The organism is Ramlibacter sp. MMS24-I3-19, from assembly GCF_050320135.1.
GTDB lineage: Bacteria > Pseudomonadota > Gammaproteobacteria > Burkholderiales > Burkholderiaceae_C > Ramlibacter.
In genome coordinates, this window is record NZ_CP190017.1 from 1,947,510 (window position 1) to 2,059,227 (window position 111,718).

Consider the following 111,718-nt stretch of genomic DNA (forward strand, 5'->3'; position numbering starts at 1 on the left):
CTCGCTGCACCACGGCGTCCAGCGCTTCCTTGGCGGTCTTCTTGCCGGCCCAGACCTGCTCCAGCTCTTCGTCCTCGACGGCGCGGATCTGCACGTAGTTGCCCAGCCGGATGCCGCGCGACTTGTCGGTGGTCTTGCGGATCATCTGGTTGACCGCGGTGTCGGTGCCCGGGTTCTGCTTGTAGAAGCCCGATTCCTCGGTGAGCTTGAACGCCGCCATCGTGATCGGCAGGTAGCCCGTGCGCTTGTGGCTGGCCGACTGCACCTCGGGGCTGGACAGGTAGTCGAAGAACGCGGCCACGCCCTTGTACTCCTCGGGCTTCTTGCCGGACATGACCCACAGGCTGGCGCCGCCGATCACGGTGTTCTGCGGTGCACCGGGAACGTCAGGGTAGTAGGGCAGGGGAGCGACGGCGTACTTGAACTTGGCGTTCTTGGCCACGTTGCCGTAGAAGCCCGACGACGTGGTGATCATCGCGCACTCGCCGGAGACGAACGAACCTTCGGCGGCGTTGTTGCGGCCCTTGTAGATGAACAGGCCCTGCTTGGCCATGTTCCCGAGGTTCTCGATGTGGCGCACGTGCAGCGGGGAGTTGGCCACCAGGCGGGCGTCCATGCCGTCGAGGCCGTTGCGCTTGGTCGCCAGCAGCGTGTTGTGCCAGGTCGAGAAGCTCTCGAGCTGCGTCCACCCCTGCCACGCGATCGTCAGCGGGCACTTGTGGCCGCTGGACTTCAGCTTGGCCGCGGCCAGTGCCACCTCGGGCCAGGTCTTGGGCGGGTTGTTCGCGTCCAGGCCGGCGGCCGTGAAGGCGTCCTTGTTGATGTAGAAGACCGTCGTCGAGCTGTTGAACGGGAAGCTCATCATCTGCCCGTTCGGGGCCGTGTAGTAGCTGGCCACGGCCGGGATGTAGGCGCCCGGATTGAACGGCTTGCCGGCATCCTTCATCATCTGCGCGACGGGCACCACGGCGCCCTTGCTCGCCATCATGGTCGCGGTGCCCACCTCGAACACCTGCAGGATGTTCGGTGCATTGCCCGCGCGGAAGGCGGCAATCGCGGCCGTCATGGACTCGTCGTAGCTGCCCTTGTAGACGGGGACGATCTTGTAGTCCTTCTGCTTGGCGTTGAAGTCCTTGGCCAGGTCGTTGACCCACTCGTTGTTCACGGCGGTCATCGAGTGCCACCACTGGATCTCGGTCTGGACCTGCGCGGCCATGGTGCAGGTGGCCGCGAGTGCTAGGGCGGCAAGCTTCAGCTTCATCGTTGATAACTCCTGGATGGGATCGGATGTGGGGCGTGACTCTACAGCCCCTCCGTGACAGCGATTAGACGGGCCGGCGCGCCGCGCGGCCACGGGGCTTTCCATACCCTGCCGGGCCGCGCCCCGGTGGCGCATGGCCTTCAGCCGTGCGGCCTTGTTGCACTGCGGTACCATCTCCCGTCAGCCGCGCCCCCCGTTTCCCTTCTCACGATCACGGCTGATGCACCGCTCCCCGTCCGGGGGCGGGGACCGGACCGATGAACGCACCGACCTCCCTCGACCAGCTCCTGGCTGCGGCTTCCGACGAGGCCCCGCGGCTGCGCGAGATTCCGTACAACTACACCTCGTTCTCCGACCGCGAGATCGTCATCCGCCTGCTCGGGCCGCGCGCCTGGGACCTGCTGGGCCGCCTGCGCGACGAGCGCCATACCGGCCGCTCCGCCCGCATGCTCTACGAGGTGCTGGGCGACATCTGGGTCGTGCAGCGCAATCCCTACCTGCAGGACGACCTGCTGGACAACCCCAAGCGGCGGCGCCTGCTGGTCGATGCGCTGAACCACCGACTGGCCGAGATCGAGAAGCGCCGCACGCCGCAGACCGACCCCGAGCGCGATGCGCTCGTCGGTGAGCTGCTGGTGGTGGCGCGCGAGGCGGTCACCACCTTCGACGACAGCTTCCGCCGGGCGGCGGACCTGCGCCGCCAGACGCTGAAGGTGCTGCGTCGGTGCACGGCGCGCGACAACATCAAGTTCGACGGCCTCTCGCGTGTCTCGCACGTCACCGACGCCACGGACTGGCGCGTGGAATACCCGTTCGTGGTGCTCACGCCCGACACCGAGGCCGAGATGGCCGGCCTGGTGAAGGCCTGCATCGAGCTGGGCCTGACGATCATTCCGCGCGGCGGCGGCACCGGCTACACCGGCGGCGCGATCCCGCTCACGTGGAAGAGCGTGGTGATCAACACCGAGAAGCTGGAGGCGATGACCGAGGTCGAGCATGTCCGCGTGCCCGGTCACGCCGAACCGGTGCCCACGGTGTGGACCGAGGCCGGCGTGGTCACGCAGCGCGTGTCCGACGCCGCCGAGCGCGCGGGCTACGTGTTCGCGGTCGACCCGACATCGGCCGAGGCCTCGTGCATCGGCGGCAACGTCGCGATGAACGCCGGCGGCAAGAAGGCCGTGCTGTGGGGCACCGCGCTGGACAACCTCGTGTCCTGGCGCATGGTGACGCCGCAGGCCGAGTGGCTGGAGGTCACGCGCCTCGACCACAACCTGGGCAAGATCCACGACGCGCCCACCGCCACTTTCGAGCTGCGCTACTTCGCCGCCGATGGCAAGACCGAGCTGCGCCGCGAGACGCTGGCCATCCCCGGCCAGGCGTTCCGCAAGGAAGGCCTGGGCAAGGACGTCACCGACAAGTTCCTCTCCGGCCTGCCGGGCATCCAGAAGGAAGGCACCGACGGCCTGATCACCAGCGCGCGCTGGGTGGTGCACCGCATGCCGGCGCACACCCGGACGGTGTGCCTGGAGTTCTTCGGCAATGCCAAGGACGCGGTGCCCAGCATCGTCGAGATCCGGGACTTGATGTTCGCGGAAAAGGGCCGCACGGGCGTCCTGCTCGCGGGGCTGGAGCACCTGGACGACCGCTACCTGAAGGCCGTCGGCTACGCCACCAAGTCCAAGCGCGGCGGGCTGCCGAAGATGGTGCTGGTGGGCGACATCGTCGGTGACGATGCAGACGCGGTGGCGCGTGCCACCTCGGAAGTGGTTCGCATCGCCAACTCGCGCAGCGGCGAGGGCTTCGTGGCCATCAGCGCCGAGGCCCGCAAGCGCTTCTGGCTCGATCGCAAGCGCACCGCCGCCATCAGCAAGCACACCAACGCCTTCAAGATCAACGAGGACGTGGTGATCCCGCTGCCGCGGATGGCCGAGTACACCGACGGCATCGAGCGCATCAACATCGAGCTGTCGCTGCAGAACAAGATCCGGCTGGCCGACGAACTGGAGGCGTTCTTCCAGCGGGGCAACCTGCCGCTGGGCAAGCTGGACGACGCCAACGAGATCCCGTCGGCCGAACTGCTGGAAGACCGCGTGGGCCAGGCCATTGCGCTGGTGCGCGAGGTGCGCGGCCAGTGGCAGGACTGGCTCGCCAACGTCGACCGGTTGTTCCCGCAGCTGCAGGACCACAGCCTGCGCGCCAGCTGGAAGACCCAGATCCGCGCGCCGCTGCAGCAGGTGTTCTCGGGCGGACCGTTCCAGCCGATCCTCGAGGAGATGAATGCCATCCACAAGCGCGTGCTCAAGGGCCGTGTGTGGGTGGCGCTGCACATGCACGCCGGCGACGGCAACGTGCACACCAACATCCCCGTCAACAGCGACGACTACGAGATGCTGCAGGCCGCGCACGCGGCGGTGAAGCGCATCATGGCGCTGGCCCGCTCGCTGGACGGCGTGATCTCGGGCGAACACGGCATCGGCATCACCAAGCTGGAGTTCCTCACCGACGCCGAGATCGGCCCGTTCGCCGACTACAAGGCGAAGGTCGATCCGGAAGGGCGCTTCAACAAGGGCAAGCTGCTGCGCCCGTCGACGCAGCAGGCGCCCATGTCGCTGTACGCCGACCTGACCAATGCCTATACGCCCAGCTTCGGGCTGATGGGGCATGAGTCACTGATCATGCAGCAGTCGGACATCGGCGCCATCGCCGATTCCATCAAGGACTGCCTGCGCTGCGGCAAGTGCAAGCCGGTCTGCGCGACGCACGTGCCGCGCGCCAACCTGCTGTACAGCCCGCGCAACAAGATCCTGGCCACCTCGCTGCTGGTCGAGGCGTTCCTGTACGAGGAGCAGACCCGCCGCGGGGTGTCGATCAAGCACTGGCAGGAGTTCGAGGACGTCTCGGACCACTGCACCGTGTGCCACAAGTGCGTGAACCCGTGCCCGGTGAAGATCGACTTCGGCGACGTGTCGATGAACATGCGCAACCTGCTGCGCAAGATGGGGCAGAAGAGCTTCCGCCCGGGCAACGCCGCGGCGATGTTCATGCTCAACGCCACCAATCCCGAGACCATCAAGCTGGTGCGCACGGCAATGGTGGGCGTGGGCTTCAAGGCGCAGCGCCTGGCCAACGACGTGCTGCGCGGCTTCGCCCGCAAGCAGGTGACGCTGCCGCCGTCGACGCACGAGCGGGCTCCCGCCAAGGAGCAGGTGATCCACTTCGTCAACAAGAAGCTGCCGGGTGGGCTGCCGAAGAAGACGGCGCGCGCGCTGCTGGACATCGAGGACAAGAACTACGTCCCGATCATCCGCAACCCGAAGACCACGACGGGCGAGACCGAGGCCGTGTTCTATTTCCCGGGCTGCGGGTCGGAGCGCCTGTTCTCGCAGGTGGGCCTGGCGACGCAGGCGATGCTGTGGCACGCCGGCGTGCAGACCGTGCTGCCGCCCGGCTACCTGTGCTGCGGCTATCCGCAGCGAGGCTCGGGCCAGTACGACAAGGCCGAGAAGATCATCACCGACAACCGGGTGCTGTTCCACCGCGTGGCCAACACGCTGAACTACCTGGACATCAAGACCGTGGTGGTCAGTTGCGGCACCTGCTACGACCAGCTGCAGGGCTACGAGTTCGAGAAGATCTTCCCGGGCTGCCGCATCGTGGACATCCACGAGTACCTGCTGGAGAAGGACATCAAGCTCGAGGGCGGCGGCGCCTACCTGTACCACGACCCCTGCCACACGCCGATGAAGCTGCAGGAGCCGATGAAGACGGTCAAGGCGCTGGTCGGCGACAACGTGCGCAAGTCCGAACGCTGCTGCGGCGAGTCGGGCACCTTCGCGGTCACGCGGCCCGACATCTCCACGCAGGTGCGCTTCCGCAAGGAGGAGCAGCTGCGCGCCGACGAGGCTGCGCTGCGCGCTACCGGCGCCGTTCCCGAGAAGGGCAACGTCAAGATCCTCACCAGCTGCCCCAGCTGCCTGCAGGGCCTCACGCGGTACAGCCATGACCTGCAGAACGGCCTGCTCGAGGCCGACTACATCGTGATCGAGATGGCCAACCGCATCCTCGGCACCGACTGGATGCCCGAGTACGTGCGGCAGGCCAACGCCGGCGGCATCGAGCGGGTGCTGGTGTGATCGTCGACCGCGTCGCCGGCTGCCCCCTCTGCGGGACCCGGCGGCGTGCTGGTCGCGCGCACCGACCGGCTCCGCGTGATCCGTGCCGAGGAGGACCCGAGGTTCCCCGCCTTCTACCGCGTGGTCTGGGAGGCGCACGTGCCCGAGTTCTCGCAGTTGTCGGCCGCCGATCGCATCCATTGCATGGACGTCGTGGTGCTGGTCGAACAGGCGCTGCGGCAGCACCTGCAGCCGGACAAGGTCAACCTCGCCGCGCTGGGCAATGCCGTGCCGCACCTGCACTGGCACGTCATCGCGCGCTACCAATGGGACAGCCACTTTCCGGCGCCTGTCTGGGCCGAGCCGAAGCGCGAGACGCCGCACGACGCCCTGCGGCAGCTCGCCGGGAAGCTCCCCGCGCTTGAGCATCACCTGGCGCAGGCGGTGGACAGGTTGGGCGACGCCTCGGCATAGACTCACGTCCATGGCAGGTCTGCAACGCGGCGGCGCAGTGCCGCAATCCATCACCGTGCACGCGAAATCGCGCGTGCTGGAAGTCGGTTTCTCCGACGGCGCGGTGTTCCGCATCCCGTTCGAGCTGATGCGCGTGTACTCGCCCTCGGCGGAAGTGCAGGGCCACGGCCCGGGGCAGGAGGTGCTGCAGACCGGCAAGCGCGAGGTGGACCTGCTGGGCCTCGACCCGGTCGGCAACTACGCCGTGCAGCCGCGCTTTTCCGACGGCCACGACAGCGGCATCTTCTCCTGGGACTACCTCTACAGGCTCGGCGCCGACCAGGCCCAGCTGTGGGCCGAGTACGAGCGGCGCCTGGCGGAGGCCGGCGTCGACCGCGACGCACCGATGACGCCGGCGGCAGGACATTCGCACGGGCACGGCTGCTCGCACTGAGCGGATTGCGTCGCACGCGCACGCGTGACTTTCGCCGGCCCGGCTCGGCCGTGAATCCGCCTACCATCGCAGCATGAGCGACACCCATTTCGGCTTCGAGACCGTCGACGAGCGCGACAAGGCCCGGCGCGTGCGCGGCGTCTTCGATTCGGTCGCGCCGCGCTACGACCTGATGAACGACCTGATGTCGGCCGGCCTGCACCGCGCCTGGAAGGCGTACACGGTGCTGGTCGCCAACGTGCAGCCGGGGCAGCAGGTGCTGGACATCGCCGGCGGCACGGGCGACCTGGCGATGGCCTTCGCCCGCAAGGTGGGCGCGCGCGGTCGCGTGGTCCACACCGACATCAACCACGCGATGCTGAGCACGGGGCGCGACCGCTTGCTCGACGCCGGCCTGGTGCTGCCCACCGTGGTCTGCGACGCCGAGAAGCTGCCGTTTCCTGATGGCCACTTCGACCTGGTGAGCGTGGCCTTTGGCCTGCGCAACATGACGCACAAGGACCGGGCGCTGGCCGAGATGCAGCGCGTGCTGCGGCCGGGTGGCAAGCTGCTGGTGCTGGAGTTCTCCAAGGTGGCCGCGCCGCTGCGCCGGGCCTATGACTGGTATTCGTTCAAGGTGCTGCCGCGCCTGGGCCAGGCCGTGGCGGGCGATGCCGACAGCTACCGCTACCTGGCCGAGTCGATCCGCATGCATCCGGGCCAGGAAGAGTTGAAGACCCTCATGCGCACTGCGGGATTCGGGCATGTGGACTATCACAACCTGACGGGCGGCATCGTCGCCCTCCACGTTGGTATCAAGTGCTGAGGGCGACGCCCTGGAAGGAAGTCAGATGAAGTTGTGGACCTCCGCGCTCGTGGCTGCCCTGGTCGTGGCGAGCGTCGACGCTGACGCGGCGCGCCGCCTCGGCAGCGGCCGCTCGATCGGCCGGCAGTCGCCGAACGTCACCCAGCGCGAGGCCACCAAGCCCCCGCCGTCGGCACCCAATGCGGCGCCGAACGCCAGCCCGAATGCGGCGCCGGCCCAGCAGGGGTCGGTGCAGCCGGCCAACCCGGCCGTGCGTCCCGGCACGCCTTCGCCCGTGCAGCCGCTGCCAGCCAGGCGACCGTGGGGCGCGATGCTCGGTGGCCTGGCCGCCGGTCTCGGCCTGGCGTGGCTCGCGCACAGCCTGGGCTTCGGTCCGGCCATGGGCAACCTGCTGCTGATCCTGCTGTTCGTGCTGATCGCGGTGGCCGTGATCCGGATGCTGACGCGCGGCCGCCGGCCGGCCATGGCGGGCGGTCCAGGCTTCCAGCCGTCCGCCTATGACCTGGCGCGCAAGCCGCGCGAGTACAGCCCGGACAAGGTGGGCAACGACGCGTCGGCGCGGCCCTGGGAGCGCAACAGCAACACAATGCCGTTCGAGACGGCGGCGGGCCGTGGCAGCGGCATCCAGATCGGCTCGGGCCTGGCGGGCTCGCAGTCGTGGGGCGTGCCCGCCGGCTTCGACACGGCCGGGTTCGTCGCCGCCGCCAAGCGCAACTTCATGACGCTGCAGGAGGCCTGGGACCGCGCCGACATGGGAACGCTGCGGTCCATGATGACCGACGGCATGCTGGCCGAGATCCGCAGCCAGCTGGCCGAGCGCGAAGCGCACCTGGACGGCCAGCCGAACAAGACCGAGGTCGTGATGCTCGAGGCCCAACTGCTCGGCATCGAGGACCTGGGCAACGACTACATGGCCAGCGTCGAGTTCTCCGGAATGATCCGTGAGCAGCCCTCGGCCGGCCCGAGCCCGTTCCGCGAGGTCTGGAACATGACCAAGCCCAAGGACGGTCGCAGCGGCTGGCTGGTGGCCGGCGTGCAGGCCCTCGCCTAGGCCGCGTTCCCGCTCCGCGGCCCAGCTGCGGCGGCCCATAATCGGGGGCGATGGCCACCCCTCCGCCTTCTTCCCCGTCCTTCATCGACAGCCTGCTGGGCGCGATCGGCGAGCGCTTCGCCCCGCCGGCCTGGGCCGTGCACGAGGCGCAGCACCGCATCGTGCTGCTGCTGAACCACGTGCTGATGCAGGAGCCGCAGGCGATGGACCGGCTGCGCCGCCAGGCCGGGCGCATCGTCGAGGGCCGCTGGCGCGTCTTCGGCATCCGCCTGCTCGCCACGCCCGCGGGGCTGCTCGACCTGGCCAGCCCGGCCGCCGCGCCGGACCTCACGCTCACCATCGCCGACGAATCGCCGTGGGCGCTCGCGCAGGCGGCGCTGCGTGGCGAGAAGCCGACCGTGCGCATCGTCGGCGACGTGCAGTTCGCGGCCGAGGTCAACTGGCTGGTCGACCACGTGCGCTGGGACGTCGAGGAAGACCTCGCCCGCCTGGTCGGCGACGCTCCCGCGCATGCCATGGCGCAGGCCGCCCGTGGCATGGCCGACGCGCTGCGCCGCTTCGTGCCGGGCGCGCGCGCGGCTGCACCGGGCGGCAGTGCCGGCCCGGGCTCCGCATGACCCGGGTGATCCGCAGCGCGTTCATCCTCTGGGTGATCCTGCGGTACGGGCTCGACGAGCTCGTGCTGTCCAGCTTCCAGCGTCCATGGCTGCACCGGCTGGCGCGCGTGATGACCATCGGCCGCAAGCTCGATGCGCCGCGCGGCCAGCGCCTGCGGCAGGCCCTCGAGCGGCTCGGGCCGATCTTCGTGAAGTTCGGCCAGGTGATGTCCACGCGGCGCGACCTGCTGCCGCCCGACGTCGCCGACGAGCTGGCCAAGCTCCAGGATCGCGTGCCTCCCTTCAGTTCGGCCATCGCGGTCGCCACCATCGAACGCGCGTTCCGGCGCCCGGTCGATGCGATCTTCCACACGTTCGAGCGCGAGCCGGTGGCCAGCGCCTCGATCGCGCAGGTGCACTTCGCCACGCTGAAGGACCGCCACGGCCACACGCGCGAGGTCGCGGTGAAGGTGCTGCGGCCCGGCATGCTGCCGGTGATCGAGAAGGACCTGGCGCTGATGCGCATGATGGCCGGCTGGATCGAGTCGCTGTCGGCCGACGCCAAGCGCCTGAAGCCGCGCGAGGTGGTGGCCGAGTTCGACAAGTACCTGCACGACGAGCTCGACCTGCAGCGCGAGGCGGCCAATGCCGCCCAACTGCGCCGCAACATGGAAGGCCTGGACCTGGTGCTGATCCCCGAGATGCTCTGGGACTTCTGCCATCCCGAGGTGATCGTGATGGAGCGCATGTACGGCGTTCCGATCAGCCACACGGAGCGGCTGGCGCAGGCCGGCGTGGACCTCGGGCAGCTGGCGCGCGATGGCGTCACGATCTTCTTCACCCAGGTGTTCCGCGACGGCTTCTTCCATGCCGACATGCACCCGGGCAACATCCAGGTGAGCATCGACCCGGCGACGTTCGGGCGCTACATCTCGCTGGACTTCGGGATCATCGGAACGCTCACGGAGTTCGACAAGGACTACCTGGCGCAGAACTTCACCGCGTTCTTCCGCCGCGACTACAAGCGCGTGGCGGAACTACACCTGGAGTCCGGCTGGGTGCCCCCCGGCACGCGGGTCGACGAACTCGAGTCGGCGATCCGCGCCGTCTGCGAGCCGTACTTCGACCGGCCGCTCAAGGAGATCTCGCTGGGCATGGTGCTGATGCGCCTGTTCCAGACCTCGCGCCGCTTCCACGTCGAGATCCAGCCGCAGCTGGTGCTGCTGCAGAAGACGCTGCTGAACATCGAGGGCCTGGGCCGCGACCTCGATCCGGACCTGGACCTGTGGGCGACGGCGCGGCCGTTCCTCGAGCGCTGGATGGTGGAGCAGGTGGGCCCGCAGCGGCTGGTCGACGAACTGCGCGCCCAGGCGCCGCGCTACGCCAAGCTGCTGCCCGACCTGCCGCGGCTGCTGCACGACTACCTGCGGCACCGGCACGAGTCGAACCGCGACGAGCTCGAACTGCTGGTCGCCGAGCAGCGCCGCACCAACCGGCTGCTGCAGACCATCCTGGCCGTGGGCCTGGGATTCGCCCTGGGCCTGGCGGCCACCCAGCTCGCAGCCTGGGTGCGCTGGCTCTGAACTCCGGGGCATGCCGGCCCGTCGAAGCGGGACGGCCCCTCGGGGATAATCCGGCCGCCCTCCACGGAGCCCGCTGGTGAATTACACGCTGATCACGTTCGTCGTCCTGTACCTGGTTGGCACCCTCGCCATCGGGACCTGGGCCGGCACCCGCATCAAGAACACGGCCGACTTCGCCGTGGCCGGCCGCAGCCTGCCGCTGGTGATGGTGATCACCACCACCTTCGCCACCTGGTTCGGCGCCGAGACGGTGATGGGCATCCCCGCCAAGTTCGTGCAGGGCGGCCTGAACGCCATCGTGGAAGACCCGTTCGGGGCCGGCACCTGCCTGATCCTGGTCGGCCTGTTCTTCGCCACGCGCCTCTACAAGCAGAACCTGCTGACCATCGGCGACTTCTACCGCCAGCGGTTCGGCCGCGGCGTGGAGGTGTTCTGTTCGGGGGCCATCATCCTCAGCTACCTGGGCTGGGTGGCCGCGCAGATCACGGCGCTGGGCCTGGTGTTCTCGGTGCTCACCAACGGCGCGATGTCCGAGACCGCCGGCATGATCGTCGGCACGGCGGCGGTGCTGGTGTACGTGGTCATCGGCGGCTTCCTGGCCATCGCCTGGACCGACTTCATCCAGATGATCGTGCTGGTGGTGGGTCTGTCGATCATCGCGGTGTTCTCCAGCGAGCTGGCCGGCGGCAGCGACAGGGTGTTCGCGATGGCGCGCTCGAAGGACCTGTTCGCGTTCCTGCCCCAGCCCACCTTCACCGACATGGCGTTCTTCATCGGCGCCGGCCTCACCATGATGCTGGGCAGCATCCCGCAGCAGGACGTGTTCCAGCGCGTGATGTCGGCCAGGGACCAGGACACGGCGCGCAATGGCGCGGTGATCGGCGGCGTCAGCTACATCCTGTTCGCGTTCGTGCCGATGTTCGTCGTGGCCTGCGCCGTCGTCGTGATGGGCGACCAGGCGGTGCAACTGGTGAAGAACGACTACCAGAAGCTGCTGCCCACCTTCGTGCTCACGCGCATGCCGCTGGTGATGCAGATCCTGTTCTTCGGCGCGCTGCTGTCGGCCATCAAGAGCACGTCGTCGGCCACGCTGCTGGCGCCCTCGACCAGCTTCGTCGAGAACATCCTGAAGAACCTGCGTCCGCACATGAGCGACCGGCAACAGCTGCTGGCCATGCGCATCACCATCGTCGTCTTCACGGCTATCGTGCTGGCCTATGCCATCGCGATGAAGGGCACCTCGATCTACGAGCTGGTGTCCGCGGCCTACCAGGTGACGCTGGTCGCCGCCTTCGTGCCGCTGGTGATGGGCCTGTACTGGAAGCGCGCCACCACGCAGGGCGCCATCGCCTCCATCGCCGCCGGCGTGGTGACCTGGGTGCTGTTCTTCCCCCAGCTCAACGAAGGCCTGAGCAAGGCCTTCCCCGGCCAGCTGGCCGGCCTGCTGGCTGGCATCGCGGGCATGGTGGCCGGTTCGCTCGCGCCGCAACTGCTGCGCAACCGCAAGGAGCCGCGCGGGCACCACGTCACCGCGTAAGACCTCGCAGCTGGCGGCACCGCAGGGGTTGAGGTTCAGCCCGCTGCCTATAATTGAGGGCTTTGCACCCCTCCTCACGTCCTTTCCAGCCATGCCCATCTACGCCTACAAGTGCGGCTCCTGTGGCCATGCCAAGGATGTCCTGCAGAAGATCTCCGACGCTCCGCTGACCACCTGCCCGGCGTGCGGCGCCGAGGCATTCAGCAAGCAGCTCACCGCCGCCGGATTCCAGCTCAAGGGATCGGGCTGGTACGTCACCGACTTCCGCAACAACGGCAGCTCGGGGTCGACATCGAGTTCCGGCAAGCCGGCCGAGTCCAAGCCCGCCGAATCGTCGGGTGAATCCAAGCCCACCGAGGCCGCGCCGGCCTCCAAGCCCGACACCCCGTCCGCTTCCGCGGGCGGGTGCGGCGGCGGCTGCGCCTGCCACTGACCGGAAGCACCGGACCTCGAGATGGCCGCCCTCCGCCGATGGCTGTTCGCCGGCCTGCTCGTCATCGCGCCCCTGGCCGTCACGCTGTGGGTGCTGCAGTGGATCGTCGGCACGCTCGACCAGACGCTGCTGATCCTGCCGGGCGCCTGGCAACCGGACCGGCTGATCGGCTACCGCATCCCCGGCCTGGGCGTGCTGCTGGCGCTGGCCATCCTGCTGATCGTCGGCGCGGTCACCAGCAACTTCGTCGGCCGCAAGCTGGTGGCCTGGGGCGATGCGCTGCTCGTTCGCATCCCGGTCGTGCGGTCGATCTACTCCAGCGTCAAGCAGGTCTCCGACACGCTGTTCTCCCCCGGCGGCAACGCATTCCGCACCGCGGTGCTGGTGCAGTGGCCGCGGCCGGACGTCTGGACCATCGCCTTCGTCACCGGCTCGCCGGGCGGTGACGTCGCCACCCACCTCGCCGACGATTTCGTCAGCGTGTACGTGCCCACCACGCCCAATCCCACCGGCGGCTACTTCGTCATGCTGCGACGGCGCGACTGCGTCGAGCTCAAGATGAGCGTCGACGAGGCGCTGCGCTACGTGATCTCGATGGGCGTGGTCGTGCCGGCCGCGCCCGTCACCAATCCCCGCTGACGCGCCCCGCGCGCGTCGCCTGTCCACCCGAAGGGTTCTCCCATGGCTTCCCAACAAATGCGCACCACCTATTGCGGCCTCGTCGACGAGTCGCTGCTCGGTCAGACCGTCACCCTGTGCGGCTGGGTGAACCGCCGGCGTGACCATGGCGGCGTGATCTTCGTCGACCTGCGCGACCGCGAAGGCTACGTGCAGGTCGTGTGCGACCCGGATCGGCCCGAGATGTTCAAGGCCGCCGAAGGCCTGCGCAACGAGTTCTGCATCCAGGTCAAGGGCCTGGTGCGCGCGCGCCCCGCCGGCACCACCAACGACGGCCTGCGCAGCGGCAAGATCGAGGTGCTGTGCCACGAGCTCAACGTGCTGAATCCGTCGGTGACGCCGCCGTTCCAGCTCGATGACGAGAACCTGTCGGAGACCACGCGCCTGGTGCACCGCGTGCTGGACCTGCGTCGCCCGTACATGCAGAAGAACCTGATGCTGCGCTACAAGGTGACGATGGAGGTGCGCAAGTTCCTCGACGCCAACGGCTTCATCGACATCGAGACGCCGATGCTCACCAAGAGCACCCCGGAAGGCGCGCGCGACTACCTGGTGCCCAGCCGCGTGCACGACGGGCAGTTCTTCGCGCTGCCGCAGTCGCCGCAGCTGTTCAAGCAGCTGCTGATGGTGGCCGGCTTCGACCGCTACTACCAGATCACCAAGTGCTTCCGCGACGAGGACCTGCGCGCCGACCGCCAGCCCGAGTTCACGCAGATCGACATCGAGACCTCCTTCCTGACGGAGGAGGAGATCCGCACGATGTTCGAGGGCATGATCCGCAGCACCTTCCAGCACGCCATCGGCACCGAGCTGCCGGCGTTCCCCGTGATGCTGCATGCCGACGCCATGCGCCTGTACGGCTCCGACAAGCCCGACCTGCGCGTGAAGCTCGAGTTCACCGAGCTCACCGACGTGATGAAGGACGTCGACTTCAAGGTGTTCTCGGGCCCGGCCAACGAGAAGGACGGCCGCGTGGTCGGCCTGCGCGTTCCTTCTGGCGGCGACATGAGCCGTGGCGAGATCGACGGCTACACCGAGTTCGTCAAGATCTACGGCGCCAAGGGCCTGGCCTGGGTCAAGGTCAACGACGTGGCCAAGGGCCGCGAGGGCCTGCAGTCGCCGATCGTGAAGAACCTGCACGACGCGGCCATCGCCGAGATCCTCAAGCGCACCGGCGCGAAGAACGGCGACCTGATCTTCTTCGGCGCCGACAAGGCCAAGGTGGTCAACGACGCCATCGGCGCGCTGCGCGTGAAGGTGGGCCACAGCGACTTCGGCAAGTCCAAGGGCCTCATCGAGGGCGCGTGGAAGCCGCTGTGGGTCGTGGACTTCCCGATGTTCGAGTACGACGACGACGCGCAGCGCTGGAACGCGGTGCACCACCCGTTCACCTCGCCCAAGGACGGCCACGAGGACTGGCTCGAGACCGACCCCGGCCGCTGCGTGGCCAAGGCCTACGACGCGGTGCTGAACGGCATCGAGCTCGGTGGCGGCTCGGTGCGTATCCACCGCGAGGACGTGCAGAGCAAGGTGTTCCGCGCGCTGAAGATCGGTCCCGAGGAAGCCAAGGCGAAGTTCGGCTTCCTGCTGGATGCGCTGCAGTACGGCGCGCCCCCGCACGGCGGCATCGCCATCGGCCTGGACCGCTTCGTGATGCTGATGACGGGCGCCGAGAGCCTGCGCGACGTGATCGCGTTCCCGAAGACCCAGCGCGCCCAGGACCTGCTGACGCAGGCGCCCGGCCCGGTCGACGAGAAGCAGCTGCGCGAGCTGCACATCCGCTTGCGCAATCCGACGCCGGCGCAGTAAAGGCGGGAGCGGACTCCCAAACGCAGAGGACGCAGAAGAGCGCAGAAATCGCAGAAAAAACCTTCAAAGGACTTTCTGCGACTTCCGCGCCTTCTGCGTTTGGAAGTTCAGCAGCCGCGGCGCGGCGCACGGCGGTACGCTGGCGTCGTGCCGCCATTCAAGATTCCCGAATCCGTCCTGGTCGTGATCCACACGCCGGACCTCGACGTGCTGCTCATCAATCGCGTCGACATGCCCGATTACTGGCAATCCGTCACGGGCAGCAAGGACACCGAACAGGAGACGCTCGTCGACACCGCGGTGCGCGAGGTGTTCGAGGAGACGGGCATCGCCTGCGGTCCGGGCACGCCGTTGCAGGCGAACCTGCGCGACTGGGGCCTGGAGAACATCTACGACATCTACCCGCGCTGGCTGTCGCGCTACGCGCCGGGCGTGACGCGCAACACCGAGCACGTGTTCGGCCTGCAGGTGCCCGCGGGCACGCCGGTGCGGCTGAATCCGCGCGAGCACGGCGCATGGAAGTGGCTGCCGTGGCGCGCCGCGGCGGATGCCTCGTTCTCGCCATCCAACGCCGAAGCCATCCTGTTGCTGCCACAATTTGCGCGATGACTTTGCTGCGCGTGGCGACGTACAACATCCACAAGGGCGTGCAAGGCATCGGGCCGGTGCGGCGGCTGGAGATCCACAACATCGGGCATGCCGTCGAACAGCTCGACGCCGACCTGGTGTGCCTGCAGGAGGTGCGCAAGCTCCACCGCCGCGAGGAGCGCTACTTCACCCGCTGGCCCGAGCTGCCGCAGGCCGAGTTCCTCTGCCCCGAGGGCTACAGCGCCGTCTACCAGACCAATGCCACCACGCGCCACGGCGAGCACGGCAACGCGCTGCTGTCGCGCTGGCCCGTCGTGTCGCAGGGCCACGAGGACATGTCGGACCACCGCTTCGAGCAGCGCGGGCTGCTGCACGTGCAGGTGCGCATCGCGCGGCGCGACGTGCACGTCATCGTGCTGCACCTCGGGCTGATCGCCGCCAGCCGCGTGCGCCAGGTCGAGCAGCTCGGGCGCTACATCGAGCGCGAGATCCCGTCGCGTGCGCCCGTGCTCGTGGCCGGCGACCTGAATGACTGGGGCGGCAAGCTGCGCCCGGCGATGAATGCGATCGGCCTGCGCGACTTCACCGACGCGAAGGTGTCCACCTACCCGTCGCGGCTGCCGCTGGCGCAGCTCGATTACGCCTACGCTCGCGGCCTCAAGCCGGTGGGCGTGCAGGTGCCGCGGGGAGGCGTGTGGGGCAAGATGTCCGACCACCTGCCCCTGATCGCGACCTTCAGGTTGTAGGAGCGATGCCGCACCGCATCCCGCCGCTGCGCACCGGGCACGCCCTGCAGTTGCTGGAGGGCAGCACGCAGTATTTCCCGGCCCTGGTTGCGGCGATCGACCAGGCGCGACAGGAGGTCTGGCTCGAGGCCTACATCTTCGATTTCACCGGCAGCACCGAGACCGTGGCGCAGGCACTGGTGCGCGCGGCCTCGCGCGGTGTCGACGTGCGCGTGCTGGTCGACGGCTTCGGCAGCGGCGAGGTGCCGCAGGCCTGGCGTGATCGGCTGGTGGCGGCAGGCGTGCACTGGCGCACCTACGCGCCGCCGGGGCGACTGGGCGTGGTGTGGCCGCGCAGCTGGAAGCGCCTGCACCGCAAGCTGTGCGCCATCGATTGCGAAGTGGCGTTCTGCGGCGGCATCAACATCCTCGACGACCTGCACGATCCGAACCACGGCGAACTGCCTGCGCCCCGCCTGGATTTCTCGGTGCGCGTCACCGGGCCGCTGGTGCCCGAGGTGCGTGCCACGATGCTGCAGCTGTGGGAGCGCATGCGAACGTTCGAGGAGATGCGCCTCGGCGAGCTGGGCCGCGCCTTCCACACGCTGCGCCACATGGGCGCGCTGCGGCGCGCCGCCGTGCGGCAGCGCATGCCGGCGGGCGGACCCGGCGAGCGGGCGCGCGCGGCGCTGGTGCTCCGCGACAACTTCCGCCACCGCGCCAGCATCGAGCGTGCCTACCTGCGCGCGATCGGCCGCGCGCGCAGCGAAGTCATCATCGCCAACGCCTACTTCGTGCCGGGCCATCGCATGCGGCGCGCGCTGGTCGAGGCGGCCAGCCGCGGCGTGCGCGTCGTGCTGCTGCTGCAAGGTCGGTACGAGTACTTCATGCAGTACTACGCCGCCCGGCCGGTCTATGGCGCGCTGCTGCGCGCGGGCGTCTCGATCCACGAATACTCGGCCAGCTTCCTGCATGCGAAGGTGGCGGTGATCGACGGCCAGTGGGCCACGCTGGGATCGTCCAACCTCGATCCGCTGAGCCTGCTGCTCGCGCGCGAGGCCAACCTGGTGATCGAGGACCGCGCGTTCGCGGGCGAACTGCGAGCGCGCCTGCTGGAGGCCGTGGCCCGCGAAGGCCAGCACATGGATGCAGCGCTGTACGAGAAACGGCCCTGGCGCGAACGGCTGCTGGAGAACGTGGCGCTGGCCATCATGCGGCTGGCACTGGCCGTGCAGGGCAAGAGGACCTACTGGTGAGTACGCCGGCCGACCTCGTGGTGCAGCGCCCCGAGGGCCTGTACTGCCCGCCGGGCGACTTCTACATCGATCCGTGGCGGCCGGTGGCGCGCGCCGTGATCACGCATGCCCACGCCGACCACGCGCGCTACGGCCACGGCCATTACCTGGCGGCCGCGCCCGCCGAAGGCGTGCTGCGTGCGCGGCTCGGCGACATCCAGCTGCAGACGCTGCCGTACGGCGCCGCGATCGAGCACCACGGCGTGCGCGTGTCGCTGCATCCCGCGGGCCACGTCCTGGGCTCGGCGCAGGTGCGGCTGGAGCACGGCGGCCAGGTGTGGGTGGCCAGCGGCGACTACAAGGTGGCACCGGACCTCACCTGCGCGCCCTTCGAACCGGTGCGCTGCGATGTGTTCATCACCGAGTCCACGTTCGGGTTGCCGATCTACCGCTGGCGGCCCGACGAGGAGCTGTTCGCCGACATCAACGGCTGGTGGGCGCGCAACGTCGCCGTGGGCCGCGCCAGCGTGCTGGCCTGCTACAGCTTCGGCAAGGCCCAGCGCATCCTGAGCGGCATCGATCCGACCATCGGTCCCGTGATCGTGCATGGCGCGGTGCGACCGCTCAATGACGCGTATCGCGCTGCCGGTGTTGCATTGCCCGATACGCAGATGGTCACCGAGGTCAAGGACCGCGCGGACCTGCGGCGTGCCCTCGTGCTGTGTCCGCCCAGCGCGGTGGCCAGCACCTGGCTGCGCCGCTTCGGCGAGAGCAGCACGGCATTCGCCAGCGGCTGGATGCAGCTGCGCGGTGCGCGCCGTCGCGGGGGCTACGACCGCGGCTTCGTGCTGTCGGACCATGCCGACTGGCCGGGCCTGCTGGGCGCCATCGGCGCCACGGGTGCTCAGCGCGTGATCGTCACCCATGGCAGCGTGCCGGTGATGGTGCGCTACCTGCAGGAGCAGGGACTGGAGGCGGAGGGCTTCGACACCGAGTACGGCGACGACGTGGTCGAAGCGGACACCGCACCCGCGGATGAAGCGACACCGGCGACATGAAGCAGTTCTCGCGCCTTTTCGCCGAGCTGGACGCGACGACCTCCACCAACGCCAAGGTCGATGCGCTGCAGCGCTACTTCGCAGCGGCCACTCCCGCCGACGCGGCGTGGGCGGTGTACTTCCTTGCCGGCGGCAAGCCGCGGCAGGTGATGAACATGGGCATCCTCGCGCAGCTCGCGTGCGAGGAGGCCGGCATCGAGCCCTGGCTGTTCGACGAGTGCTACCAGGCCGTGGGCGACCTGGCCGAGACCATCGCGCACGTGCTGCCGCAGGCGGCGGAGACGTCGGATGTCGGCCTGGCCGAGTGGATCGAGCAGCGGCTGCTGCCCTTGCGCGGCCTGCCACCGGAGGAGATCGCGCAGCGCGTGCGCGCGTGGTGGCGCGAGCTGGACGACCAGGGGCGCTTCCTGCTCACCAAGCTGGTGGGCGGCGGTTTCCGCGTCGGCGTGAGCAAGCTGCTGGTGCAGCGCGCGCTGGCTGCGCACAGCGGCGTCGATGCCAAGCGTGTCGCCCAGCGGATGATGGGCTACACCGACGGCAAGCTGATGCCCTCGGCCGAGCGCTTCGCGGCCCTCGTTGCGCAGGCGGAGGAGGGCGTGCACGAGCGCGCCGATGAAGGCCAGCCCTATCCCTTCTTCCTCGCCCACCAGCTCGACGGGCCGGCCGAGGCCTTCACGCCGCGCCTGGGCCCGGTGGACCAGTGGCAGGTCGAGTGGAAGTACGACGGCATCCGCGGCCAGGTGGTCAAGCGCGGTGGCCGCGTGTGGATCTGGTCACGTGGCGAGGAGCTGGTCACCGAGCGCTTCCCCGAGATCGTCGCGCTCGCGCAGCCGCTGCCCGATGGCACCGTGCTCGATGGCGAGATCATGGTGTGGAGCGAGGAGCCGGTCGAAGGCTTGCCCGCGGTGCTGGGCGGACGGCCCACGCCGTTCTCGCTGCTGCAGCAGCGCATCGGCCGCAAGACGCTGACGAAGAAGGTGCTGGCCGAGGCGCCGGTCACCTTCGTCGCCTACGACCTGCTGGAGCAGGACGGGCAGGACGTCCGCGACCGCACGCAGCGGGAACGACGCGTGCGGCTCGAGGCGCTGCTGGCGGGCACGCGGCTCAAGCTGTCGCCGCTCGAATCGGCGGCCTCGTGGCTGGATTTCGCGAAGCTGCGCCAGCGCTCGCGCGAGCTGGGCGTCGAGGGCTTCATGCTCAAGCGGCTCGATGCGGCGTACGGGACGGGACGCACCAAGGTCGACGGCCTGTGGTGGAAGTGGAAGATCGATCCCATGACCATCGACTGCGTGCTGGTCTACGCGCAGGCGGGGCATGGCCGCCGGGCCTCGGTCTATACCGACTACACCTTCGCGGTGTGGAGCCGCGAGCCGGCCAGCAAGACCGAGGCCGACGCGGTGCTCGAGGCGATCGCGAACAAGGAGCCCCCGCAGCCCGGCGCGCTGCAGCTGGTCGCCTTCGCCAAGGCCTACAGCGGCCTCACGGACGAGGAGTTCCGGCAGGTCGACGCCATCATCCGCCGCTCGACGATCGAGAAGTTCGGGCCGGTGCGCAGCGTCAGGCCGTCGCTGGTGTTCGAGCTCGGCTTCGAGGGCATCAACCGCAGCACGCGGCACAAGAGCGGCATCGCGGTGCGGTTCCCGCGCATGCTGCGCATCCGGCACGACAAGCCGCTGCACGAGGCGGATACCCTGCAGTCGCTCGAAGCGCTCCTGAATTTGTAGCTGACCGCCGAGCGCCGGCGCGGGCGCCTGGGAAGTCCCCTTGCGTGCCAGAGCTGTGCGGCCGATGATACGATTGCCGATGCTCATGAAAGCCGAACCCAACCTGCCGGGCCCGGAGGCCATCGACGAGGGCGTGCCCGTCTCGGTGCGCATCCGCGAACGGCTGCTGGCCGCGCGCAAGCGCTTCCATGCCAACGACAACATCGCCGAGTTCATCGAGCCCGGCGAGCTGGAGGCGCTGCTCGACGAGGTCGAGGGCCAGATGCAGGGCGTGCTGGACAGCCTGGTGATCGACACCCAGAGCGACCACAACACTGGCGACACCGCGCGCCGCGTGGCCAAGATGTACCTGAACGAGGTGTTCCGCGGCCGCTATGCGCGCGTGCCCACCATCACCGAGTTCCCCAACGCCGAGCACCTGAACGAGCTGATGATCGTCGGCCCGATCACGGTGCGCTCGGCCTGCAGCCACCACTTCTGCCCGGTGATCGGCAAGGTGTGGATCGGCGTGATGCCCAACGAGCACACCAACGTCATCGGCCTGTCCAAGTACGCGCGGCTGGCCGAGTGGGTGATGGGGCGGCCGCAGATCCAGGAGGAAGCGGTGGTGCAGCTGGCCGACCTGATCATGGAGAAGACGCAGCCCGACGGACTGGCCATCGTGATGGAGGCCACGCACTACTGCATGGCCTGGCGCGGCGTGAAGGACATGGACAGCAAGATGATCAACTCGGTCATGCGCGGCGTGTTCCTGAAGGACGCCGCGCTGCGGCGCGAATTCCTGGCGCTGATCCCCAAGCGCCAGCTGGGGTGACGCCATGCTGGTTCGCCTGCTCTATTGCAGCCGCGCGGTGGACACCAGCGCGCACGCGATCGAATCGATCCTGGCGCAGTCGCGCCAGCACAACCCGGTGAGCGGCATCACCGGCATCCTCTGCTACGGCGCCGGCATCTTCCTGCAGGCCATCGAGGGCGGCCGGCTTCCGGTGTCCGACCTCTTCGGCCACATCCAGCGCGACCCGCGCCACAAGGACGTCGCGCTGCTGCACTACGAAGAGATCTTCGAGCGCCGCTTCGGCGGCTGGACCATGGGCCAGGTCAACCTGAGCAAGCTCAACCAGTCATTGCTGCTCAAGTACTCCGAGCGGGCCGAGCTCGATCCGTATGCCGTGTCGGGCAGGGTCTCGCTCGCGCTGCTGGAAGACCTGATGGCCACCGCCGCGATCTGCGGGCGCGCCTGAGGGCAGGGCTGCAAGCGATGCCCGTCCTCGGCCGCATGCAGCGCACGCTGGCATGGGGCGACTGCGATCCGGCCGGCATCATCTACTACCCCACGTACTACCGCTGGATGGACGCGGCCACCTGGGAGCTCGTGGCGCAGGCCGGCTTTCCCGCCGCACGCATGCGCGCCGAGCTCTTCACGCTGCCGCTGGTCGCGGCCGAGTGCACCTTCGTGAGCTCGCCCACGTTCGGCGACGAGTGCGAAGTACGCTCGCACGTGGAGCTGTGGGGCCGCAGCTCGTTCACCGTGAAGCACGAGATCGTCCTGATGGACACGCAGCGCCCGCTCGCGCGCGGCAGCGAGTCGCGCGTGTGGTGCCGCTACGAGTCCGGGCCCGGCAGCCCGCTGCGCGGCGTGCGCATTCCCGAGGAAGTGCGCGCAGCCCTGGGCGCGCCGATCGCGTGACGGCGGCCGCGCCGGCCACCCTGGTCGGCTGCGATTTCTCCAGCGCGCCGTCGCGCCGCAAGCCCATCGTGCTGGCGTTCGGCCATGCCCTGCAGGGCAGGGTCGTGCTCGATCGGCTGCAGATGCTGCAGACGCTGCCCGAGTTCGGCCACTGGCTCGCCGAGCCCGGGTCCTGGCTGGCTGGCTTCGACTTTCCCTTCGGGCTGCCACGCGAGCTGGTGGAGCACCTGGGCTGGCCGCGCGAGTGGCTGGCCTGCATCCGCCACTACTGCAGCCTGCCGCGCGAGGAGATCCGCGCCGAGTTCGCGGCGTTCTGCGATGCGCGGCCGGCCGGCGGCAAGTTCGCGCACCGCAAGTTCGACAGGCTCGCCGGATCCAGTCCCTCGATGAAGTGGGTGAACCCGCCCGTGGCCTGGATGCTGCATGCGGCGCTGCCGCCATTGCTGGCTGCCGGCGTCGACATCCCGGGGCTGCATGAAGGCGACCCGACCCGCGTCGCACTCGAGGCCTACCCGGGGTTGGTGGCGCGCGAGCTGGTCGGGCGACGCAGCTACAAGAACGACGACCCGGCCAAGCACACGCCCGAGCGGCTGATCGCGCGCAAGGACATCGTCACCGCGCTCGAAGCCGGACGCACGCGGCTGCAGCTGCGCCTGAAGCTCACGCACGCCCAGCGCGACGCGCTGGTGGAGGATGCGAGCGGTGACTCGCTCGATGCCGTGCTGTGCATGCTGCAGGCCGCCTGGGCGCAGCGGCACGGCCCGCCGCGCTATGGCCTGCCGGACGACCTGGATCCGCTGGAAGGCTGGATCGTCAGCGCCTGATCGTCCGCCGGCGCGGCGCCCACGCGGCCGAATGCCAGCAGCGCCTCGGCGTCGGTGCGGTACATCCGCAGCAGCGGGCCTTCCTTCAGTTCGCCCGCCTTGCGCAGCACGCGTTCGACCGGCAGCTTGATGCCGCTCACGTGCAGCATGATCCGGCGCCCCTGCAGCAGCCGCGTGATGGCGCCGAACACCTCGACGCCGGTGGCATCGATGCGGTTGATCGGCTGCGTGAACAGGCAGACGTGGCGCGTGTCCGGATGCGCCGCCAGGTGTTCCACGACGGCGCGTTCGAGCGCGGTCGCGGAGGCGAAGTCCAGGTCGGCGTCCATCCGCAGCGCGTAGGTCTGCGGCGCGATCGGCGCGAGTTTCCAGAGGTGCCGGTCGCGCATGCTGCCGTCCGGGTGCAGGCCCACCTCGATGATGCGCGGGTGCAGCCGCAGGAAGAGGAAGTGCGCGAGCACCACCAGCACGCCGGTGAGCACGCCCCAGTAGATGTGCGGCGCCGACAGCACGGTCACCACGAACGTGAGCGCAGCCGTCGCGGCCTCGACGCGGTCGACCTGCCACAGCGCGCGGAACACGCGCGGCTTGACCAGGTTCATCACGGCGGCGACCACCACGGCGGACAGCACGGCGGTCGGCACGTGGTACAGCGCCGGCGTGAGGAACAGCAGCACCAGCAGCACGATGATCACCGCCGCGATGGTCGCCCAGCCCGTCTTCGCGCCGGCATACAGCGTGATCGCCGAGCGCGAGAACGAGGTGCTGGTCGGGAAGCTGCCGGAGAACGCGGAAGCGAGCTTGCCCACGCCCTGGCCCACCAGGTCCTGGTTGGCGTCCCAGCGCTTGCCGTCGCGCTGGCTCTCGATCTTGGCGCTGGAGGCCATCTCCATCGAGCTCACGAGCGCGAGCACCACGGCCGGGGCGACCAGGCCACGCAGCGTGTCCCAGTCGGGCAGGGTGGGCCAGTACAGGCCGGGCAGGCCGGCGGGCAGCAGGCCGACAACGCTGCCGCGGCTGGCATAGCCGGTCATCGCGCTGAGCGTGGCCGACGCCGCCAGCACCAGCAGCACCATGGGCACGCGCGGCAGCAGCCGCTTGCCCAGGTCGAACAGCAGGACGCTGACCAGCCCATACGCCAGGGCTTCCATGTCGAAGGCGGGGCCGTGCAGCAGGGAGGCGAGGCTGCCCTTCAACCCGATCAGGTGCGGCAGCTGCGACGCGATGATCAGCACCGCCGCGGCCTGGCTGAAGCCGGTGAGCACCGGCGAGCTCACCAGGTTCAGCATCCATGCCGAACCGCTGGCGCCCACGGCGAGCTGCATCGCGCCGGAGAGCAGGGCAAGCCACACGGCCAGCGCGACCCATTGCGCGGTGCCCGGCTCGGCCAGCCCGAGCAGCGACGCGCCGACCAGCACGCTGCTCAGGGCCGAGGGCCCGACCGACAGGCGCGTGGAACTGGAGAACAGCACGGCGGCCACCATGGGCAGGAAGGTGGCGTACAGGCCCGTCACCAACGGCATGCCGGCAAGGCCCGCGTACGCCACGGACTGCGGGACCATGACCACCGCGACCGTGAGGGCGGCAGCGACCTCGCCGCGCAGGAGCGCCGCGGTGGGACGCGGCCAACGGAGGAAAGGCAACCAGCGCGACAACTTGGACATCCGCCGAGCTTAAGCGAGGCTGGAACCTCCACCTGCGCTGCCCGGCAGCAGCGACAATGGCCGCGCACCATGGACCGACCGATCCGCAGGTCGTCGCCGGCCGCCAGCTGGATGGCCTCGCGCGGCTGGACCCCGTTCGCCTTCCAGCGCGAAGTCTGGCGGGGCATCGCGCAGGGGCGCAGCGGGATGCTTCATGCGACCACCGGCGCGGGCAAGACCTACGCCGTCTGGCTCGGCATCCTGGAGCAGCTGCTCGCCCTGCATCCGCCCGGACGCGGCGCCGAGCCGCTGCGCGCGATCTGGCTCACGCCGATGCGGGCGCTGGCGGCCGACACCACGCGCGCGCTCACAGAGCCGCTGCGCGAGCTGGCGCCCACGTGGACGATCGGCCAGCGCACCGGCGACACCGCCTCCGCCGAGCGTGCGCGACAGGACCGGCGGTTTCCCACCGTGCTGGTCACCACGCCCGAATCGCTGACCCTGATGCTCACGCGCGAGAACGCGCGCGAGGAACTCCGGTCGGTCGGCTTCGTGGTGGTCGACGAGTGGCACGAATTGATCGGCAGCAAGCGCGGCGTGCAGGCGCAGCTCGCGCTCGCGCGCTTGCGGCAGCTGAATCCGGACCTGGTCACCTGGGGCCTGAGCGCCACCCTCGGCAACCTGGAAGAGGCGATGTCGGTGATGTGCGGCCCCGACTCGCAACCCGAGCCGCTGCTGGTGCGCGGCCGCATCGACAAGCAGCTGGTGATCGACACGCTGATCCCGCCCGATCCCGGCAAGTACACCTGGGCCGGCCACCTGGGCAAGGGCATGCAGGTGCCGGTGGTGGAGGAGATCGCGAAGGCCTCGACCACGCTGGTCTTCACCAACGTGCGATCACAGGCCGAGATCTGGTACCAGCTGCTGCTGGAGGCGCGCCCTGAATGGGCCGGCGAGCTCGCGCTGCACCATGGGTCGCTGGACCGGGCCACGCGCGAGTGGGTCGAGCTGGGATTGAAGGAAGGGCGGCTGCGTGCGGTCGTCGCCACCTCGTCGCTCGACCTCGGCGTGGACTTCCTGCCCGTGGAGCGCGTGCTGCAGATCGGCTCGGCCAAGGGCGTGGCGCGCATCATGCAGCGTGCGGGACGCAGCGGCCATGCCCCGGGACGCGCCAGTCGACTCACGCTGGTGCCGACCAACACCATGGAGATCGTCGAGGCCGCGGCGGCCCGCGTGGCGGCGTATGCCGGCCGTGTCGAACGCCGCGACGCGCCCGCGAAGCCGCTGGACGTGCTGGTGCAGCACCTGGTGACGATCGCGCTCGGCGGCGGTTTCATCGCGGACGCGCTGTACGAGGAGGTTCGCACTGCCTGGTCGTACCGCACGCTCTCGCGCGAGGAGTTCGACTGGGCCCTGGCGTTCTGTGAGCGCGGGGGCGAGAGCCTGTCGGCCTATCCCGACTACCACCGCATCCGCAAGGATGAGCAGGGCGTGTGGCGCGTGCCCGACCGCGGCATCGCGCGGCGGCACCGCCTCTCGGTCGGCACCATCGTGAGCGATGCCTCCATGCAGGTGAAGTACCTCTCGGGCGGCAACATCGGCACCATCGAGGAAGGCTTCATCGCGCGCCTGCGCAAGGGTGACTGCTTCTACTTCGCGGGCAAGCTGCTGGAGTTCGTGCGGGTGCAGGACATGGCCGCGTACGTGAAGCGCGCCACCCGCAAGAGCGGCACCGTGCCGACGTGGATGGGCAGCAAGATGGCGCTGACCACCGAGCTGGGCGACGCCGTGCTGGAGATGATGCAGACTGCCGCGCGCGGCGAGTACCCGCATCCTGAACTGGTGGCCGCGCGGCCGATGCTGGAGACGCAGGCGAGGCTGTCGCGCATCCCCACGCCCGCCACGCTGCTGGTCGAGAGCTACGAGTCGCGCGAGGGCCAGCACCTGTACGTCCATCCCTTCGCCGGACGGCACGTGCACCTCGGGCTGGCCAGCCTGCTGGCGTGGCGGCTTGCGCGCGACCGGCCCAACACCTTCAGCATCTCGGTCAACGACTACGGCTTCGAGCTGGTGAGCGCCGAGCCGTTCGACCTGGCGCCGGTGCGCGACGGCTCGGTGTTCACCACGGCCGACCTGCTGCACGACGTGCTGGCCTCGCTCAATTCGTCCGAGCTCGCGCAGCGCCGCTTCCGCGAAATTGCGCGTGTCGCCGGCCTTGTCTTCACGGGCTACCCGGGCCAGCCCAAGAGCATGCGGCAGCTGCAGGCGTCCAGCGGCCTGTTCTATGAGGTGTTCCGCAAGTACGACCAGGGCAACCTGCTGCTGTCGCAGGCGGAGCAGGAGGTGCTGAGCCAGGAGCTGGAACTGTCGCGCCTGCGGGCCACGCTCGAGCGCATCGCCACGCGCACGCTGGACATCGTCGCCCTGAAACATCCGAGTCCGATGAGCCTGCCGCTGATGGTGGAGCGGTTCCGCGAGAAGCTCACGACCGAGCAGCTGTCGACGCGGCTCGACCGCATCATCTGCGCGATGGAGAAGGATGCGCCCCGCTGAGCTTGCGCGCGACAGCTCCTACAGGCGCTTGCGCGGTGCGCCGCTGCGCCAGCGCGGCGGGCCTCCCTAGAGTTGCGGCTGTGCGGGATGCGTCCCGCGTTCCTCGAAAGGAAGACCCATGACCCCCGCGCTTCAACGCGGCCTGCTGAGCGCGGCCGCGTTCGGCCTGGCTCTCGCGCTTGCCGCCTGTGGCGAGCGCAGCGACGACACCACGGTTGGCCAGCGGGCCGACAGCGCCGCGACCCGCACCGGGCAGGCGGCCAAGGACAAGCTCGGCGAGAGTTCGCAGGCTGCCAGCCAGGGCTCGCGCGATGCGTCCACCAGCGTGATGGGCGCCGCCGCCGACGCGCGCGACAAGGCCTACGGCAGCAGCGCCGAGACGAGGGCCGACGGCAAGGCCGATGACAAGCTGACCTCGATGGTGCTGACGGGCCTGAAGGCCGACAAGGAACTCAATCCGCTGCGCATCGACGTCGACACGCGCGAAGGCGTGGTCACGCTCAGCGGCTCCGTGCCCACCGCCGCGGCGAAGGCGCGCGCCAGCGAGATCGCCCAGAACGTGAAGGACGTGAAGTCGGTGAACAACCAGCTCACGGTGAGCGCGAGCTGAACGGGCAGGGCCCCGCCGCCGGCCCGCTCACCCCTGCTGCGGCGCCGGCTCCGGCTTCGCCATCGCGGAGCCCGCATCGCCGGCGGCGGGTGCAGGCGCCGCCTGCTTGCGCGGAGCCCGGATCACGTTGTGCACGAAACGCAGCTTGTCCAGGGCAGGCTGCGACAGCGCGAACGGGTATGCATCGCCCTGGCCGAGGCTGCGGTTGAGGCTGTTGACCAGCAAGGTGACCGGGACCCATTGCTCGACCAGCTTGTCGAAGTCGGGCATCTCGAACGGGTCGTCCACCTCGTCGCCGCCCGCGCCCGGCACCTCGACACGCGTGTTGTAGGCCGCTGCGGTTTCCAGCAGGTCGACCATGTGCAGGTAGTGCGCCCACGTCTCGGCCCAGTCCTCCCACGGATGCGACGTGGCGTAGGCGCTGACGAAGCTGTTCTCCCAGCCGGGTGGCTGGCCGCCCGATGCGTAGTGGCGTTGCAGCGCCTCGGCGTAGTCGATCGATTCGTCGCCGAACACCTTGCGGAATTCCTCGACGCGGCCGCCTTCGTCGATCAGGCGGTCCCAGTAGTAGTGGCCGGACTCATGGCGCAGGTGGCCCAGCAGCGTGCGATAGGGCTCGTGCAGTTCCACGCGCCGCTTCACGCGCTCGGCGTCGTCGGCCTCGGCCACGTTCAGCGTGATCACGCCCTCGGCATGGCCGGTCATCACCATCTCCCCGGGCACGTCGGCCTTGAACTCGAACACCGGCCCGTCACGCTCGCCATTGGGCGGGGTGACGGCCACGAGCCCGAGCCGCGCGAGGGTGAAGAAGAGGCGGCGCTTGGCGGCCTCGATGTTGAACCAGCGGTCCACGTTCTCCGGCACCGAGAGGTCGGGCAGCACCCGCGTCTGCCGGCACGAGACGCACAGCGGATTGGGGTCGTCGGCCGGCACCGCGAAGTTGCAGGCCTGGTAGGCCGTCGTGTTGTGGCAAAGCCGGTATGTCGGTGCACCCGCCATGCGGCCGCGCGCGGTCTTGCGGCGCCACAGGCCCTCGCCTTCCGCCGGCTCCACGGCGCACAGCGCCAGCCGGTCCGGCAGGAACGCCAGGCTGCTGCCGCACTGGAGGCAGGTCACGTTTTCGAAGAACAGCGGATGCCCGCAGTGGTCGCAGCGAAAGGTCTTCATGAGTGCGAACGCCCGGCGATGCCGCGAGGCAGCGCCGGGCGGTGGGGGAACAGGGGCTGGTTACGGGCGGACGCTGATGTCGTTCTTGACCGAGCGCACACCCTTGGTGTTGCGGGCCAGTTCTCCGGCCTTCGTCTTCTCGGTGCCGGACTTGGCGAAGCCCGACAGCTGCACGGTGCCATTGAGCGTCTCGACCTTGATGGCGGTGGCGTCGACGGTCTTGTCCTCGACGAACTTCGCCTTCACGGCGGTGGTGATCGCGGCGTCGTCGACATAGGCGCCTGCGGTTTCCTGGCCCCGCATGACGGAGCAGCCGGTTCCGGCGAGCGTGGCGGCGGCAAGTGCAGCGATGGCGAGGGCACGTGCGTATCTCTTCATGACTCTTCTCCTTGGACTCACACGGTGCGGCTTCTCCCTTGTCGCACGCCGGCGGGCCGCACCAACAGCCGCCGGCGGACTTTCATTCCTCGTGCGGCGGGTCGTCATCCGGGTTGTGGCCCGTGGACAGCGCGGACATCACCAGGCCCGCCACCTGCGGCGACTTCACCAGCGCGACCAGCACGCCCGTCACCGAGATCAGCTTCCAGGGGCGCAGCAGGAAGACCACCGCGCCAGCGGCGGCGGCGATGCCGAGATACTGCGCCGGCTTGCGCCGCGCATAGGACGAGAGCGTCGGCCGCGCGATGTCGACGGCCATGTGGGCCGGGTGGTAGCGCCACCAGCTGTCCAGCGCCTCGCGGACGCGTTCGAACCACGATCCCGACGCGTGGTGGCGGCGCGGCCGCGCACGCGCGCCGGTGCCGGCCTGGCCTTCGCCGGACTCGTGGCTGTCCAGCAGGGCATCGGCCGGGGGATGGCGGCGCTGCTCCCTGCGATGCAGGTGTTCGAGGATCGCGAGACGCGAGCGATCGAGCCGGTCGGACCCCGCGCTCACGGGCGTCCCCCGAGCGTGCGCAGGGCCTGCGCGTCGGCATCGAGCTGCGCACGCAGCTCGGCGAACGCGCGTCCCGGTAGCTTCTTGCGCGCCACCAGGAACGCGCCCACCGCCACTGCCAGCGGCACTGCGGGCACGATCACGAGCGCCCAGTGGAATTCCTCGTGCACGGCGCCCAGCATGATCGCGATGCCCGCGAACACGACGAACAGGAAGGCACCAATGCCGCAGACGGCCCAGGCCGCCGCGCGCTTGACGACTTCGGTGCCCACGGAGGTGGCTTCCTCCTGCGCCAGGGCGGCGTAGCCGGCCATGTGGTCCATGACCAGCTCGGGCCGGCTGACCAGCACCGAAAAGATCGGGTGCACGATGCTCATTCGATCACCTCCCTCCGTCACGCTGCGCCGGGCCGCGGTTGAAGGCGGCCCGGCGCGCGCGGTTGTGCGTTCAGTAGTAGTAGCGATCGCGGCGGCTGCGCGCGACCATGACGATCGCGGCGACGGCGGCGCCGATGGCGGCCGCGATCAGCGCCGACTTGACGGGCTGCTCGGAAACGTACCGGCCCGTGGTGCTCGCATAACGCCCCAGGCGTTCCTGCGCGACGCTGGCACCTTCGCCCATCGCGGAGATGCTCTTGTTGGCGAGGTCCTGCACGCCGTAGCGCAGGTCGCGCACCTTGTCGAGCGCGTCGTCGGCGAGCGATTGGGCGGTGGATTGGGCGCGGGTCGTCTTGCTGGTCGTGATGGCCATGTTGCTGTCCTTCATCGTTGTTGCGCCTCGGTGCGAGCGCGGCACCGGTGGCGGCGCGGTGTCACATGCGCTGCGCGGACAAGCGTACGTGGCGCCTCCCGCGCTGGCTGATCAGCCTCCGGCGTGACCGGATGTCGGTCCGCGAGGCGGGGCGATGTAGGAGCTTGCCGACAGCTCGGCAGCCATCACGCTGGCGTCGCGAGTGCCGGCAAAGCGGCGACCACGCGCGTGCCCTTGCCGGGTGCGGACTCCACCGTCAGGCGGCCGCCCGCGGCCTCGACGCGGTGGCGCATGCCCGCGAGGCCGTGCGACGTGGGGCGCGAGTGCACCGGCTCGAAGCCCTTGCCGTTGTCGCTGACGACCACTTCCACGTGGCCGCCGTTCGCATGGACGGCGACCTCCGCCTTCTGCGCATCGGCGTACTTGGCCATGTTGGTCAGCGACTCCTGCACGACCCGGTAGACCGTGAGCTGGTGCGCCTCGTCCAGGCGCACCGGCTCGAGGTCGGTCGCCACCTGCACGCCGGACCGCTCGGAGAACTCGCGCGCGAGGATCTCCAGCGACGCGGTGAGCCCGAGGTTGGCCAGCGACGACGGACGCAGGTCCTCGATGATGCGGCGCTTCAGGGCGATGCCGCTGTTCAGGGTGTCGGTCAGGTGCTGCAGCCGCTGCGCCACCTCGGACTGCTGCGGGCCGAGGCGCGACTTCAGCCGCGCCACGTCCAGCTTGGCGGCCGTGAGCAGCGCGCCCAGTTCGTCGTGCAGCTCGCGCGCGAGGTGGCCCCGCTCGTCCTCGCGCACCTGCTGCAGGTGGGTGGCCAGTTCGGCCAGGCTCGCCGTGCGTTCGCGCACCTGGCGCTCCAGCAGGTCACGCTCCTGCTGCAGGGCGCGCTGCTGTTCCTCGCCGGCTCGCGCCAGCGCGGACGACTTGCGCAGGTACAGCCAGGACGCGAGCAGCGCCACGAGCGTGGTGGCCGCAATGCCGACGCGCGCCAGCATCAGCGTGCGCCGCACCTGTTTGCGGCTGCGGTCCATGCGGGCGGTGGCACCCTGGATCAGGCGCGTGGCCTCGGCGCGGATCGCATCCATGGTGTCCTTGCCCGCATCGGTGAGCTGCAGTTCCTGCCGGGCGTCGGCATGCCCCGTGCGGCGCAGTTGCACCGAATGATCCATCTGGGCCAGGAGGCTTCGCACGTCCTGGCCCAGCTGCCGGAGCACGGGGGCGTCCTCGGTCGCATCGCTCCAGGCCGGTCCCATCTGCTCGATGGCGCGGTCGACGTTGGACGTCGCAGCCTGGTAAGGCGCGAGGTAGCGCGTTTCGCCGGTGAGCAGGAACCCGCGCGAGGCCGTCTCCGCATCGAGCACGTTCTGCAGCAGCCAGTCGAGCCCGGAGCGCATCGCAGCTTCGCGCGCCATGCTGTCCAGCGCGGCGATGGAGCGGCGATGGCCGACCTCGTTGATGCCGATCAGCGCCAGTGCCGCGAGCAGGGCCAGTGCGAGTCCGATGGCCAGCCTCGGCACGGATGAGGCACGCAGGGAGTTCACTGCCGAGAGCCCCCGCGAAGCTCAAAATCCGAAATAATCATGGCTGAAGGGTAGGCCATTTGCGCCGTGCTTTGGGCCACAATGGCCTCGCGCACAGGCGCTGGAAAGAGAACAGACATGATCAAAGTCGGCATTGTGGATGACCACGCCATCGTCCGGTCGGGACTGAAGCAGTTCTTCTCGGAGCAGGTGGACCTGCGCGTGGTGGGCGAGGCCGCCAGTGGCCGCGAGGCCATCGACCTGGTGCGCACCACCGAGCTCGACGTGCTCGTGATGGACCTGTCCATGCCCGGCCAGAGCGGCATCGACGCCCTCGGCATGATCCGCGCGAAGGCGCCCGACGTCGGCATCCTGATCCTCTCGGGTTACCCGGAGGAGCACTACGCGATGAACCTGATCCGGCAGGGCGCGAGCGGTTACCTGAACAAGGAATGCGAGCCGATGGAGATCGTGAATGCGATCCGCACCATCGCGCTGGGCCGGCGCTACATCTCGCCCGCCGTGGCCGAGCTGCTGGCGCAGCAGTTGAACCGCAAGGAAGGCGGCGCGCCGCACGAGCAGCTGTCCGAGCGCGAGTTCCAGGTCTTCCTCAAGCTCGCCAAGGGCGAGACCGCTGGCGACATCGCCAAGGCGCTGTCGCTCTCGGTCAAGACCGTCAGCACGTACCGCACGCGCCTGATGGAGAAGATGAGCCTCGCTTCCAACAGCGACCTCACCTACTACGCGCTGAAGAACAAGCTCATCGACTGAGCTTCGGCGCGGCGACGCCGCGTCAGGCCGACGCCTGTCCCGTCGACTGCTGCATGCAGTAGTCGATCAGCGCGTCGATCTCGTTGGACTTGTCGAACACCGCATCGGCGCCCAGCTGCGAGCAGCGCTTGCGCATGTCGGTGGTGGCGTAGTTCGACAGCACCACGACGCGCTGGCGCGGCTCGCGGGCCTTGCAGGCCTCCAGCACGCCCAGGCCGCTGCCCTGGCGCAGGAACAGGTCGATGATGGCCAGGTCCCAGTCGCCGTGCTGGCCCGAGAGCCAGGCGCGCGCGTCGGCCTCGTTCTCGGCCCAGCCCAGCGGCTGGATGGAGGCCAGTTCCTCCAGCGTGCCAATCAGGTTCTCGCGGATGGTCGCGTTGTCTTCGACGATGAAGGTGCGCAGCGTCACGGGCAGATGTGGGAGGGAACGCGCATGCGATGCGCACGTCGCGGGGCATTGTGCCAGCGGTGCCAGCGTCCCGGCTGCACGGCGACAACCTGCCAAGGGTGTAGGCAGGTGCCGACAGGAGCTCACGCACGATACTGACCGGCTTGGCCGCTGGCAGGGCAGAGACTGCTGTGCCCCATGGACCTCCCGGCATGAAATTCGTCCTGCACATGCTCATGATCTTCCTGGCCACGCTGGCCATCGCCGCGCTCGTTGCGCTCGGCGAGCCCGACGTCGGCGGCGGGGTCCGGCTGCCGGCGGCCGACGCGCAGCCCGCCGCCAGCCGTTGACCTGACCATGGCCGACGCCGCAGCCACGGACGCACACCTGCCCCGCTGGTCGAAGGCCCTCCTGGTGATCGGCGCGGTGCTGCTCGCGCTGGTGCTGCTGCTGGTGCTGTTCCCGTGGGACATGCTGCGCGGACCCGTGAACCGCTACGTGAGCCAGAAGACCGGGCGGCACTTCGAGATCACGCGCCGCCTCGACGTGAAGCTGGGCCGCACGACGCGCGTGCTCATGGACGGCATCGAGTTCGCGAACCCCGACTGGGCGCAGGACAGGTTCCTGGTCAAGGCGGACGCCGCCGAAGTCGACGTGCACCTGCTGCCCTTGCTGCTGCACCGGCGCATCGAGCTGCCCCTGGTCAAGCTCACCAAGCCGGAGCTGGGCCTGCAGGTGGAGCCCGATGGCAGGCGCACCTGGGCCCTGGGCAGCGACACGAAGGACGAGAAGAACGTCCCGCAGATCGGGGCGATGGTGGTGGACCAAGGCACGGCCCACTACGTGGCGCACGCGCAGGGCGCCGACGTCCGCGCCGAGTTTGCGATGCGCCGCGAGGCGGCCGGCAATCCGGCGTCGCTGCCCTTGCAGTTCAAGGCGAGTGGACGCTGGAAGGACCAGCCGTTCAACGCCGAAGGCCGCACGGGCGACGTGCTGTCGCTCAATGGCCCGCAGCGGCATCCGTTCCCGGCGGAGGTGCGCCTCACCGCAGACTCGACCAGCCTGCGCGCGAACGGGTCGATCGCCAACCTGGCTGAACTCGATGGCGCCGACGTGCGCTTCCAGCTCGGTGGGCAGGACCTCGCGCAGCTGTACAAGCTGGTCGGCGTGGTGCTGCCCAACACGCCGCGCTATGCCGTGGCGGGGCACCTCACGAAGCAGGGCGAAGTCTGGACCGTGAGCGAGATCGATGGACGCCTCGGACGCTCGGACATGGCCGGCACGCTGGCCTTCGACCAGGGCGGATCGCGGCCCTCCCTGCAGGGCCAGCTGCGCTCGCGCATGCTGGACTTCGAGGACCTGGCCCCGGTGATCGGCATCAAGGACGATCCGGCAGCGAAGAAGGCGGCGGCGAAGGTCGCTGCCGCGACGCCTGCAGGCAAGAAGCCGAAGAAGCCCAAGGATCCCAACCGCAAGGTCTTGCCGGACACGCCGCTGGACGTGAGCCGCCTCAAGACCATGGACGCCGATGTGCGCATCGACGCCTCGCGCATCGTCAATGCCAAGGGGATGCCACTGGACCGCATGGCGGTGCACGTGCACCTGAAGAACGGCCTGCTGGTGCTGGATCCGCTGGATCTTGGCGTGGCCGGCGGCCAGCTGGCCGGCAGCATGCGCATCGATGCCAACGCGAAGCCGGTGCGGGTGCAGGCGCGGCTGGATGGACGGGACCTGGTCATGAGCAAGCTCGTTCCCGCCTCGAAGACGATGCGCGAGAGCATCGGCAAGCTGCAGGCGCAGATCGACCTGGCGGCTGGGGGCACGTCGGTGCGGCAGCTGCTGGGGTCGTCCAGCGGGCGCCTGGCCGTGCTGATGGGCGAGGGCGAGATCAGCAACCTGCTGCTGGAGTTCGCGGGCCTCGATGGCGGCGAGATCCTCAAGTTCTTCACCGAGGGCGACCAGCGGGTGCAGGTGCGCTGCGGGGTTGCCGCGTTCGACGTGCAGAACGGGCTCATGACCTCGCGGGCGCTGCTGTTCGACACGACCGACACGATGTTCAACGGCGCCGCGAAGATCAACCTCGCGACCGAGGGACTGGACGTGTACATGCAGGCCAGGCCCAAGGACAAGAGCATCCTCAGCCTGCGCTCGCCCCTGAAGATCACCGGCACCTTCGGCGACCTGCACCCCAGCCTCGACAAGGCCGCGCTGGCCAAGCGCGCCGCCGCGATGGTGGGCCTGAGTGCCGTCAATCCGCTGCTGGCCCTGCTGGCGACGGTGGAGACCGGCCCCGGCCGCGACGCGGACTGCCAAGGGATCATGAAGGCCGCCGCGGCACCGCGCGCAGAAGCCCGCGTCGAGCAGACGGCACCGCCGGTGGCGGGTGCGGGTGGCAAGTCGGTGCCGGTGCCCACCAGCCGCATGGGTGCGGGACCAGCACCGGGCGCGGAGGACAAGCGTGCCGACGCGTCCGCGGACAAGCCCAGGACCGCCTCGGCGCGCGAGGAACTCACGCCGCAGGGCACGCCGAAGGCGGCGAACGCGCCTTAGCGCGTCAGAGGATCGCGCGCTGGGCGCAGACGGGGCACGTGACGCGCCGCGGCGTGCGCAGACGTGTCCACTCCATCGTGCGCGCATCCAGCATCAGCAGCTGGCCCACCAGGGGCGTGCCGGCCCCGCTGGCGAGCTTCAGGGCTTCGGCGGCCTGCATCGCCCCGATGATGCCCACCAGCGGCGCGAACACTCCCATGGTGGCGCAGCGCGTCTCCTCGGGCGCACTGTCGGCCGGGAACACGCAGGCATAGCACGGTGCGTGCGGATCGCGCGTGTCGAACACCGCGAGCTGGCCGTCGAAGCGGATGGCTGCGCCCGAGACGAGCGGGCGCCCATGCCGCACGCAGGCTGCGTTCACGGCTTGCCGGGTGGCGAAGTTGTCGCAGCAATCGACCACGATGTCCGCGCCGGCCACCAGACGGTCGAGCGAGGCGGCGTCGGCGCGCGCGACGACCGCCTCGACCTGCACGTGCGGATTGAGCTGCGCGATCGCGGTGCGCGCCGATTCGGCCTTGGGCTGGCCGATGCGCTGCATCCCGTGCGCGATCTGCCGCTGCAGGTTGGTGAGGTCCACCACGTCCGCGTCGACCAGCGTGATGCGGCCGACGCCCGCCGTGCCCAGGTAGAGGGCCACCGGTGAACCGAGGCCGCCGGCGCCGATCACCAGCACGTGGCTGCGCGCGATGCGCTCCTGCCCTTCGACGCCGATCTCCTCGAGGAGAAGGTGCCGCGAATAGCGCAGGAGATCGTCGTCCGTCATGCGCGCATTGTCGGGGACAAAGGGCCTGGCGCCGCAACGCGCGAGGCGGCGCACTCAGGGCATCGTGGAGGTTGCAGGACCCCGTGCCCTGGCGCCCAGGGCCTGGACGGACGTGTCCTTCGGCAGCATCACCTCGAACTCGCTGCCCCGGCCTGGGCCCTCGCTGCGGGCCTGGACCGACCCGCCGTGCATCTGGACGAGGCTCCTGACCAGCGCCAGCCCGATCCCCAGGCCGGCCTGGACTCCGTCCCCGGGCTTGTGGGCCTGGGCGAACAGTTCGAACGCGCAGCGAAGGAAGTCTTCGGACATGCCTTCGCCGCTGTCCTTCACGAGCATGCGCAGCACCTGCGGTTCCTCCGAAACGCTGAGCTCGATCCGTCCGCCGACCCCGGTGAACTTCGCGGCGTTCTGGAGCAGGTTCACGAGGACCTGGACCAGCCGCTTGTGGTCTCCGAGAAGGAAGACGTCGCGCGCGGGCAGGCTGACGCGGAGATGCTGCCCGCGCGAGTCGATGAGGGGCTGCACCTGTTCGACGGCGCTCCTGGCCACGTCGAGCGCGCTGACCGGTTCGTGCTCGATCTGCAGCAGGCCGCGGGCAATGCGGCTCACTTCGAGCAAGTCATCCACCAGGCCCGTCATGTGCCTGGCCTGCCGCCCGATGATGTTGGCGAAGTGCGCGACCTTGTCGGGGTCGTCCTTCAGGTTCGCCAGGACCGCGGCTCCCATGGCGATCGGCGCCAGCGGGTTGCGCAACTCGTGGGCCAGCGTGGCGAGGAAGGCGTCCTTGCGCTTGTCCATCAGGCGCAACTGCGCCTCGCTGTCGCGCAATGAATTCTCCAGCTGCTTGCGGTACGTCGACTCCGAGATGATGAGGAGCACGCCTCGTACCGGCCCCTCGAGGTCCCGCAGAGGAGTCAGGGTGAAATCGAACAGCGCCTGCTCTGGTGTCCCGCCGCGGGTCACCACATAGGCGCCATCCCGCACGCGCACGGGCTCTCCGCGGAGCACGAGCGAGACGAGCGGCTCCGTCTCGTGCCAGATCTCCGGCCAGAGTTCCCTGAACGGCCTTCCCATCGCCCACGGGTGGCGCTGCCCCAGGACACGGACGTAGCCGCCGTTGTAGATCACGGTCAGCTCTGGTCCCCACGCCACCAGCATGGGCGTCTTGGACGCGAGGACGGTTTCGACGGCAACGGACAGGGCTGCGGGCCAGGTGTCGCGAGCGCCCAGCGGCGTGCTTCCCCAGTCAGTGGTGGCAACGCGAGCACGGGCATCCTCCGAAGCAGGGGATTGCCCCGTGGACACACTCGGTCCAGGCGTCGCTGGCCGCAGTTCGTCGTTGTCCAGCGCGAAATCGCGAATCACGGGCATCGAGGCAATCTAGGCGCGTCCTCCCCTGGCTCAACGACCACCGAGACAGGCGTTGCGTGTGCGTTGTCTGCCGGACCGCCCGTAGGAGTCGACCTGCAGCAAGCGGCGGTCGCTCAGCGATGCGGCAAAGAAAAAGCCAGCCCGGAGGCTGGCTTTGCGGGACTCGGCGGCGCGTGCCGCGCGGGTCACTGTTCCTTCTTCTCGTTCTTGTTCTCGATGATCTGCGTCTTGCTCACGAGGACCGGACGGCCCTTCAGCTGGTTGATGGCCTGCGCCAGCTGGAAGTCCTTGTCGCTGCCTAGCTCGGGCACCTTGCGGTCCGCCACGGGCTTGCGCGCTTCCTCCTCGGCCTTCTTGATCGCCAGTTCGCGCAGCTTCTCGCGCGCGGCGTCCTTGACCTCGGGGCCCTGGCCGCTGTTCAAGTGCTTCTCGAGATCGGACTCGCGCACGCGCAGCAGCGACAGCAGGTTGCCTTCCTCGCTCTCGTCGACCAGCACGTCCGGCACGATGCCCTTGGCCTGGATCGACTTGCCGCTGGGCGTGTAGTAGCGGGCCGTGGTGATCTTCAGGCCGGTGTCGGGACCCAGCGGACGCACCGTCTGCACCGAGCCCTTGCCGAAGGTCTGGCTGCCCAGCACCGTGCCGCGCTTGTGGTCCTGCAGGGCGCCGGCAACGATCTCGCTGGCGGACGCGGAGCCTTCGTTGACCAGCACCACCAGCGGCACCGACTTCAGTCCGGCCGGCAGGCGACGCAGCGGGTCAGCCCCGGCGCGGCGCTGGTAGAACTCGGGCGCGGCCTTGTAGACGAACTTGCTCTCGGGCAGCTGGCCATTGGTGGAGACCACCGTCACGTTCTCGGGCAGGAACGCCGAGGAGATGGCCACCGCCGCATCGAGCAGGCCGCCCGGGTCGTTGCGCAGGTCCAGCACCATGCCCTTGAGATTGGGCTCGGCCTTGTAGATCTCGTCGACCTTCTTCACGAAGTCATCGACCGTGCGCTCCTGGAACTGCGACAGGCGGATCCAGGCGTAGCCGGGCTCGACCACCTTGCCCTTGACGGACTGGGTGCGGATCTCCTCGCGCGTGACGGTAACCGGGAAGGTGCGGCTCTCGTCCTTGCGGAAGATGGTGAGCGTGACCTTGGTGTTCGGCTCGCCGCGCATCTTCTTCACGGCCTCGGACAGGGTGAGGCCCTTGACCACCGTGTCGTCGATCTTGGTGATCAGGTCATTGGGCTTGAGTCCGGCACGGTAGGCGGGCGAGCCCTCGATGGGGGACACCACCTTGACCAGGCCGTCTTCCTGCGAAATCTCGATGCCCACGCCGACGAAGCGGCCGGACGTGCCCTCGCGGAATTCCTTGAACGACTTCTTGTCGAAGTACTGCGAATGCGGGTCGAGGCCGGCGACCATGCCGGAGATGGCGTCGCTGATCAGCTTGTGCTCGTCCACGGGCTCGACATAGTCGGTCTTGACCATGCCGAACACGGCGGCCAGTTGCTGCAGCTCCTCGAGCGGCAGCGGGGCCAGCGAGCCACGGGCGACGGTCTGCAGCGAGACCGTCGTCAGCGCACCGGCGAGCGCGCCCACCGAAATCCAGCCGGCAATCTTGAGTTTGTGGCTCATGGGTAAACGGAATCCTTCGCGTACGGCGAATGCAATTTATACACCTGAGAACACCCTCAGATGTCCGCAAGCCGTCAGGGTTCCGGTAGAGCGGCGGGCCGCGTGTAAAAAAACCGGGGCTTTACCGTCCGTTCGCAGTTCGCGCCGGGCAGTCGGTCAGGCCTTGCCCTGGTTGGCGACCGCGGCTGCAGCCCGCGCTGCCGCCTCTGCATCGCCCAGGTAGTAGTGCCGCAGCGGCCGCAGCTCGTCGTCGAGCTCGTACACCAGCGGAATTCCGTTGGGGATGTTCAGGCCCACGATATCGGCGTCGGAGATGCCGTCCAGGTACTTCACCAGCGCGCGGATGGAATTGCCGTGCGCCGACACCAGCAGGCGCTTGCCCGACTTGATGGCCGGTGCGAGCGACTCGTTCCAGTACGGCAGCACGCGGGCCACGGTGTCCTTCAGGCACTCGGTGAGCGGCACTTCCCCGGGGCGCAGGCGTGCATAGCGCAGGTCGGCGCGCTCGCAGCGCGAGTCGTCGGCGGTGAGCGCGGGCGGCGGGATGTCGTAGCTGCGGCGCCAGACCAGCACCTGGTCGTCGCCGAACTTCTTGGCCGTCTCGGCCTTGTTCAGGCCCTGCAGCGCACCGTAGTGGCGCTCGTTGAGCCGCCACGACTTGACCGTCGGCAGCCACTGCCGGTCCATCTCGTCCAGGCAATGCCACAGCGTGTGGATGGCGCGCTTGAGGACGCTGGTGTGGCAGACGTCGAACTCGTAGCCCTCCGCGCGCAGCAGCCGGCCGGCGGCCTTGGCCTGCTCGACGCCGGTCGAGGTGAGGTCGACGTCGGTCCAGCCGGTGAATCGGTTTTCGAGGTTCCAGGTCGATTCGCCGTGGCGAACCAGCACGAGCTTGTACATGGGGAGGATCAGTCAGGCCAAACCGTGGATTCTAGAATCGCAGGTTTGCGCGAGGGGCGCGGCAAGACACGACAAGGAACCGATGGACTTCATCATCAACAACTGGATGCTCATCGCGGTGGCGCTCGCCTCCGGCGGCATGCTGCTGTGGCCCGTGCTGCAGGCACCGGGTGCGGGCGCACTCACCGCGCAGGGCGCCGTGCAGCTCATCAACCGCGAGAAGGGCATCGTCGTCGACGTCAGCGAGCCGCAGGAGTACGCGGCCGGGCACGTGGCCGGCGCGCGCAACGTACCGCTGGCGCAGCTGGAACAGCGGCTGCCCGAGGTGGTGAAGAACAAGACGCTGCCGCTGATCCTGGTGTGCGCGTCGGGCGTCCGCGCCAAACGCGCGCTGCCGACCGTGAAGAAACTTGGCTACGACAAGGCCCAAGTCCTGGCCGGCGGGCTCAAGGCCTGGAAAGACGCTAACCTGCCGGTCGAGAAGGCCTGAAGTCAGGGCCGCAAGCCAGGAGCACCATGCAACCCGTCACGATGTACACCACCGCCGTCTGCCCGTATTGCATCCGGGCCAAGCAGATCCTCAAGGCGCGCGGGGTGAACGACATCAACGAGATCCGCGTCGACATGCAGCCCCAGGAGCGCGCGAAGATGATGGAGATCACCGGCCGCCGCACGGTGCCGCAGATCTTCATCGGCGACACGCACGTGGGCGGCTGCGACGACCTGATGGCCCTGGACAGCCAGGGCGGGCTGCTGCCGCTGCTGCAAGGCTGATCGTCCCGCCAGGTGGATCGGCTCCTCCTGCCGGCCTGAGATAATCGCCGGCTCGCATCCCCGGCCCGCTGCCCTGGCGGGCCTTTCCTTTGGACACCACCATGGCCGAGCAGCAGCAAGACCCCGTTTTCCAGATCCAGCGCGTCTACCTCAAGGAAGCGTCCCTGGAGCAGCCCAATTCGCCCGCGATCCTGCTCGAGCAGGAGCAGCCCACGGTGGACATCCAGCTGGGCATCGAGGCCGGCCAGGTTGCCGACGGCATGTACGAAGTGGCGGTCACCGCCACCGTCACGACCAAGATCAAGGACAAGACGATGTTCCTGGTCGAGGCCAAGCAGGCCGGCATCTTCGAGATCCGCAACCTGCCGCAGGAGCAGATGGGCCCGATCATGGGCATCGCCTGCCCGCAGATCGTCTACCCCTACCTGCGCGCCAACGTCGCCGACCTGATCACGCGGGCCGGCTTCCCCACCGTGCACCTGGCCGAACTGAATTTCCAGGCCATGTACGAGCAGCAGCAGGTGGAACTGCAGCAGAAGGGCCAGCAGGGCTCGCCCATCATCGCGTCGGCCTGACGCGACCCGGCGCATGAAGCTGCTGGTGCTCGGCGCCGGTGCCTGGGGCACGGCGCTGGCCACGAACGCCGCCCGCCAGCACGAGGTCTCGCTCTGGGCGCGGGATGCCGCGCTGGCGGACACGCTGCGCTCGCAGCGGTGCAACACCAAGTACCTGCCCGGGATCGACCTGCCCGAGGGCCTGCAGGTCGCGTCGGGCGATCCGGCCGCACTCGCGCGCGGAACCGACCTGGTGATCGTCGCCACGGCGATGGCGGGCCTGCGCTCGACGCTGCAGGCGCTGGCCGCGTGCGAGGCGCCCGTCGCCTGGTTGTGCAAAGGGTTCGAGTCCGGCAGCGCGGGCCTGCTGGGCCACGAGGTGCAGGCCCAGGTGGCGCCCGCGCTGCTCGGTGGTGCGCTCACCGGTCCCAGCTTCGCGCAGGAAGTGGCGCGCCGCCAGCCCACCGCGCTGGTGGCCGCGAGCCCGCATGCACGGGTGCGCGAGGCGCTGGTGGCCGCGTTCCATGGGGACAACCTGCGCGTGTACGCCAATGACGACCTCGTGGGTGCCGAGGTCGGCGGCGCCGTGAAGAACGTGCTGGCGATCGCCTGCGGCCTGTGCGACGGCCTGGCACTGGGCCTCAATGCGCGCGCTGCATTGATCACGCGCGGTCTCGCCGAGATGACCCGCCTCGGCGTGGCGCTGGGCGGCCGCTCGGACACCTTCATGGGCCTCTCGGGCCTCGGCGACCTCGTGCTCACCGCCACCGGCGATCTCAGCCGCAATCGCCAGGTGGGACTCCTGCTGGCCCAAGGCCGCACGCTGGCGGAGGCGGTCGCGTCGCTGGGGCATGTGGCCGAAGGCGTGTACAGCGCACGCACCGTGGCCCAGCGGGCCGAGCGCGCCGGCGTCGACATGCCCATCACCCGCGCCGTTGTTGCGCTGCTGGATGGCCAGCTGCGGCCTGCGCAGGCCGTCGCACAGCTGATGGGCCGCGACCCGGCGGCGGAACGCGGCTGATCACGGGCGTTTCCCGATGCCCGGCCGCGGGCCGCGCCGCTACCCTGCGCCTCCCATCCAGGAGGTTCCATGACCCACCGTCCCCGGCTGTTCGTCGCCGCCATCGTCGCCACCACCGTGCTCGGCGGCTGCGCGACGGGACCCCGCAACCCGATCTCGTTCTTCGTCACCAGCGCCAACCCGGGCAAGGGTGCCGATCTCGGCGGGCTCGCCGGCGCGGACCAGCAATGCAAGACATTGGCCGCCAGCGTCGGCGCGGGGCAGCGTGACTGGCACGCCTACCTGAGCACCACGGCGGCGAACGGGCAGCCGGCCGTCAACGCGCGCGATCGCATCGGCAAGGGGCCGTGGAAGAACGCGAAGGGCGAGGTCGTGGCCACCAGCGTGGAGGACCTGCACAGCGTCAACAACAAGCTGGGCAAGCAGACGTCGCTGACCGAGAAGGGCGGCGTGGTCAACGGCCGTGGCGACACGCCGAACATGCACGACATCCTGACCGGCTCGACGCCCGAAGGACGCGCGTCGACGGCAGCCAATGACACCACCTGCCGCAACTGGACCAGCAGTGACCAGGGATCGGCCATCGTCGGCCACCTCGATCGCACCGGCACGAATCCGGATCCGGTGGCCAATGCGTCGTGGAACTCGTCGCATGGCACGCCCGGCTGCAGCATGCCGGCACTGGCGAAGGTAGGCGGCGCCGGGCTGCTGTACTGCTTCGCGGCGGACTGAGCAGCGCCGCAGTCAGGCGGCGGGATCGATCTGCGCCAGCGCCTGTGCGATCTCGGCGGCTTCCTGCGGCCGCACCAGCTTGGCGATCTCCTCGCCGTCGCGCAGGAACACCAGCGTGGGCCACAGCTTCACGCGGTAGGCACGCCCCAGGGGACGTCCGCTGCCGTCCTCCACCTTCACGTGGCGCACGGACGGATGGCCCTCCAGCGCCTGCGCGATCTTCGGCTGCGCCGCGCGGCACCAGCCGCACCATGCCGTGCCGAACTCCAGCAGCGTGGGTCCGGTCCAGGCCGCCACCTCGTCGCGGCCCGGTTCCTTGTCGAGATAGGTCGTTTGCATGGCTGCATTGTGGGCGCGCGGCAGTCCGCCTGCAGCGTCCTTGGGCAGGGTGGTGGCACGGCGTTCCCGCTATGCTCGGCCCATGCCTGAAGGATTCGATTTCTCTCCCGCCGCCGTGGCCGAACTCGCACGCGCGGACGTGGCCCGCGCCTTCGCCGAGGACGTCGGTGGCGGCGACCTCACCGCTGGCCTCGTCGATCCAGAGCGGCGCGCCCAGGCGCTGGTGATCGCGCGCGAAGCGGCCATCGTGTGCGGTGGCCCCTGGCTGGTCGCGGCGGTGCGGCAGCTGGACCCGCAGGCGACGATCACCTGGGCCGTGCCGGAAGGAGGACGCACCACCGTTGGCCAGCCGGTGGTGGACATCCGCGGCAATGCGCGTGCGCTGCTCACGGCCGAACGCACCGCGCTTAACTTCCTGCAACTGCTCAGCGGGGTGGCCACCAAGACCGCCACCTACGTCGAGGCCGTGCGCGGCACGCGGGCGCAGATCGTCGATACCCGCAAGACGCTGCCCGGCCTGCGCCTGGCGCAGAAGTACGCCGTCCGCATTGGCGGGGGCACCAACCACCGCATCGGCCTGTACGACGCGGTGCTGATCAAGGAGAACCACATCGCGGCGGCTGGCGGCGTGTCCGCGGTGCTGCGATCGGCGGCCGACGTTGCGGCGCGCGCCGCGTTCGTGCAGATCGAGGTCGAGACGCTGGCGCAGCTGGAAGAGGCTCTCGGCGCCGGCGCGAAGATGATCCTGCTGGACAACATGGACCTGCCCACCCTGCGCGAGGCGGTGCGCATCACCAATGGCCGCGCCATCCTGGAGATCTCGGGCGGCGTCACGCTGGACGGCCTGCGCGCCCTTGCGGAGACCGGCGTCGACCGCATCTCCATCGGCACCCTCACGAAGGACGTGAAGGCCACCGACTATTCCATGCGTTTCAAGGACCTCTGATGTCTGCCGTGATCCCGATCAAGGACGTCGAGTACGAGCAACCCGCGGGCGACGTGTGCAGCACGAAGCACGCATGGGCGCGCGTGCCGCTGGAGCCGTCGCCAGCCGAGCGGGCCGAGCTCAAGGCGCGCATCAAGCGGCTCCTGAAGGAGCGCGACGCGGTGCTGGTGTCGCACTACTACGTGCATCCCGACCTGCAGGACCTGGCGGAGGAAACCGGCGGGCTCGTGAGCGACTCGCTGGAGATGGCGCGCTTCGGCCGCGACCACCCGGCGAAGACGCTCGTGGTCTCGGGCGTGCGCTTCATGGGCGAGACGGCCAAGATCCTCTCGCCCGAGAAGCGCGTGTTGATGCCCGACCTGGACGCGACCTGCTCGCTCGACTTGGGCTGCCCGATCGACGAGTTCAGCGCGTTCTGCGACCAGCATCCCGATCGCACCGTGGTGGTCTACGCCAATACGAGCGCCGCCGTGAAGGCGCGCTCGGACTGGCTCGTGACCTCCAGCTGCGCGCTCGACATCGTGCACGCGCTCAAGGAGAAGGGCCACAAGATCCTGTGGGCGCCCGACCGGCACCTGGGCGGCTACATCCAGCGCGAGACCGGCGCCGACATGGTGTTCTGGAGCGGCTCGTGCATCGTGCACGACGAGTTCAAGGCGTTCGAACTGGAAGCGCTGAAGAAGGAGCACCCGAAAGCCAAGGTGCTGGTGCATCCGGAATCGCCCGCCGACGTGGTGGCACTCGCCGATGCAGTCGGCTCCACCTCCGGCATCCTGAAGGCGGCCCGCGAGCTGGATGCGCGCGAGTTCATCGTCGCCACCGACAACGGCATGATGCACAAGCTGCGCACGCTGAACCCGGACAAGGTGTTCTACGAGGCGCCCACCGCCGGCAACAGCGCCACCTGCAAGAGCTGCGCGCATTGCCCGTGGATGGCCATGAATGGCCTGGCCGGCCTGGCCCACGTGCTGGAGACGGGCGGCAACGAGATCCACGTCGACGCCGCGCTCGGCCAGCGGGCTCGCCTGCCCATCGACCGCATGCTGGCGTTCACGGCCGCGCTGAAGAACGGCCAGCCGGCCGGCGCGCTCGTGCCGAACATCGGCGCTGCGTGAGGGCGGAAGGGGCCGCATGCGCATCGGCCTCGTCTCCGACACCCACGGCCTGCTGCGCCCCGCGGTGCTGGACTTCCTGCGCGGCAGCGACCGCATCGTGCATGCAGGCGACATCTGCGACGCCGGCGTGCTGGAGGCGTTGGCTGCGATCGCGCCGCTGACCGCCGTGCGCGGCAACAACGACGTCGGACCCTGGTCCCAGCGCCTGCACGAGACCGAGCTGCTGGACGTCGGCGGCGTGCGCCTGCTGGTGATCCACGACCTGTCGCAGCTCGGAAGCGCCGCACGCGACGCCAAAGCGCACGTGGTGGTCTCCGGCCATTCACACAAGCCGCTGGTGCGCCGCGACGGCGACGTGCTGTTCGTCAATCCGGGCAGCGCCGGACCGCGCCGCTTCAAGCTGCCGATCTCGGCCGGCGAACTGCTGGTGGGCAACGGCGAGGCAGAGCCGCGGCTGGTGGAATTCCAGGGCTGACGCCGGTCGAGCGGCGCTATCCTCCGCGCCACCCAAACGACGAGCAAGATGCCCGCATGCGCCGACTGACACCCTGGCTCGCACTGGTTGCCCTCTGCGGCTCGCTGGCCGCCTGCGCGGTCGGGCCGGCACCGGCCGCCAAGCAGGGTGCGACGCGGGACGCCGTCTTCGCCGCCGAACGTGCGTTCGCCCGCAGCATGGCCGATCGTGACCTGCAGGCGTTCGCACGCCACGTGTCGCAGGAAGCAGTGTTCTTCACCACGCCCGATCCGCTGCGCGGCCGCGAGGCCGTCGTGAACTACTGGTCCCGCTGGTACAGCGGCGCGCAGGCGCCGTTCTCGTGGGAGCCCGAGCAGGTCGAGGTGCTGGACAGCGGCACGCTCGCGATCAGCAGTGGCCCGGTACGCGATGCGCAGGGCAAGCTGGTGGCCCGCTTCACGTCGGTGTGGCGGCTGGAGCCGGACGGCCACTGGCGCGTCGTGTTCGACAAGGGCAACCCGGCCTGCAGCTGCGAGGCGAAATGAAGCGCGCCTCGGCGCCGGGTGAACGGCGTGCCGCGCCGCGCATCGTGCTGCGCACGCCAACCGCCGCCGATGCGCCCGCGTTCCTCGCTGCCGTCCAGGCCAGCAGCCGCCTGCACCGGCCCTGGGTTCATCCACCGCGCACCCGCACCGATTTCCTGCAGTACATCGAGCGCATGGCCGGGCCGGGCCAGCAGGCCTTCCTGGTCTGCCGGCGCGAGGGCGGGGCGCTGGTCGGCGTGGTCAACCTCACCAACGTGATCCTCGGCTCGTTCCGCAGCGGCTACCTGGGTTACTACGCGTTCGCGGGCCAGGAGCGCCAGGGCCTGATGCGCGAAGGCCTGCAGGCCGTGGTGCGCCATGCCTTCGGCCGCCTGAAGCTGCACCGGCTGGAGGCCAACATCCAGCCGCACAACGCGCCGTCGCTCGCGCTGGTGCGGTCGTGCGGTTTCGCGAAGGAAGGCTTTTCGCCGCGCTACCTGAAGATCGGCGGCCGATGGCGCGATCACGAGCGCTGGGCCATCCTCGCGGATTGAACTGAGCAGGGCTGCGGGAATAATCGCGCATGGAAACCAAGTGGCTCGAGGATTTCGTCAGCCTGGCCGAGACGCGCAGCTTCAGCCGCTCGGCGCAACTGCGGCACGTGACGCAGCCGGCGTTCTCGCGCCGCATCCAGGCGCTGGAGGCATGGGCCGGCACCGACCTGGTGGACCGCAGCTCGTACCCGACGCGCCTGACGCCGGCTGGCGAGACGCTCTACACGCAATCCATCGAGGTGCTGCAGGCGCTGCAAAGCACGCGCGCCATGCTGCGTGGCCACTCGGCCGCGGCCCAGGACGTCATCGAGTTCGCGGTGCCGCACACGCTCGCCTTCACGTTCTTCCCGGCCTGGGTTTCCAGCCTGCGCGACAAGTTCGGCCCCATCAAGAGCCGCCTGATCGCGCTGAACGTGCATGACGCCGTGATGCGGCTGGTGGAGGGCGGCTGCGACGTGCTGATCGCCTACCACCATGCCTCGCAGCCGCTGCAGCTGGACACCGACCGCTACGAGATGGTCACGCTGGACCAGGAGCGGCTGGCGCCGTATTGCAAGGCCGATGCATCGGGCGAGCCGATGTTCCGCCTGCCCGGACGCGCGGCACACCCGCTGCCTTACCTGGGCTACGCGCCGGGCGCCTACCTCGGGCGCGTCACCGACCTGATCCTCAAGCAGTCCGGCACCGCGATCCACCTGGACCGCGTGTACGAGACCGACATGGCCGAGGGCCTGAAAGCGATGGCGCTGGAAGGCCATGGCATCGCCTTCCTGCCCGAGAGCGCGGTGAAGAAGGAAGTGCGCGCGCGCAAGCTCGTGCCGGCCTGCCCGCCGGGGCTGGTGCTGGAGATGGCGATGGACCTGCGCGCGTACCGCGAGAAGCCGTCCGGACGCGAGGCGCCCAAGGGCACGACGCAGGCCCTTTGGAGCTACCTGGCGGAGCATCCGGGCATCCGCTGAAGAGCTGGAGAGTCGCGCCGGCGCTGCATCATGCGTTTCGCGCATGGGCCCCGAACGCAAACGGCATTGGCTGGCGCGACAACGCGGGACTACAGTCCGCGCCACTTCGGCTCCATGTCCCGGACCATGCCCAACGACCATCGCATCGAACACGATTTCCTCGGCAACAAGCAGATCCCGGCGCATGCCTACTGGGGCGTGCACACGGCGCGCGCGGTGGAGAACTTCCCGATCTCCGGCACGCCGGTGTCGGCCATGCCGGAGCTGGTGCGCGCGTTCGGCTACGTGAAGAAGGCCACCGCGAAGGCCAACCTCGAACTGGGCGTGCTCGACGAGGCGCGGGCCTACGCGATCATGTTCGCCTGCGAGAAGCTGATCGCCGGCGAGTACCACGACCAGTTCGTGGTCGACGTCATCCAGGGCGGCGCGGGCACCTCGACCAACATGAACGCCAACGAGGTGATCGCCAACCTGGCGCTCGAGCGCATGGGGTTCGAGAAGGGCCGCTACGACGTGCTGCACCCGAACGACCACGTCAATGCTTCGCAGAGCACCAACGACGTGTATCCCACCGCGGTGCGCCTGTCGCTCTGGTTCGGCATCGACAACCTGCTGGATTCGATGGCGTTCCTGCGCGCGGGCTTCGAAGCCAAGGCCGAGGAATTCAAGTCGGTGCTGAAGATCGGCCGCACGCAGCTGCAGGACGCGGTCCCGATGACGCTGGGGCAGGAGTTCTCCACCTACGGCGTGATGATGGAAGAGGACGAGGAGCGGCTGCGCGAGGCGCGCGCGCTGATCCAGGAGATCAACCTCGGCGCCACGGCCATCGGCACCGGCATCAACGCGCCGCATGGCTACGCCGAACTCGCGTGCAAGCGGCTGGCCGAGGTGTCGGGCGTGCCGGTGGTGAAAGCCAAGAACCTGGTCGAGGCCACGCAGGACACCGGTGCCTTCGTGCAGATGTCCGGCGTGCTCAAGCGCGTGGCCACCAAGCTGTCCAAGACCTGCAACGACCTGCGCCTGCTGTCCAGCGGGCCGCAGGCCGGCTTCGGCGACATCAAGCTGCCGGCGCGCCAGGCCGGCTCCTCGATCATGCCGGGCAAGGTGAACCCGGTGATTCCCGAGGTGATGAACCAGGTGGCGTTCGAGGTGATCGGCAACGACATGACGGTGACCATGGCATCGGAAGCCGGGCAGCTGCAGCTCAATGCCTTCGAGCCGATCATGGGCTGGAGCCTGTACAAGAGCATCCGCCACCTCTCCAACGCCTGCCTCACGCTGCAGGCCAATTGCGTGGCCGGCATCGAGGCCAACCACGCCGTGCTGCAGAAGCGGGTGCGCGAGTCGGTGACGCTGGTGACCGCGCTGAATCCCATCATCGGCTACGAGAAGGCCGCATTGATGGCCAAGACGGCGATCGCCACCGGCGCCCCGCTGGACCAGGTGGCCGAGACCCTGGGCATCATGACGCGCGCCGACATCGAGGCCCTGCTCGTGCCCGAGCGCCTGACGCAGCCCCTGCGCCTGGACGCCAACGGCAAGGCGGCATGAACCCTGCTTGCCCGGTCCTGTGCGGCTGAGCCGTCAGCTTTTCAGGGTAATCCCCGAAGCTCACCTGTCTAGAATTTCGTTCTCAGTTTCATCCCCGCGGCTGTCGCGGACACAGGAGATTTGCATGAAGAAGGTTCTGTTGGCCGTTGCGGTGGCCGCGGCTTGCGGTGGCGTGTTCGCCCAGGCGAACGACACCATCGCCAAGGTGAAGAACTCGGGCTCCATCACGATGGGCGTGCGCGATTCCTCCGGCGCGCTGTCGTACACGCTGGGTGACGGCAAGTACGTGGGCTACCACGTGGAGCTGTGCCAGCGCATCATCGCCAACCTCGAGAAGCAGATCGGCAAGAAGGTCGAGGTCAAGTACCTGCCCGTGACCTCGCAGAACCGCGTCCCGCTGGTGGCCAACGGCACCGTCGACATCGAGTGCGGCTCCACCACCAACAACTCGGCCCGTGCCAAGGACGTCGCCTTCGCCGACACGACCTACGTCGAGGAAGTGCGCATCGCCGTGCGCGCCAACTCCGGCATCAACTCGCTGGCGCAGCTCAATGGCAAGACGGTGGCCACCACCACCGGCACCACCTCGGTCCAGCTGCTGCGCAAGAACGAGCGCGCCAAGAACGTCAACTTCAACGAAGTGTTCGGCAAGGACCACGCCGACAGCTTCCTGATGCTGGAGTCCGGCCGCGCCGACGCCTTCGTGATGGACGGCCAGATCCTGGCCGGCAACATCGCGGGCAGCAAGAACCCCGCCGACTTCAAGATCGTGGGCGAGCCGATCAGCGTCGAGCCCATCGCGATCATGCTGCGCAAGGACGATCCGGCCTTCAAGAAGCTGGCCGACGACACGCTGAAGGACCTGATGAAGTCCGGCGAGATCGCCAAGATCTACGACAAGTGGTTCGTGCAGCCGATCCCGCCCAAGGGCGCCAAGCTGAACCTGCCGGCCAGCGAGGCCACCAAGCAGACCTGGGCCAACCCGAACGACAAGCCGGTCGAGGACTACCAGAAGAAGTAATCCGGCGCCGCGCCGGAACAACAGACCCCGCCTGGCGCTTGCCGCAGGCGGGGTTTGTGCTTAAGGTCGGCCGGGCAGTCGCGACGCCGACCGCGCAAGAAGATCAACTGACGAGGGGCCCCCGGGCGGGGTGTGAACGATGGCTTGGGACTGGCAGGTTTTCTGCAGGAACACGACGGAGGCGACGCTCGAGCCTTCGTGCTGGGCGGGCCGGGGCGACCAGACCTACCTGCAATGGATGCTGAACGCGTGGGGCTGGACCCTGGCGGTCGCCGTCGCCGCGTGGTTCGTGGCGGTCATCGTCGGCGCGCTGGTGGGCACGGCGCGCACGCTGCCCAACAGCCCCTGGGTGGTGCGCTTCGCCAATGCCTGGGTCGAGCTGTTCCGCAACATCCCGATCCTGGTGCAGCTGTTCATCTGGTACTTCGTGGTGCCCAAGCTGTTCCCGGGCTTCCGGCAGGTGCCCGGCTTCCTGCTGGTGGTGTTCGCCCTCGGCTTCTTCACCTCGGCGCGCATCGCGGAGCAGGTGCGCGCCGGCGTGCAGGCGCTGCCGCGCGGCCAGCGCTACGCGGGCCTTGCCATGGGCTTCACCACGGCGCAGACCTACCGCTACGTGATCCTGCCGATGGCGTTCCGCATCATCCTGCCGCCGCTCACCAGCGAGTCGATGAACCTGCTGAAGAATTCGTCGGTGGCCTTCGCGGTGTCGATCGCCGAACTCACGATGTTCGCGATGCAGGCGCAGGAGGAAACGTCGCGCGGCATCGAGATCTACCTGGCCGTCACCGGCCTCTATGCCCTGTCGGCGTTCGCGGTGAACCGACTGTTCGCGTTCATCGAGCGCCGGGTGCAGATCCCCGGCTTCATCGTGGCCGGCGGCACGGGCGGGGGCCACTGACATGGACCTGTCGTTCTTCTCCTGGGACCTGATCAGCAAGTACGTCCTCAACGGCTTCTACTTCAGCCTGCAGCTCACTTTCATCTCCACGCTGGGCGGCATCGTCTTCGGCACGCTGCTCGCGCTGATGCGCCTCTCCGGCAGCCCCGTGCTGGCGATTCCGGCGACCGTCTACGTCAACGGCATGCGGTCGATCCCGCTGGTGATGGTGATCCTGTGGTTCTTCCTGCTCGTGCCGCTGATCATCGGCAGGCCGGTGGGCGCCGAGTACTCGGCCATCATCACCTTCATCGCCTTCGAGGCCGCGTACTTCAGCGAGATCATGCGGGCCGGCATCCAGTCCATCCCGCGCGGCCAGGTGTACGCCGGCCAGGCCATGGGCATGACCTATGCGCAGAACATGCGGCTGGTGGTGCTGCCGCAGGCGTTCCGCAACATGCTCCCTGTGCTGCTGACGCAGACCATCATCCTGTTCCAGGACACCTCGCTCGTGTACGCCATCGGCGCCTACGACCTGCTCAAGGGCTTCGTCACGGCGGGCAAGATCTACGGCCGCCCCGAGGAGTCGTACCTGCTCGCCGCGGTGGTCTACTTCCTCATCTGCGTCGCCCTGTCCGCCCTCGTCAAGCGCCTGCAGGCTCGCATCGCCATCATTCGATGACAGGCTCCCCCCGAAGCGCCTTCGGCGCCTCCCCCTCAGGGGGCGCCACCAGCGGCCCGGCAAAGCCGGTTCCGCGGTGGCCCCGCATGTCGTCTTGCGCTTGCGAGCAGCTCGCGCCTGGCTAACTCCAGTCTCTGATCGGAGAAACTGATGATTGAGATCAAGAACATCTCCAAGTGGTACGGCCCGGTGCAGGTGCTGACCGACTGCTCCGTCACCATCAACAAGGGCGACGTGGTCGTCGTGTGCGGCCCCTCGGGCTCGGGCAAGTCCACCCTGATCAAGACGGTGAACGGCCTCGAGCCGGTGCAGAAGGGCGCCATCACCGTCGACGGCGTTTCGGTGACGGACGCGAAGACCGACCTGCCGAAGCTGCGCAGCCGCGTGGGCATGGTGTTCCAGCACTTCGAGCTGTTCCCGCACCTGTCGGTGACCGAGAACCTCACCATCGCGCAGATCAAGGTGCTGGGCCGCAAGCCCGACGAGGCCAAGGCGCGCGGGCTGAAGATGCTCGACCGCGTGGGCCTGATGGCGCACAAGGACAAGTTCCCCGGCCAGCTCTCGGGCGGCCAGCAGCAGCGGGTGGCGATCGCGCGCGCGCTGTCGATGGATCCCGTGGTGATGCTGTTCGACGAACCCACCTCCGCGCTCGACCCGGAGATGGTCGGCGAGGTGCTGGACGTGATGGTCGGCCTGGCCAAGGAAGGCATGACCATGATGGTGGTCACGCACGAGATGGGCTTCGCCCGCAAGGTGGCCAACCGCGTGATCTTCATCGACGTCGGCGGCCGCATCCTGGAGGACTGCTCGAAGGAGGAGTTCTTCGGCCATCCCGAGAACCGCCAGGCGCGCACCAAGGACTTCCTGAACAAGATCCTCAGCCACTGAGCCCTGGCGCTCGCTGCGTTTGGGAGTTCTCCCGCTCTGGGACAATCGCGTGATGCTGAACGAGCTCACCATCACCCGCCCCGACGACTGGCACCTGCATGTGCGCGATGGCGCCGCGATGGCGGCCGTCGTGCCGCACAGCGCCGCGCAGTTCGGGCGCGCGATCATCATGCCCAACCTCAAGCCGCCGGTGACCACCACCGCGCTGGCCGTGGCCTATCGCGACCGCATCCGCGCCGTCGTGCCGCGCGGCACGTCGTTCGAGCCGCTGATGACCCTGTATCTCACCGACAACCTGCCGCCCGACGAGATCCGGCGCGCGAAGGAGGCCGGCGTGGTCGCGGTGAAGCTCTATCCGGCCGGCGCCACCACCAACAGCGATGCCGGCGTCACCGACATCCGCAAGACCTACCGCACGCTCGAGGCCATGCAGCGCGAGGGCCTGGTGCTGCTGGTGCACGGCGAAGTGACGGATCCCGAGGTCGACCTGTTCGACCGCGAGGCGGTGTTCATCGACCAGAAGCTGATCCCGCTGCGCAAGGACTTCCCGGGCCTGAAGATCGTGATGGAGCACATCACGACGCGCGAGGCGGCGCAGTACATCCGCGACTCCGACGCCAACACGGCTGCGACGATCACCGCGCACCACCTGCTGTACAACCGCAACGCCATCTTCCTGGGCGGCGTGCGGCCGCACTACTACTGCCTGCCGGTGCTCAAGCGCGAGACGCACCGCGTGGCGCTGGTCGAGGCGGCCACCTCCGGCAGCTCCAGGTTCTTCCTCGGCACCGACAGTGCACCGCACGCTGCGCACCTGAAGGAGCATGCGGTGGGCTGCGCCGGCTGCTACACCGCGCTGTCGGCGATGGAGCTCTATGCCGAGGCATTCGACGATGCCGGCGCGCTGGACAAGCTGGAGGGCTTCGCCAGCCTGCACGGCGCCGATTTCTACGGCCTGCCGCGCAACGCCGGCACGCTCACGCTGCGCCGCCAGGCCTGGACGCTGCCCGAGTCGGTGCCGTTCGGCGAAGCACAGCTGAAGCCGCTGCGCGCAGGCGAGGCGATGGCGTGGAAGGTGGCCTGAGCGGCCTCGACTGGTCGCAGCCCTGGTACCAGGCGTGGCGCGATCCCGGTGAGCGCGTTGAACTCGAGGTGAACCGCGGACGCAGCGTCGCGGACGCGCTTCAGCTTGCCGGTCCCGGCCCGGTCCGCTTCGTCCCCCAATCGGAACTCCCCGCCGGCGAACCCTACGAGCGGTTCATCCACACGACCGGTTGCTGCCCGACCCGCGACAACCTGCACGACTTCTTCAATGGCCTGACCTGGCTTCGCCTTCCGGCGGCCAAGCGCCGGCTGAACGAAGTGCAGGCCCATGCGTTGGCCCAGGGCAGTGCCCCGGACCGGCGCGGTCCGGTCCGCGACGCCATCACCGTCTTCGACGAGAACGGCCTGCTGCTCGACGCCCCGCAGCCGCTCTGGGACGCGCTGCTGGCGCGCGACTGGCGGCAGCTGTTCGTCGATTTGCGGCCGCTCTGGGCGCAGGCGCGGGTGCTGATCGTGGGTCATGCGCTGCTCGAGAAACTGGCCGCGCCGCGCAAGGACATGACGGCCCATGTCTGGCACGCGCCGGCGCCCCTGGACAGCGTCGAGGCCGCGGATGCCTGGCTCGCCGCGCAGTGCACGCCCGAGTGGCTGGCCGCGAAGCCGTTCACGCCGTTGCCGGTGCTGGGGCTCCCGGGGTGGTGGGCGGCCAACGAGAACTTTTCGTTCTACGATGACTCAGTGGTGTTCCGGCCGCGCAAGCCTGAGGCAGACACCGCGGCGGCACCACGACGCGCTTGAGTTCGGCTGGGGAGCCCACATCTGGCGCGCGAGCCCTTCCTGTTTTGTACGGAGCACCCGATGAAAAGAATCTTCCTGTTCCTGGCCACCAACCTCGCCGTGGTGGTGGTGCTGGGCATCGTCGCCAGCCTGCTGGGCGTCAACCGCTATCTCACGGCCAACGGCCTGAACCTCGGCGCCCTGCTGGTGTTCGCGTTCATCATGGGCTTCGGCGGCGCGATCATCTCGCTGCTGCTGTCCAAGCCGATCGCCAAGTGGAGCTCGGGGGTCCAGGTCATCGACGGCAGCGGCTCGCCCGACGAGCGCTGGATCGTCGACACCGTGCGCCGGTTCGCCGACAAGGCAGGCATCGGCATGCCGGAGGTGGGCATCTTCGAGGGCGAGCCGAATGCGTTCGCCACCGGTGCGTTCAAGAACAGCGCGCTGGTCGCGGTGTCCACGGGCCTGCTGCAGGGCATGACGCGGGAAGAGGTCGAAGCGGTGATCGGCCACGAGGTGGCGCACGTCGCCAATGGCGACATGGTCACGATGACGCTGATCCAGGGCGTGATGAACACGTTCGTCGTGTTCCTCTCGCGGGTCATCGGCTATCTCGTCGACAGCTGGCTCAGCCGCGGCGACCAGCAGCGCAGCGGACCCGGCATCGGGTACATGGTGACCACCATCGTGCTGGACATCGTGTTCGGCTTCCTCGCCGCGATCATCGTGGCCTGGTTCTCGCGCCAGCGCGAGTTCCGCGCCGACCGCGGCTCGACCCAACTCATGGGCCAGCGGCAGCCCATGATCAACGCGCTGGCCCGCCTGGGCGGCATGGTCCCCGGCGAACTGCCGCGCGGCCTGCAGTCCATGGGCATCACCTCGGGCGTGGGCAAGCTGTTCTCGTCGCACCCGCCGATCGAGGAGCGCATCGCCGCGTTGCAGGCGGCGCAGGCCTGAGGCGCAACTCGCATCGCAAGAGCCGCCTTCGGGCGGCTTCTTCGTTTTGGCCTCAGCGTCCCGCCACCGCCGCCTTGCCGGCGTAGAAGGTGGACACCTCGTCGATCTCGGCATCCGTCAAGGTGCGCGCGACGGCCCGCATCTGGCCTTCGATGTCGCTGCGGCGCCCGCCGCTGCGGAACGCACGCAGCTGCTCCACGAGGTAGACCTTGGGCATGCCTTCGATCCATGGCGCGCCGAGCTTCTGGTCGACGCCGCCGTGGCACGAGATGCAAGGCGCGATGTTGCGCAAGGGCGCGCCCACGCGCACCAGCGCGGGCAGCGACTCGTCGTACGTCGTCGGCGCCGTGCGCGCCTTGGGCAGCGAGGTGTAGTAGGCGGCGAGGTCGTCGATGTCGCGCTCGGAGAGGCTCTTCGAGATTGCCACCATGATGGGGCTCGCACGCTTGCCGGCCTTGTAGTCGCGCAGCTGCTTGATCACCACCTCGGGATACTGGCCCGCCAGGTTGGGCGCGTTCGACGTGCTCATGCCCTGCGCACCGTGGCACATGGTGCAGTTCAGGGCCAGCGTGGCGCCTCGACCCACCGAGTCCGAGCCGGCGCTGCGCACCATGCTGCGGTCCAGCGCCACCTGTGTCGCCTGGGGCGGCAGCGGTGCGGCGGCGCCGCCGACCTGCCATGCGCTGGGCACGCCCGCCGCGCGGCAGATGCTGGCCCAGAGGCCCTGTGCGGTGAAATCCTTGTGGACCGACGGCAGCCACAGGAAGCCGACCAGCAGGCACAGCACCGTCAGGGCGACGAGCATCGAAATGCTCCAGCGCACCAGCGGATTCCGCCACGAGATGCGGTACTCGTGCATCAGCGGCTCCCGATCGGGATCACCGGGACGGACGCCTCCTTGATCGAGGCGAGCTGGGCGATGGGGTAGCCGTAGTTCACCACAGTCAGGGCGATCATCATCCCGACCCACAGGCCGAGGCCGTTCAGGGCCAAGGGCGTGTGCGTGACGGGGTGTGCCGGGCGGCTGAACGTGAACGGTTCGACGGCCGCCGTGCCCCGCTTGCGCGCGGTCGCCAGGATCCAGACCAGCAGCACGCCGGAGGCCAGCAGCGTGAACCCGCCCAGCGCGGAGACCGTGACGGTCCAGGCCTGCGTGTGCAGGTCGGGATGTGTGTAGTCGTAATACGCCATGCGTCGCGGCATGCCCAGCAGGCCGACCAGGTGCCACGGCATCGACAGCACCATCATGCCCACGAACCATAGCCACACCTGCACCTTCACGAGGCCGCGCGACGGGATGCGTCCGGTCAGCTGCGGCCACAGTTCGTACGCCGCCATGAAGTACATCAGCACGATGGCGCCGGCGAAGATCAGGTGGAAGTGCCCGGTCACCCACTGCGTGTTGTGGATGGTCTCGTTCAGCTGCATGCTCATGTTGATCAGGCCCCCGGCGCCGCCGAAGCCCAGCATCACGAACGAGAAGGTGACGGCCAGCATCATCGGCTCGTCCCAGGGCAGCGCCTTCACCCAGCCGAACAGTCCGCGTCCACCGCGCAGCCGGCCGGCGATCTCGACCGAGGCGACGATGGTGAACACGGTCAGCAGCGTCGGGATGGACACCATGGCCGTCATCGCCGCATGCACGAACTTGAAGCCGACGCCCACCTGCGGGTCGGCGAACAGGTGGTGGATGCCGATCGGCATCGAGAACACCAGGAACAGCGCGAAGGCCACGCGGCCCATCGTGTCGCTGTACAGCCGTCCGCCGATGGCGCGCGGCACGATCGTGTAGAAGACGATGTACGAAGGCATCAGCCAGAAATACACGATGGCGTGCAGCGTCCAGGAGAAGAACACGCGCGCCAGGCCCGCATTGATGGTGTCGGTGAGCCCCAGCGAGGCGGGCAGGATCAGCACGATCACCTCGGTCGCGGCGCCGACCGAGGTCCAGGCCCACAGGTAGGCGCCGGCCACGTTGCCGAACATCGCCAGCGGCACGGGTACACCGGGGTTGTCCTTCTTCCAGGCGCGCAGGTTGATCGACATCAGCGCCACCCACACCCACGAGCCCACCACCACGAGGACGACGCCGAAGTAGTAGAACGGGCTGGCCAGCATCGGCGGGTAGAAGGTGTAGAGCACCGAGGCCTTGCCCAGGCCCATGGTGACCGCCGCCATCACGGTTCCCACGATCAGCAGCCAGAAGCCGGCCCAGGCCCAGCGCACGCCGATCAGCGGCCGGCGCAGCGAGAGTTCGGTGATCGCGTAGCCGAACCCCATCGCCACCAGCGTGGGCAGCACGTAGGCCATCACGGTGCCGTGCGCGGTCACCGAGCGGTAGTAGTGCTCCGGGTTGTTGATCCAGGTCCAGAGCGGGCTGCGCACGTACATCTGCCAGGCCCCGAGCACCAGCGCGCCGAGGAACGCGACGAAGGCGACCCAGAAATGGGCGAGCACGAGTTTCCTAGCGTGGAACACAGCTGAGCCTTTCTCCGCTTCGCGCCTTCGTCAGGAATTCCTCGGGCGGCAGCACCTGCACGTGCCCCCACATCGCCTCGTGGCCGGTGCCGCAGTATTCGTGGCACGGCATCAGCTGCTCGCCGGCGCGCGGGAACGAGGTGGTGAACGTCGCGACGAAGCCGGGCACCAGCATCGTGTTCGCGTTGGTGCGGCCGATCACGAAGCCGTGGATGGCATCGGTGGCGGTGCCGCGGAACGTCACCGGCATCCCGGCGGGCACGACGATGCATTGCGGGATGAACGAGTACTGCTGCGCGATCAGGCGCACGGTCACCTTGCCGTCGGGGCCCAGCGTCGTGCCCAGGTTCGACTCGACGAACTCGCCCTTCAGGTGGACCGTCCTGACGTCCACGGTCTCCACGCGCGACGGCGGCATCGACGCCCAGTGCAGGCCGGTCACGACCATCAGCAGCACCATGAAGGCGATGATCGCCACGACGATGAAGGCCCAGCGGCGTTCCGCGGCCAGCGACACGGCTTCCGAGCCGTGCGCACCGGGACCACTGGGAGGCAGCGTCGCGCTCACTGCACGGCCCCGCGCGGCAGGTAGACCACCAGGTAGAAGAGGACATAGAGCACGACCACGATGGCGGTCGCCACGCCGGCGACGGCGAAGGCGCCCGACGGTCCGCGGCCGACGATCTCGTCGACCTGCCGGTCGTCACCATCGCCGGGTGAGGAAGGAGTCTCGGTCATGGCTGGCTTCATTCGGGCAGCAGCTTGCGCAGCTCGTTCGCCTGGCTCGGCGCCACCGGTGTGCCGCTGTTGCCCCAGGCAACACGGATGTAGGTGACCACAGCGGCCACCTCTTCGTCGTTCAGGATGTGGCTGAACGGCGGCATGCCATGCGGGCGTGCGTTCTTGCGCGTGCCGGGCGGATAACCGCCGTTCAGCACCATGCGGATCGCATTGACGGGCGAGGACATGGTGATCGACTGGTTGCCCGCGAGCGGCGGATAGGCAGGCGCATGGCCCTTGCCCTCGTCGCCGTGGCACATCGAGCACTGCGCTGCATAGACCTTGCGGCCGGTCTCCATCACCTGCGGTTGCACCATGCGGGCCTGGCTGGTCGGCGGCGGCTCCGAGTCGCGCTGCGGCAGCGCCTTCAGGTACACGGCCATGGCACGCACGTCGTCGTCGCTGAGGTACTGCAGGCTGTTGTAGACCACCTCGGCCATCGGCCCGTAAGTGGTGCCGCGGTGCGAGACGCCCACCTGCAGCAGGTCGGCGATGTCCTGGATCTCCCAGTTGCCCAGCCCCGCCTCGCGGTTGGAGGTGAGCGAGGGCGCGTACCAGTTCTGGTTGGGAATCATCCCGCCCTCGAACGCCTTCGATTCGCTGGAACCGCCGAGCGCGTTGATCGCCGTGTGGCACATCGCGCAGTGGCCCAGGCCCTGCACGAGATAGGCCCCGCGGTTCCAGTCCGCGGACTGCTTCGGGTTGGGCTGGTATTCGCCTTCCTTGAAGTACAGCGTGCGCCAGCCGATCAGGAGGTCGCGATTGTTGAAGGGAAACTTCAGCTCGTGCGGATGGTTGGGCTGCTTCACGGGCGTCACCGACATCAGGTACGCGTAGATCGCATCGGAGTCGGCTCGCGTGACCTTGGTGTACGAGGCGAACGGCATCGCCGGGTAGAGCAGGGTGCCGTCGCGCGAAACGCCCGTGTGCAGCATCCGGTAGAACTCGTCGGAGGTCCACTTGCCGATGCCGGTCTCGTCGTCGGGCGTGATATTGGGAACCCAGAGCGCGCCGAACGGTGTGGGCATGGGCCGTCCACCGGCGAACGCCTTGCCGTTCGGGGCCGTGTGGCACGCGACGCAGTCGCCGGCCCGCGCGAGGTATTCGCCGCGCGTGATCACCTGGGTCGTGGCGTTCGGCGCCGCCGCGTTGGGATTGCTGGGCAGCATGCCCGGATGCATCCAGTACACGACGCCCGCCGCGATCAAGGCGAGGACGACGACTGCCAGGAGCATCCGCAGCGCCAGCCGTGCGCGCGTCATCGCTGGCTCCCGCAAGCGAACGGCATGCGCACCAGGTTCGACGACTCGGGCGACGGGTTCCTGGGCGGTGCTTGCTGCGAGAGCCACGCAGCCACCGCAGTGATGTCAGTGTCGGCCAGGCGGGTCGCAATGCGCTTCATGCAATCGGGCTCGGCCGCGTGCCGCTCGCCCACGCGCCAACGGGTCAGCTGCGCGACGATGTAGGTGGGACGCAGGCCCACCAGGCCCGGGATGCCCGGCTCCATGCCGGTGAGGCCGGCACCATGGCACGCGGAACATGCGGGGACGCCGCGCTGCGGATCGCCGGCGGTCACCAGGGTCTTGCCGCGCGCCAGCGTGGCCGCATCGGCAGTGGCGGTTTCCTTGGCCGCGAAGGGTGGACGCTGCCTGGCGAAGTGCTCCGCGATCTCGCGCAGGTAGCTGTCCGGCAGGTACGCCACCAGGTAGTTCATCGGCGGATAGCGCCGGGTGCCGTCACGGAAGGCGACCAGCTGGTTGTACAGGTATCCCGCCGGCTTGCCCGCAATGCGCGGGAAGTAGCCGTTGCTGGTGCCTTGGCCGCTCTGGCCGTGGCAGGTGACGCAGCCCTGCACGCGCGCCTCGATCGAGTCCACGTCCTTGAAGGACGGCACGGCGTCGTTCTGCGCGCGCGCGAACCCGCACGCGGCCATTGCCGCGAGCAGCAGGGCCACTTTCAGCGGATGAGATGGACCGCGTGGATCTCGGTGCAGCCGCATGGCGGCCCGAGTCTGGCAAAAAGCCGCACGCTCGTGTGGCGTGCGTAACTGGGCCGCAATCTTTGCCGTCGCGCAGACCGCGCCGTCTCAGCCCGGCTGCACGAGTCGCGCGACTTCGGCTGGCGTCATGCCGTACATGTCGGCGAATTCATCGACGGTCTTCCCGCTGGCCTTGAACGCGCGCACCAGCGCTTCCTGTCGCGCTGTCTTCTGCCCGACCAGGACCAGGGCCTCTTCGAGCATTGCGCGGCTTGCATCATGCTGGCCGAACCGCTCGCGATAGGCATCGCGGTCCAGGCCCGATCGTTCGACCGCCGCTGCCAGTTGCACGATGGCGCGCTCGCGCGCTGCCGGCTCCTGCGGCGTCGTGCTCTTGCGCCGGTACAGCTCCAGGATCGCGTGGTGCACGTGCTCGGGCGCCACCGGCTCGACCGGCTGGCCGGCGAGGTCGTGCCGCGGCAGCCCGGTCGCGACGGCCTCCAGGTAGCGGTTCGAGCGGGTGTGCAGGCCCAGCGCCACCTTCAGCTCTTCGGCCGGCAGCTTGTCGGGGTGCGCGGCGCGCATCTCCTCGAACACGCCCAGCTTGAGCGGCAGGAAGCGGGCGCCGAACAGCGTCGGGTACAGCTCCCACAAGGTCTGCAGCAGCGGATGGGTCTGGCGCGGCGCAGGCTTCCTGCGCTTCTTCGCCGCGGCGGATGCGGCAGGCGCGCTGGCCGGTGCGGGCGCTTCGGGGGTGTCGGTGGTCGCTGGTGTCGTCATGGGATTCATTGCAGGGTCGGGGCGAGGCTGCGTGCAACGGCCTCGCCCACCTTGATGCCGTCCACGCCGGCCGACAGGATGCCGCCGGCGTAGCCCGCGCCTTCGCCGGCGGGGTAGAGGCCGCGGACGTTCAGGCTCTGGAAATCATCGCCGCGCGTGATGCGCAGCGGCGAGGAGGTGCGTGTCTCGACGCCGGTGAGCACGGCGTCGTGCCGGTCGAAGCCGGCGATCTTGCGGCCGAACGCCGGCAGCGCCTCGCGCAGCGCTTCGATGGCATACGGCGGCAGCGAAGGGTGCAGGTCGCCGAGCTTCACGCCCGGCTTGTACGAGGGCAGCACGTCGCCGAACCCGGTGGAGGGCTTGCCGGCGACGAAGTCGCCCACCAGCTGGCCGGGCGCCTCGTACGTGCTGCCGCCGAGGACGAAGGCGCGCGACTCCAGCTCGCGCTGCAGCGCGACGCCGGCGAGCGGGCCGCCAGGATAGTCCGCCGGGTCGATGGACACCACGATGCCGGCGTTGGCGTTGCGCTCGTTGCGCGAGTACTGGCTCATGCCGTTGGTGACGACGCGGTTCGGCTCGGACGTGGCCGCCACCACGGTGCCACCCGGGCACATGCAGAAGCTGTAGACCGCGCGGCCGTTGCTGGCGTGGTGCACCAGCTTGTAGTCGGCGGCGCCCAGCAGCGGGTGCCCCGCATGCCGGCCCCAGCGCGCGCGGTCGATCATCCCCTGCGGGTGCTCGATGCGGAAACCGATCGAGAACGGCTTGGCCTCCAGGAACACGCCGCGCGCGTACAGCGCCTCGAAGGTGTCGCGCGAGCTGTGCCCGAGCGCCAGCACCACGTGGTCCGCGCGCAGCTCGCTCGTGGCGCCGGTGTCCTGGTGCAGGACCTTCAGGCCGCGCAGGTGCCCGTCCTCGATCACGAAATCGGTGACGCGCTGCTGGAAGCGGATCTCGCCGCCGAGGGCGAGGATCTGCTCGCGCATGGTCTCCACCACCTTCACCAGCTTGAATGTGCCGATGTGCGGATGCGCGGCGATCAGGATCTCCTCGGGTGCGCCCGCCTTGACGAACTCGTGCATCACCTTGCGGCCCAGGTGCCGCGGGTCCTTGATCTGGCTCCACAGCTTGCCGTCGGAGAAGGTGCCGGCGCCGCCTTCGCCGAACTGCACGTTGCTCTCGGGCTGCAGCACGCGCTGGCGCCACAGGCCCCAGGTGTCCTTGGTGCGCTGGCGCACGGTCTTGCCACGCTCGAGCACGATGGGTTTGAGGCCCATCTGTGCCAGCACCAGCGCGGCGAAGATGCCGCAGGGGCCGAAGCCGATCACCACCGGACGCAACGGTGGCGCTTCGCGCGCGACCAGGGGCGGCCGCCATTCCATGTCGGGCGTGGCGGCGATGTGCGGGTGCTTCGCGTGACGCGCCAGCAAGGCGGATTCCTGGGCGGGATCGGCCAGCGTGAGGTCGACGATGAAGACGGCCAGCAGGTCGGCCTTGCGCGCATCGAAGCTGCGCTTGAAGACGGTGAGGCTGGCGATGTCGGCGGCCGGCACGCCCAGCAGGCGCGCGGCGGCTGCGAGCAGCGTGGGTTCAGGCTGCTCCGCCTGGGCGAGGGGGAGTTTGAGTTCGGAGATGCGGATCACGGCTTGTATTGATCAAGCAGTTGCCGGTGCGGCGGGATGTGCCGCGGAGCGTGCGATCATACCGGCCGTGAAGTTCGCCAGACCGCCGCTGGTGCAAGTGCCGAAAGGCCGCACTGGAGGAAGGTCCGGACTGCGCAGGGCAGCGTAGCAGGCAACACCTGTCCACCGCGAGGTGAGGATCAGAGCAACAGAGACGAGTCTGCCTTGCGGGCGGATTCGCGCCGGAGGCGCAAGCCGAAGGCACGAGTCCACCCTCCCGCAAGGCAGGGTGAAACGGGCAATCTCTACGCGCAGCAATACCAAGTAGGCCAACGTCGACCTGTGTCCCGGGGAGTTGGCGGGTAGGTAGCACCGAGCCGGTGGGGCGACCCCCGGCCCAGAGGAATGGCGGTCACGGCGCGGGCAACCGCGCCGCACAGAATCCGGCCTATGGGGAACTTCACCTTATTTCCCATTCACATCGCTGCGCGATGTGAATGTGCTTGGCTAGTCAGTCGTGGACCGGCGGAGCCGGATCCACGACTGAAGGGTGTTCGCGCTGCATGTTATTCCGCGCGAACGCCGCGCGAGCTGCGCTCGCGAAAGGGTGCAGGGCGATCGACCCGAGTGCGTCTTGCGAGCCGCTCTTGGTTAAGAGCAACCCATGCCTTGCTTACGAGCAGCCCTCGGCCTTGCCGGCGCGCAGGGCTGCGGCGCGTTCTGGTGTCTGGGGGTGGCTGCTGAGGAGCGCCGACCAGGCGGGGCCTTCGCTGCCGTGGCTGTCGATCGCCGTCAGCAGGTCCGCTGTCGGCGCGGTCGCGATGCCGGCTTCCCGCATCAACGCCAACGCGAAACAGTCGGCTTGCGCTTCGTGGCCGCGTTGGTAGGCCAGGCCGGTCAGGAGCGAGGCGCCGCTCGACACCAGTGTCGGGACGTCGCCCAGTGCCAGGCCGAGGCCGATGTTGAGCACGCCAGGTTCCACCAGCATGCGGGTCGTGTGGCGATGGGCGACGTGGCCGATCTCGTGCGCCAGCACGCCAAGCAGGGCGTCGTCGGACAGCCCGCGCGCGGCGGCCGTTTCCACCAGGCCGTCGGTCATGACGATCTGGCCGCCAGGCAGTGCGAGCGCATTGGCGCCGAGGCCGGCACGGAATGCCAGCTGGAACACAGGCGCATAGCCGCGATCGGGCCAGTGGCCCGCGCGAGCGCGCGAGGCCAGCTGGTCGAATTGGGCGCGCAACGCCTGCTGCCGTGGCACGGGCAACCGGCTGGGTCGAAGGTGCCGGCCGTCCAGGTCACGCAGCGCGCGTTCGGACAAGCCGATCTCCCAGGCCAGGGGCACGTGCGCCGTGAGCCGGGTGGCGGCCCACGGCGTGCCCCAGTGGTAGAAGGCCGCGAGCGCAGCCAAGGCCATCACGCAGGCGCCGGCGAGCACCGTCCACCGCGTCTGCATGCGCGGCGCCAACGTGGGCCGGTGGCCGGCGGCTGCTTGCGCGCGGTGCCACAGCGAGCCGTCGTCCACCTGCAGGCTGCCATGCCGACCGAGGTCCACCGCCAGCGGCTTGGGCCTGGCTTGCGTGCTCCATGACTCCGGCCATCGCACCTCGCGCGGACCCAGTTCGAGCAGGTGCGTGCCGGTACCCAGTTGCAGCAGCCTGAGGACGGGTCCGCGCGGCGAGCCCGACAGCGCGACATGCACCAGCTGGCCTGCGCTGCTGCGGCCGTCGAACCAGCGCGCGTGGAACGCGCGGTCCATCAGCCGACCAGGTCGAGGCCCATGGCGCCGGCCACCGCGTCACCCAGCGCCTGTTCCTCGCGCGCGAGCTGGCCGGCCAGCTGGTCGAGGCCACCCTTCACGTGCAGGCTGACCGACTCGGCGCGCATGCGGTATTCGCTGACCAGCGCGAACGGCCGGTAGAGGCCGAGCGTCAGGAGCGTCAGCAGCACGTTCCGCAGGCGCAGGGTCACGTACCGGCGCACACGCAGGCGCGACTTGAAGCGCGCGATGCGGCTCACGCCGATGTTGTTCCACACCAGGCGGAACACCCGGGCCTGACGGTAGGCGCGTGCCGGGGCGGAGGCGGCGACCAGCAGCAGGATGGCTGCGAGCGGCACCAGTGCGACGAGGGCGATCTTCGCCCCTGCGCCGCTGCCGCGCACCGCGCCGATCGCGAAGAAGGCGAGCACGCCGGCGACGGCACTCGCGACCAGCACGCAGGCAAGGAACAGTCCGGCGGCCGCCAGCCAGATGCGGAAGAAGTCCGACAGCTCGGGCTTCCAGCGGCCCGGCTGGCCGCCGACGCGACCGTGCAGGACGACCAGGCACTTGGCCTGGTAGTCGAGCACCACGGTGGCGATGACGCTGAGCAGCGTGCCGCCGCCCAGGACGGCGAAGAGGACCGCGATCTCGCCGGAGGAAGGCGCAACCCTGGAGGCACGGTCGTGCGGCGCGATCGTTGCCATCGTGGTCGACACCCCGATCCAGACGATCGCCATGACGAGCATCGGCCATGCCGCGCGGTACACCTGCGGCCAAGTGGCGGCGAACTGCAGCCGCACGCCGCGCCAGCGGGTGCTGCTCATGCGAAAGCGCATGGCACTGGCCCAGAAGTACGGCGCCAGCACCGCACCGCCGACCAGCATCAGCGCGGTGGCGACCTGCTGGTCGCTCCCGGCGGCGAGGTTGAACGCGATGTACAGGCCGACCAGCAGGAGGAATCCCAGCAGCATGCGGCCGCCGGTGACCGTGAACTCGAGCGGGCTGCCCGCCACGACGGTGTGGCTGTAGAAGTAGCGGGCGGTGCGGCGGCGCGCGAAGGGCGTGTACAGCCCCAGCGTCACGACGGTCAGCAGCAGGTTGACGATCCAGACCCGGAAGTACTCGGCGCCGCTGCCGGTGAATTCGACCCGGTGCGCGTCGATGCCCGTGTGCATCCGCGCGAGGCGGGCACCTTCATCCATCCCCATCTTCGACCCCTCGCTCCACTTTTCGGCCAGTGTAGCGAGGGCCTTCCGGGGATCAATGCAGCAGGTCGAGGGCGCGGATGCGGTCGACGTGCGCCAGCAACGACCGCAGCGCCAGGGGCCACACGGCCTCGGGCGTGTCGTCGTAGGCGAGGGGCACCCAGTCTTCGGGCCTGCCTTCCGGGCGCGCCCGCATGGCGGCAACCACCTTCGCTTCGCGCTGCAAGCGGTGCAGCTTCAGGCGGGCGATGGCTTCCGGTGCGAACCCGAGCACGTGGCCATGCGCGGGCAGGATGAACTCGATGGCGTGCTCGCGGCACGCGGCGGTCAGGCGGTCCAGCGAGTCCAGGTACGCGGTCATGTCGCCGTCGGGCGGGCTGACCATGGTGGTGCTGCCATTGAGCACGTGGTCGCCCGAGAACAGCAGGCCGTCCTCGCGCAGCACCAGGCACAGGTGGTTGGACGCATGACCCGGTGTGTGGATGACCTGCAGCGTGTGCGTTGTGCCCTCGCCTTGCACCTGCAGCAGCTCGCCGTCGGCCAGCTCGCGGTCCGGCGTGAACTGGCTGTCGGGGCGCGAGGTCGGCCGCGACGGCAGGCCCAGGATCGGCGGCTTCGTCGGGCACATGGCCTGCAGCGGCCGCGCGCCGGGCGAATGGTCCGGATGCGAGTGCGTGCAGGCGATCAGGCGGATGTCGCCGCCGGTGGCCGCGTGGATCCGCTGCAGGTGCGCGGCATCGTTCGGAACGGGTCGATGACGATGAAGCCGGTGGCCGCATCGCCCACGATGTAGCTGTTGGTGCCGGGCCCGGTCATCACGCTGGCATTCGGCGCGGTGAGCCGCCGCAGGTTCCTCAGCAGGGAGACCGGCTGGTCGCGCCGCCAGTCGAGCGCGTGCAGGATCTGGCCGTCGGGGCACACCAGCGCGAGCTCGCCATAGGGCGCCTCGTGTTCCATGTAGCGCGCCTCCTTGCCGGCCAGCAGGCCGGCACGCGGGCAGCTGGTCCACAGCGGCTGCTCGCTCGCGCAGGCGGCCAGCACCTCGTCGACGCTCCCGAATCCGCGCAGCCGCTCCAGCGTGCGGATGGTGGGGAAGATCATGAAGAACTGCTTCGCGCGATGGCGCTCCAGCGCCTCGGCCGGCCGGATCCACAGCGGCTCGAACTGCTCGGCTTCGTCGGCCACCGGCTCCTGGTCCTGCGGCATGCCTGCAACCAGGAACGGCACGTCGAAGCGGCGCGGCAGGTCGCGGTCGGTGATCCAGTGCGCCAGCACGAACACCTGGTCGGCGGCAAGCGTGAGGCCGCGCGCCTGGCATTGCGCCGCGAATGGCGCGTGCCGATCGAGTGCCGCGATGTCGGAATGGTCCGCCGGACTGCCGTCGGCGCGCCGCGCGAGCAGCACGCCCAGCTCCTCGAAGCTCTCGCGAATGGCGGCGATGGCCTGCGTGAGGCGCAGGTCGTCCTGCGTCGGGCGCCGCGCGGCGATCGCATGCGCCTGCGCGTCGGCGGCATCGATGCCGCCGCCGGGAAAGACATAGGCGCCGGGCGCGAAGCTCGCGGTGGGCGAGCGGCGCGTCATCAGGACCTCGGGGCCGCGCGGCGTGTCGCGCATCAGCAGGACGGTGGCGGCAGGGCGCGTGGCGACGGGTTCACGCTGGGGGTGCAGCAGTTGCGCGGCTCTGACCATCGGCGGATTACAGCATGGCGATTCGAGGCCGGCCGCTCAGGTTTCCGGCGTCACGCCCAGTGCGACGAGGAACCGCGCGACCATGTTGTAGGTGGCGATCGCGGCGGTGATCTCCACCAGCTCGGTCGTGCCGAACCGCTCCTGCATCTGCGCGAAGAGGGCGTCGTCGACCTTCACGCGCTGCGTCATCTGCGCGGCGTAGCGCGCCACCAGGGCCTCGTCGCCGGACAGCATGGTGGGCAGCGCGTCGGGCTGGCGGCAGAACGCCTGCAATCCCTCGAGCTCGGACCTGCGTGCCACCTGCGGCGAGGAAATCGGGCGCATGGTGGTGGTACTCGTACGTTGCGCCGGTGAGCAGGGCCACCGTGCAAATGCCCAGCTCGCGCAGCTTGCGGCTGGTGGGCAGCTCGCTGCGCACGGCCTTCAGGTAGACGTTCCAGCCGCGTGCGAGCGGCTCGCTCCACAGCAGGGCCTTGTCGAGGTTCAGCAGGGCTCCGCCGCGGCGGGCCAGGATGGCGTCGAGCAGGTCCTGCGGCTGCGGCCTGGCTTGCGGGGTCCAGTCGGGAATGCGCATGGTGCGGCGTGGCGTGGTGGGGATGCGTCAGAGCATAGGCATCGCGCCGGCGGCGCAGGAGCGGGCAGACCCGCAGCGCCGATAATGGCGCGATGCGGATCCGCTTCACCAAGATGCAGGGCGCGGGCAACGACTTCGTCGTGCTCGACGAGACCGCGGGCCGCCTCGATCTCTCGCCGCGCCAGTACCAGTGGCTGGCCGACCGGCACTTCGGAGTGGGCGCCGACCAGATCCTCTCGGTGCGGCCGGCGCCGGATGCAGGCGTCGACTTCGAGTACGTGATCCACAACGCCGACGGCGGCGAAGTCGAGCATTGCGGCAACGGCGCGCGCTGCTTCGTGCGCTACGTGCGCGAGCATGGCCTCACGGACAAGCGAACCATTCGTGTGCGCACCGTCAACCAGGTGCTGGAACTGAGCGAACGCCCGGATGGGCGCGTCACGGTCGACATGGGCGCGCCCATCTTCGACCTGTCTGCGGTTCCCTTCGACGCCACGGCGCTGCAGCCGCGGCGCCAGGGCGACTGGCAGGTGTGGCCCCTGGACCTGGGCGCGGGCACGCAGCCGTCCCGTGTCGATGTTGCGGTGCTGTCCATGGGCAACCCGCATGCGGTGCAGGTCGTGCCCGACGTCGATACCGCGCCCGTCACCACGCAAGGCCCGCTCGTCGAGCACCACCCCAGCTTTCCACGCCGCGTCAACGCCGGCTACCTGCAGGTCATCGACCGCGGCCATGTGCGCCTGCGCGTCTGGGAACGCGGCGCCGGCGAGACGCTGGCCTGCGGCACGGGCGCCTGCGCCGCCGTCGTGGCGGGCATCCGCCTCGGGCTGCTCGATGCGCGCGTGGACGTGCTGACCCACGGCGGCGTGCTGACCATCGAGTGGGCTGGTGGCAAGGCACCGGTGCGCATGACCGGCCCGGCCGTGACGGTGTTCGAAGGCGAGATCGAGATCCCCGAATGACGACATCCATGACTCCCCTCACCGAGGACGACATCGCCAACTACCTGGCGAACTCGCCCGACTTCTTCGTCCGCCATGCCGAACTGCTGGCCAGCGTGCAGCTGACCAGTCCGCACGGCAACCGGGCGGTGAGCCTGCAGGAGCGGCAGGCCGGGATGCTGCGCGACAAGATCAAGGCGCTGGAGCACCGCATCATGGACATGGTGCGGCACGGCAGCGAGAACATGGTGATCGCCGACCGCCTGCACCGCTGGACCCGCAGCCTGATGCTGGTGCGCGACCCGGCGGCGCTGCCCAAGGTGCTGGTGTCCGAGCTGATTGCCCAATTCCAGGTGCCGCAGGCGGCGATCAGGATCTGGGATGTGTCGGCCGACTATGCCTTCGAGGGATTCGCGGCCGACGTGAGCGACGACGCCAAGACCTTTGCCTCGTCGATCACGCAGCCGTACTGCGGCGTGAACTCCGGCTTCGAGGCGGTGAACTGGCTCGACGACACCGCGATGGCGATGTCGGTGGCGCTGATCCCGCTGCGTGACGGGCCGGTGCAGAACGCGTCGCGCGCCTTCGGCATGCTGGTGCTGGCCTCGCCCGACCCGCAGCGGTTCGCGGCCGGCATGGGCACCGATTTCCTAGAGCGCATCGCCGAACTGGCGTCCGCCTCGCTCTCGCGGCTGCGCGACCCTCAATGACCGTCGACGCCGACGCGGCCCTGGTCGAGCGCTACCTCGAACATGTCCGCGTGGGCAAGCGCCTCGCGCAGCGCACGGTGGAACTCTATGCGCTCGATCTGCAGAAGCTGCTGGACAACGCGCAGGTCGCGGGCGTGCCGCTGGCGCGGGTGCAGGCCGTGCACGTGCGGCGCTGGGTGGCGCAGATGCACGGCGCCGGGCGAGGCGGCCGCGGGATCGCGCTGATCCTCTCGGGCTGGCGCGGCTTCTACCGCTGGCTGGGGCTGCAGGACCTGGTGGGCAGCAACCCGGTGCAGGACATCAAGGCGCCGAAGTCGCCGCGTCCGCTGCCGAAGGCCCTCGGCGTCGACGACGCGATGCGGCTGGCCGACCACGATGACGACGATGCGGATCCGTTGCTGGAGGCACGCGACGTCGCGATCGTGGAATTGCTGTATGGCTGCGGGCTGCGCGTGGGCGAGCTGGTCGGCCTCGATGCCGTGGCCAGCGGCACGGCGCGCGGCTGGATCGACCTGGATGCCGGCGAGGCACACGTGCTGGGCAAGGGCAGCAAGCGGCGTGCGGTGCCGATCGGGCACAAGGCCGTCGAGGCGTTGCAGGCCTGGCTGGCCTTGCGACCGCAGCTGGCGGGCAACGACCCGGCGCTGTTCGTGGGCCGCGGCGGCAAGCGGCTGAGCGCGCAGTCGGTGTGGCTGCGGCTGCGGCGGCGCAGTGGGCAAGCGGGGCTGGCCACGCCGGTGCACCCGCACATGCTGCGCCATTCGTTCGCCAGCCACGTGCTGCAGTCCAGCGGCGACCTGCGCGCGGTGCAGGAGCTGCTGGGGCACGCGAACATCGCCACGACGCAGGTCTACACGCGGCTGGACTTCCAGCACCTGGCCAGGGCCTACGACGCCGCGCACCCGCGCGCCCATCGCAAGCGCTAGCGAACGGTCGGGGCAGGACGCTCAGGCGCCGAGCGTGAACACGGCGCGCCTGCTGTCGGCAGGGGCCATTGCCAGCATCGCGCCGAGCTTGTCCACGACCAGCTGCGCCTCGCCGGCGCCGGGCAGGAACCCCTGGGCCACGCGCACCTGCGGCACCCAGTCGAGCGGCTTGCCCTCGAACGGCATCAGGCAGCGGGCGATCACCTTGGCGCCGGTGCCCAGGGCTTCCTGGCGGACCAGCGGACCTTCCACCAGCACGCCGAAACGATGTTCGGAGAGCCGCGCCACCGTGTCGATCTCGCGCGCGAAGGACAGAAGACGGGAGGCGACGCGCAGTGGCAGTTCCTCGGCGGCGCGGCGGTCGAAGTCGCGCCGGATCTGCTCGGCGTTGACCACGTCGATCAGCAGCACCAGGCTTTCCTGCTTCAGGCGGGTGCTGCGCGCGATGAGCCGCGCCAGCCGCGCCTGGAACACCTGGGCGTTGACCAGGCCGGTGGCCGGATCGATGCGCTGGAAGCGGTGGATGCGGCGCGTGTTCTCGACGCGATCCTGCGCGCGCAGGCCCAGCACCATCAGCAGGATCGGCAGGTCCACGGCGATCCCGAGCAGCATGCCGTTGGTGGTCCAGAACCCGACCGACAGCAGGCCCAGCGCACGTGCCATCGGCAGCGAGGCGCCGATCCCCATCGGCAGCATCCCCATCAGCAGCCAGCCGGCGTGGCGGTCGCCGCGCATCGCCGCCCATGCCAGGACGGCGATGCCGCTGACGACCGCGATGAGGACGGTGGGCACCATCAGCCGCATGCGCATGCCGGGCTCCGCGACCAGCACCAGGGCGGCGACGGCGAGGCACACCGCCGAGAGCACCGAGAACAGCAGGTGCAGCCGCTTCGAGCGCTGCGGCAGCGAGACCAGGGCCGAGAGGAACGAGAGCAGCACGGCGACCGCGGCGATCGGCAGGGCCACCACCGAGACGTTGTTCCACCAGGGGTTGGTGGGCCAGAGGTGCAGCCCGGCGACGCCCGTGACCGCGGCCTGGGAGAGCCCCATGAGCGACACCGCGAGGCCATACCAGCCGAACACCGCATCGCGCAGCCAGACACCGGTGGCAGCGGCGAGCACGACAGACAGGGCGACCAGCCCGAAGTAGATGCCCAGGAAGAGGGCGGTGCGCTGTTCCTGCCGGAGCAGCTCGCGTTCGCTGGTGAAGACCAGGGGTGCGCTGAAGCTGACGGTGTTCTCGATGCGGACGAAGAACTCCTGCGAACTGCCGGGCGTCAGCGCGAGCGGCAGCACGGGATGGCGGTGCGGCACCGGCCAGCTGGCCACTGCGAGGGTGTCGCCCGCCGTGCGCTCGATCCAGCGCGACGCACTGTCGGCCGCGTAGACCGTGACGCGGTCGACCGCGGAATAGGGCACCTCCAGCCACCAGCGCTGGCTGTCGTCGGTTTCGCCGAGCGTGAAGCGCAGCCAGAGCGCCTTGCCGGGCCGCAAGCGATGCACCATGCCCGCGCTGGTCGGGCGCCAGCCGATGTTGTTCGGGCCGGCGACCTGGTCGATGCCGGCGCTGCCGGTCGGGTCGATCCAGTACTGGCCCTCGCCCCCAAGGGTGACGCGACCGACCTCCGGGTCGAGCAGCAGCATCCGGTCGGCCGCGAAGGCCGGGCCGATGCAGGCCACGCACAGGATGAACGCCGCGCGCACGACCGTGCGCCACCAATTGCTGCTGCCCGTCACGCCACCAGCCCTCTCACTGCTGTTGAGTTCGGGCCATTGTCGCCGGGGGTTGGACAATCCACCCATGAAATCCGTCCGCCTTCGGCCCGGCAAGGAGCGTTCGTTGCAACGCCGCCATCCCTGGATCTTTGAATCGGCCATCGCCAAGGGCGGTGGCGACCCGGGCGAGACGGTGCGCATCGAGGCGCACGACGGTTCGTTCCTCGCGTGGGCCGCGTTCAGTCCCGCCTCGCGCATCCGCGCCCGCTGCTGGAGCTTCGAGGAAGGCCAGCGCATCGACGCGGCGTTTTTCCGCGCGGCGGTCGCCGCCGCCGTGCGGGCGCGGGCGCGCTTTGCGATCGACAGCGACGCGATGCGGCTGGTGCACGGGGAATCGGACGGCCTGCCGGGCCTGATCGTGGACCGCTATGGCGACACGCTGGTGGCCCAGTTCCTGTCTGCCGGCGTGCAGCGCTGGAAGGCGGTGCTGGCCGATGCCCTGCTCGCGGAGACCGGCCTGGCGCGCCTGTACGAGCGTTCGGACACCAGCTCCCGTGCGCTCGAGGGCCTGCCCGAGGAGCGCGGCTGGCTGCGCGGCGACGGGCCGACCGAGCTGGAGATCCGCGAGCACGGCTGGCGGCTGTCGCTGGACATCGCCACCGGCCACAAGACCGGCTTCTACCTCGACCAGCGGGATAGCCGCGGGCTGTTCGCGCGCGAAGCGCGGCGGCTTGGCTTCCAGCGCGTTCTGAATTGCTACTGCTACACCGGCGGCTTCACGGTGGCCGCGCTGGCAGGAGGCGCTGCGCACGTCACGTCCATCGATTCTTCGCAACCGGCGCTGGAGCGGGCACGAGCGCACGTGGCCCTCAACGGCTTCGAGGCCGACCGCGCCGAGTTCCTGGATGCCGACGTCAACGCGAGCCTGCGCCGCTTCATCGAGGAGGGCCGCCGGTTCGACGCGATCGTGCTCGATCCGCCCAAGCTGGCACCCACGGCCGCGCATGCGGAAAGGGCGGCCCGCGCCTACAAGGACATCAACCGGCTCGCCTTCAAGCTGCTGGAGCCCGGCGGCGTGCTGTTCACCTACTCCTGCTCGGGTGGGATCAGCGCCGACCTGTTCCACAAGATCGTCGCCTCGGCCGCCATCGATGCCGGGGTGGACGGTTACGTCACGGCGCGGCTGGCCGGCGCGCCAGACCACCCGATGACTCTGGTGTTCCCGGAAGGCGAATACCTCAAGGGCCTGGCGATCGTGCGCCGATGAACCGCGGGCCGCGCGGGCTTCGGTCCTCCGCTACACTGCCGCCCCTTTCGCCGGAACCCGCACCGCCATGGCCCTCATCCCCGCCACCATCCTCACCGGCTTCCTCGGCTCGGGGAAGACCACCCTGCTCAAGCGCGTGCTCAGCGAGGCGCACGGGCAGAAGATCGCCGTCATCGAGAACGAGTTCGGCGAGGAGAACATCGACAGCGACATCCTGGTGACCGAGTCCAAGGAGCAGATCGTCCAGATGAGCAACGGCTGCATCTGCTGCACGATCCGCGAGGACCTGCGCGCCACGCTCCAGCTGCTGGCGGCCAAGAAGCGCAAGGGCATGCTCGACTTCGACCGCGTGGTGATCGAGACCACCGGCCTCGCCGACCCCGGCCCCGTGGCGCAGACCTTCTTCATGGATGACGAGATCGCCGAGACCTACCTGCTCGACTCGATCCTCACGCTGGTGGACGCCAAGCACGCGGCCCAGCAGCTGAACGACCGGCAGGAAGCGCGCCGGCAGGTCGGGTTCGCCGACCAGATCTTCGTCAGCAAGACCGACCTGGTGGCCAAGGACGAGGCGGACGCGCTGATGCACCGCCTCAAGCACATGAACCCGCGGGCGCCGCAGAAGGCCGTGCACTTCGGCGAGGTCGGGCTGGGCGAGGTGTTCGACCTGCGCGGCTTCAACCTCAACGCCAAGCTCGACATCGATCCGGATTTCCTGAAGGAGGACGAGCACGATCATGACCATGCGCACGGCCACGACCATGACCACGAGCATGGCGAGCACTGCAGCCACCCGTCCCACGCCCACGAAGGCCACGGTCACCACCACCACGTGGACGACGACGTCAAGAGCTTCGTGTTCAGGTCCGATCGGCCGTTCGATCCGGCCCGGCTGGAGGACTTCCTCGGAGCGGTGGTCAACATCTACGGCCCCCGCATGCTGCGCTACAAGGGCGTGCTGAACATGAAGGGCACCGAGCGCAAGGTGATCTTCCAGGGCGTGCACCAGCTGATGGGCAGCGATCTCGGGCCGGCCTGGGCCGAGGGCGAGACCCGCACCAGCAAGATGGTGTTCATCGGCATCGACCTGCCGCGGGACATCTTCCTGCAGGGGCTGGAGCAGTGCCTGTCGTGATCGCTGCGAAGCGGCCGGCCCGGGGGCCCGGGGCGGTTCACTGTCGCGCTTTTGCCATACGTGATGCCGGCCCGCGTGCCCCCGTTGGCAACCTGTGGCGCCCCTGCGGCGCCCCGTCCGCCAAATCCCTCATCCATGGTCTGTCGTACCCGACAATCAGGGTATAACTCGCACCGATGAAGGTCACCCCCCAGAACAGACGCTCACCGGGAGCCCGCAGGCCCGCGTGCGCGCGATGAGGAGAAGACGGACGTGAAGCCCCAGCCCAAGGCGCCCGCGAAGGCGGCCAAAGCAGCTCCCAAAGCCAAGGCCCGCCCCGCGGCGAAATCCGCGTCCAAGACGGTGAAACCAGTCGCCAAGGCGGCCGCCAAGAAGCCGGCGGCCAAGAAGACCGCGCCCGCGAAGAAGCCCGCAGCCAAGGCCGCCAAGCCAGTTGCCAAGGTGCCCGCGAAGAAGGCGGCGCCGGCCAAGGTGCCGGCCAGGAAGGCCGCGCCGGCTCCAGTGCCGGCGAAGAAATCCCCGTCCACCGCCGTGAAAGCGCCCGTCGCCCCCAAGGCGGCGCCCGCCCCGGCGAGTGCCAAGCCAACACCCGTAGCGGCGGCACCGGCTCCCCAGCCGGCGCCCGCCAAGCCCCTGCCGGCCCCCGCGCCGGGCACGCCCGCCCGCGCGACCAGGCCGTCGGCCCGGCTGGCGCAGATCACCGTGCCCTCGATGGCGCAGTCGGTCGCGTCCACCGCCCCCAAGGCCAGCTACGTCAAGACCTCCACATCCTCCGTGCTCACTCCCCCGCCCCTCGTCAACATCAAGAAAGATCCGAAGCTCGCCAACAACTGGAAGTCCAAATCGGCCGACGAACTGTCGGACGAGGAGGTGCTGGCGATGCCCGATTCGGAGTACATGAACGACAAGCAGATGGCGTTCTTCCGGCGCAAGCTGGTGCAGTTGAAGCAGGACATCCTGAACAACGCCGGCGAGACCACCGAGCACCTGCGCGAGGACACCGTCATCGTCCCCGATCCGGCCGACCGCGCCACGATCGAGGAGGAGCACGCCCTGGAACTGCGCACCCGCGACCGCGAGCGCAAGCTGCTCAAGAAGATCGAGCAGTCGATCGCCCGCATTGATGCCGGTGACTACGGCTATTGCGACGAGACCGGCGAGCCGATCGGCGTCGGCCGGCTGCTCGCGCGCCCGACCGCCACCCTGTCGCTCGAGGCGCAGCAGCGCCGCGAGTTGAAGCAGAAGATGTTCGGCGACTGATCGCCCGCATCCCGCGCCAGCAGCACCACGACGCACCGATGCCCAAGGACGACACCCGCGGCGGACTTCTTTCGAAGGTGGTGAATTTCGTCCGCAGCCCGGGTTCGGGCTGGTCGGACGCGGAGCAGGATTCCGACCGCGAGAGCTCGTACTCCAAGCAGATGCTCAAGGAGATGATCGAGCGCAAGCGGCGCAACGACTTCGTGCGCAAGCGCGAGTTCGACATGCTGCGCAAGATGCGCCGCAGCGAGGTGATGGCCGGCCAGGATCCAGGGGCCCGGCCTTCGTTCTTCCAGAGCTCGCTGCCCTCCAAGCCCGACGACCGCGCCACGACGCTGAAGAAGATCGACGAGATCGAGGCGCAGATGTCGATGCAGTGGTGGAAGAACAAGAACGGCGATGCCCGCACCGTGGGCAGCAGCACCAACTTCCCCGTGTCGTCGCACATGCCGCCGGACTCGCAGCCGCGACCGTCGCCCGTCGCGGGTCCGCAGGCGGGCGTGCGGGCACCGGTGTCGGCGATGGCGCTGCCGGCGCACCTCGCTGCGCAGCCGGGCAGCTACGAGAAGACCGAACCGCTGCCGCTGGCCGCGCGAACGTCGACGGCGGGCGGCGAGCCTGCAGTGGCCAAGCCTGCCGCTGGCAGGCCCGCAGCCGCTGCTGCGCCGCGCACGCCCCCACCGATGCCCCCGGTGCTGACCGAGGTCATCCCGCCGGTGGCCACGGCGCCGGCGCCGCTGCGCCCGGAGCTGCCGCCTTTGCAGATGCCGGCGGCCGCGCCCGACACCAACAACGGCCCGAGCAGCTTCACGACGTCCAAGTTCGTCGCCTACGAGGTCGATGAATTCGCGCACGACCCGGAGCTGGAGGAAGCCGCCATCCGCTTCGCGAACGGCGACGACTCGGGCGCCGAGGCGGGCCTGATGGAGGTGCTCGGCCCGGGCGGCTCGCGCATCGGCCACGACGAGACCTGGCTCACGCTGTTCGACCTGTACCGCGCCACCGGCCAGCAGGACCGCTTTGAGACGGCGGCCATCGACTTCGCCAATCGCTTCGGCCGGTCGGCCCCGCAGTGGATGTCGTTGCCCGAGGCGGTCGGCCGCATGGGCAGCGCGCAGGCAGGTCCCGGCCCTTCGCCGAACGCGCAGGTGGCGGACTGGAATTCGCCCAGCAACTTCGGCACCCAGTCGCTCGCGACGCTCAATGCCGCGCTCGGTCGGGCGGCGCAACCCTGGCGCCTGTCCTGGGTCAAGCTCACCTCGATCGACGAGCCCGCCATCGATCCGCTCACCCGGCTGTTCAGCGGTTGGGCCTCGCAGCAGGTGCAGTTGCGCTTCATCGGCGCCGACAAGCTCGAGGCCGTGTTGCGCAACGCCACGCCGTCGGGTGACAAGAACGTGAATCCGGCCTGGTGGAAGCTGCGCCTGGAAGTCCTGCGCGTGATGCACCGGCCCGACGAGTTCGAGCTGGTCGCGCTGGACTACTGCGTGACGTACGAGGTGTCGCCTCCCTCCTGGGAAAGCGCGCGCTGCGAGTACAAGGCCCTGCAGCCGGACGGCAGCTATGCCGGCGGCCACACCATCGTGGGCGAGGTCTACCGCGACTCGATGGCGTCCGGGCTGGCCACCAACGGCTATGGCGACACGCAGACGGTCGGCCTGAACTCACAGCAGGTGGCGCAGGTGGCCACCGTCGAACTCGCCGGGCACATCCTCGGTGATGCCACCGAGGCCGTCACCCTGCTGGAGCAGCGCCTGAGCGGTGCCGACGTGATGGTGATCTCCTGCGCGCGGCTGGTGCGCATCGATTTCACTGCTGCCGGCTCCGTGCTCAACTGGGTGAGCGCGCGCCAGTCGGAAGGCCGGCAGGTGCAGTTCGTCGAGGTGCATCGGCTGGTGGCCGCGTTCTTCAACGTCATCGGCATCGGCGAACACGCGCGCATCATCGCCAGGCGCGACTAGACGGCCTGGACAGTCCGGCTTGCAAAGCCCTGGTCGGCCCCCATGTGGCGCCGATGGACCAATTCCACGGAACGACGATCGTGAGCGTCCGGCGCAAGATGCCGGATGGTCGCTGGCAGGTCGCCATTGGCGGCGACGGACAGGTGACCCTGGGCAACGTGGTTGTGAAGGGCTCGGCGCGCAAGGTGCGCAAGCTCTACCACGACAAGGTGCTAGCGGGCTTCGCCGGTGCCACTGCCGATGCATTCACCCTCTTTGAACGCTTCGAGGCCAAGCTCGAGAAGCACCAGGGACACCTGGTGCGCTCGGCCATCGAGCTGACGAAGGACTGGCGCACGGACCGCGTGCTGCGCCGGCTGGAGGCCATGCTGGCCGTCGCCGATCGCGACGCGTCGCTCATCATCACCGGCAACGGCGACGTGCTCGAACCCGAGCACGGGATCATCGCCATTGGGTCCGGAGGCTCGTACGCCCAGGCCGCGGCCAAGGCGCTGCTCGACAACACGGAGCTGCCCGCGCGTGACATGGTGAAGAAATCGCTCGAAATCGCCGGCGAGCTCTGCATCTACACGAACATGCATCACACGATCGAGGTGCTGGAATGAGCGCGATGACTCCCCAGGAAATCGTCTCCGAGCTCGACCGGCACATCGTCGGCCAGGCGCAAGCCAAGCGTGCCGTGGCCATTGCGCTGCGCAACCGCTGGCGGCGCCAGCAGGTCGACGAGAAGCTGCGGCCGGAGATCACGCCCAAGAACATCCTGATGATCGGGCCCACCGGCGTGGGCAAGACCGAGATCGCACGCCGTCTGGCGCGGCTGGCCGACGCGCCCTTCATCAAGGTGGAAGCCACCAAGTTCACCGAGGTGGGCTACGTGGGCAAGGACGTGGATTCGATCGTGCGCGACCTGGCCGAGATCGCGGTGAAGCAGACCCGCGTGGCCGAGATGCGCAAGGTGCGCACGCGCGCGGAGGATGCCGCCGAGGAGCGCGTGCTCGACATCCTCGTGCCGGGCGTGGCGTCCGACAGCGCGGCCCGCCAGTCGTTCCGCAAGAAGCTGCGCGAGGGCCAGCTCGATGACAAGGACATCGAGATCGACCTGGCCGAGGCGAACAAGCAGCTGGAGATCATGGGTCCCGCCGGCATGGAGGAGATGACCGAGCAGTTGCGCGGCATGTTCAGCCAGTTCGGCAACCAGCGGCGCAAGACGCGCAAGCTGAAGATCGGCGAGGCGATGAAGCTGCTGGTCGACGAGGAGGCCGGCAAGCTGGTGAACGAGGACGAGATCCGCACGCAGGCGATCCACAACGCCGAGCAGAACGGCATCGTCTTCATCGACGAGATCGACAAGGTGGCTTCGCGCAGCGAGACCTCGGGTGCCGACGTCTCGCGCCAGGGCGTGCAGCGCGACCTGCTGCCGCTGGTGGAGGGCACGACGGTGTCCACCAAGTACGGGCCGGTGCGCACCGACCACATCCTGTTCATCGCGAGCGGCGCGTTCCATCTTTCGAAGCCCAGCGACCTGATCCCGGAACTGCAGGGACGCTTGCCGATCCGCGTCGAGCTGCAGTCGCTCTCGGTCGAGGATTTCGAAGCCATCCTCACCAGCACGCACGCGTCGCTGGTGAAGCAGTACCAGGCGCTGCTCGGCACCGAGGGCGTGCAACTCGCCTTCGCGCCCGAAGGCATCCGGCGCCTGGCGCACATCGCCTTCGAGGTGAACGAGCGAACCGAAAACATCGGCGCGCGCCGGCTCTCCACCGTGATGGAGCGCCTGCTCGACGACGTGAGCTTCGAGGCGACGCGGCTGGAAGGGCAGACCGTCACCATCGACGCAGCCTACGTCGACGCCCGCTTGGCCGACCTGAGTCGCAACGAGGACCTGTCCCGCTACATCCTGTGAATGGTTACGACCCTCAAGTGCCACATTCACAGGCCGAGCTAAGTGCTTCATTTAGAACGCTTTTGGACGCCGTCGAGCTGGCAGAATCCGTTCTAAGTCGTTGATTCCATTGGAGATTTCGCGTGAGCGAGTGCTTGCGCAGCTGAGTTTTCCTGCTACAGTGCAAAAAAGTGCAGTTAAGTGGGAAAAGGTGCCTTCGCACGCCACTTCGCACGGCAGGCAAACACAGCAGTGTTTCAAGGCGCGTCGTCGGTCAGTCTCGATGCCAAGGGTCGGCTTTCCGTGCCGACCCGGCATCGCGACGTCCTGTCCGCCACTGCCAGCAACCAGCTGACCATCACGAGGCATCCGCATGGGTGCCTGATGATCTTCCCGCGCCCCGAGTGGGAGAAATTTCGCGCCCGTATCGCGGAGTTACCGATGTCGGCGCAGTGGTGGAAGAGAATCTTCCTGGGCAACGCGATGGACGTTGAGCTCGACGGCACCGGCCGCGTGCTCGTCTCTCCCGAATTGCGCGCGGCTGCCGGCATCGAACGCGACACCATGCTGCTGGGCATGGGCAACCACTTCGAACTCTGGGACAAGGCGACCTACGAGGCCAAGGAGGCCGAGGCCATCGCCGGCGACATGCCGGACGTGTTCAAGGACTTCTCTTTCTGAGTACCGGCGGTGGACACCCGATGGCAACACACCACCGTCTTGTTGAACGAAGCAGTCCAAGCTCTTCTCACCAAGCCGGATGGAATCTACGTCGATGCGACCTTCGGGCGCGGCGGGCACTCGCGCCTGCTGCTCTCGCGGCTCGGGCCGCACGGTCGCCTGGTGGCCTTCGACAAGGACCCGGAGGCGATCGAGGAAGCAGCGCGGATCACGGATCCGCGCTTTTCCATCAGGCACCAGGGCTTCCGCGCGCTGGGCGAGCTGGGGCCGGCCAGCTGCAGCGGCGTGCTGATGGACCTGGGCGTGAGCTCGCCGCAGATCGACAACCCGGCGCGGGGGTTCTCGTTCCGCAACGACGGTCCGCTGGACATGCGGATGGATCCCACGCGTGGCGAGAGCGTGGCGGAGTGGCTTGCAACGGCCGAGCAGGGCCAGATCGCGGAGGTGATTCGTGACTACGGCGAAGAACGGTTTGCTGGCCAGATCGCAAAGGCGGTTGTGGCTCGCCGACAGGAACGGGGCCCTCTTGCAACCACCGCCGAGCTGGCCCAACTCGTGGCTGGCGCGGTCAAAACCCGCGAGCCGGGCCAGGACCCTGCAACGCGCACATTTCAGGCTCTTCGGATTTTCATCAATGCCGAGCTTGAAGAGCTGCAAGAGGCGCTAGGAGCCGCGTTGGACATCCTGCAACCCGGCGGACGCCTTGCGGTGATCAGCTTCCATTCGCTGGAGGATCGCATCGTCAAGCAGTTCATCGCCTCGCACTCGCGCGAGGTGGTGGACCGCCGCGTGCCGTTCGCCGCGCCGAAGCCGATGAAGCTGCGCGCGCTGGACCGCATCAAGCCGGGTGCCGCGGAAGTGGCGGCCAATCCGCGGGCACGCAGTGCGATCCTGCGGGTGGCCGAAAGGACAGAGGCGTGATCCGCCTCAACCTCATCCTCCTCGTCGCGCTGGTTCTCAGCGCGATGGTGACCGTGCAGGTGCAGTACGAGTCGCGCCGCCTGGTCGCCGAGATCGAGAAGGCCGAGGCCGACGCGCGCCGGCTCGGCATGGAGCACGAGCGGCTGCAGGTCGCCAAGCGCGCGCAGGCCACGCCGCTGCGCGTGGAGAAGCTGGCCAAGGAGCAGCTGCACATGCGGCCGGCCAGCCCGGCGATCACGCAGTACGTCACGCAGACGGGGATGCAACCGTGACAAAGAGCGTGCTCTACACCTCGAGCCCGCTGCTGGCGAGCAAGACGCCGGTCTGGCGCAGCAAGTTCATCGTCGCCGGCCTCGCGCTCGGCTTCGCCGGGCTCGCAGGCCGCGCCGCGTGGGTGCAGGTGTTCGGCAACGACTTTTTCCGCCACCAGGGCGAAGTGCGCTTCGTGCGGACGCTCGAACTGCCGGCCAACCGCGGCCGCATCCTCGATCGCAATGGACTGCTGCTGGCCACCAGCGTGCCCACGCCCAGCATCTGGGCCATTCCCGAGGACGTGGAGCGCGACAAGGTGAAGCTCGCGCAGCTGGCCAGGCTGCTGGGCATGTCCAACGCGGAACTCGATCGCAAGCTCGCCGACGAGGACAAGACCTTCGTCTGGCTGAAGCGCCAGGTCGACGACTCGGTGGCACGCCAGGTCGCGGTGCTCGGCATCAAGGGCATCTACCAGCGCAAGGAATACCGGCGCCAGTACCCCGAGGGCGAGGCCGCGGCGCACGTCGTTGGCTTCACCAACGTCGAGGACCATGGCCAGGAGGGCGTCGAGCTCTCGTTCGACCACCAGCTGGCCGGCCGCACCGGCTCGCGCCGCGTGATCAAGGACCGGCTCGGCCGGGTGGTCGAGGAACTCGGCGAGCAGGTGCCGCCGATCGACGGCCGCGACCTGCAGCTGTCGATCGACAGCAAGGTGCAGTTCTTCGCCTACCAGAAGCTGCGCGACACGGTGCTGGAGAACAAGGCGCGCGCGGGCAGCGTCGTGGTGATCGATGCACGCACGGGCGAGGTGCTCGCGCTGGCCAACTACCCCAGCTACACGCCGGACAAGCGCCAGAACCTCACCGGCGAGCAACTGCGCAACCGCGCGCTCACCGACACGTTCGAGCCGGGGTCGACCATGAAGCCGTTCACCATCGGCCTGGCGCTGGAGAGCGGCTTGGTGACGCCGCAGACCACGGTGCAGACCGCGCCCGGCTATGTCGTGATCGGCGGCGCCCGCATCTCCGATTCGCATGCGCACGGCCTGCTCACCGTGCAGCAGGTGATCCAGAAGTCCAGCAACATCGGCACCCTGAAGATCGCGCTCCAGATGCAGCCGCGCGAGATGTGGGAGACCTTCACCGCGGCCGGCTTCGGACAGAAGCCGCAGATCCCGTTCCCCGGTGTGGTGAGCGGCCGCGTGCGTCCCTACAAGACCTGGCGGCCCGTCGAGCAGGCGACCATGTCGTACGGCTACGGCCTGTCGGCGTCGCTGTTCCAGATGGCGCGCTCGTACACGGTGTTCGCGCACGACGGCCAGATCATCCCCGCGACCCTGCTCAAGACCGAGCAGCCGCCCGTGGGCGCGCAGGTGTTCTCGCCCAAGACGGCCGCCGAGATCCGCACCATGCTGCAGATGGCTGCCGGCCCCGGCGGCACCGGCCCGAAGGCGCAGACGATGGGCTATTCCGTGGGCGGCAAGTCGGGGACCGCGCACAAGCAGGAAGGCAAGGGCTACGCCGGCCACAAGTACCGCTCGTGGTTCGTCGGCATGGCGCCGATCGACCAGCCGCGCATCATCGTCGGCGTGATGGTCGACGAGCCGTCGGCCGGCAAGTACTTCGGCGGCGACGTGGCCGCTCCCGTGTTCAGCGACGTGGTGCAGCAGACGCTGCGCCGCATGGGCGTGCAGCCCGACATGAGCGTCAAGCCGCAGGTGGTGGTCGACAGCGTGGAGGAGTCGTTCTGATGCGCAGCCTGCGCTCCCCCGCCGAGGCATCGCGCTGGCTGCAAGGTCGCGTGCGCGGCCAGCTGCACTGCGACAGCCGCCAGGTCAGGGCCGGCGATGGATTCATCGCATGGCCGGGCGCAGCGACCGATGGACGCAAGTACGTCGCGGCAGCACTGGCGCAAGGTGCGGCGGCCTGCCTGGTCGAGGAACAGGGTGCCGGGGCGTTCGGCTTCACCGGCGAGGCGATCGCGAGCTATCCCGACCTGAAAGCCGCGACGGGACCGATCGCCGCCGCCTACTACGGCCAGCCGACCGACTCGCTGCAGGTGCTCGCGGTCACGGGCACCAACGGCAAGACGTCCACGGCGTGGTGGCTGGCGCAGGCGCTGTCCGCGCTCTCCGACGGCCAATGGCCCAGCGCGGTGATCGGCACGCTGGGAACCGGCCGCCCGCCCCATGTGCAGCACACCGGGCTCACGACACCCGATCCCGTGCTGCTGCAGGGCCAGTTCCGTGCCTTCGTCGACGCCGGCCTGAAGGCCTGCGCGATCGAGGCGTCGTCCATCGGCCTGGCCGAGCGTCGCCTGGACGGCACGCGCATTGCCGTGGCGGTCTTCACCAACTTCACCCAGGACCACCTGGACTACCACGGCAGCATGGACGCGTACTGGGCTGCGAAGGCCGAGCTGTTCCGCTGGCCGGGGCTGCGCGCGGGCGTCGTGAACATCGACGACACGGCGGGCGTCGAACTGCTCGCCGGGCTGGAGGGCAGTGGCCTGGATCTGTGGCCGGTCGCCATCGACCGGTCCGCGCGCCTGCAAGCCACGGACGTGGGCTATGGCAACGAAGGCTTGCGCTTCACCGTGGTCGAAGGCAACGAGCGCCATGCCCTGGAGACTGCGCTCGTCGGCCAGTACAACGTATCGAATCTGCTGGGCGTGATCGCCGCCATGCGAGCGCTGGGCGTGCCGCTGCGCCAGGCCGTGGACGCCTGCGGCGCACTGCTGCCGGTGCCGGGTCGCATGGAGCGCCTGCACGCCCCCGGCAAGCCGCTGGTGGCGGTGGACTACGCGCACACGCCGGATGCGCTGGACAAAGCGCTGCAGGCCCTGCGCCCGCTGGCCGCGCAGCGCGCCGGGAAACTGTGGTGCGTCTTCGGCTGCGGCGGCGACCGTGACGCCACCAAGCGTCCGCTGATGGCGGCCGTCGCGGAGAAGAATGCGGATCGCGTCGTGGTCACCAGCGACAACCCGCGCAGCGAAGCGCCCGAGGCCATCATCAGCCAGATCCTGCTGGGCCTGTCGCACAACGAGTGCGTCGAGGTGCAGGCCGACCGCGCGCTGGCCATCGCGGAAACAGTGGCCGCCGCCGCGCCGGCCGACGTGGTGCTGCTCGCGGGCAAGGGCCACGAGGATTACCAGGAGATCGCCGGCGTGAAGCATGCCTTCGACGACCGGATGCATGCGCGCAAGGCACTGGAGGCAAGGGCATGAGCACGCCGATGTGCACCCTCCAGCAGGTCGCGCAGTGGACCGGTGGCCGCCTCGTCGGCAACGGCGACGTGCCGCTGCTGCGCGTGCATTCCGACACCCGCACGCTGCAGGCCGGCGACCTGTTCGTCGCCATCCGTGGCGAGCGCTTCGACGCCAACGACTTCCTCGCGGACGCGCAGTCCAAGGGCGCGGTCGCCGCCATCGCGCAACCGGGGCGCCTGCCCGTGGGCCTGCCGGGCGTCGAGGTGGACGACAGCAAGGCCGCGCTCGGCAAGCTGGCCGCCGCGTGGCGCCAGCAGTTCCAGCTGCCGCTGATCTCGGTCACGGGCAGCAACGGCAAGACCACGGTCACGCAGATGATCGCGGCCATCCTGCGCGCCTGGCAGCCGCAGAACCACCTGGCCACGCAGGGCAACTTCAACAACGACATCGGCCTGCCGCTCACGCTGCTGCGGCTGCGTGCCGAGCATCGCATCGCGGTCCTCGAGCTGGGCATGAACCACCCGGGCGAGATCGCCTACCTGGCCGACATCGCGCAGCCGACCGTGGCGCTGGTGAACAACGCCCAGCGCGAGCACCAGGAGTTCATGGCCACGGTGGAAGCCGTCGCGCGCGAGAACGGCAGCGTGTTCGGCGCGCTCAGGAGCAATGGCGTCGCGGTGTTCCCTGCGGGCGAAGAGTTCACGGCCTTGTGGACCCGGCTCGCGCTGGGCCGCGCCACCCTCACGTTCGGCGACGCAGGCAGCGGCGCCGACATCGTTCTGGCCGGGTCTGAATGGCTCCAGGGCGCATGGACGTTCCGGGCGGAAACGCCCGCCGGTCCGCTGCAGGCCCAACTCCATATCGCCGGCCGCCACAACGTGCGCAATGCGCTCGCCGCCGCCGCCTGCGCGCTCGCCGCCGGCGTGCCGCTCGCCGCGATCACGCAGGGGCTGGGCGCCTTCGAGCCGGTGAAGGGCCGCTCGCGCGCCGCGTCGCTGCAAGTGGACGGCCGCACGCTCACGCTGGTCGACGACACCTACAACGCCAATCCGGACTCCGTGCGCGCTGCCATCGACGTGCTGGCCGAACTGCCGGGCCCGCGGCTGCTGGTGCTGGGCGACATGGGCGAGGTCGGCGACCAGGGCCCGCAGTTCCACGCCGAGGTCGGGGAGTACGCCCGCGAGCGCGGCATCGAGCACCTGCTGACGCTGGGGGAGCAGGCGCGTGCGATGAAGGGCGAGCATTTCGAAGGCATCGAGGCTCTCAATGCCGCCGTGCTCGCGCGCCTGTCGCAAGCCGCAAGCGTGCTGGTCAAGGGCTCGCGCTTCATGAAGATGGAGCGCGTTGTCGAAGCGATCCAACAACAACAACGAAAGGATGGCGGCAATGCTGCTTAGCCTGGCCGTGTGGCTGCAGACACTGGGACCGGAGTTCGGCTTCCTGCGCGTGTTCCAGTACATCACCTTCCGCGCGGTGATGGCCGCGATGACCGCGCTGCTGATCGGCCTGGTGGCCGGCCCGTGGGTGATCCACCGCCTCACCGAACTGAAGATCGGCCAGCCGGTGCGTGGCTACGGCATGCAAAGCCACCTGTCCAAGAGCGGCACGCCCACCATGGGCGGCGTGCTGGTGCTGATCGCCATCGCGGTCGCCACGCTGATGTGGTTCGACCTCTCGAACCGCTTCGTGTGGATCGTGCTGGTCGTGACGATCGGCTTCGGGATGATCGGCTGGGCCGACGACTGGCGCAAGGTCGTGAACAAGGACCCCGAGGGCATGCCCTCGCGCGAGAAGTACTTCTGGCAATCGGTGATCGGGCTGATCGCCGCGCTGTACCTGGTGTTCAGCATCTCCGAGAGCAACAACGTTCGCGTGGTCGAACTGTTCTTCGAGTGGGTGCGCTCCGGCTTCGACGTCAACCTGCCGCCCAAGGCCGGCCTGCTGGTGCCCTTCTTCAAGGAAGTGACCTATCCGCTCGGCGTCTTCGGCTTCGTGTTCCTCACCTACGTGGTGATCGTGGGCGCCAGCAATGCGGTGAATCTCACCGACGGCCTTGATGGCCTGGCGATCATGCCCGTGGTGATGGTGGGCTCGGCGCTGGGCGTGTTCGCCTATGTGGCCGGCAGCTCGGTGTACTCCAAATACCTGTTCTTCCCGCACATCCCCGGCGCCGGCGAGCTGCTGATCTTCTGCGCGGCGATGGCGGGCGCGGGCCTCGCGTTCCTGTGGTTCAACACGCATCCGGCCCAGGTGTTCATGGGCGACGTCGGCGCGCTGGCGCTCGGCGGCGCGCTGGGCACCATCGCGGTCATCGTGCGCCAGGAGATCGTGCTGGCGATCATGGGCGGCGTGTTCGTCGTCGAGGCGCTGTCGGTGATGGCGCAGGTGTCGTGGTTCAAGTACACGCGCAAGCGCTACGGCGAGGGCCGGCGCATCCTGAAAATGGCGCCGCTGCACCACCATTTCGAGAAGAGCGGCTGGAAGGAGACGCAGGTCGTGGTCCGCTTCTGGATCGTGACGATGCTGCTGTGCCTGCTGGGCCTGTCCACGCTGAAGCTGAGGTGAGATCGGTGCACGACGAGCCCCACGATCCGCAGCAGCTCCCCGAGCAGCCCCAGGCGCCCCTGGCGCCTGAGGCGACGCCCGCTCCGGTGGCCACCGCGGCGCCGGAGTCGACGGGGCTCGCGCCGGGCGCGTCGCGCGAACCGGTGCAGGCGCCGACGCCCGCGCCGGTCAAGCCGGCGATGCCGCCGCTCACGGCCGCCGCCGAAGCGCGCGCGTGGCGCGATTCGCTGATGCTGGGCATGGAAACGACCGAGCCGGCCGCTGCTCCCGTTGCGCCGAGCGTCGCACCGGCCGAGGCCGGAGCGGAGTCCGCACCCGCACCCGCACCCGCAGCTGAACCCGCGCCAGCCCTTGAGCCGTTCCCCCGCACCGTGCTCGTTCTCGGCCTCGGCGACTCGGGCCTCGCGATGGCCCGCTGGTGCGCACGCCAGGGCGCGCAGGTCACCGTGGCCGACACGCGCAACGAGCCGCCCCGCCTGGCGCAACTGCGCGAAGAGTTGCCGCAGGTGCGCTTCGTCGGCGGCGCCTTCACCGAAGACCTGCTCGGGGGCATCGAAGCGGTCTACCGCAGCCCGGGCCTCTCGCCGGCGCAGGTCGATGCTGTCCTGCGTCCTGCGCGCGAGCGCGGCGTCGCGGTCGGCGGCGAACTCGCGCTGTTCGTGCGCGGCCTCGCGCAGCTGCGGGCCGAGCAGGGCTATGCACCCGCCGTGCTGGCCGTCACCGGCACAAACGGCAAGACCACGGTCACCTCGCTGACCGGCCAGCTGGTCGAGCGCTCGGGCCGCACCGCCGCCGTGGCCGGCAACATCGGCCCCACGTTGCTGGACACGCTGGCTGCGCGGATTGCCGCGCAGGCGCTGCCGCAGGCCTGGGTGCTGGAGCTGTCGTCGTTCCAGCTCGAGGGCCTGGAAGGCTTCGAGCCCGCGGCAGCGACGGTTCTGAACATCACCCAGGACCACCTGGACTGGCACGGCGGCATGGACGCCTATGCGGCGGCGAAGGCACGCATCTTCGGCCGCAAGGCAATGATGGTGCTCAATCGCGAGGACCCGCTCGTGATGAAGATGCTGCCCGCGCCCGTGAAGCTGAGCGCCGCCCGGCCGCCCGAAGGCGCGAACGCCCCCTCCGGGGGCAGCGCAGCCCCGGAAGGGGCAAGCGTGGGGGGGCGAAGGACTCGCGGCAAGCTGGAGCAGCGTGACTACGTCACCTTCGGCACCGACATGCCGCAGCGGCCGGGCGACTTCGGCCTCGAGATGGTCAACGGCATGGCCTGGCTGGTGCGCGCACAGGAAGCCGACGAGACGCAGAAGCGCCGCAAGTCCGCCGAAGCCGAGGAACTGCACATCCAGCGGCTGATGCCGGCCGACGCGCTGCGCATCCGCGGCCGCCACAACGCCGCCAACGCGCTGGCCGCGCTGGCACTCGCGTCGGCCACCGGCGCGCAGCTCGCGCCCATGCTGTATGGCCTGCGCGAGTACCGTGGCGAGCCGCACCGCGTCGAGCCGGTCGGCATCGTGAACGACGTCGAGTTCTTCGACGACAGCAAGGGCACCAACGTCGGCGCGACGGTGGCTGCCCTCGTTGGGCTCGGCGCCGATCGCAAGCTGGTGGTCATCCTGGGCGGCGAGGGCAAGGGCCAGGACTTCGCGCCGCTCGCCGAGCCGGTGGCGCGCTTCGCCCGTGCCGTGGTGCTGATCGGCCGCGACGCCCCTCTGATCCGCGCCGCCCTGGAAGGCAGCGGGGTCGCGCTCGTCGAAGCCAGCTCGATGGACGAGGCCGTGCGCACCGCTGCGCAACGTGCGCAGGCGGGCGACGCGGTGCTGATGTCGCCCGCCTGCGCCAGCTTCGACATGTTCCGCAACTACGAGCACCGCGCGGAGATGTTCCGCACCGCGGTGCAGGCGCTGGCCGACGACGCCGGCGTGCCGCTGGGGACGAGCGCATGAACGCCGTGCTGTCCCGCGTCGGCGGCTGGTTCTCGCGCGCACCCGCGCAGTCGCCGCGTGGGTCCGGCTACGCGACGCCGCCCGTGCGCGTGCAGGGCTTCGACCAGCCGCTGCTGTGGGTCTCCGTGGCGCTGCTCGCGTTCGGCCTGGTGATGGTCTATTCGGCCTCGATCGCGATGCCGGACAACCCGCGCTTCGCCAACTACGCCCACACGCACTTCCTGGTGCGCCACGCGTTCTCGCTGGTGCTGGCGTTCGTGGTGGCGCTGCTCACCTTCCAGGTGCCCGTGGCGACCTGGGAGAAAGTGGCGCCCTGGCTGTTCATCGTCTCGCTGGGACTGCTGATCGCCGTGCTGATCCCGCACGTGGGCAAGGGCGTCAACGGCGCCCGCCGCTGGATCAGCCTTGGCTTCATGAGCTTCCAGCCCTCGGAGCTGGCCAAGTTCTCGGTGCTGCTCTACGCCGCCAACTACATGGTGCGCAAGATGGAGGTCAAGGAGCGCTTCTTCCGCGCGGTGCTGCCGATGGCGCTGGCCGTGGCGGTGGTGGGCGTGCTGCTGCTGGCCGAGCCGGACATGGGCGCGTTCATGGTCATCGCCGTGATCGCGATGGGCATCCTGTTCCTGGGCGGCGTCAACGCCCGCATGTTCTTCCTGATCGCGGCGGTGATGACGGTGGCCTTCATGCTGATGATCGCGCTGTCGGACTGGCGCCGCGAGCGCATCTTCGCGTACCTCGATCCGTGGAACGAGAAGTACACGCTCGGCAAGGGCTACCAGCTGTCGCACTCGCTCATCGCCATCGGCCGCGGCGAGATCTTCGGCGTCGGCCTCGGCGGCAGCGTCGAGAAACTCCACTGGCTCCCCGAGGCGCACACCGACTTCCTGCTTGCCGTCATCGGCGAGGAGTTCGGCCTGGTGGGCGTGCTCACCGTGATCGTCCTGTTCCTCTGGATGACGCGCCGGATCATGCACATCGGCCGCCAGGCCGTTGCGCTGGACCGCGTGTTCGCCGGGCTGGTCGCGCAGGGCGTGGGCCTGTGGATGGGATTCCAGGCCTTCATCAACATGGGCGTGAACCTCGGCGCGCTGCCCACCAAGGGACTCACGCTGCCGCTCCTCAGCTACGGCGGCTCCGCGATCCTGCTCAACCTCATCGCGCTCGCGGTGGTGCTGCGCATCGACTACGAGAACCGCGTGCTGATGCGGGGAGGCCGCTCATGAAGCACCTCGTCGTCATGGCCGCAGGCACGGGCGGCCACGTGATCCCGGGCCTGGCCGTCGCGCGCGAGATGCAGGCGCGCGGCTGGAGCGTCAGCTGGCTGGGCACGCCGACGGGGATGGAGAACCGCCTGGTGCCCCCGAGCGGCATCCCGATGGACACGCTGGCCTTCACCGGCCTGCGCGGCAAGGGCCTGCTGCACACGATGACCGGCAGCCTGCGACTGCTGTCGGCGTTCTGGAGCAGCCGGCGCATCCTGCGCAGCCGCCGCGCCGACGCGGTGCTGGGGATGGGCGGCTACGTCTGCTTCCCCGGCGGGCTGATGGCGTCGTGGCTCAACAAGCCGCTGGTGCTGGTGAACGCCGACGCCTCGCTTCTCATGAGCAATCGCGCGCTGATGCCGGTCGCCGACCGCGTGGCCTTCGGCTTCGAGGGCGATGCGGCCAGGCGCACCCGCCAGGCCGTCGTCACCGGCAATCCCGTGCGCGCCGAGATCGAGGCGATCGCGCCGCCGGCCCAGCGCTTCGCGGGCCGCAGCGGTCCGCTGCGCGTGCTGGTGGTCGGCGGCAGCCTCGGGGCGCGCGTGCTGAACCAGACCTTGCCGAAGGCGATCGCTTCGCTCGATGCCGACCGGCGTCCCGTCGTCGTGCACCAGACCGGCATGGCGGAGCAGGAGGCGGCGCAGGCTGCCTACCGCGCGGCCGGCGTCGAAGCTCGCGTGCTGCCCTTCATCGAGGACATGGCGGCCGAACTCGCAGCCTGCGATGTCGTCGTGTGTCGCGCCGGCGCGGTGACCGTCAGCGAACTCTGTGCGGCCGGCGTGCCGGCGATCCTGGTGCCGCTGATCGTGAGCACCACCTCGCACCAGCGCGACAACGCGCAATGGATGGCGAGCCATGGCGCGGCGTTGCACCTGCCGCAGGCCGAGCTCACGCCGCAGCGGCTCGCCGAGATGTTGTCGGGGCTGACGCGCGAGCGCCTCGTCGAGATGGCGACCCACGCCCGAGACCTGGCCCGGCCCCAGGCAGCGGCACGGGTGGCCGACCAGATCGAACAGTTGGTGGGCGCATGAAACACGCAATCAAGCACATCCACTTCGTGGGCATCGGCGGCGCCGGCATGTCCGGCATCGCCGAGGTCCTGCGCAATCTCGGCTACACCATTTCCGGCTCCGACCTGTCCGACAGCGCCACGCTACGCCGACTGCAGGGCCTGGGCATCCAAACTCGCGTGGGCCACGCGGAAGGCAACATCGCCGGCGCCGATGCGGTGGTGACGTCGACCGCCGTGCAGGCCGACAACCCCGAGGTGGTCGCCGCGCGGCAGCGCAAGATTCCCGTCGTGCCGCGCGCCATGATGCTGGCCGAACTGATGCGCCTGAAGCAGGGCATCGCGATCGCGGGCACGCACGGCAAGACCACGACCACCAGCCTGGTGGCCAGCGTGCTGGCCGAAGGCGGACTCGATCCCACCTTCGTCATCGGCGGCCGCCTGAACAGCGCCGGCGCCAACGCCAAGCTCGGGGCGGGCGACTACATCGTGGTCGAGGCCGACGAATCCGATGCGTCGTTCCTGAACCTGATGCCCGTGATGGCCGTCGTCACCAACATCGACGCCGACCACATGGAGACCTACGGGCATGACTTCGGCAAGCTGAAGGGCGCGTTCCTCGATTTCCTGCACCGCATGCCGTTCTATGGCACCGCGGTCCTGTGCGTCGACGATCCCGCCGTGCGCGAGATCCTGGGCGACGTGCAGTGCCCCGTCACCAGCTACGGCGTGAGCGAGGACGCACAGGTGCGCGCCGTCGACATCCGCGCCGTCGGGCCGCAGATGCATTTCACCGCCACGCGCCGCAACGGCGTGGTGCTGCCGGACCTGCCGATCAAGCTGAATCTCGCCGGCCACCACAACGTGCTGAACGCGCTGTCGGCGATCGCGATCGCGGTGGAACTGAACATCCCCGACGCCGCCGTGCAGAAGGCCTTCGCCGAGTTCCACGGCGTCGGCCGCCGGTTCCAGAGCTATGGCGAGATGAAGGTGCGCCCGGCCAACGGCGGCGGCCGGTTCACGGTCATCGAGGACTACGGTCACCACCCGGTGGAAGTCGCCGCGACTCTCGCCGCCGCCCGAGGTGCCTTTCCCGGCCGCCGCCTCGTGCTGGCGTTCCAGCCGCACCGCTACACGCGCACGCGCGACTGCTTCGAGGATTTCGTCAAGGTGCTGGGCCAGGCCGACGTGCTGCTGTTGTCCGAGGTCTACGCCGCCGGAGAGGCGCCCATCGTCGCGGCCGACGGCCGTTCCCTCGCGCGCGCCGTGCGCGTGGCGGGCAAGGTGGAGCCGGTGTTCGTCGACGACATCGCGGCGATGCCCGAGGCGGTGCTGGACACCGTTCGCGACGGCGACGTGGTGATGTGCATGGGCGCAGGTTCGATCGGCGGCGTGCCCGCCAAGGTTCTGGAAGCAGGAGGTGCCGCATGACAGCGGCAGAGGAAGTGAAGCCAGTGGATGTGAAGGCCCTCGGCAAGGTGGCCGTGCTCATGGGCGGCAAGTCGGCCGAGCGCGAGGTGTCGCTGATGTCCGGCGCCGGCGTGCTGAAGGCGCTGCAGAGCAAGGGCGTCAACGCGCATGCGTTCGACCCGGCGCAGCGCGACCTCGTGGAACTGAAGCGCAAGGGCTTCAAGCGCTGCTTCATCGCGCTGCACGGCCGCTTCGGCGAGGACGGCACGGTGCAGGGCGCGCTGGAACTGCTGGGAATCCCGTACACGGGCTCGGGCGTGATGGCCTCCAGCGTCGCGATCGACAAGGTCATGACCAAGCGCATCTGGATCGCCGAAGGCATCCCGACGCCCAGGTACCAGATGCTGCGCCGCGGTGCCTACACGCGCGAGGTGGTGCGCACCGTCCCCGACGACCTGGGACTGCCGCTGATCGTCAAGCCCGCGCGCGAGGGCTCCTCGATCGGCGTGGCCAAGGTCGAGGGCTATTCGCAGATGCAGGACGCGGTGGATGCCGCGGCCGCCCTCGACACCGACGTGCTGTGCGAGCAATTCGTCGCGGGCGACGAAGTCACCTGCCCGATCCTCGGCACGGGCGACGAGGCGCGCGCACTGCCGGTGATCCGCATCGTGGCGCCCGAAGGCAACTACGACTACCAGAACAAGTACTTCACCGACGACACCCAGTACCTGGTGCCCTGCGGCCTGCCCGAGGGCGAGGAGGCCGCGATCCAGGAGCTGGTGGTCAAGGCCTATCGCGTGCTGGGCTGCCGCGGCTGGGGCCGCATCGACGTGATGATCGATGCCAAGACCCGCAAGCCCTCGCTGCTGGAGATCAACACCTCGCCGGGCATGACCGGGCACTCGCTGGTGCCGATGTCGGCACGCGCCGCCGGGATCAGCTACGAGGACCTGTGCCTGCAGCTGCTCGCGTCGGCCGCGCTGGACAACCAGCGCGTCGAGCGCCGCCGCAGCGGCCAGGGCACCACCACGGAAGGCGCCAGCGCATGAAGAAGGCGCCGCAGCAGCTGCCGTTCGACGTCCGCCTGATGAACATCACCGCCGCGGTGCTGTTCACGGGCTGCGTCGCGCTGCTGCTGGCGGCGCTGTGCTGGTGGGCGGTGCGCCACCCGGTCTTCGCGCTGGGCGGCATCCGCGTGCAGGGCGAGGTCACGCACAACAGCGCGGCCACGCTGCGCGCCAACGTGGCGCCGCAGCTGTCGGGCAACTTCTTCACGGTGGACCTGGTTGCCACCCAGCACGCCTTCGAGGCGGTGCCCTGGGTGCGGCAGGCGGTCGTGCGGCGCGAGTTCCCGAACCGGCTACGCGTGGCGCTGCAGGAACACAAGGCCGTCGCGTTCTGGGGCGAGGACGACGGCTCGCGCCTGGTCAACAGCTATGGCGAGGTGTTCGACGCCAACCCCGGCGAGGTGGAGCACGAGGGGCTGCCGCACCTGGACGGTCCCGACGGCCAGTCGGCGCAGGTGTTGGCGATGTACCGCGCACTGGCCCCGCTGTTCGCGCCGCTGGACCTCGCGATCGAGGAGCTGCAGCTCACCAGGCGCGGCAGCTGGCAGCTGGCCCTGGATTCGGAAGCGGTGCTGGAGCTGGGCGGCGGCGACGCGGGCGAGGTGATGCCGCGCGTGCAGCGTTTCGTGCAGACGCTGACGCAGGTGGCTTCGCGCTACGGCCGCCGGCCCGACGCGCTGCTGGCGGCCGACCTGCGGTACGGCGATGGATATGCGGTTCGGTTGAGGGGCGTGGGCACGGTGGAAACCGCCCCCACGGCCAGGAGGTAGAGGGACATGGCGAAGGAATACAAGGACCTAGTCGTCGGGCTGGACATCGGCACGGCCAAGGTGATGGCGGTGGTCGGCGAGGTGATGCCGGGCGGCGAGCTGAAGCTCGCGGGCCTCGGCATCGCGCCGTCCAACGGCCTCAAGCGCGGCGTGGTGGTGAACATCGACGCCACTGTGCAGAGCATCCAGCAGGCGCTGAAGGAGGCCGAGCTGATGGCCGACTGCAAGATCACGCGCGTCTACACCGGCATCACCGGCAGCCACATCCGCGGCATCAACTCCAGCGGCATGGTGGCGGTGAAGGACAAGGAAGTGACGCCGGCCGACGTGGCCCGCGTCGTCGAGACCGCGCGCGCCATCAACATCTCCACCGACCAGCGCCTGCTGCTGGTGGAGCCGCAGGAATTCGTGATCGACGGCCAGGACGTCAAGGAGCCGATCGGCATGAGCGGCATCCGGCTGGAAGCCAAGGTGCACATCGTCACCGGTGCCCAGAGCGCGGCCGAGAACATCATCAAGTGCGTGCGCCGCTGCGGCCTGGAGGTCGAGCAGCTGATGCTCAACCCGCTGGCCACCAGCCAGGCCGTGCTGACCGACGACGAGAAGGAACTGGGCGTGGCGCTGGTCGACATCGGCGCCGGCACCACCGACGTGGCCATCTTCACCGGCGGCGCCATCCGGCACACCGCCGTGATCCCGATCGCCGGCGACCTGATCACCAGCGACATCGCGATGGCGCTGCGCACGCCGACCAAGGACGCCGAGGACATCAAGGTCGAGAGCGGCTACGCCAAGCAGCTGCTGGCCGACCCGGAGCAGCAGGTCGAGGTGCCCGGGCTGGGCGACCGCGGTCCGCGCATGCTGTCCAAGCAGGCGCTGGCCGGCGTCATCGAGCCGCGTGTCGAGGAGATCTATTCGCTGGTGCAGCAGGTCGTGCGCGAATCGGGCTACGAGGAGGTGCTGTCCTCGGGCATCGTGATCACCGGCGGCAGCTCCGTGATGCCCGGCATGGTCGAACTGGGCGAGGACATCTTCCTCAAGCCGGTGCGCCGTGGCGTGCCGACCTACCGCGGCGCCCTGGCCGACATGGTGGCGCAACCGCGCGCGGCCACGGTCATGGGCCTGCTCGAAGAGGCGAGGCTCGCGCGCATGCGCGGCTTCAAGGTGGCGCAGCAGAACGGGTCGATGAAGACCGCGTTCTCGCGCCTGCGCGACTTCATCGTGGGGAATTTCTGATGCGGGTGCACAAGCGCTGGCTGGCGCGCGGCAGTCCGCCGTTGCGACGACGTTCGCGATGGCGGTGCACCGATCCGCCGTCGTGACCGTTCAACACCGCATCCAACAACAAACGTAGTGGCAACTGCAATCGAATCCAGGAGTTCAAGATGTCCATCGAAATGATCGAAGTCGAAGAGTTCCACCAGGGCACGCAGATCAAGGTGATCGGTGTCGGTGGTGGTGGCGGCAATGCCGTGGAGCACATGATCGGGCGCGAGGTGCAGGGCGTGGAGTTCATCTGCGCCAACACCGACGCGCAGGCGCTCTCGCGCAGCGCAGCGCACAAGGTGATCCAGCTGGGCAACAGCGGGCTGGGCGCCGGCAGCAAGCCCGACAAGGGCCGTGATGCGGCCGAGGCGGCCGTCAACAGCATCCGCGAGGCGATCCAGGGCGCGCACATGCTGTTCATCACCGCCGGCATGGGCGGCGGCACGGGCACGGGCGCCGCGCCGGTGATCGCGCGCGTGGCCAAGGAGATGGGCATCCTCACCGTCGGCGTGGTGACCAAGCCGTTCGACTGGGAAGGTGGCCGCCGCATGACCAACGCCGACCAGGGCCTGGCGGAGCTGGAGGCCAACGTCGACTCGCTGATCGTGGTGCTGAACGAGAAGCTGCTCGAGGTGCTGGGCGACGACATCACCCAGGACGAGGCCTTCGCGCACGCCAACGACGTGCTGAAGAACGCCGTCGGCGGCATCGCGGAAATCATCAACGTGCCCGGCCACGTCAACGTGGACTTCGAGGACGTGCGCACGGTGATGGGCGAGCCGGGCAAGGCGATGATGGGCACGGCCGTGGCCTCGGGCCCCGACCGCGCGCGCATCGCCGCCGAGCAGGCCGTGGCCTGCCCGCTGCTGGAAGGCATCGACCTGTCGGGCGCCAAGGGCGTGCTGGTGCTGATCACCGCGGCCAAGGGCAGCCTCAAGCTGTCCGAGTCCAAGCTGGCGATGAACACCATCCGTGCCTACGCGTCGCCGGATGCGCACGTCATCTACGGCACGGCCTACGACGACGACCTCGGCGACCACGTGCGCGTCACGGTGGTGGCCACGGGCCTGTCGCGCCATGGCCAGCAGCGCCGTACGGCGCCCCCGCTGCAGGTGCTGCGCACCGGCACGGACAACGTGCCGTTCAACGTGCCCACCGTGAGCCAGGCCGTCGGCGGCCCGGGCGCCATCGTCACGCAGGAGATGCAGCGCTCGCAGCCCGACTACGGCGGCATGGCGGTGCCCAGCGTGTGGCGCACCAACCGCACGCAGGCCGCGGCCAAGGTGGACGCGCTGTCCTCCGGCGGCATGGACGACTTCGAGATCCCCGCCTTCCTGCGCAAGCAGGCCGACTGAGGCGCTGGGGCAGGTCGAGCGTTGACCGTGGTGGACGCGGACGTCCGCCCTTCGGGGCCGCCACTCCAGGTGGCGGCCCCACTTTCCCTGCCCGCGGTCCCATGGGCCGGTTCCTGCCTATGACAGGCATAGGAAGAGCCATGTCCCTCGCCGCGTGGCGCCATCGCCGGGCTCCTAAAATCGAGGGCATGCTCCGACAACGCACCCTCAAGTCGCTCACCCGCGCCGTCGGCGTGGGTCTGCACAGCGGCCACCGCGTGGAGCTCACGCTGCGGCCCGCCCAGCCGGACACCGGCCTCGTGTTCCGTCGCGTCGACCTGCCGGAGCCGGTGGACATCGTCGTCTCGGCCGAGTCGGCCACCGACCTGCGCCTAGCCTCGACGATCTCCAACGGCTCGGCCAAGGTGCGCACCGTCGAGCACCTGCTGTCGGCGTGCGCCGGCCTCGGCATCGACAACCTGTACATCGACATCACCGCCGAGGAAGTTCCCATCCTCGACGGTTCGTCGTCCTCGTTCGTGTTCCTGCTGCAGAGCGCGGGCATCGAACTGCAGGACGCGCCGCGCCGCTTCATCCGCGTGACGCGGCCGGTGGAGGTGCGCGAAGGGGAGGGCGACAACCTCAAGTGGGCTCGCCTGTCCCCCTACAACGGCTTCAAGGCCAGCTTCGAGATCGATTTCGCGCACCGCGTGGTCGACTCGACGGGCCAGCGCTACGAGTTCGACCTCGGCAGCGGCAACTACAGCCGCGATATCGCGCGCGCGCGCACCTTCGGCTTCACCAAGGACCTGGAGATGATGCGGGCCAATGGTCTCGGCCTGGGCGGCGGCCTCGACAACGCCGTCGTGATGGACGATTACCGCGTGCTCAATTCGGACGGCCTTCGCTACGACGACGAACTGGTCAAGCACAAGATCCTCGACGCGATGGGCGACCTGTACCTGCTGGGCAAGCCGCTGCTCGCCGCGTACGAGGCGTTCCGCTCGGGCCACGCGATGAACAACAAGTTGCTGCGTGCCCTGCTGGCCCAGGAGGACGCCTGGGAGTTGGCGACCTTCGAGGACGATCGCCAGGCACCCGCCGGCTTCCTGCAGCCGGCACGCGCCTGGTAGCGGCTCAGTAGGTCCGACCGGCGCGGTACATGCCGCTGGTGCGGCGCGCGGTCGTCGTGGCCTGCGCCAGCCGTGCGATCGAAGCACCCGCGTGCGCGTGCGTGATCGCCAGGCCCAGGGCATCGGCGGCATCCGGGCCCGGCACGCCGGGCAGCTTCAGCAGCCTCTGCACCATCGCCTGGACCTGTGCCTTGGCTGCCTGCCCGTGGCCCGCGATGGCGCGCTTCATCTGCACCGCCGTGTATTCCGCCACGGGCAGGTCGCAGGCCACCAGCGCGGTGACGCAGGCACCGCGTGCCTGGCCCAGCAGCAAGGTCGATTGCGGATTGGTGTTGACGAACACGATCTCCACCGAGGCTGCATCCGGGCGATACCGCTCGCGGACTTCGGCGATGCCGTCGAACAGCACCTTGAGCCGCGCGGGCAGGTCGCCGCGGGCAAGGTGGGTGGTGGTGATGGTGCCGCTGGCGACGTAGGCCAGCGCCGGGCCATCGACGTCGACCACGCCGAAGCCGGTGGTCTGCAGGCCGGGGTCGATGCCGAGAATACGCATGGCTGGGCTGGAGTCTACCTGCGCGCGTGCAATGGCGACGCGATGGTGCAAGACTGCGATGCATGGCCACCACCCCCGATTCCGGCCTGGTGTACCGGCACCGGCTGCCCGTGCGCGTGATGCACTGGATCAACGTCGTCTGCGTCGTGGTGCTGTTGGGGAGCGGACTGCAGATCTTCAACGCGCATCCCGCGTTGTCGTGGGGCGACGATTCGCGGCCGGGTGCTCAGGTGCTGGAGATCGGGCAGCGTCGCGAGGGCAACCGCGCCGTGGGCGTCACGCGCATCGGTGGCCACGAGTTCGTCACCGATGGCGTGCTGGGCGTCTCGCGCGGGCCCGACGGGGCGACGATGGCGCGCGCGTTTCCATCGTGGGCCACGATCCCTGGCCCGCAATGGCTGGCGATGGGGCGCCTCTGGCACTTCTTCTTCGCCTGGCTTTTCGTCCTCAATGGACTGTGCTACCTGGCGTGGACCATCTTCAGCGGCCACCTGCGGGGCGACCTCGTGCCCACGCGTCGCGAATGGCGCGGCATCGGGCGCTCGATCGTCGACCACCTGCGCCTGCGGCATCCGCACGGCGACGAGGCGCGCCGCTACAACGTGCTGCAGAACATCGCGTACCTCGGTCTCGTGTTCATCGTGCTGCCGCTGATCGTGGTGTGCGGCTGGGCGATGTCGCCGCTGCTCGATGGCGTGGGCACCGGCTGGGTCGACTGGCTCGGGGGCCGGCAGTCGGCGCGCACGCTGCATTTCCTCGGCGCGCTGCTGCTGGTGGCCTTCGTGCTGGTGCACCTGTTCGAAGTGGTGGTCACTGGGCTGGGCAACAACATCCGCTCGATGCTGACCGGCTACTGGAGGGTCCCTGAATGACGTCCGCCAAGCCTTTCTTCGAGCAGCGGCGCGAACGCCGCAAGCTGCTGCGGGCCGCGCTGGTGGCCGCCGCGGGCGGGTCGCTCGCCGGCTGCGATGGCTTGAGCCACAACGAGACCGTGGTGGACGTGCTGCGCACGGCGGAGGCCCTGAACCGCCGCGTGCACCGGACGATCGGCCGCCGCGCAATGGCCCAGGAATTCGCGCCCGCCGACATCGCGCCGGTGTTCCGCGCGAACGGCACCACGGTGCCTGCGGGCCAAACCTATGCGGCCCTGCTGCGCAATGGCTTCGCGGACTGGCGCCTTCGCGTCGACGGGCTGGTCGCCCAGCCGCAGGAATTCACTCTGGCGCAGCTGCGGGAGATGCCGGCGCGCACCCAGGTCACGCGCCACGATTGCGTGGAGGGCTGGAGCTGCATCGGCCAGTGGAAGGGCCCGCGCCTGTCGCACGTGCTGCAGCTGGCGCGGCCCACGCCCGACGCGAGATTCGTGGTGTTCCACTGCCTGGACCGCATGGACGAGGGCGACGACCGCAGCCTGTACTACGAGAGCATCGATCTCGACGATGCGTACCACGAGCAGACGCTGCTCGCCCTGGAACTCAACGGACGACCGCTGCCGGTGGAGAACGGCGCGCCGCTGCGCGTGCGCGTCGAGCGGCAGCTGGGCTACAAGCAGCCCAAGTACGTGCACCGCATCGAGCTGGTCGCGGGCCTCGGCCACCTGGACCAGGGGCGCGGCGGCTACTGGGAGGACCAGGGCTACGCCTGGTACGGCGGCATCTGACGTCGGTGGACGGCGCTAGCGGCCGCCGTAGGCGGCCTCGATCTCCTGGCTGATGGTCTCGGGCCGCACGGCTTCGGCCAGCGCGGCGATCTCGGGATCGTCCTCCTCCAGCGCGCCCATCTTGCGGGCGATGGCCTGCAGCAGCACCAGCATCTTGGTGTTCTCCTGCTCGGACAGCAGGTTGATCTGCAGGTCCAGCTGCGTGCGCCGCTCGGTGAGCCGCATCTCGTAGTTCTGCGCGATCAGGATGAACGCGGACAGGAAGATCGCCTCCAGCGACACGCACAACGTGAGGAAGGTGAACGGGTAGGGATCGAACCGCTTCGGACCCAGCGTGTTCCAGCCGATCCAGGCGGCGAACAGCGCGGCATGGATCCACACGAACGACATCTGGCCGCAGAAGCGCGCCACGCTCTCGGCGACCCGGTCGGCGAAGGTGCGCTGGCGCTTGGACCAGCGCTCCATGCCGCGAATGCGCTCCACGTTGCGTCGGATGATCTTGCCCGCCTCGACGCGGGTGGGGGACTGGCTCATGCGGGACCTCCTGCAGGCGATCTCGCGAGCTTAGCGAGCAATGGCCGAGCCAGGGGCGGTCGCCGGCGCCGCGCGCGTGGTCCTACCCGATGCGCCGGCCCAATCCCACCGCTTCGGTGGCGCGATGCGGCGCATCCTCAACCCGCCGTCATCTCACCGGAGAGCGCCATGAAGACCAGGCATTGGATCGCGTGGGCCATCTCGCTGGCCCTGCTGTTCGCGCTGCCCAACCTCGTGTGGGCACAGGCCGAACCTACCCTCGACCAGATCTACCAGGCCGCCAATGCGGGCCAGCTGCCGAAGGCGCAGGGGATGATCGACCAGGTGCTGCGCACGCATCCCGACAGCGCCAAGGCGCACTACGTCAAGGCCGAACTCTCCGCACGCCAGCACGATGCGGCCGCCGCACGGCAGGAATTGGCCACGGCCGAGCGCCTGGCTCCAGGATTGCCGTTCGCCAAGCCAGGCGCGGCGCAGGCGCTGCGCACGCAGGTCGAACACCTGGGCAGCGCGCCGAGCCAGGACGTCACGCGGCAGATGGGCGCCTCGGCACGGCCCGACGCGCCGCAGCCCGCGGCTGCAAGGGGATTGCCCTGGGGCACACTGGCGCTCGGAGCCGCGATCCTCGTTGGCCTGGTGGCGCTGATGCGCCGGCGCAATCGCCCGCTCGCGTCGGGTTATGGAAGTGGGCCCATGGGCAGCGGTCCTGCGCAGGGGCCGATGACGAATGCCGGCTACGGACCGGGCATGCAGCCGCCAGGGTATGGACCCGGGTACGGCCCGTACGGCGGTTATCCGCAGCAGGGCATGGGTTCGGGCATCGGGCGCGGCCTGGCGACGGGGCTCGCCGTCGGCGCGGGTGCGGTGGCGGCCAGCGAGATCGGTCGCCGCATGTTCCACCCGGACGGCTCGCAGGTGATGCCGGATGCGTCAAGCACCGGGAGTGCGTGGACCGGCGATGCCGGGGCCATGGACAACGCCGACATGGGCGGCCAGGACTTCGGGGTCAACGACGCCGGGTCCTGGGACAGCGGTGGCGGGATGGACTCCGGCGACGTCGGTGGAGGCGACTGGAACTGAAGCGTCAGCGGTGCGGCACCGAGCGCGGCAGCAGCCGCAGGCCGTTGGGCCGCGACGGCGCGCCGCCGCGGAAGCCATGGTGCCAGCCCGGGCCGCTGCGGTAGACGAGGCTGCCGCTGAAGAACACCGGCGGGCCGTACCAACCCGGCGCATACGCGTAGGGATACGGATAGGGCGTCGCGTAGTACGGGTAGGGCGCAGGTGCAACCGCGACCGGCGCCGACGAGTCGTAGACCACGCCCGGCGGCGGGCCGGCTACCGGGGCGGCCGGATAGACCGCGCAGCCCGTGGTGAGCACGGTGGCTGCGAGCAGGGAGAGCCAGTGAAAGGGACGCATGGTGGGGATCCTCGGCGTCCATGGTGCCCCGAACTGGCGCTGCGCGGGTGTCCCGGCCGCAAAGCGCGCAGCCGGGTGTAAGCGCCGCGCCACAACACTGCGCCGACTGTGAAATCCTTGCCGTGCCGGCGCATGGTGCCGGCAAGCCCATGTCAGCCTGGCGCCAGCCCGCGTGCGCGCACGCCGTGGTCAAATCGCCGCCCGTTCCCGACTGCCGCGCCCTGAACTCCACCGCCGACCTCCGTCATCCCGGCCTGCCCGTGCCGCAGCGCTACGAGGCGATGGCGGTCATCATCCTGGGCATCGCCGTCTCGGTCCTCGACGGCACCGTGGTCAATCTCGCGCTGCCGGCCGTCGTGCGCGACCTGCAGTCGACCGCGGCATACGCCGTGTGGGTGGTCAACGCCTACCAGCTCGCCACCCTCGCCCTGCTGCTGCCGCTGGCCAACCTGGGCGACCGCGTGGGCTACCGGCGCGTGTACCTTGCCGGCGTCGTCGTGTTCACGCTCGCCTCGCTGCTGTGCAGCCTCGCCACATCCCTGCCCGCACTGGCGATTGCGCGCGCGGTGCAGGGTGCCGGCGCGGCCGGGATCATGTCGGTGAACGCCGCCCTCGTGCGGCTGACGTATCCCAGTGAGCAGCTGGGGCGCGGCATCGCGATCAATTCGATGGTCGTCGCCACTGCGTCGGTCGCCGGCCCGGCGGTCGCGGCCGCGGTGCTGTCGGTGGCGGGCTGGCCGTGGCTCTTCGCGATCAACGTCCCGCTCGGGCTGCTGCTGCTCGGCGTCGGCTGGCGCGCCTTGCCGCGCAACGTGGCCTCGCGCGCGCCCGCAGGTCGCCTGTCCCCGCTCGACGTGGTGCTCAATGGCGCGATGTTCGCGCTGCTGTTCCTGGGCGCCGACACGCTCGGCGTGCGCGCGGGCCATGCGGACGGCGGATCGCTGCTCACCGGCGCCGGCCTGATCGGCGGTGCGATCGTGATCGGAGCGGTGCACGTGCGCCGCCAGTTGCTGCAGGCGCAACCGCTGCTGCCGCTGGACCTGCTGCGGATCCGCATCTTCCGGCTGTCGATGGCGACCTCGGTCTGCGCGTTCTGCGCCCAGACGCTGGCGTACATCGCGCTGCCGTTCCTGCTGCTGGATGCATGGCGGCTCAGCGCGGGGCAGGGCGGCCTGCTGATGGGATGCTGGCCGGCCGCGGTGATCGTGGCGGCTCCGGTGGCCGGACGCCTGATCGGGCGCTACCCGGGCGGGCTGCTCGGTGCCATCGGCCTCGGCGTCCTCGCGGCCGGCCTGGCGCTGCTGGCCGAAGCGGCCATGCATCCCGAGGCGCCGGTGCTGTGGTGGCGGCTCGTGGTGTGCGGCCTGGGCTTCGGCCTGTTCCAGTCGCCGAACAACCACACCATCATCACCAGCGCACCGGGCAACCGCGCCGGTGCCGCCAGCGGGATGCTGGGGACCGCGCGCCTCACGGGCCAGTCGCTGGGCGCGGTGTGCATCGCGACCGTGTTCGCCTTCGCGGGCGCCGGACACGGCCGCGGCGCGCTGGCCGCGCTGTCGCTGGGCGCGGGCTTCGCTGCCGCGGCCGCGATCTTCAGCGGCCTGCGCGTGCGCGGATAGCCCGGCCTCAGTAGATCTGTCCCGAGCCCATCGTCACCGGCGCTGGTGCCGGTGCTGCAGCCGTTGCGGCCGGGCCTGCCGCGGCCGGTGCGGTGGCGACGGGGGCCGGGGCGGTCGCCACGGGTGCGGCGGCGGGTGTCGCAGCCACCGGTTCGCCGCCGCCTCCCCCTCCGCACGCCGCCAGCCACAAGGTGGCGATCAAGGCCGGCACCTGCATTCCCCTGCTGCCTTCGTGTTGCATGCCAATGCTCCATCGGGCGGGTGGCCAGCGCAGCACCGTCGCAGCCCGGCGCGCCCCCGTCATCGCGCACCGGACCGGCGTGCGCGCGCCGCACGCACGGGAGATCCGGCGTGGGCTGCGCAAGCCTGCGTGTGGGATGAACGAGCGGTCCGGCGTGCGTATTCCGCGCCGGGCTACGTCACTGCAACCGGGTGCCACCCGGGCCGGAGCGGCCGGGGAGCCCGGCCGGCAGCGAGGCATCGCCGAGGCGGCTCTCGAGGGCTTCGACGACCGTGCCCACGCCCAGCGCTGCGGCGACGTCGTCGCGGCTGAGCGCCAAGCCCCGGCGGAAGTGCCTGAGCGCGACCTCGTGGTCGTCTTCCACCAGCGCGGCGAACCCGCGCGCGAAATGGCCGAGCGGCTGGCTGGCGCACAGCGCGAAGAGCGGCTGCCAGGTGGCGAGGGCCGCGGCCGTGCGCCGGGCGCCGAACTGCAGCAGGCCCAGCTGGTAGCGCGCCAGGTGCAATTCGGGCGCCAGGCGCAGGGCCACCGCATAGGCGTCCTCGGCGAGCACGAGATCGCCGCGGCACGCATGCTCGGCCCCCATCAGCAGGTGTGGCACGCCCGATGCCGGCGCGAGCGCGCTGGCCTGCGCGAAGTGGGACAGCGCCAGCGCCGTGCGCTGCTCGACGCTGGCGGCGAGACCGCGGTCGAGGCAGTCGTCGTAAGCCACGGGGATGGACATGGAACCTCCTGCCGGCTGTGATGCACGCCGCAGGGTAGGCCGCGAACGGCAGCGAATCCAGTGCAGGAATCGCCAGCCTGCGGGGTGGGCGAGGCCGCCCTCCTCCAGGTGGAGGAGCGGCGCCGCGGACCGCAGGCCTAGCGGGCGGGCAGGGACGCGCGGCGCGCGGCGATGGCGCGGCGCACCTGCTCTGTGGCGGTGCCGCCGACGACCCTGCGTGCCTCCACCGAGCCGCGTAGCGACAGCACGTCGTAGACGTCCTGGCCGATCGCGGCGTGGAACTGCTGCAGGGCGGGCAGCGGCAGCTCGGACAGGTCGCAGCCCTGCTGCTGCGCCGACTTGACGGCGTGCGCCACGATCTCGTGCGCGTCGCGGAACGGCAGGCCCTTCTTCACCAGGTAGTCGGCCAGGTCGGTGGCGGTGGCGAAGCCCTTGCGCGCCGCCGCTTCCATCGCGTCGCGGTTGACGGTGATGCCGGCCATCATCTCCGCGAAGATGCGCAGCGTGTCCTTGAGCGTGTCGACGGTGTCGAACAGCGGCTCCTTGTCTTCCTGGTTGTCCTTGTTGTACGCGAGGGGCTGGCCCTTCATCAGCGTCACCAGGCCCACCAGGTGGCCGACCACGCGGCCGGTCTTGCCGCGCGCGAGTTCCGGCACGTCCGGGTTCTTCTTCTGCGGCATGATCGACGAGCCGGTGGTGAAGCGGTCGGCGATGCGGATGAAGCCGAAGGTCTGGCTGCTCCAGAGCACCAGTTCCTCCGAGAGGCGGCTGATGTGCACCATGGCCAGCGTTGCGGCGGCGCTGAACTCGATCGCGAAGTCGCGGTCGCTCACGGCGTCCAGCGAGTTCTCGCACAGGCCTTCCATCTCCAGCGCCTTCGCCACCGCCTGCCGGTCCAGCGGATAGCTGGTGCCGGCCAGCGCGGCGGCGCCCAGCGGCAGCCGGTTCACGCGCCGGCGCACGTCGGCCATGCGTTCGGCGTCGCGCGCGAACATCTCCACGTAGGCCAGCATGTGGTGGCCGAAGCTCACGGGCTGTGCCACCTGCAGGTGGGTGAAGCCGGGGAGGATGGCGTCGAGGTTGCGCTCGGCCAGGTCCAGCAGCGCGCGCTGCAGGTCCGAGAGGAGGGCTGCGATCAGGTCGATCTCGCCGCGCAGCCACAGGCGCACGTCGGTGGCGACCTGGTCGTTGCGGCTGCGGCCGGTGTGCAGGCGCTTGCCGGCGTCGCCCACCAGCTGCGTGAGGCGCGCCTCGATGTTCAGGTGCACGTCCTCCAGATCGAGCTTCCAGTCGAAGCCGCCGGACTCGATTTCCTGCGCGATCTGGGCCATCCCGCGCTGGATGGCCGCCAGGTCCTGGGCCGGGATGATTCCCTGGGCGGCCAGCATGCCGGCATGGGCCAGCGAACCCTGGATGTCGGCGCGCCAGAGGCGCTTGTCGAAATCGACGCTGGCCGTGTAACGCTTGACCAGGTCGCTCATCGGCTCCGTGAAAAGAGCCGACCATGCCTGGGACTTGTGTTCGAGTTGCGACATAGGGGACCCGGCGAAGGCCCGGGAAGGTTATCCCGGCGTGGCGCGGGAGGGGAACTCACCAATAATCGGGTTGCGCGGATCAACCCATGGACGACTCCCACATTTTATCGGCCTTCACGGAGCTTACTCCGGATGCCCGGGCGTCCCGGGCGCGGCCGCGCGCCATGCCGCGTCCCGTGTTCGATGCCTGCCATGTGGGCGTGGTGCTGCGGGCCGTGCTGTGGGTGGAGGCCGTGGTGGTCGTCGGCGCGATGTTCGCGGCGAACGGCTGGCATGAATGGCTGCTGCAGGCCGCCCTGGCCAGCGCCGTGGCCCTGCCGGCCACCGTCCTGTGGCTGCTGGCGGCGTGCGCCTGCAAGGGCTACCTGTCGCTGCTGCGTCCCGGCCTGCAGCATGTGGCCGGCATCCTGCTCGGCGCGCTGGCCGGCCTGGCCGGCGGAGGCCTGCGGGCCCTGGTGGTTCCGGGCGCGACGGTGCCGTGGTTCGCGTCCGCCTGCGCCGGCGCTCTGCTCGCCGCCGCGCTGGTGGCGGCGCTGGTGCTGCGCGCCAAGGGCCGCATGCCGGCGGAGACCGCGGCGCGGCTCTCGGAGCTGCAGGCGCGCATCCGGCCGCATTTCCTCTTCAACACGTTGAACAGCGCCATCGCGCTGGTGCGCGAAGACCCGGCGCGGGCCGAACTGGTGCTCGAGGACCTGAGCGACCTGTTCCGCCACGCGCTGGCCGACCAGGGCGAGGCCGTCACGCTGGAGAAGGAGGTCGCCATCGCGCGCGCCTACCTCGAGATCGAGCAGGTGCGCTTCGGCGACCGGCTGCAGGTGGAATGGTCGATCGATCCGCAGGCGGACAAGGCCAAGGTGCCGCCGCTGCTGCTGCAGCCGCTGGTCGAGAACGCCGTCAAGCACGGCGTGGAGCCCAGCGCCACAGGCGCCCAGGTCAAGGTGACCACGCAGCGGCGCAACGGCATCGTGGTGATCAAGGTGACGAACACCGTCCCGGCCGGCCAGGGCTCGCCCGGCCATGGCATTGCCCAGGGCAACGTGCGCGAGCGGCTGCGGCTGCTGCACGACGTTCAGGCGCAGTTCCGCACGGCCCTGAAGGACGGGATCTACCAGGTGAGGATGGAGGTGCCGGCCTGAGGCCGGCGGTGCAACGGCAACGGAGGCGCCCTGCGCGCAGGAGGTCTGGACATGATGGAGAGCCTGCAGGTCCTGGTGGTCGACGACGAACCGCTCGCGCGCGCGCGCATGCGCACGCTGCTGGGCGACTGCCAGTCGCCGCGCGTCGTGGTCACCGGGGAGGCTTCCAACGCCATCGAGGCGATGGAGCAGTTGCGCCGCGGCGTGGCGGACGCAGTGATGCTGGACGTTCACATGCCCGGTGCCGATGGGCTGGCCCTGGCCCAGGCCCTGCGCGGCATGGCGCGCGAGCCCGCGGTGGTGTTCGTCACCGCCCATGCGGAGCACGCGGTGGCGGCGTTCGACCTGGAGGCGGTTGACTATCTCACCAAGCCCGTGCGGCTGGACCGGCTGCAGGTCGCGCTGCAGAAGGTCGAGCGGGTGCTCACGACACGCCGGGAACGGGGCAGCCGCAGCCCGAGATGCTGGTGATCCAGGACCGTGGCAGAACGGAACGCGTCCCGCTGTCGGAGGTTCTCTATTTCAAGGCCGAATTGAAGTACATCACGGTCCGTACCGCATCCAGAAGCTATATCCTTGACGCATCGCTCAGCGACCTCGAGGAGCGCCACGCCGCGCACTTCCTGCGCGTCCACCGCAATGCGCTGGTCGCCCGGCGCGCGGTGCGTGCCCTCGAGAAGCACGACGACCCCGAAGAGGGCGAAGGCTGGGCGGTGCGGCTCAACGGCATCGACGAGCTGCTGATGGTGTCGCGGCGCCAGCTGACCGCGGTACGGGAGGCGCTCACGCGGTAGCCGCGGCGCTTTGGGGGCTCGGACGGACGAATTGAAGGCCCCATGAACGAAGAGCAGCAGGTCCAGCGGGTTCTCCGGGAAGTACCACCGCCGGACACGATCGATCCGCAGGCGCCACCGCAGGTGGTGCTGCACGCCGATTCCGACCCGCGCAGCGTCGGCCTGATCGTGCTGTCCACGCTGGCCATCCTGGCCATCCTGAAGTGGGCCAGCGCGTTCTTCATCCCGCTGATGCTCGGCTTCGTCTTCTACTACGCGCTGTCGCCGATCGTCGAGGCGCTGGCCCGGGTGCGCATCCCGCGGGCGGTCACCGCCGGTGTCCTGATTCTCGCGATCCTGGCCGGCAGCGGCGCCACCATCTATTCGATGGCCGACGACGCCAACGACCTGATCAACTCGCTGCCATCGGCGGCGCAGCGGTTACGCACCGCCGTGCAGGAGCGCTTCGGCAAGCGCTCGGCGCTGGACACGGTGCAGAAGGCCGCCACGGAACTGGAGAAGACGGCGCAGGCGGCGAAGAAGACGGCGCCCCCCAGCGGGGTGCAGCGGGTGATCGTCGAGCGCCCCCCGTTCGACCTGCGCGACCACCTGTGGACGGGCACCGTGGGACTGGTGAGCCTGATCGGGCAGATCACGGTCGTGACGTTCCTCAGCTTCTTCCTGCTCGTCTCCGGCGACACGTTCCGCCGCAAGCTGGTCAAGATCACCGGTCCTGGGCTGTCCGAGAAGAAACTCACGGTGCAGGCGCTCGACGAGATCAACGTGCAGATCCAGCGCTACATGCTGGTCAACCTGCTGGTCAGCCTGGGCGAGGGATTGCTCATCACCGGCGTATTCACCTGGCTCGGGATCAAGCACGCCGCGGTCTGGGGCGTCGTGGCGGGCGTCCTGAACCTGGTGCCCTACGTCGGCTCGGCGCTGTTCACGGTGGCCGCCGTGCTGGTGGTGTTCGTGCAGTCCGGCGAGGTGGAGGATGCGCTGCTGGTAGGTGGCATCTGCATCGCCATCAACACGATCAAGGGCAACCTGCTGGTGCCATGGCTCACCAGCAAGGCCAGCCGGATGAACGCGGTCTCCGTGTTCATCGGCGTGTTGTTCTGGGGCTGGCTGTGGGGCGTCTGGGGGCTGCTGCTGGGCATCCCCATCATGATGGTCATCAAGGCAGTCTGCGATCGCGTCGACCACCTGAAGCCCGTGGGCGAGCTGCTCGGCACCTAGCGACCGGAGCAGCGTGCTCACCCGGTGTTGCGCAGTCCCGCGGCGATGCCGTTGATGGTCATGTGGATGCCCCGGTGCACGCCTTCGTCGGCGTCGCCGCCGCGGTAGCGCCGCACCAGCTCCACCTGCAGGTGGTGCAGGGGGTCGATGTACGGAAACCGGTAGCGGATCGACCGCTGCAGCGCCGGGTTGCTGGCGAGGCGCTGGCGCTCCCCCGTGATCTGCTGCAGCGCGTCCACCGTGCGCTGCCACTCCGCCTCGATGGCGCCCGAGATGCGCTTGCGCAGTCGTGCATCCGCCACGAGGCCCGCATAGCGCGAGGCCAGCGCGAGGTCGCACTTGGCCAGCACCATGTCCATGTTGGACAGCAGCGCGCGGAAGAACGGCCATTGCCGGTGCATCTTCTGCAGGAGCGCGAGCGACTCGGCGCGCGGACGCGCAGGATCGTCGAGGAACGCCCGCACCGCGGAGCCGAAGCCGTACCAGCCATTGAGCGTGGCGCGGCACTGACCCCAGCTGAAGCTCCAGGGGATGGCGCGCAGGTCCTCGATGCGCTGGCTGGACTTGCGTGATGCCGGGCGCGAGCCGATGTTCAGTTCGGCGATCTCACGGATCGGCGTGGCGCCGAAGAAGTAGTCGGTGAAGCCCGGCGTCTCGTACACGAGGGAGCGGTACGCCCGCATGCTGGCCTGCGACAGTGCCTCGGCCGCATCGAGGAACGCGCGCGGCGCCGCCTTCGTCGGTTGCAGCAGCGTCGCCTCCAGCGTGGCGGCCACCAGCGTCTCCAGGTTGCGGCGGCCGATCTCCGGGTTGGCGTACTTGGAACCGATCACCTCGCCCTGTTCCGTCAGGCGGATCTGCCCTCGCACGG

General features: G+C 69.4%; 107 protein-coding genes, 1 other RNA gene and 3 pseudogenes (2 of these 111 only partly in view). 77 read left to right on the forward strand and 34 right to left on the reverse strand.

The window, feature by feature from the left end; translation table 11 throughout:
* A protein-coding gene (gene ugpB, locus ACPWT1_RS09755) for a sn-glycerol-3-phosphate ABC transporter substrate-binding protein UgpB (protein WP_427915172.1) crosses the window boundary here: on the reverse strand, positions 1–1,261 show its 5' portion. It extends 44 nt beyond the left edge of the window; the window shows 1,261 of its 1,305 coding nt (coding positions 1–1,261); it begins with the start codon at positions 1,259–1,261; its stop codon lies off the left edge, out of view.
* Positions 1,262–1,518: 257 nt separating this feature from the next.
* On the opposite strand from ugpB, the gene ACPWT1_RS09760 reads away from it, so the two are divergent.
* From ACPWT1_RS09760 to ACPWT1_RS09855, 20 genes and pseudogenes are all read left to right on the forward strand, one after another.
* Positions 1,519–5,394 carry a DUF3683 domain-containing protein gene (locus ACPWT1_RS09760; RefSeq protein ID WP_427915173.1) on the forward strand — a complete coding sequence of 1,292 codons (3,876 nt, stop codon included), beginning with the start codon at positions 1,519–1,521 and terminating at the stop codon, positions 5,392–5,394.
* Positions 5,394–5,847: pseudogene (locus tag ACPWT1_RS09765) on the forward strand (HIT family protein). Before ACPWT1_RS09760 ends, ACPWT1_RS09765 begins: the two are co-directional and overlap by 1 nt.
* Positions 5,848–5,857: 10 nt before the next feature.
* A complete protein-coding gene (locus ACPWT1_RS09770) occupies positions 5,858–6,280 on the forward strand; it encodes a gamma-butyrobetaine hydroxylase-like domain-containing protein (protein ID WP_427915174.1) in 423 nt (140 codons plus the stop codon).
* A gap of 73 nt (positions 6,281–6,353) precedes the next feature.
* A complete protein-coding gene (gene ubiE, locus ACPWT1_RS09775) occupies positions 6,354–7,085 on the forward strand; it encodes a bifunctional demethylmenaquinone methyltransferase/2-methoxy-6-polyprenyl-1,4-benzoquinol methylase UbiE (protein ID WP_427915175.1) in 732 nt (243 codons plus the stop codon).
* 25 nt (positions 7,086–7,110) lie between these two features.
* Complete coding sequence (locus ACPWT1_RS09780) at positions 7,111–8,136, forward strand: Tim44 domain-containing protein (RefSeq protein WP_427915176.1); 1,026 nt, start codon at positions 7,111–7,113, stop codon at positions 8,134–8,136.
* A gap of 50 nt (positions 8,137–8,186) precedes the next feature.
* On the forward strand, positions 8,187–8,753 hold the full coding sequence (locus tag ACPWT1_RS09785; protein WP_427915177.1) for a hypothetical protein: 567 nt from the start codon (positions 8,187–8,189) through the stop codon (positions 8,751–8,753).
* A complete protein-coding gene (gene ubiB, locus ACPWT1_RS09790) occupies positions 8,750–10,315 on the forward strand; it encodes a ubiquinone biosynthesis regulatory protein kinase UbiB (RefSeq protein WP_427915178.1) in 1,566 nt (521 codons plus the stop codon). Before ACPWT1_RS09785 ends, ubiB begins: the two co-directional genes overlap by 4 nt.
* Before the next feature lie 76 nt (positions 10,316–10,391).
* A complete protein-coding gene (locus tag ACPWT1_RS09795) occupies positions 10,392–11,852 on the forward strand; it encodes a sodium:solute symporter family protein (RefSeq protein ID WP_427915179.1) in 1,461 nt (486 codons plus the stop codon).
* Positions 11,853–11,943: 91 nt separating this feature from the next.
* Positions 11,944–12,285, forward strand: coding sequence for an FmdB family zinc ribbon protein (locus ACPWT1_RS09800; RefSeq protein ID WP_427915180.1), 342 nt, complete (start codon positions 11,944–11,946; stop codon positions 12,283–12,285).
* A 21-nt stretch (positions 12,286–12,306) separates the two neighbouring features.
* Positions 12,307–12,924: a DUF502 domain-containing protein gene (locus tag ACPWT1_RS09805; protein WP_427915181.1), complete on the forward strand. Its 618-nt coding sequence runs from the start codon at positions 12,307–12,309 to the stop codon at positions 12,922–12,924.
* 57 nt (positions 12,925–12,981) lie between these two features.
* Entirely contained in the window at positions 12,982–14,772 is a 1,791-nt protein-coding gene (gene aspS, locus ACPWT1_RS09810) for an aspartate--tRNA ligase (RefSeq protein WP_427915534.1), read from the forward strand.
* A gap of 147 nt (positions 14,773–14,919) precedes the next feature.
* Positions 14,920–15,381 carry a dihydroneopterin triphosphate diphosphatase gene (gene nudB / locus ACPWT1_RS09815; protein WP_427915182.1) on the forward strand — a complete coding sequence of 154 codons (462 nt, stop codon included), beginning with the start codon at positions 14,920–14,922 and terminating at the stop codon, positions 15,379–15,381.
* Positions 15,378–16,106 (forward strand): endonuclease/exonuclease/phosphatase family protein, encoded by a 729-nt coding sequence (locus ACPWT1_RS09820; protein WP_427915183.1) that lies wholly within the window; start codon positions 15,378–15,380, stop codon positions 16,104–16,106. Before nudB ends, ACPWT1_RS09820 begins: the two co-directional genes overlap by 4 nt.
* 5 nt (positions 16,107–16,111) lie before the next feature.
* On the forward strand, positions 16,112–17,341 hold the full coding sequence (gene clsB, locus ACPWT1_RS09825) for a cardiolipin synthase ClsB (protein ID WP_427915184.1): 1,230 nt from the start codon (positions 16,112–16,114) through the stop codon (positions 17,339–17,341).
* Positions 17,338–18,378: a ligase-associated DNA damage response exonuclease gene (locus ACPWT1_RS09830; RefSeq protein WP_427915185.1), complete on the forward strand. Its 1,041-nt coding sequence runs from the start codon at positions 17,338–17,340 to the stop codon at positions 18,376–18,378. The genes clsB and ACPWT1_RS09830 overlap by 4 nt, the downstream gene beginning before the upstream one ends.
* Entirely contained in the window at positions 18,375–20,102 is a 1,728-nt protein-coding gene (locus ACPWT1_RS09835) for an ATP-dependent DNA ligase (RefSeq protein ID WP_427915186.1), read from the forward strand. The genes ACPWT1_RS09830 and ACPWT1_RS09835 overlap by 4 nt, the downstream gene beginning before the upstream one ends.
* Before the next feature lie 79 nt (positions 20,103–20,181).
* Positions 20,182–20,916, forward strand: a complete 735-nt coding sequence (folE, locus tag ACPWT1_RS09840) for a GTP cyclohydrolase I (protein ID WP_427915187.1) — start codon at positions 20,182–20,184, stop codon at positions 20,914–20,916.
* A gap of 4 nt (positions 20,917–20,920) precedes the next feature.
* A complete protein-coding gene (locus ACPWT1_RS09845) occupies positions 20,921–21,343 on the forward strand; it encodes a BLUF domain-containing protein (protein ID WP_427915188.1) in 423 nt (140 codons plus the stop codon).
* Between the two features lie 17 nt (positions 21,344–21,360).
* Positions 21,361–21,789 carry an acyl-CoA thioesterase gene (locus ACPWT1_RS09850; protein ID WP_427915189.1) on the forward strand — a complete coding sequence of 143 codons (429 nt, stop codon included), beginning with the start codon at positions 21,361–21,363 and terminating at the stop codon, positions 21,787–21,789.
* Positions 21,786–22,613 (forward strand): DUF429 domain-containing protein, encoded by an 828-nt coding sequence (locus ACPWT1_RS09855; protein ID WP_427915190.1) that lies wholly within the window; start codon positions 21,786–21,788, stop codon positions 22,611–22,613. The genes ACPWT1_RS09850 and ACPWT1_RS09855 overlap by 4 nt, the downstream gene beginning before the upstream one ends.
* Here the strand turns inward: ACPWT1_RS09855 and ACPWT1_RS09860 are convergent.
* Complete coding sequence (locus ACPWT1_RS09860; RefSeq protein WP_427915191.1) at positions 22,559–24,277, reverse strand: SulP family inorganic anion transporter; 1,719 nt, start codon at positions 24,275–24,277, stop codon at positions 22,559–22,561. The genes ACPWT1_RS09855 and ACPWT1_RS09860 overlap by 55 nt on opposite strands.
* Before the next feature lie 69 nt (positions 24,278–24,346).
* Between ACPWT1_RS09860 and ACPWT1_RS09865 the strand changes: the two genes are divergently transcribed.
* Complete coding sequence (locus ACPWT1_RS09865) at positions 24,347–26,809, forward strand: ligase-associated DNA damage response DEXH box helicase (RefSeq protein ID WP_427915192.1); 2,463 nt, start codon at positions 24,347–24,349, stop codon at positions 26,807–26,809.
* Between the two features lie 118 nt (positions 26,810–26,927).
* The gene (locus ACPWT1_RS09870; protein ID WP_427915193.1) at positions 26,928–27,419 is read left to right on the forward strand and encodes a BON domain-containing protein; all 492 of its coding nucleotides are present in this window, start codon (positions 26,928–26,930) and stop codon (positions 27,417–27,419) included.
* Between the two features lie 27 nt (positions 27,420–27,446).
* Here the strand turns inward: ACPWT1_RS09870 and ACPWT1_RS09875 are convergent, their stop codons facing one another.
* From ACPWT1_RS09875 to ACPWT1_RS09900, 6 genes are all read right to left on the reverse strand, one after another.
* Positions 27,447–28,586: a zinc-binding metallopeptidase family protein gene (locus ACPWT1_RS09875; RefSeq protein ID WP_427915194.1), complete on the reverse strand. Its 1,140-nt coding sequence runs from the start codon at positions 28,584–28,586 to the stop codon at positions 27,447–27,449.
* 60 nt (positions 28,587–28,646) lie between these two features.
* The gene (locus ACPWT1_RS09880) at positions 28,647–28,964 is read right to left on the reverse strand and encodes a BON domain-containing protein (protein WP_427915195.1); all 318 of its coding nucleotides are present in this window, start codon (positions 28,962–28,964) and stop codon (positions 28,647–28,649) included.
* Positions 28,965–29,046: 82 nt separating this feature from the next.
* Positions 29,047–29,520 (reverse strand): hypothetical protein, encoded by a 474-nt coding sequence (locus tag ACPWT1_RS09885; RefSeq protein WP_427915196.1) that lies wholly within the window; start codon positions 29,518–29,520, stop codon positions 29,047–29,049.
* A complete protein-coding gene (locus tag ACPWT1_RS09890; protein ID WP_427915197.1) occupies positions 29,517–29,897 on the reverse strand; it encodes a phage holin family protein in 381 nt (126 codons plus the stop codon). Before ACPWT1_RS09890 ends, ACPWT1_RS09885 begins: the two co-directional genes overlap by 4 nt.
* Before the next feature lie 70 nt (positions 29,898–29,967).
* On the reverse strand, positions 29,968–30,270 hold the full coding sequence (locus tag ACPWT1_RS09895) for a hypothetical protein (RefSeq protein WP_427915198.1): 303 nt from the start codon (positions 30,268–30,270) through the stop codon (positions 29,968–29,970).
* Positions 30,271–30,455: 185 nt separating this feature from the next.
* Positions 30,456–31,805: a CHASE3 domain-containing protein gene (locus tag ACPWT1_RS09900; RefSeq protein ID WP_427915535.1), complete on the reverse strand. Its 1,350-nt coding sequence runs from the start codon at positions 31,803–31,805 to the stop codon at positions 30,456–30,458.
* Between the two features lie 126 nt (positions 31,806–31,931).
* On the opposite strand from ACPWT1_RS09900, the gene ACPWT1_RS09905 reads away from it, so the two are divergent.
* The gene (locus ACPWT1_RS09905; protein WP_013902425.1) at positions 31,932–32,564 is read left to right on the forward strand and encodes a response regulator; all 633 of its coding nucleotides are present in this window, start codon (positions 31,932–31,934) and stop codon (positions 32,562–32,564) included.
* A gap of 22 nt (positions 32,565–32,586) precedes the next feature.
* Here ACPWT1_RS09905 and ACPWT1_RS09910 read toward each other — a convergent pair whose 3' ends face one another.
* On the reverse strand, positions 32,587–32,973 hold the full coding sequence (locus tag ACPWT1_RS09910) for a response regulator (protein WP_427915199.1): 387 nt from the start codon (positions 32,971–32,973) through the stop codon (positions 32,587–32,589).
* Between the two features lie 191 nt (positions 32,974–33,164).
* Here ACPWT1_RS09910 and ACPWT1_RS09915 point away from each other — a divergent pair, with 191 nt between their 5' ends.
* Both ACPWT1_RS09915 and ACPWT1_RS09920 read left to right on the forward strand, forming a co-directional pair.
* On the forward strand, positions 33,165–33,302 hold the full coding sequence (locus ACPWT1_RS09915) for a hypothetical protein (RefSeq protein WP_427915200.1): 138 nt from the start codon (positions 33,165–33,167) through the stop codon (positions 33,300–33,302).
* Between the two features lie 7 nt (positions 33,303–33,309).
* Positions 33,310–35,502, forward strand: coding sequence for an AsmA family protein (locus ACPWT1_RS09920; RefSeq protein WP_427915201.1), 2,193 nt, complete (start codon positions 33,310–33,312; stop codon positions 35,500–35,502).
* Between the two features lie 4 nt (positions 35,503–35,506).
* Here ACPWT1_RS09920 and ACPWT1_RS09925 read toward each other — a convergent pair whose 3' ends face one another.
* From ACPWT1_RS09925 to gpmA, 4 genes are all read right to left on the reverse strand, one after another.
* Positions 35,507–36,265, reverse strand: coding sequence for a HesA/MoeB/ThiF family protein (locus ACPWT1_RS09925; RefSeq protein WP_427915202.1), 759 nt, complete (start codon positions 36,263–36,265; stop codon positions 35,507–35,509).
* A gap of 54 nt (positions 36,266–36,319) precedes the next feature.
* A complete protein-coding gene (locus ACPWT1_RS09930) occupies positions 36,320–37,636 on the reverse strand; it encodes an ATP-binding protein (RefSeq protein WP_427915203.1) in 1,317 nt (438 codons plus the stop codon).
* 185 nt (positions 37,637–37,821) lie between these two features.
* Positions 37,822–39,261: a S41 family peptidase gene (locus tag ACPWT1_RS09935; RefSeq protein ID WP_427915204.1), complete on the reverse strand. Its 1,440-nt coding sequence runs from the start codon at positions 39,259–39,261 to the stop codon at positions 37,822–37,824.
* Positions 39,262–39,417: 156 nt separating this feature from the next.
* Complete coding sequence (gene gpmA, locus ACPWT1_RS09940; RefSeq protein WP_427915205.1) at positions 39,418–40,161, reverse strand: 2,3-diphosphoglycerate-dependent phosphoglycerate mutase; 744 nt, start codon at positions 40,159–40,161, stop codon at positions 39,418–39,420.
* An 82-nt stretch (positions 40,162–40,243) separates the two neighbouring features.
* Between gpmA and ACPWT1_RS09945 the strand changes: the two genes are divergently transcribed.
* From ACPWT1_RS09945 to ACPWT1_RS09965, 5 genes are all read left to right on the forward strand, one after another.
* Positions 40,244–40,651, forward strand: coding sequence for a rhodanese-like domain-containing protein (locus tag ACPWT1_RS09945; RefSeq protein ID WP_427915206.1), 408 nt, complete (start codon positions 40,244–40,246; stop codon positions 40,649–40,651).
* Between the two features lie 26 nt (positions 40,652–40,677).
* The gene (grxC, locus tag ACPWT1_RS09950) at positions 40,678–40,935 is read left to right on the forward strand and encodes a glutaredoxin 3 (RefSeq protein ID WP_427915207.1); all 258 of its coding nucleotides are present in this window, start codon (positions 40,678–40,680) and stop codon (positions 40,933–40,935) included.
* A 101-nt stretch (positions 40,936–41,036) separates the two neighbouring features.
* Positions 41,037–41,510 carry a protein-export chaperone SecB gene (secB, locus tag ACPWT1_RS09955; RefSeq protein ID WP_427915208.1) on the forward strand — a complete coding sequence of 158 codons (474 nt, stop codon included), beginning with the start codon at positions 41,037–41,039 and terminating at the stop codon, positions 41,508–41,510.
* A 13-nt stretch (positions 41,511–41,523) separates the two neighbouring features.
* Entirely contained in the window at positions 41,524–42,510 is a 987-nt protein-coding gene (locus ACPWT1_RS09960; protein ID WP_427915209.1) for an NAD(P)H-dependent glycerol-3-phosphate dehydrogenase, read from the forward strand.
* Between the two features lie 69 nt (positions 42,511–42,579).
* Positions 42,580–43,242 (forward strand): hypothetical protein, encoded by a 663-nt coding sequence (locus tag ACPWT1_RS09965; RefSeq protein ID WP_427915210.1) that lies wholly within the window; start codon positions 42,580–42,582, stop codon positions 43,240–43,242.
* Positions 43,243–43,254: 12 nt separating this feature from the next.
* On the opposite strand, the gene ACPWT1_RS09970 is transcribed toward ACPWT1_RS09965, so the two are convergent.
* On the reverse strand, positions 43,255–43,581 hold the full coding sequence (locus ACPWT1_RS09970) for a thioredoxin family protein (RefSeq protein WP_427915211.1): 327 nt from the start codon (positions 43,579–43,581) through the stop codon (positions 43,255–43,257).
* Between the two features lie 82 nt (positions 43,582–43,663).
* Here ACPWT1_RS09970 and nadC point away from each other — a divergent pair, with 82 nt between their 5' ends.
* The 14 genes from nadC to htpX all read left to right on the forward strand — a co-directional run bounded on the left by nadC (position 43,664) and on the right by htpX (position 55,930).
* The gene (gene nadC / locus ACPWT1_RS09975; RefSeq protein ID WP_427915212.1) at positions 43,664–44,527 is read left to right on the forward strand and encodes a carboxylating nicotinate-nucleotide diphosphorylase; all 864 of its coding nucleotides are present in this window, start codon (positions 43,664–43,666) and stop codon (positions 44,525–44,527) included.
* Positions 44,527–45,642: a quinolinate synthase NadA gene (nadA, locus tag ACPWT1_RS09980; protein WP_427915213.1), complete on the forward strand. Its 1,116-nt coding sequence runs from the start codon at positions 44,527–44,529 to the stop codon at positions 45,640–45,642. Before nadC ends, nadA begins: the two co-directional genes overlap by 1 nt.
* A 16-nt stretch (positions 45,643–45,658) precedes the next feature.
* Positions 45,659–46,117 carry a metallophosphoesterase family protein gene (locus tag ACPWT1_RS09985; RefSeq protein WP_427915214.1) on the forward strand — a complete coding sequence of 153 codons (459 nt, stop codon included), beginning with the start codon at positions 45,659–45,661 and terminating at the stop codon, positions 46,115–46,117.
* 56 nt (positions 46,118–46,173) lie between these two features.
* Positions 46,174–46,641: a YybH family protein gene (locus tag ACPWT1_RS09990; protein ID WP_427915215.1), complete on the forward strand. Its 468-nt coding sequence runs from the start codon at positions 46,174–46,176 to the stop codon at positions 46,639–46,641.
* On the forward strand, positions 46,638–47,174 hold the full coding sequence (locus ACPWT1_RS09995; RefSeq protein WP_427915216.1) for a GNAT family N-acetyltransferase: 537 nt from the start codon (positions 46,638–46,640) through the stop codon (positions 47,172–47,174). The genes ACPWT1_RS09990 and ACPWT1_RS09995 overlap by 4 nt, the downstream gene beginning before the upstream one ends.
* 29 nt (positions 47,175–47,203) lie before the next feature.
* A complete protein-coding gene (locus ACPWT1_RS10000; RefSeq protein ID WP_427915217.1) occupies positions 47,204–48,133 on the forward strand; it encodes a LysR substrate-binding domain-containing protein in 930 nt (309 codons plus the stop codon).
* Positions 48,134–48,259: 126 nt separating this feature from the next.
* Positions 48,260–49,684: an aspartate ammonia-lyase gene (locus ACPWT1_RS10005; RefSeq protein ID WP_427915218.1), complete on the forward strand. Its 1,425-nt coding sequence runs from the start codon at positions 48,260–48,262 to the stop codon at positions 49,682–49,684.
* Positions 49,685–49,808: 124 nt separating this feature from the next.
* Entirely contained in the window at positions 49,809–50,705 is an 897-nt protein-coding gene (locus ACPWT1_RS10010; RefSeq protein WP_427915219.1) for an amino acid ABC transporter substrate-binding protein, read from the forward strand.
* A 139-nt stretch (positions 50,706–50,844) separates the two neighbouring features.
* On the forward strand, positions 50,845–51,603 hold the full coding sequence (locus tag ACPWT1_RS10015; protein WP_427915220.1) for an amino acid ABC transporter permease: 759 nt from the start codon (positions 50,845–50,847) through the stop codon (positions 51,601–51,603).
* A 1-nt stretch (position 51,604) separates the two neighbouring features.
* Positions 51,605–52,264, forward strand: coding sequence for an amino acid ABC transporter permease (locus ACPWT1_RS10020; protein WP_427915221.1), 660 nt, complete (start codon positions 51,605–51,607; stop codon positions 52,262–52,264).
* A gap of 150 nt (positions 52,265–52,414) precedes the next feature.
* Positions 52,415–53,152, forward strand: coding sequence for an amino acid ABC transporter ATP-binding protein (locus ACPWT1_RS10025; protein WP_427915222.1), 738 nt, complete (start codon positions 52,415–52,417; stop codon positions 53,150–53,152).
* 52 nt (positions 53,153–53,204) lie between these two features.
* Complete coding sequence (gene pyrC / locus ACPWT1_RS10030; protein WP_427915223.1) at positions 53,205–54,236, forward strand: dihydroorotase; 1,032 nt, start codon at positions 53,205–53,207, stop codon at positions 54,234–54,236.
* Positions 54,221–54,994: a DUF3025 domain-containing protein gene (locus ACPWT1_RS10035; protein WP_427915224.1), complete on the forward strand. Its 774-nt coding sequence runs from the start codon at positions 54,221–54,223 to the stop codon at positions 54,992–54,994. The genes pyrC and ACPWT1_RS10035 overlap by 16 nt, the downstream gene beginning before the upstream one ends.
* Positions 54,995–55,054: 60 nt before the next feature.
* Positions 55,055–55,930 (forward strand): protease HtpX, encoded by an 876-nt coding sequence (gene htpX / locus ACPWT1_RS10040; protein WP_427915225.1) that lies wholly within the window; start codon positions 55,055–55,057, stop codon positions 55,928–55,930.
* A 52-nt stretch (positions 55,931–55,982) separates the two neighbouring features.
* Here the strand turns inward: htpX and ACPWT1_RS10045 are convergent, their stop codons facing one another.
* The 8 genes from ACPWT1_RS10045 to ACPWT1_RS10080 all read right to left on the reverse strand — a co-directional run bounded on the left by ACPWT1_RS10045 (position 55,983) and on the right by ACPWT1_RS10080 (position 63,589).
* A complete protein-coding gene (locus ACPWT1_RS10045) occupies positions 55,983–56,789 on the reverse strand; it encodes a c-type cytochrome (protein WP_427915226.1) in 807 nt (268 codons plus the stop codon).
* Complete coding sequence (locus ACPWT1_RS10050; protein WP_427915227.1) at positions 56,789–58,408, reverse strand: cbb3-type cytochrome c oxidase subunit I; 1,620 nt, start codon at positions 58,406–58,408, stop codon at positions 56,789–56,791. The genes ACPWT1_RS10045 and ACPWT1_RS10050 overlap by 1 nt, the downstream gene beginning before the upstream one ends.
* Positions 58,395–58,976 carry a cytochrome C oxidase subunit II gene (locus ACPWT1_RS10055; RefSeq protein ID WP_427915228.1) on the reverse strand — a complete coding sequence of 194 codons (582 nt, stop codon included), beginning with the start codon at positions 58,974–58,976 and terminating at the stop codon, positions 58,395–58,397. The genes ACPWT1_RS10050 and ACPWT1_RS10055 overlap by 14 nt, the downstream gene beginning before the upstream one ends.
* Entirely contained in the window at positions 58,973–59,146 is a 174-nt protein-coding gene (locus ACPWT1_RS10060) for a hypothetical protein (RefSeq protein WP_427915229.1), read from the reverse strand. Before ACPWT1_RS10060 ends, ACPWT1_RS10055 begins: the two co-directional genes overlap by 4 nt.
* An 8-nt stretch (positions 59,147–59,154) precedes the next feature.
* Positions 59,155–60,450: a c-type cytochrome gene (locus ACPWT1_RS10065; protein WP_427915230.1), complete on the reverse strand. Its 1,296-nt coding sequence runs from the start codon at positions 60,448–60,450 to the stop codon at positions 59,155–59,157.
* Positions 60,447–61,187 carry a c-type cytochrome gene (locus ACPWT1_RS10070; RefSeq protein ID WP_427915231.1) on the reverse strand — a complete coding sequence of 247 codons (741 nt, stop codon included), beginning with the start codon at positions 61,185–61,187 and terminating at the stop codon, positions 60,447–60,449. Before ACPWT1_RS10070 ends, ACPWT1_RS10065 begins: the two co-directional genes overlap by 4 nt.
* Positions 61,188–61,274: 87 nt before the next feature.
* On the reverse strand, positions 61,275–61,946 hold the full coding sequence (locus ACPWT1_RS10075; protein ID WP_427915232.1) for a ProQ/FinO family protein: 672 nt from the start codon (positions 61,944–61,946) through the stop codon (positions 61,275–61,277).
* A gap of 5 nt (positions 61,947–61,951) precedes the next feature.
* Positions 61,952–63,589, reverse strand: a complete 1,638-nt coding sequence (locus tag ACPWT1_RS10080; RefSeq protein WP_427915233.1) for an NAD(P)/FAD-dependent oxidoreductase — start codon at positions 63,587–63,589, stop codon at positions 61,952–61,954.
* Positions 63,590–63,658: 69 nt separating this feature from the next.
* Here ACPWT1_RS10080 and rnpB point away from each other — a divergent pair.
* Positions 63,659–64,034: RNase P RNA component class A (rnpB, locus tag ACPWT1_RS10085), an RNA gene on the forward strand.
* 207 nt (positions 64,035–64,241) lie between these two features.
* Here rnpB and ACPWT1_RS10090 read toward each other — a convergent pair.
* From ACPWT1_RS10090 to ACPWT1_RS10105, 4 genes and pseudogenes are all read right to left on the reverse strand, one after another.
* Complete coding sequence (locus tag ACPWT1_RS10090; RefSeq protein ID WP_427915234.1) at positions 64,242–65,324, reverse strand: M48 family metallopeptidase; 1,083 nt, start codon at positions 65,322–65,324, stop codon at positions 64,242–64,244.
* The gene (locus ACPWT1_RS10095; RefSeq protein WP_427915235.1) at positions 65,324–66,529 is read right to left on the reverse strand and encodes a YjgN family protein; all 1,206 of its coding nucleotides are present in this window, start codon (positions 66,527–66,529) and stop codon (positions 65,324–65,326) included. Before ACPWT1_RS10095 ends, ACPWT1_RS10090 begins: the two co-directional genes overlap by 1 nt.
* A gap of 58 nt (positions 66,530–66,587) precedes the next feature.
* Positions 66,588–68,221, reverse strand: a pseudogene (locus ACPWT1_RS10100) (MBL fold metallo-hydrolase).
* Positions 68,222–68,257: 36 nt separating this feature from the next.
* Positions 68,258–68,545, reverse strand: coding sequence for a carboxymuconolactone decarboxylase family protein (locus ACPWT1_RS10105; protein WP_427915236.1), 288 nt, complete (start codon positions 68,543–68,545; stop codon positions 68,258–68,260).
* A 342-nt stretch (positions 68,546–68,887) separates the two neighbouring features.
* Between ACPWT1_RS10105 and dapF the strand changes: the two genes are divergently transcribed.
* The 3 genes from dapF to ACPWT1_RS10120 are packed head-to-tail and all read left to right on the forward strand — an operon-like array spanning position 68,888 to position 71,372.
* Complete coding sequence (dapF, locus tag ACPWT1_RS10110; RefSeq protein WP_427915237.1) at positions 68,888–69,757, forward strand: diaminopimelate epimerase; 870 nt, start codon at positions 68,888–68,890, stop codon at positions 69,755–69,757.
* A complete protein-coding gene (locus ACPWT1_RS10115; RefSeq protein ID WP_427915238.1) occupies positions 69,754–70,446 on the forward strand; it encodes a DUF484 family protein in 693 nt (230 codons plus the stop codon). The genes dapF and ACPWT1_RS10115 overlap by 4 nt, the downstream gene beginning before the upstream one ends.
* Positions 70,443–71,372, forward strand: coding sequence for a tyrosine recombinase XerC (locus ACPWT1_RS10120; RefSeq protein ID WP_427915239.1), 930 nt, complete (start codon positions 70,443–70,445; stop codon positions 71,370–71,372). Before ACPWT1_RS10115 ends, ACPWT1_RS10120 begins: the two co-directional genes overlap by 4 nt.
* A gap of 21 nt (positions 71,373–71,393) precedes the next feature.
* On the opposite strand, the gene ACPWT1_RS10125 is transcribed toward ACPWT1_RS10120, so the two are convergent.
* The gene (locus ACPWT1_RS10125) at positions 71,394–73,076 is read right to left on the reverse strand and encodes a sensor domain-containing diguanylate cyclase (protein WP_427915240.1); all 1,683 of its coding nucleotides are present in this window, start codon (positions 73,074–73,076) and stop codon (positions 71,394–71,396) included.
* Between the two features lie 97 nt (positions 73,077–73,173).
* Between ACPWT1_RS10125 and ACPWT1_RS10130 the strand changes: the two genes are divergently transcribed.
* From ACPWT1_RS10130 to lpxC, 22 genes are all read left to right on the forward strand, one after another.
* On the forward strand, positions 73,174–74,355 hold the full coding sequence (locus tag ACPWT1_RS10130; protein WP_427915536.1) for a class I SAM-dependent rRNA methyltransferase: 1,182 nt from the start codon (positions 73,174–73,176) through the stop codon (positions 74,353–74,355).
* 67 nt (positions 74,356–74,422) lie between these two features.
* Positions 74,423–75,490 carry a CobW family GTP-binding protein gene (locus tag ACPWT1_RS10135; protein WP_427915241.1) on the forward strand — a complete coding sequence of 356 codons (1,068 nt, stop codon included), beginning with the start codon at positions 74,423–74,425 and terminating at the stop codon, positions 75,488–75,490.
* Positions 75,491–75,742: 252 nt separating this feature from the next.
* The gene (dksA, locus tag ACPWT1_RS10140; RefSeq protein ID WP_427915242.1) at positions 75,743–76,750 is read left to right on the forward strand and encodes an RNA polymerase-binding protein DksA; all 1,008 of its coding nucleotides are present in this window, start codon (positions 75,743–75,745) and stop codon (positions 76,748–76,750) included.
* Positions 76,751–76,788: 38 nt separating this feature from the next.
* Positions 76,789–78,711 (forward strand): STAS domain-containing protein, encoded by a 1,923-nt coding sequence (locus ACPWT1_RS10145; protein WP_427915243.1) that lies wholly within the window; start codon positions 76,789–76,791, stop codon positions 78,709–78,711.
* Positions 78,712–78,764: 53 nt separating this feature from the next.
* Entirely contained in the window at positions 78,765–79,316 is a 552-nt protein-coding gene (gene hslV, locus ACPWT1_RS10150; protein WP_427915244.1) for an ATP-dependent protease subunit HslV, read from the forward strand.
* Positions 79,313–80,614: an ATP-dependent protease ATPase subunit HslU gene (hslU, locus tag ACPWT1_RS10155; RefSeq protein WP_427915245.1), complete on the forward strand. Its 1,302-nt coding sequence runs from the start codon at positions 79,313–79,315 to the stop codon at positions 80,612–80,614. Before hslV ends, hslU begins: the two co-directional genes overlap by 4 nt.
* Positions 80,615–80,845: 231 nt before the next feature.
* Positions 80,846–81,274, forward strand: coding sequence for a division/cell wall cluster transcriptional repressor MraZ (gene mraZ, locus ACPWT1_RS10160; protein WP_427915537.1), 429 nt, complete (start codon positions 80,846–80,848; stop codon positions 81,272–81,274).
* Between the two features lie 9 nt (positions 81,275–81,283).
* Positions 81,284–82,195 carry a 16S rRNA (cytosine(1402)-N(4))-methyltransferase RsmH gene (gene rsmH / locus ACPWT1_RS10165; RefSeq protein WP_427915246.1) on the forward strand — a complete coding sequence of 304 codons (912 nt, stop codon included), beginning with the start codon at positions 81,284–81,286 and terminating at the stop codon, positions 82,193–82,195.
* On the forward strand, positions 82,192–82,467 hold the full coding sequence (gene ftsL, locus ACPWT1_RS10170; RefSeq protein ID WP_427915247.1) for a cell division protein FtsL: 276 nt from the start codon (positions 82,192–82,194) through the stop codon (positions 82,465–82,467). Before rsmH ends, ftsL begins: the two co-directional genes overlap by 4 nt.
* Positions 82,464–84,197, forward strand: a complete 1,734-nt coding sequence (locus ACPWT1_RS10175) for a peptidoglycan D,D-transpeptidase FtsI family protein (RefSeq protein ID WP_427915248.1) — start codon at positions 82,464–82,466, stop codon at positions 84,195–84,197. The genes ftsL and ACPWT1_RS10175 overlap by 4 nt, the downstream gene beginning before the upstream one ends.
* Entirely contained in the window at positions 84,197–85,672 is a 1,476-nt protein-coding gene (locus ACPWT1_RS10180; protein ID WP_427915249.1) for a UDP-N-acetylmuramoyl-L-alanyl-D-glutamate--2,6-diaminopimelate ligase, read from the forward strand. The genes ACPWT1_RS10175 and ACPWT1_RS10180 overlap by 1 nt, the downstream gene beginning before the upstream one ends.
* Positions 85,669–87,051, forward strand: coding sequence for a UDP-N-acetylmuramoyl-tripeptide--D-alanyl-D-alanine ligase (locus ACPWT1_RS10185; RefSeq protein WP_427915250.1), 1,383 nt, complete (start codon positions 85,669–85,671; stop codon positions 87,049–87,051). The genes ACPWT1_RS10180 and ACPWT1_RS10185 overlap by 4 nt, the downstream gene beginning before the upstream one ends.
* Positions 87,041–88,219, forward strand: a complete 1,179-nt coding sequence (mraY, locus tag ACPWT1_RS10190) for a phospho-N-acetylmuramoyl-pentapeptide-transferase (protein ID WP_427915251.1) — start codon at positions 87,041–87,043, stop codon at positions 88,217–88,219. Before ACPWT1_RS10185 ends, mraY begins: the two co-directional genes overlap by 11 nt.
* 5 nt (positions 88,220–88,224) lie before the next feature.
* Positions 88,225–90,165, forward strand: coding sequence for a Mur ligase family protein (locus ACPWT1_RS10195; protein WP_427915252.1), 1,941 nt, complete (start codon positions 88,225–88,227; stop codon positions 90,163–90,165).
* Positions 90,162–91,388, forward strand: coding sequence for a putative lipid II flippase FtsW (gene ftsW, locus ACPWT1_RS10200; RefSeq protein WP_427915253.1), 1,227 nt, complete (start codon positions 90,162–90,164; stop codon positions 91,386–91,388). Before ACPWT1_RS10195 ends, ftsW begins: the two co-directional genes overlap by 4 nt.
* Positions 91,385–92,458, forward strand: coding sequence for an undecaprenyldiphospho-muramoylpentapeptide beta-N-acetylglucosaminyltransferase (gene murG / locus ACPWT1_RS10205; RefSeq protein ID WP_427915254.1), 1,074 nt, complete (start codon positions 91,385–91,387; stop codon positions 92,456–92,458). The genes ftsW and murG overlap by 4 nt, the downstream gene beginning before the upstream one ends.
* Complete coding sequence (gene murC, locus ACPWT1_RS10210) at positions 92,455–93,867, forward strand: UDP-N-acetylmuramate--L-alanine ligase (RefSeq protein ID WP_427915255.1); 1,413 nt, start codon at positions 92,455–92,457, stop codon at positions 93,865–93,867. The genes murG and murC overlap by 4 nt, the downstream gene beginning before the upstream one ends.
* Entirely contained in the window at positions 93,864–94,895 is a 1,032-nt protein-coding gene (locus ACPWT1_RS10215; RefSeq protein WP_427915256.1) for a D-alanine--D-alanine ligase, read from the forward strand. The genes murC and ACPWT1_RS10215 overlap by 4 nt, the downstream gene beginning before the upstream one ends.
* Positions 94,892–95,683 carry a cell division protein FtsQ/DivIB gene (locus tag ACPWT1_RS10220; RefSeq protein WP_427915257.1) on the forward strand — a complete coding sequence of 264 codons (792 nt, stop codon included), beginning with the start codon at positions 94,892–94,894 and terminating at the stop codon, positions 95,681–95,683. The genes ACPWT1_RS10215 and ACPWT1_RS10220 overlap by 4 nt, the downstream gene beginning before the upstream one ends.
* A 6-nt stretch (positions 95,684–95,689) precedes the next feature.
* Positions 95,690–96,919, forward strand: coding sequence for a cell division protein FtsA (gene ftsA / locus ACPWT1_RS10225; protein ID WP_427915258.1), 1,230 nt, complete (start codon positions 95,690–95,692; stop codon positions 96,917–96,919).
* Between the two features lie 149 nt (positions 96,920–97,068).
* A complete protein-coding gene (gene ftsZ, locus ACPWT1_RS10230; RefSeq protein ID WP_427915259.1) occupies positions 97,069–98,304 on the forward strand; it encodes a cell division protein FtsZ in 1,236 nt (411 codons plus the stop codon).
* Positions 98,305–98,492: 188 nt separating this feature from the next.
* Positions 98,493–99,416 carry a UDP-3-O-acyl-N-acetylglucosamine deacetylase gene (gene lpxC, locus ACPWT1_RS10235; protein ID WP_427915260.1) on the forward strand — a complete coding sequence of 308 codons (924 nt, stop codon included), beginning with the start codon at positions 98,493–98,495 and terminating at the stop codon, positions 99,414–99,416.
* A gap of 4 nt (positions 99,417–99,420) precedes the next feature.
* Here lpxC and ruvC read toward each other — a convergent pair whose 3' ends face one another.
* Positions 99,421–99,969, reverse strand: coding sequence for a crossover junction endodeoxyribonuclease RuvC (ruvC, locus tag ACPWT1_RS10240; protein ID WP_427915261.1), 549 nt, complete (start codon positions 99,967–99,969; stop codon positions 99,421–99,423).
* A 62-nt stretch (positions 99,970–100,031) separates the two neighbouring features.
* On the opposite strand from ruvC, the gene ACPWT1_RS10245 reads away from it, so the two are divergent.
* Positions 100,032–100,841, forward strand: coding sequence for a cytochrome b/b6 domain-containing protein (locus ACPWT1_RS10245; RefSeq protein ID WP_427915262.1), 810 nt, complete (start codon positions 100,032–100,034; stop codon positions 100,839–100,841).
* A complete protein-coding gene (locus ACPWT1_RS10250; RefSeq protein WP_427915263.1) occupies positions 100,838–101,629 on the forward strand; it encodes a molybdopterin-dependent oxidoreductase in 792 nt (263 codons plus the stop codon). Before ACPWT1_RS10245 ends, ACPWT1_RS10250 begins: the two co-directional genes overlap by 4 nt.
* Positions 101,630–101,644: 15 nt before the next feature.
* Here ACPWT1_RS10250 and ACPWT1_RS10255 read toward each other — a convergent pair whose 3' ends face one another.
* Positions 101,645–102,163 (reverse strand): DUF1003 domain-containing protein, encoded by a 519-nt coding sequence (locus ACPWT1_RS10255; RefSeq protein WP_427915264.1) that lies wholly within the window; start codon positions 102,161–102,163, stop codon positions 101,645–101,647.
* A 168-nt stretch (positions 102,164–102,331) separates the two neighbouring features.
* On the opposite strand from ACPWT1_RS10255, the gene ACPWT1_RS10260 reads away from it, so the two are divergent.
* On the forward strand, positions 102,332–103,243 hold the full coding sequence (locus ACPWT1_RS10260) for a tetratricopeptide repeat protein (RefSeq protein WP_427915265.1): 912 nt from the start codon (positions 102,332–102,334) through the stop codon (positions 103,241–103,243).
* A gap of 4 nt (positions 103,244–103,247) precedes the next feature.
* Here the strand turns inward: ACPWT1_RS10260 and ACPWT1_RS10265 are convergent, their stop codons facing one another.
* Complete coding sequence (locus ACPWT1_RS10265) at positions 103,248–103,580, reverse strand: hypothetical protein (protein ID WP_427915266.1); 333 nt, start codon at positions 103,578–103,580, stop codon at positions 103,248–103,250.
* Between the two features lie 281 nt (positions 103,581–103,861).
* Here ACPWT1_RS10265 and ACPWT1_RS10270 point away from each other — a divergent pair, with 281 nt between their 5' ends.
* Positions 103,862–105,199, forward strand: coding sequence for an MFS transporter (locus ACPWT1_RS10270; RefSeq protein WP_427915538.1), 1,338 nt, complete (start codon positions 103,862–103,864; stop codon positions 105,197–105,199).
* Positions 105,200–105,206: 7 nt separating this feature from the next.
* On the opposite strand, the gene ACPWT1_RS10275 is transcribed toward ACPWT1_RS10270, so the two are convergent.
* The 3 genes from ACPWT1_RS10275 to argH all read right to left on the reverse strand — a co-directional run bounded on the left by ACPWT1_RS10275 (position 105,207) and on the right by argH (position 107,699).
* On the reverse strand, positions 105,207–105,440 hold the full coding sequence (locus ACPWT1_RS10275) for a hypothetical protein (protein WP_427915267.1): 234 nt from the start codon (positions 105,438–105,440) through the stop codon (positions 105,207–105,209).
* A gap of 178 nt (positions 105,441–105,618) precedes the next feature.
* Complete coding sequence (locus tag ACPWT1_RS10280; protein ID WP_427915268.1) at positions 105,619–106,164, reverse strand: hypothetical protein; 546 nt, start codon at positions 106,162–106,164, stop codon at positions 105,619–105,621.
* 137 nt (positions 106,165–106,301) lie between these two features.
* Positions 106,302–107,699: an argininosuccinate lyase gene (argH, locus tag ACPWT1_RS10285; RefSeq protein WP_427915269.1), complete on the reverse strand. Its 1,398-nt coding sequence runs from the start codon at positions 107,697–107,699 to the stop codon at positions 106,302–106,304.
* A gap of 86 nt (positions 107,700–107,785) precedes the next feature.
* On the opposite strand from argH, the gene ACPWT1_RS10290 reads away from it, so the two are divergent.
* The 3 genes and pseudogenes from ACPWT1_RS10290 to ACPWT1_RS10300 all read left to right on the forward strand — a co-directional run bounded on the left by ACPWT1_RS10290 (position 107,786) and on the right by ACPWT1_RS10300 (position 110,847).
* A complete protein-coding gene (locus tag ACPWT1_RS10290) occupies positions 107,786–108,835 on the forward strand; it encodes a sensor histidine kinase (RefSeq protein ID WP_427915270.1) in 1,050 nt (349 codons plus the stop codon).
* Positions 108,836–108,889: 54 nt separating this feature from the next.
* A pseudogene (locus ACPWT1_RS10295) lies at positions 108,890–109,629 on the forward strand (LytR/AlgR family response regulator transcription factor).
* A 42-nt stretch (positions 109,630–109,671) separates the two neighbouring features.
* The gene (locus ACPWT1_RS10300; RefSeq protein WP_427915271.1) at positions 109,672–110,847 is read left to right on the forward strand and encodes an AI-2E family transporter; all 1,176 of its coding nucleotides are present in this window, start codon (positions 109,672–109,674) and stop codon (positions 110,845–110,847) included.
* 17 nt (positions 110,848–110,864) lie between these two features.
* Here the strand turns inward: ACPWT1_RS10300 and ppc are convergent, their stop codons facing one another.
* Positions 110,865–111,718, reverse strand: the end of a protein-coding gene (gene ppc / locus ACPWT1_RS10305; protein WP_427915272.1) for a phosphoenolpyruvate carboxylase. 1,954 nt of this gene lie beyond the right edge of the window; 854 of the gene's 2,808 nt are visible here — the last part of the coding sequence; its start codon lies beyond the right edge, outside the window; the stop codon is at positions 110,865–110,867.

Excerpts from the sequence above, each read along its gene's own strand:
- ACPWT1_RS09760 (WP_427915173.1), top strand. The coding sequence starts at position 1,519 with ATGAACGCACCGACCTCCCTCGACCAGCTCCTGGCTGCGGCTTCCGAC.
- ACPWT1_RS09770 (WP_427915174.1), top strand. The coding sequence starts at position 5,858 with ATGGCAGGTCTGCAACGCGGCGGCGCAGTGCCGCAATCCATCACCGTG.
- ubiE (WP_427915175.1), top strand. The coding sequence starts at position 6,354 with ATGAGCGACACCCATTTCGGCTTCGAGACCGTCGACGAGCGCGACAAG.
- ACPWT1_RS09780 (WP_427915176.1), top strand. The coding sequence starts at position 7,111 with ATGAAGTTGTGGACCTCCGCGCTCGTGGCTGCCCTGGTCGTGGCGAGC.
- ACPWT1_RS09785 (WP_427915177.1), top strand. The coding sequence starts at position 8,187 with ATGGCCACCCCTCCGCCTTCTTCCCCGTCCTTCATCGACAGCCTGCTG.
- ubiB (WP_427915178.1), top strand. The coding sequence starts at position 8,750 with ATGACCCGGGTGATCCGCAGCGCGTTCATCCTCTGGGTGATCCTGCGG.
- ACPWT1_RS09800 (WP_427915180.1), top strand. The coding sequence starts at position 11,944 with ATGCCCATCTACGCCTACAAGTGCGGCTCCTGTGGCCATGCCAAGGAT.
- ACPWT1_RS09805 (WP_427915181.1), top strand. The coding sequence starts at position 12,307 with ATGGCCGCCCTCCGCCGATGGCTGTTCGCCGGCCTGCTCGTCATCGCG.
- aspS (WP_427915534.1), top strand. The coding sequence starts at position 12,982 with ATGCGCACCACCTATTGCGGCCTCGTCGACGAGTCGCTGCTCGGTCAG.
- ACPWT1_RS09820 (WP_427915183.1), top strand. The coding sequence starts at position 15,378 with ATGACTTTGCTGCGCGTGGCGACGTACAACATCCACAAGGGCGTGCAA.
- clsB (WP_427915184.1), top strand. The coding sequence starts at position 16,112 with ATGCCGCACCGCATCCCGCCGCTGCGCACCGGGCACGCCCTGCAGTTG.
- ACPWT1_RS09835 (WP_427915186.1), top strand. The coding sequence starts at position 18,375 with ATGAAGCAGTTCTCGCGCCTTTTCGCCGAGCTGGACGCGACGACCTCC.
- folE (WP_427915187.1), top strand. The coding sequence starts at position 20,182 with ATGCTCATGAAAGCCGAACCCAACCTGCCGGGCCCGGAGGCCATCGAC.
- ACPWT1_RS09845 (WP_427915188.1), top strand. The coding sequence starts at position 20,921 with ATGCTGGTTCGCCTGCTCTATTGCAGCCGCGCGGTGGACACCAGCGCG.
- ACPWT1_RS09850 (WP_427915189.1), top strand. The coding sequence starts at position 21,361 with ATGCCCGTCCTCGGCCGCATGCAGCGCACGCTGGCATGGGGCGACTGC.
- ACPWT1_RS09860 (WP_427915191.1), bottom strand. The coding sequence starts at position 24,277 with ATGTCCAAGTTGTCGCGCTGGTTGCCTTTCCTCCGTTGGCCGCGTCCC.
- ACPWT1_RS09865 (WP_427915192.1), top strand. The coding sequence starts at position 24,347 with ATGGACCGACCGATCCGCAGGTCGTCGCCGGCCGCCAGCTGGATGGCC.
- ACPWT1_RS09870 (WP_427915193.1), top strand. The coding sequence starts at position 26,928 with ATGACCCCCGCGCTTCAACGCGGCCTGCTGAGCGCGGCCGCGTTCGGC.
- ACPWT1_RS09875 (WP_427915194.1), bottom strand. The coding sequence starts at position 28,586 with ATGAAGACCTTTCGCTGCGACCACTGCGGGCATCCGCTGTTCTTCGAA.
- ACPWT1_RS09880 (WP_427915195.1), bottom strand. The coding sequence starts at position 28,964 with ATGAAGAGATACGCACGTGCCCTCGCCATCGCTGCACTTGCCGCCGCC.
- ACPWT1_RS09890 (WP_427915197.1), bottom strand. The coding sequence starts at position 29,897 with ATGAGCATCGTGCACCCGATCTTTTCGGTGCTGGTCAGCCGGCCCGAG.
- ACPWT1_RS09895 (WP_427915198.1), bottom strand. The coding sequence starts at position 30,270 with ATGGCCATCACGACCAGCAAGACGACCCGCGCCCAATCCACCGCCCAA.
- ACPWT1_RS09905 (WP_013902425.1), top strand. The coding sequence starts at position 31,932 with ATGATCAAAGTCGGCATTGTGGATGACCACGCCATCGTCCGGTCGGGA.
- ACPWT1_RS09915 (WP_427915200.1), top strand. The coding sequence starts at position 33,165 with ATGAAATTCGTCCTGCACATGCTCATGATCTTCCTGGCCACGCTGGCC.
- ACPWT1_RS09920 (WP_427915201.1), top strand. The coding sequence starts at position 33,310 with ATGGCCGACGCCGCAGCCACGGACGCACACCTGCCCCGCTGGTCGAAG.
- ACPWT1_RS09925 (WP_427915202.1), bottom strand. The coding sequence starts at position 36,265 with ATGACGGACGACGATCTCCTGCGCTATTCGCGGCACCTTCTCCTCGAG.
- ACPWT1_RS09930 (WP_427915203.1), bottom strand. The coding sequence starts at position 37,636 with ATGCCCGTGATTCGCGATTTCGCGCTGGACAACGACGAACTGCGGCCA.
- ACPWT1_RS09935 (WP_427915204.1), bottom strand. The coding sequence starts at position 39,261 with ATGAGCCACAAACTCAAGATTGCCGGCTGGATTTCGGTGGGCGCGCTC.
- gpmA (WP_427915205.1), bottom strand. The coding sequence starts at position 40,161 with ATGTACAAGCTCGTGCTGGTTCGCCACGGCGAATCGACCTGGAACCTC.
- ACPWT1_RS09945 (WP_427915206.1), top strand. The coding sequence starts at position 40,244 with ATGGACTTCATCATCAACAACTGGATGCTCATCGCGGTGGCGCTCGCC.
- grxC (WP_427915207.1), top strand. The coding sequence starts at position 40,678 with ATGCAACCCGTCACGATGTACACCACCGCCGTCTGCCCGTATTGCATC.
- secB (WP_427915208.1), top strand. The coding sequence starts at position 41,037 with ATGGCCGAGCAGCAGCAAGACCCCGTTTTCCAGATCCAGCGCGTCTAC.
- ACPWT1_RS09960 (WP_427915209.1), top strand. The coding sequence starts at position 41,524 with ATGAAGCTGCTGGTGCTCGGCGCCGGTGCCTGGGGCACGGCGCTGGCC.
- ACPWT1_RS09965 (WP_427915210.1), top strand. The coding sequence starts at position 42,580 with ATGACCCACCGTCCCCGGCTGTTCGTCGCCGCCATCGTCGCCACCACC.
- ACPWT1_RS09970 (WP_427915211.1), bottom strand. The coding sequence starts at position 43,581 with ATGCAAACGACCTATCTCGACAAGGAACCGGGCCGCGACGAGGTGGCG.
- nadC (WP_427915212.1), top strand. The coding sequence starts at position 43,664 with ATGCCTGAAGGATTCGATTTCTCTCCCGCCGCCGTGGCCGAACTCGCA.
- nadA (WP_427915213.1), top strand. The coding sequence starts at position 44,527 with ATGTCTGCCGTGATCCCGATCAAGGACGTCGAGTACGAGCAACCCGCG.
- ACPWT1_RS09985 (WP_427915214.1), top strand. The coding sequence starts at position 45,659 with ATGCGCATCGGCCTCGTCTCCGACACCCACGGCCTGCTGCGCCCCGCG.
- ACPWT1_RS09990 (WP_427915215.1), top strand. The coding sequence starts at position 46,174 with ATGCGCCGACTGACACCCTGGCTCGCACTGGTTGCCCTCTGCGGCTCG.
- ACPWT1_RS09995 (WP_427915216.1), top strand. The coding sequence starts at position 46,638 with ATGAAGCGCGCCTCGGCGCCGGGTGAACGGCGTGCCGCGCCGCGCATC.
- ACPWT1_RS10000 (WP_427915217.1), top strand. The coding sequence starts at position 47,204 with ATGGAAACCAAGTGGCTCGAGGATTTCGTCAGCCTGGCCGAGACGCGC.
- ACPWT1_RS10005 (WP_427915218.1), top strand. The coding sequence starts at position 48,260 with ATGCCCAACGACCATCGCATCGAACACGATTTCCTCGGCAACAAGCAG.
- ACPWT1_RS10010 (WP_427915219.1), top strand. The coding sequence starts at position 49,809 with ATGAAGAAGGTTCTGTTGGCCGTTGCGGTGGCCGCGGCTTGCGGTGGC.
- ACPWT1_RS10015 (WP_427915220.1), top strand. The coding sequence starts at position 50,845 with ATGGCTTGGGACTGGCAGGTTTTCTGCAGGAACACGACGGAGGCGACG.
- ACPWT1_RS10020 (WP_427915221.1), top strand. The coding sequence starts at position 51,605 with ATGGACCTGTCGTTCTTCTCCTGGGACCTGATCAGCAAGTACGTCCTC.
- ACPWT1_RS10025 (WP_427915222.1), top strand. The coding sequence starts at position 52,415 with ATGATTGAGATCAAGAACATCTCCAAGTGGTACGGCCCGGTGCAGGTG.
- pyrC (WP_427915223.1), top strand. The coding sequence starts at position 53,205 with ATGCTGAACGAGCTCACCATCACCCGCCCCGACGACTGGCACCTGCAT.
- htpX (WP_427915225.1), top strand. The coding sequence starts at position 55,055 with ATGAAAAGAATCTTCCTGTTCCTGGCCACCAACCTCGCCGTGGTGGTG.
- ACPWT1_RS10045 (WP_427915226.1), bottom strand. The coding sequence starts at position 56,789 with ATGCACGAGTACCGCATCTCGTGGCGGAATCCGCTGGTGCGCTGGAGC.
- ACPWT1_RS10060 (WP_427915229.1), bottom strand. The coding sequence starts at position 59,146 with ATGACCGAGACTCCTTCCTCACCCGGCGATGGTGACGACCGGCAGGTC.
- ACPWT1_RS10065 (WP_427915230.1), bottom strand. The coding sequence starts at position 60,450 with ATGACGCGCGCACGGCTGGCGCTGCGGATGCTCCTGGCAGTCGTCGTC.
- ACPWT1_RS10070 (WP_427915231.1), bottom strand. The coding sequence starts at position 61,187 with ATGCGGCTGCACCGAGATCCACGCGGTCCATCTCATCCGCTGAAAGTG.
- ACPWT1_RS10075 (WP_427915232.1), bottom strand. The coding sequence starts at position 61,946 with ATGACGACACCAGCGACCACCGACACCCCCGAAGCGCCCGCACCGGCC.
- ACPWT1_RS10090 (WP_427915234.1), bottom strand. The coding sequence starts at position 65,324 with ATGGACCGCGCGTTCCACGCGCGCTGGTTCGACGGCCGCAGCAGCGCA.
- ACPWT1_RS10095 (WP_427915235.1), bottom strand. The coding sequence starts at position 66,529 with ATGGATGAAGGTGCCCGCCTCGCGCGGATGCACACGGGCATCGACGCG.
- ACPWT1_RS10105 (WP_427915236.1), bottom strand. The coding sequence starts at position 68,545 with ATGCGCCCGATTTCCTCGCCGCAGGTGGCACGCAGGTCCGAGCTCGAG.
- dapF (WP_427915237.1), top strand. The coding sequence starts at position 68,888 with ATGCGGATCCGCTTCACCAAGATGCAGGGCGCGGGCAACGACTTCGTC.
- ACPWT1_RS10115 (WP_427915238.1), top strand. The coding sequence starts at position 69,754 with ATGACGACATCCATGACTCCCCTCACCGAGGACGACATCGCCAACTAC.
- ACPWT1_RS10120 (WP_427915239.1), top strand. The coding sequence starts at position 70,443 with ATGACCGTCGACGCCGACGCGGCCCTGGTCGAGCGCTACCTCGAACAT.
- ACPWT1_RS10130 (WP_427915536.1), top strand. The coding sequence starts at position 73,174 with ATGAAATCCGTCCGCCTTCGGCCCGGCAAGGAGCGTTCGTTGCAACGC.
- ACPWT1_RS10135 (WP_427915241.1), top strand. The coding sequence starts at position 74,423 with ATGGCCCTCATCCCCGCCACCATCCTCACCGGCTTCCTCGGCTCGGGG.
- ACPWT1_RS10145 (WP_427915243.1), top strand. The coding sequence starts at position 76,789 with ATGCCCAAGGACGACACCCGCGGCGGACTTCTTTCGAAGGTGGTGAAT.
- hslV (WP_427915244.1), top strand. The coding sequence starts at position 78,765 with ATGGACCAATTCCACGGAACGACGATCGTGAGCGTCCGGCGCAAGATG.
- hslU (WP_427915245.1), top strand. The coding sequence starts at position 79,313 with ATGAGCGCGATGACTCCCCAGGAAATCGTCTCCGAGCTCGACCGGCAC.
- ACPWT1_RS10180 (WP_427915249.1), top strand. The coding sequence starts at position 84,197 with ATGCGCAGCCTGCGCTCCCCCGCCGAGGCATCGCGCTGGCTGCAAGGT.
- ACPWT1_RS10185 (WP_427915250.1), top strand. The coding sequence starts at position 85,669 with ATGAGCACGCCGATGTGCACCCTCCAGCAGGTCGCGCAGTGGACCGGT.
- mraY (WP_427915251.1), top strand. The coding sequence starts at position 87,041 with ATGCTGCTTAGCCTGGCCGTGTGGCTGCAGACACTGGGACCGGAGTTC.
- ftsW (WP_427915253.1), top strand. The coding sequence starts at position 90,162 with ATGAACGCCGTGCTGTCCCGCGTCGGCGGCTGGTTCTCGCGCGCACCC.
- murG (WP_427915254.1), top strand. The coding sequence starts at position 91,385 with ATGAAGCACCTCGTCGTCATGGCCGCAGGCACGGGCGGCCACGTGATC.
- murC (WP_427915255.1), top strand. The coding sequence starts at position 92,455 with ATGAAACACGCAATCAAGCACATCCACTTCGTGGGCATCGGCGGCGCC.
- ACPWT1_RS10215 (WP_427915256.1), top strand. The coding sequence starts at position 93,864 with ATGACAGCGGCAGAGGAAGTGAAGCCAGTGGATGTGAAGGCCCTCGGC.
- ACPWT1_RS10220 (WP_427915257.1), top strand. The coding sequence starts at position 94,892 with ATGAAGAAGGCGCCGCAGCAGCTGCCGTTCGACGTCCGCCTGATGAAC.
- ftsA (WP_427915258.1), top strand. The coding sequence starts at position 95,690 with ATGGCGAAGGAATACAAGGACCTAGTCGTCGGGCTGGACATCGGCACG.
- ftsZ (WP_427915259.1), top strand. The coding sequence starts at position 97,069 with ATGTCCATCGAAATGATCGAAGTCGAAGAGTTCCACCAGGGCACGCAG.
- lpxC (WP_427915260.1), top strand. The coding sequence starts at position 98,493 with ATGCTCCGACAACGCACCCTCAAGTCGCTCACCCGCGCCGTCGGCGTG.
- ruvC (WP_427915261.1), bottom strand. The coding sequence starts at position 99,969 with ATGCGTATTCTCGGCATCGACCCCGGCCTGCAGACCACCGGCTTCGGC.
- ACPWT1_RS10245 (WP_427915262.1), top strand. The coding sequence starts at position 100,032 with ATGGCCACCACCCCCGATTCCGGCCTGGTGTACCGGCACCGGCTGCCC.
- ACPWT1_RS10250 (WP_427915263.1), top strand. The coding sequence starts at position 100,838 with ATGACGTCCGCCAAGCCTTTCTTCGAGCAGCGGCGCGAACGCCGCAAG.
- ACPWT1_RS10255 (WP_427915264.1), bottom strand. The coding sequence starts at position 102,163 with ATGAGCCAGTCCCCCACCCGCGTCGAGGCGGGCAAGATCATCCGACGC.
- ACPWT1_RS10260 (WP_427915265.1), top strand. The coding sequence starts at position 102,332 with ATGAAGACCAGGCATTGGATCGCGTGGGCCATCTCGCTGGCCCTGCTG.
- ACPWT1_RS10265 (WP_427915266.1), bottom strand. The coding sequence starts at position 103,580 with ATGCGTCCCTTTCACTGGCTCTCCCTGCTCGCAGCCACCGTGCTCACC.
- ACPWT1_RS10270 (WP_427915538.1), top strand. The coding sequence starts at position 103,862 with ATGGCGGTCATCATCCTGGGCATCGCCGTCTCGGTCCTCGACGGCACC.
- ACPWT1_RS10275 (WP_427915267.1), bottom strand. The coding sequence starts at position 105,440 with ATGCAACACGAAGGCAGCAGGGGAATGCAGGTGCCGGCCTTGATCGCC.
- ACPWT1_RS10280 (WP_427915268.1), bottom strand. The coding sequence starts at position 106,164 with ATGTCCATCCCCGTGGCTTACGACGACTGCCTCGACCGCGGTCTCGCC.
- argH (WP_427915269.1), bottom strand. The coding sequence starts at position 107,699 with ATGTCGCAACTCGAACACAAGTCCCAGGCATGGTCGGCTCTTTTCACG.
- ACPWT1_RS10290 (WP_427915270.1), top strand. The coding sequence starts at position 107,786 with ATGGACGACTCCCACATTTTATCGGCCTTCACGGAGCTTACTCCGGAT.
- ACPWT1_RS10300 (WP_427915271.1), top strand. The coding sequence starts at position 109,672 with ATGAACGAAGAGCAGCAGGTCCAGCGGGTTCTCCGGGAAGTACCACCG.